Origin of the sequence: Georgenia sp. H159 (assembly GCF_035607575.1) — a bacterium.
Classification (GTDB): domain Bacteria; phylum Actinomycetota; class Actinomycetes; order Actinomycetales; family Actinomycetaceae; genus Oceanitalea.
This window is the reverse complement of the sequence record NZ_JAYDZY010000004.1, coordinates 57,672-171,157: the sequence shown is the minus strand read 5'-3', so window position 1 is coordinate 171,157 and position 113,486 is coordinate 57,672. Positions and strand designations below refer to the sequence as shown.

General features: G+C 72.7%; 102 protein-coding genes, 4 tRNA genes and 1 riboswitch (1 of these 107 only partly in view). Of the genes, 55 read left to right on the top strand and 51 right to left on the bottom strand.

Annotated features, from left to right (window positions below; genetic code table 11):
* From VR894_RS07210 to VR894_RS07200, 3 genes are all read left to right on the top strand, one after another.
* On the top strand, positions 1-667 hold the 3' portion of the coding sequence (locus VR894_RS07210; protein ID WP_324650693.1) for an ABC transporter permease subunit. 179 nt of this gene lie to the left of the window's left edge; 667 of the gene's 846 nt are visible here — the last part of the coding sequence; the start codon falls outside the window, past its left edge; it ends in the stop codon at positions 665-667.
* Between the two features lie 170 nt (positions 668-837).
* A complete protein-coding gene (locus VR894_RS07205) occupies positions 838-2,022 on the top strand; it encodes a sensor histidine kinase (RefSeq protein WP_324650691.1) in 1,185 nt (394 codons plus the stop codon).
* Positions 2,019-2,681: a response regulator transcription factor gene (locus tag VR894_RS07200; RefSeq protein ID WP_324650689.1), complete on the top strand. Its 663-nt coding sequence runs from the start codon at positions 2,019-2,021 to the stop codon at positions 2,679-2,681. The genes VR894_RS07205 and VR894_RS07200 overlap by 4 nt, the downstream gene beginning before the upstream one ends.
* An 11-nt stretch (positions 2,682-2,692) precedes the next feature.
* Here the strand turns inward: VR894_RS07200 and VR894_RS07195 are convergent, their stop codons facing one another.
* The 4 genes from VR894_RS07195 to VR894_RS07180 form a co-directional block, all read right to left on the bottom strand.
* Positions 2,693-4,090: an NAD(P)/FAD-dependent oxidoreductase gene (locus tag VR894_RS07195; protein WP_324650688.1), complete on the bottom strand. Its 1,398-nt coding sequence runs from the start codon at positions 4,088-4,090 to the stop codon at positions 2,693-2,695.
* A gap of 45 nt (positions 4,091-4,135) precedes the next feature.
* Complete coding sequence (locus VR894_RS07190) at positions 4,136-4,267, bottom strand: hypothetical protein (protein ID WP_324650687.1); 132 nt, start codon at positions 4,265-4,267, stop codon at positions 4,136-4,138.
* A gap of 130 nt (positions 4,268-4,397) precedes the next feature.
* Positions 4,398-4,471 (bottom strand) — tRNA-Leu (locus tag VR894_RS07185).
* A gap of 25 nt (positions 4,472-4,496) precedes the next feature.
* On the bottom strand, positions 4,497-5,306 hold the full coding sequence (locus tag VR894_RS07180; RefSeq protein WP_324650686.1) for a uracil-DNA glycosylase: 810 nt from the start codon (positions 5,304-5,306) through the stop codon (positions 4,497-4,499).
* A 186-nt stretch (positions 5,307-5,492) separates the two neighbouring features.
* Between VR894_RS07180 and VR894_RS07175 the strand changes: the two genes are divergently transcribed.
* Complete coding sequence (locus VR894_RS07175) at positions 5,493-6,215, top strand: GAF and ANTAR domain-containing protein (RefSeq protein WP_324650685.1); 723 nt, start codon at positions 5,493-5,495, stop codon at positions 6,213-6,215.
* A gap of 58 nt (positions 6,216-6,273) precedes the next feature.
* Complete coding sequence (locus VR894_RS07170; RefSeq protein WP_324650761.1) at positions 6,274-7,683, top strand: PP2C family protein-serine/threonine phosphatase; 1,410 nt, start codon at positions 6,274-6,276, stop codon at positions 7,681-7,683.
* A 46-nt stretch (positions 7,684-7,729) separates the two neighbouring features.
* Here VR894_RS07170 and VR894_RS07165 read toward each other — a convergent pair whose 3' ends face one another.
* The 8 genes from VR894_RS07165 to mfd form a co-directional block, all read right to left on the bottom strand.
* Entirely contained in the window at positions 7,730-8,662 is a 933-nt protein-coding gene (locus VR894_RS07165) for a Ppx/GppA phosphatase family protein (RefSeq protein ID WP_324650684.1), read from the bottom strand.
* Positions 8,659-9,192, bottom strand: a complete 534-nt coding sequence (locus tag VR894_RS07160) for a DUF501 domain-containing protein (protein ID WP_324650683.1) — start codon at positions 9,190-9,192, stop codon at positions 8,659-8,661. Before VR894_RS07160 ends, VR894_RS07165 begins: the two co-directional genes overlap by 4 nt.
* A 39-nt stretch (positions 9,193-9,231) precedes the next feature.
* Positions 9,232-9,879 (bottom strand): septum formation initiator family protein, encoded by a 648-nt coding sequence (locus tag VR894_RS07155; protein WP_324650682.1) that lies wholly within the window; start codon positions 9,877-9,879, stop codon positions 9,232-9,234.
* 158 nt (positions 9,880-10,037) lie between these two features.
* The gene (gene eno / locus VR894_RS07150; protein WP_324650681.1) at positions 10,038-11,312 is read right to left on the bottom strand and encodes a phosphopyruvate hydratase; all 1,275 of its coding nucleotides are present in this window, start codon (positions 11,310-11,312) and stop codon (positions 10,038-10,040) included.
* A gap of 78 nt (positions 11,313-11,390) precedes the next feature.
* On the bottom strand, positions 11,391-12,041 hold the full coding sequence (locus VR894_RS07145) for a MazG family protein (protein ID WP_324650680.1): 651 nt from the start codon (positions 12,039-12,041) through the stop codon (positions 11,391-11,393).
* Positions 12,038-12,574 carry a hypothetical protein gene (locus tag VR894_RS07140; protein ID WP_324650679.1) on the bottom strand — a complete coding sequence of 179 codons (537 nt, stop codon included), beginning with the start codon at positions 12,572-12,574 and terminating at the stop codon, positions 12,038-12,040. Before VR894_RS07140 ends, VR894_RS07145 begins: the two co-directional genes overlap by 4 nt.
* Positions 12,575-12,655: 81 nt before the next feature.
* On the bottom strand, positions 12,656-12,814 hold the full coding sequence (locus VR894_RS07135) for a hypothetical protein (protein WP_324650678.1): 159 nt from the start codon (positions 12,812-12,814) through the stop codon (positions 12,656-12,658).
* A 506-nt stretch (positions 12,815-13,320) separates the two neighbouring features.
* Positions 13,321-16,905 (bottom strand): transcription-repair coupling factor, encoded by a 3,585-nt coding sequence (gene mfd, locus VR894_RS07130; RefSeq protein WP_324650676.1) that lies wholly within the window; start codon positions 16,903-16,905, stop codon positions 13,321-13,323.
* A 167-nt stretch (positions 16,906-17,072) separates the two neighbouring features.
* On the opposite strand from mfd, the gene VR894_RS07125 reads away from it, so the two are divergent.
* Complete coding sequence (locus VR894_RS07125; protein ID WP_324650674.1) at positions 17,073-17,693, top strand: L-threonylcarbamoyladenylate synthase; 621 nt, start codon at positions 17,073-17,075, stop codon at positions 17,691-17,693.
* Between the two features lie 3 nt (positions 17,694-17,696).
* Here the strand turns inward: VR894_RS07125 and pth are convergent, their stop codons facing one another.
* From pth to VR894_RS07095, 6 genes are all read right to left on the bottom strand, one after another.
* Positions 17,697-18,290 carry an aminoacyl-tRNA hydrolase gene (gene pth, locus VR894_RS07120; protein ID WP_324650673.1) on the bottom strand — a complete coding sequence of 198 codons (594 nt, stop codon included), beginning with the start codon at positions 18,288-18,290 and terminating at the stop codon, positions 17,697-17,699.
* 68 nt (positions 18,291-18,358) lie between these two features.
* Positions 18,359-18,985 (bottom strand): 50S ribosomal protein L25/general stress protein Ctc, encoded by a 627-nt coding sequence (locus VR894_RS07115; protein WP_324650672.1) that lies wholly within the window; start codon positions 18,983-18,985, stop codon positions 18,359-18,361.
* 337 nt (positions 18,986-19,322) lie between these two features.
* Positions 19,323-20,231, bottom strand: coding sequence for a type IV toxin-antitoxin system AbiEi family antitoxin (locus VR894_RS07110; RefSeq protein WP_324650671.1), 909 nt, complete (start codon positions 20,229-20,231; stop codon positions 19,323-19,325).
* A gap of 254 nt (positions 20,232-20,485) precedes the next feature.
* Positions 20,486-21,466 (bottom strand): ribose-phosphate diphosphokinase, encoded by a 981-nt coding sequence (locus VR894_RS07105; protein ID WP_324650670.1) that lies wholly within the window; start codon positions 21,464-21,466, stop codon positions 20,486-20,488.
* A complete protein-coding gene (gene glmU / locus VR894_RS07100; RefSeq protein WP_416380823.1) occupies positions 21,463-23,013 on the bottom strand; it encodes a bifunctional UDP-N-acetylglucosamine diphosphorylase/glucosamine-1-phosphate N-acetyltransferase GlmU in 1,551 nt (516 codons plus the stop codon). Before glmU ends, VR894_RS07105 begins: the two co-directional genes overlap by 4 nt.
* A 169-nt stretch (positions 23,014-23,182) precedes the next feature.
* Positions 23,183-23,254, bottom strand: a tRNA-Gln gene (locus tag VR894_RS07095).
* Positions 23,255-23,373: 119 nt separating this feature from the next.
* Between VR894_RS07095 and VR894_RS07090 the strand changes: the two genes are divergently transcribed.
* The 4 genes from VR894_RS07090 (at position 23,374) to VR894_RS07075 (ending at position 26,775) form a co-directional block, all read left to right on the top strand.
* Positions 23,374-23,982, top strand: coding sequence for a TetR/AcrR family transcriptional regulator (locus tag VR894_RS07090; protein ID WP_324650760.1), 609 nt, complete (start codon positions 23,374-23,376; stop codon positions 23,980-23,982).
* A 71-nt stretch (positions 23,983-24,053) separates the two neighbouring features.
* Positions 24,054-24,980 (top strand): ABC transporter ATP-binding protein, encoded by a 927-nt coding sequence (locus tag VR894_RS07085; RefSeq protein WP_324650667.1) that lies wholly within the window; start codon positions 24,054-24,056, stop codon positions 24,978-24,980.
* A complete protein-coding gene (locus tag VR894_RS07080; protein WP_324650666.1) occupies positions 24,977-26,197 on the top strand; it encodes an ABC transporter permease in 1,221 nt (406 codons plus the stop codon). The genes VR894_RS07085 and VR894_RS07080 overlap by 4 nt, the downstream gene beginning before the upstream one ends.
* A gap of 62 nt (positions 26,198-26,259) precedes the next feature.
* On the top strand, positions 26,260-26,775 hold the full coding sequence (locus VR894_RS07075; protein WP_324650665.1) for a MarR family winged helix-turn-helix transcriptional regulator: 516 nt from the start codon (positions 26,260-26,262) through the stop codon (positions 26,773-26,775).
* A gap of 52 nt (positions 26,776-26,827) precedes the next feature.
* On the opposite strand, the gene VR894_RS07070 is transcribed toward VR894_RS07075, so the two are convergent.
* The 8 genes from VR894_RS07070 to VR894_RS07035 all read right to left on the bottom strand — a co-directional run bounded on the left by VR894_RS07070 (position 26,828) and on the right by VR894_RS07035 (position 36,779).
* A complete protein-coding gene (locus VR894_RS07070) occupies positions 26,828-28,615 on the bottom strand; it encodes an ABC-F family ATP-binding cassette domain-containing protein (protein WP_324650663.1) in 1,788 nt (595 codons plus the stop codon).
* A gap of 45 nt (positions 28,616-28,660) precedes the next feature.
* On the bottom strand, positions 28,661-29,581 hold the full coding sequence (locus tag VR894_RS07065) for a 4-(cytidine 5'-diphospho)-2-C-methyl-D-erythritol kinase (RefSeq protein WP_324650662.1): 921 nt from the start codon (positions 29,579-29,581) through the stop codon (positions 28,661-28,663).
* Positions 29,578-30,474, bottom strand: a complete 897-nt coding sequence (gene rsmA, locus VR894_RS07060; protein WP_324650661.1) for a 16S rRNA (adenine(1518)-N(6)/adenine(1519)-N(6))-dimethyltransferase RsmA — start codon at positions 30,472-30,474, stop codon at positions 29,578-29,580. Before rsmA ends, VR894_RS07065 begins: the two co-directional genes overlap by 4 nt.
* A 36-nt stretch (positions 30,475-30,510) precedes the next feature.
* Positions 30,511-31,797, bottom strand: coding sequence for a transglycosylase family protein (locus VR894_RS07055; protein ID WP_324650660.1), 1,287 nt, complete (start codon positions 31,795-31,797; stop codon positions 30,511-30,513).
* Between the two features lie 214 nt (positions 31,798-32,011).
* Positions 32,012-33,067: a G5 domain-containing protein gene (locus VR894_RS07050; RefSeq protein ID WP_324650659.1), complete on the bottom strand. Its 1,056-nt coding sequence runs from the start codon at positions 33,065-33,067 to the stop codon at positions 32,012-32,014.
* A gap of 174 nt (positions 33,068-33,241) precedes the next feature.
* Positions 33,242-34,156 (bottom strand): TatD family hydrolase, encoded by a 915-nt coding sequence (locus VR894_RS07045; RefSeq protein ID WP_324650658.1) that lies wholly within the window; start codon positions 34,154-34,156, stop codon positions 33,242-33,244.
* Positions 34,153-35,982 carry a methionine--tRNA ligase gene (metG, locus tag VR894_RS07040; protein ID WP_324650657.1) on the bottom strand — a complete coding sequence of 610 codons (1,830 nt, stop codon included), beginning with the start codon at positions 35,980-35,982 and terminating at the stop codon, positions 34,153-34,155. Before metG ends, VR894_RS07045 begins: the two co-directional genes overlap by 4 nt.
* A gap of 221 nt (positions 35,983-36,203) precedes the next feature.
* Positions 36,204-36,779 (bottom strand): isochorismatase family protein, encoded by a 576-nt coding sequence (locus VR894_RS07035; protein WP_324650656.1) that lies wholly within the window; start codon positions 36,777-36,779, stop codon positions 36,204-36,206.
* 95 nt (positions 36,780-36,874) lie between these two features.
* Between VR894_RS07035 and VR894_RS07030 the strand changes: the two genes are divergently transcribed.
* Entirely contained in the window at positions 36,875-37,363 is a 489-nt protein-coding gene (locus tag VR894_RS07030) for a universal stress protein (protein WP_324650655.1), read from the top strand.
* A gap of 143 nt (positions 37,364-37,506) precedes the next feature.
* Here VR894_RS07030 and rsmI read toward each other — a convergent pair whose 3' ends face one another.
* On the bottom strand, positions 37,507-38,457 hold the full coding sequence (rsmI, locus tag VR894_RS07025) for a 16S rRNA (cytidine(1402)-2'-O)-methyltransferase (RefSeq protein WP_324650654.1): 951 nt from the start codon (positions 38,455-38,457) through the stop codon (positions 37,507-37,509).
* Positions 38,458-38,818: 361 nt separating this feature from the next.
* Between rsmI and VR894_RS07020 the strand changes: the two genes are divergently transcribed.
* From VR894_RS07020 to VR894_RS07010, 3 genes are read left to right on the top strand one after another with little or no spacing between them, the layout of a single operon-like run.
* On the top strand, positions 38,819-40,630 hold the full coding sequence (locus tag VR894_RS07020) for a dolichyl-phosphate-mannose--protein mannosyltransferase (protein ID WP_324650653.1): 1,812 nt from the start codon (positions 38,819-38,821) through the stop codon (positions 40,628-40,630).
* 36 nt (positions 40,631-40,666) lie between these two features.
* Positions 40,667-41,158: a sigma-70 family RNA polymerase sigma factor gene (locus VR894_RS07015; protein WP_324650651.1), complete on the top strand. Its 492-nt coding sequence runs from the start codon at positions 40,667-40,669 to the stop codon at positions 41,156-41,158.
* Positions 41,155-41,748 carry a methylated-DNA--[protein]-cysteine S-methyltransferase gene (locus VR894_RS07010; RefSeq protein ID WP_324650650.1) on the top strand — a complete coding sequence of 198 codons (594 nt, stop codon included), beginning with the start codon at positions 41,155-41,157 and terminating at the stop codon, positions 41,746-41,748. The genes VR894_RS07015 and VR894_RS07010 overlap by 4 nt, the downstream gene beginning before the upstream one ends.
* A gap of 7 nt (positions 41,749-41,755) precedes the next feature.
* On the opposite strand, the gene VR894_RS07005 is transcribed toward VR894_RS07010, so the two are convergent.
* Complete coding sequence (locus VR894_RS07005) at positions 41,756-42,280, bottom strand: allene oxide cyclase barrel-like domain-containing protein (protein WP_324650649.1); 525 nt, start codon at positions 42,278-42,280, stop codon at positions 41,756-41,758.
* A 128-nt stretch (positions 42,281-42,408) separates the two neighbouring features.
* Positions 42,409-43,788, bottom strand: coding sequence for an alpha-amylase family protein (locus VR894_RS07000; RefSeq protein WP_324650648.1), 1,380 nt, complete (start codon positions 43,786-43,788; stop codon positions 42,409-42,411).
* 322 nt (positions 43,789-44,110) lie between these two features.
* Here VR894_RS07000 and VR894_RS06995 point away from each other — a divergent pair, with 322 nt between their 5' ends.
* Positions 44,111-45,418 (top strand): CAP domain-containing protein, encoded by a 1,308-nt coding sequence (locus VR894_RS06995; protein WP_324650647.1) that lies wholly within the window; start codon positions 44,111-44,113, stop codon positions 45,416-45,418.
* 39 nt (positions 45,419-45,457) lie between these two features.
* Here VR894_RS06995 and VR894_RS06990 read toward each other — a convergent pair whose 3' ends face one another.
* Positions 45,458-46,909, bottom strand: a complete 1,452-nt coding sequence (locus VR894_RS06990; protein WP_324650646.1) for an NAD(P)/FAD-dependent oxidoreductase — start codon at positions 46,907-46,909, stop codon at positions 45,458-45,460.
* A 114-nt stretch (positions 46,910-47,023) separates the two neighbouring features.
* Between VR894_RS06990 and VR894_RS06985 the strand changes: the two genes are divergently transcribed.
* Genes VR894_RS06985 through VR894_RS06965 form a run of 5 tightly spaced genes read left to right on the top strand, consistent with a single transcriptional unit; the run spans position 47,024 to position 50,658 of the window.
* Positions 47,024-47,836 carry an ABC transporter ATP-binding protein gene (locus tag VR894_RS06985; protein WP_324650645.1) on the top strand — a complete coding sequence of 271 codons (813 nt, stop codon included), beginning with the start codon at positions 47,024-47,026 and terminating at the stop codon, positions 47,834-47,836.
* The gene (locus VR894_RS06980; protein ID WP_324650644.1) at positions 47,836-48,519 is read left to right on the top strand and encodes an ABC transporter permease; all 684 of its coding nucleotides are present in this window, start codon (positions 47,836-47,838) and stop codon (positions 48,517-48,519) included. Before VR894_RS06985 ends, VR894_RS06980 begins: the two co-directional genes overlap by 1 nt.
* Positions 48,516-49,223, top strand: coding sequence for an ABC transporter permease (locus VR894_RS06975; RefSeq protein ID WP_324650643.1), 708 nt, complete (start codon positions 48,516-48,518; stop codon positions 49,221-49,223). The genes VR894_RS06980 and VR894_RS06975 overlap by 4 nt, the downstream gene beginning before the upstream one ends.
* The gene (locus VR894_RS06970; RefSeq protein ID WP_324650642.1) at positions 49,220-50,152 is read left to right on the top strand and encodes an ABC transporter substrate-binding protein; all 933 of its coding nucleotides are present in this window, start codon (positions 49,220-49,222) and stop codon (positions 50,150-50,152) included. Before VR894_RS06975 ends, VR894_RS06970 begins: the two co-directional genes overlap by 4 nt.
* Positions 50,149-50,658, top strand: coding sequence for a mycothiol transferase (locus tag VR894_RS06965; RefSeq protein ID WP_324650641.1), 510 nt, complete (start codon positions 50,149-50,151; stop codon positions 50,656-50,658). The genes VR894_RS06970 and VR894_RS06965 overlap by 4 nt, the downstream gene beginning before the upstream one ends.
* A 9-nt stretch (positions 50,659-50,667) precedes the next feature.
* Here VR894_RS06965 and VR894_RS06960 read toward each other — a convergent pair whose 3' ends face one another.
* Positions 50,668-55,554, bottom strand: a complete 4,887-nt coding sequence (locus VR894_RS06960) for an NAD-glutamate dehydrogenase (RefSeq protein ID WP_324650640.1) — start codon at positions 55,552-55,554, stop codon at positions 50,668-50,670.
* Positions 55,555-55,677: 123 nt separating this feature from the next.
* Here VR894_RS06960 and VR894_RS06955 point away from each other — a divergent pair, with 123 nt between their 5' ends.
* The 5 genes from VR894_RS06955 (at position 55,678) to VR894_RS06935 (ending at position 60,355) form a co-directional block, all read left to right on the top strand.
* On the top strand, positions 55,678-56,265 hold the full coding sequence (locus VR894_RS06955) for a hypothetical protein (protein ID WP_324650639.1): 588 nt from the start codon (positions 55,678-55,680) through the stop codon (positions 56,263-56,265).
* A 142-nt stretch (positions 56,266-56,407) separates the two neighbouring features.
* Positions 56,408-57,859 carry a purine-cytosine permease family protein gene (locus VR894_RS06950; protein ID WP_324650638.1) on the top strand — a complete coding sequence of 484 codons (1,452 nt, stop codon included), beginning with the start codon at positions 56,408-56,410 and terminating at the stop codon, positions 57,857-57,859.
* A gap of 26 nt (positions 57,860-57,885) precedes the next feature.
* Positions 57,886-58,767, top strand: a complete 882-nt coding sequence (locus VR894_RS06945; protein ID WP_324650637.1) for a polysaccharide deacetylase — start codon at positions 57,886-57,888, stop codon at positions 58,765-58,767.
* 98 nt (positions 58,768-58,865) lie between these two features.
* Positions 58,866-59,342 (top strand): transporter substrate-binding domain-containing protein, encoded by a 477-nt coding sequence (locus VR894_RS06940; protein WP_324650636.1) that lies wholly within the window; start codon positions 58,866-58,868, stop codon positions 59,340-59,342.
* On the top strand, positions 59,339-60,355 hold the full coding sequence (locus tag VR894_RS06935) for a cation transporter (RefSeq protein ID WP_324650635.1): 1,017 nt from the start codon (positions 59,339-59,341) through the stop codon (positions 60,353-60,355). Before VR894_RS06940 ends, VR894_RS06935 begins: the two co-directional genes overlap by 4 nt.
* A 42-nt stretch (positions 60,356-60,397) precedes the next feature.
* Here the strand turns inward: VR894_RS06935 and VR894_RS06930 are convergent, their stop codons facing one another.
* Positions 60,398-61,774: an aldehyde dehydrogenase family protein gene (locus VR894_RS06930; protein ID WP_324650634.1), complete on the bottom strand. Its 1,377-nt coding sequence runs from the start codon at positions 61,772-61,774 to the stop codon at positions 60,398-60,400.
* A 103-nt stretch (positions 61,775-61,877) separates the two neighbouring features.
* Between VR894_RS06930 and VR894_RS06925 the strand changes: the two genes are divergently transcribed.
* The 5 genes from VR894_RS06925 to VR894_RS06905 all read left to right on the top strand — a co-directional run bounded on the left by VR894_RS06925 (position 61,878) and on the right by VR894_RS06905 (position 66,347).
* Positions 61,878-62,600, top strand: coding sequence for a GntR family transcriptional regulator (locus VR894_RS06925; protein ID WP_324650633.1), 723 nt, complete (start codon positions 61,878-61,880; stop codon positions 62,598-62,600).
* Positions 62,597-63,610 (top strand): ornithine cyclodeaminase family protein, encoded by a 1,014-nt coding sequence (locus tag VR894_RS06920; protein WP_324650632.1) that lies wholly within the window; start codon positions 62,597-62,599, stop codon positions 63,608-63,610. Before VR894_RS06925 ends, VR894_RS06920 begins: the two co-directional genes overlap by 4 nt.
* On the top strand, positions 63,607-64,644 hold the full coding sequence (locus VR894_RS06915) for a dihydrodipicolinate synthase family protein (RefSeq protein ID WP_324650631.1): 1,038 nt from the start codon (positions 63,607-63,609) through the stop codon (positions 64,642-64,644). The genes VR894_RS06920 and VR894_RS06915 overlap by 4 nt, the downstream gene beginning before the upstream one ends.
* Positions 64,645-64,719: 75 nt before the next feature.
* Positions 64,720-65,943: an acetyl-CoA C-acyltransferase gene (locus VR894_RS06910; protein ID WP_324650630.1), complete on the top strand. Its 1,224-nt coding sequence runs from the start codon at positions 64,720-64,722 to the stop codon at positions 65,941-65,943.
* Positions 65,940-66,347 carry a hotdog fold thioesterase gene (locus VR894_RS06905; protein WP_324650629.1) on the top strand — a complete coding sequence of 136 codons (408 nt, stop codon included), beginning with the start codon at positions 65,940-65,942 and terminating at the stop codon, positions 66,345-66,347. Before VR894_RS06910 ends, VR894_RS06905 begins: the two co-directional genes overlap by 4 nt.
* Positions 66,348-66,350: 3 nt before the next feature.
* Here the strand turns inward: VR894_RS06905 and VR894_RS06900 are convergent, their stop codons facing one another.
* On the bottom strand, positions 66,351-66,956 hold the full coding sequence (locus tag VR894_RS06900; RefSeq protein ID WP_324650628.1) for a TetR/AcrR family transcriptional regulator: 606 nt from the start codon (positions 66,954-66,956) through the stop codon (positions 66,351-66,353).
* 131 nt (positions 66,957-67,087) lie between these two features.
* Between VR894_RS06900 and VR894_RS06895 the strand changes: the two genes are divergently transcribed.
* From VR894_RS06895 to VR894_RS06840, 12 genes are all read left to right on the top strand, one after another.
* Positions 67,088-68,011, top strand: coding sequence for a LysR family transcriptional regulator (locus VR894_RS06895; protein ID WP_324650626.1), 924 nt, complete (start codon positions 67,088-67,090; stop codon positions 68,009-68,011).
* Positions 68,012-68,116: 105 nt separating this feature from the next.
* Positions 68,117-69,628 carry a bifunctional 3-(3-hydroxy-phenyl)propionate/3-hydroxycinnamic acid hydroxylase gene (locus tag VR894_RS06890; protein WP_324650625.1) on the top strand — a complete coding sequence of 504 codons (1,512 nt, stop codon included), beginning with the start codon at positions 68,117-68,119 and terminating at the stop codon, positions 69,626-69,628.
* Between the two features lie 12 nt (positions 69,629-69,640).
* Positions 69,641-70,582: a VOC family protein gene (locus VR894_RS06885; RefSeq protein ID WP_324650624.1), complete on the top strand. Its 942-nt coding sequence runs from the start codon at positions 69,641-69,643 to the stop codon at positions 70,580-70,582.
* A 26-nt stretch (positions 70,583-70,608) separates the two neighbouring features.
* A complete protein-coding gene (locus VR894_RS06880; protein ID WP_324650623.1) occupies positions 70,609-71,631 on the top strand; it encodes a fumarylacetoacetate hydrolase family protein in 1,023 nt (340 codons plus the stop codon).
* On the top strand, positions 71,628-72,473 hold the full coding sequence (locus tag VR894_RS06875) for an ABC transporter substrate-binding protein (RefSeq protein ID WP_324650622.1): 846 nt from the start codon (positions 71,628-71,630) through the stop codon (positions 72,471-72,473). Before VR894_RS06880 ends, VR894_RS06875 begins: the two co-directional genes overlap by 4 nt.
* A 36-nt stretch (positions 72,474-72,509) precedes the next feature.
* The gene (locus VR894_RS06870) at positions 72,510-73,814 is read left to right on the top strand and encodes an NADH:flavin oxidoreductase (protein WP_324650621.1); all 1,305 of its coding nucleotides are present in this window, start codon (positions 72,510-72,512) and stop codon (positions 73,812-73,814) included.
* Between the two features lies 1 nt (position 73,815).
* Entirely contained in the window at positions 73,816-74,526 is a 711-nt protein-coding gene (locus VR894_RS06865; protein ID WP_324650620.1) for an EthD domain-containing protein, read from the top strand.
* A 240-nt stretch (positions 74,527-74,766) separates the two neighbouring features.
* Positions 74,767-76,056, top strand: coding sequence for a substrate-binding domain-containing protein (locus tag VR894_RS06860; RefSeq protein WP_324650619.1), 1,290 nt, complete (start codon positions 74,767-74,769; stop codon positions 76,054-76,056).
* On the top strand, positions 76,053-77,456 hold the full coding sequence (locus VR894_RS06855) for a sugar ABC transporter ATP-binding protein (RefSeq protein WP_324650618.1): 1,404 nt from the start codon (positions 76,053-76,055) through the stop codon (positions 77,454-77,456). Before VR894_RS06860 ends, VR894_RS06855 begins: the two co-directional genes overlap by 4 nt.
* The gene (locus VR894_RS06850) at positions 77,453-78,481 is read left to right on the top strand and encodes an ABC transporter permease (RefSeq protein ID WP_324650617.1); all 1,029 of its coding nucleotides are present in this window, start codon (positions 77,453-77,455) and stop codon (positions 78,479-78,481) included. Before VR894_RS06855 ends, VR894_RS06850 begins: the two co-directional genes overlap by 4 nt.
* Positions 78,482-78,528: 47 nt before the next feature.
* On the top strand, positions 78,529-79,476 hold the full coding sequence (locus VR894_RS06845) for an ABC transporter permease (protein ID WP_324650616.1): 948 nt from the start codon (positions 78,529-78,531) through the stop codon (positions 79,474-79,476).
* 48 nt (positions 79,477-79,524) lie between these two features.
* Entirely contained in the window at positions 79,525-80,469 is a 945-nt protein-coding gene (locus VR894_RS06840; protein WP_324650615.1) for a helix-turn-helix domain-containing protein, read from the top strand.
* Positions 80,470-80,546: 77 nt separating this feature from the next.
* On the opposite strand, the gene VR894_RS06835 is transcribed toward VR894_RS06840, so the two are convergent.
* On the bottom strand, positions 80,547-82,178 hold the full coding sequence (locus VR894_RS06835) for an FAD-binding oxidoreductase (protein WP_324650614.1): 1,632 nt from the start codon (positions 82,176-82,178) through the stop codon (positions 80,547-80,549).
* Between the two features lie 190 nt (positions 82,179-82,368).
* On the opposite strand from VR894_RS06835, the gene VR894_RS06830 reads away from it, so the two are divergent.
* Positions 82,369-83,145 carry an SDR family NAD(P)-dependent oxidoreductase gene (locus VR894_RS06830; RefSeq protein WP_324650613.1) on the top strand — a complete coding sequence of 259 codons (777 nt, stop codon included), beginning with the start codon at positions 82,369-82,371 and terminating at the stop codon, positions 83,143-83,145.
* A gap of 90 nt (positions 83,146-83,235) precedes the next feature.
* Here the strand turns inward: VR894_RS06830 and VR894_RS06825 are convergent, their stop codons facing one another.
* Complete coding sequence (locus VR894_RS06825) at positions 83,236-83,520, bottom strand: type II toxin-antitoxin system RelE/ParE family toxin (protein WP_324650612.1); 285 nt, start codon at positions 83,518-83,520, stop codon at positions 83,236-83,238.
* A complete protein-coding gene (locus VR894_RS06820; protein ID WP_324650611.1) occupies positions 83,462-83,608 on the bottom strand; it encodes a type II toxin-antitoxin system ParD family antitoxin in 147 nt (48 codons plus the stop codon). Before VR894_RS06820 ends, VR894_RS06825 begins: the two co-directional genes overlap by 59 nt.
* Before the next feature lie 171 nt (positions 83,609-83,779).
* On the opposite strand from VR894_RS06820, the gene VR894_RS06815 reads away from it, so the two are divergent.
* The 3 genes from VR894_RS06815 to VR894_RS06805 are packed head-to-tail and all read left to right on the top strand — an operon-like array spanning position 83,780 to position 87,379.
* Positions 83,780-84,787: a fumarylacetoacetate hydrolase family protein gene (locus VR894_RS06815; protein WP_324650610.1), complete on the top strand. Its 1,008-nt coding sequence runs from the start codon at positions 83,780-83,782 to the stop codon at positions 84,785-84,787.
* Between the two features lies 1 nt (position 84,788).
* Positions 84,789-85,397, top strand: coding sequence for a cupin domain-containing protein (locus VR894_RS06810; RefSeq protein ID WP_324650609.1), 609 nt, complete (start codon positions 84,789-84,791; stop codon positions 85,395-85,397).
* Positions 85,394-87,379, top strand: coding sequence for an acetoacetate--CoA ligase (locus VR894_RS06805; RefSeq protein ID WP_324650608.1), 1,986 nt, complete (start codon positions 85,394-85,396; stop codon positions 87,377-87,379). Before VR894_RS06810 ends, VR894_RS06805 begins: the two co-directional genes overlap by 4 nt.
* A gap of 482 nt (positions 87,380-87,861) precedes the next feature.
* Here VR894_RS06805 and VR894_RS06800 read toward each other — a convergent pair whose 3' ends face one another.
* Both VR894_RS06800 and VR894_RS06795 read right to left on the bottom strand, forming a co-directional pair.
* On the bottom strand, positions 87,862-88,500 hold the full coding sequence (locus VR894_RS06800; RefSeq protein ID WP_324650607.1) for an L-2-amino-thiazoline-4-carboxylic acid hydrolase: 639 nt from the start codon (positions 88,498-88,500) through the stop codon (positions 87,862-87,864).
* A 183-nt stretch (positions 88,501-88,683) separates the two neighbouring features.
* A tRNA-Ala gene (locus VR894_RS06795) sits at positions 88,684-88,756 on the bottom strand.
* 158 nt (positions 88,757-88,914) lie between these two features.
* Here VR894_RS06795 and VR894_RS06790 point away from each other — a divergent pair.
* Positions 88,915-90,138, top strand: a complete 1,224-nt coding sequence (locus tag VR894_RS06790) for an arginine deiminase (RefSeq protein ID WP_324650606.1) — start codon at positions 88,915-88,917, stop codon at positions 90,136-90,138.
* A 193-nt stretch (positions 90,139-90,331) separates the two neighbouring features.
* On the opposite strand, the gene VR894_RS06785 is transcribed toward VR894_RS06790, so the two are convergent.
* The 4 genes from VR894_RS06785 to VR894_RS06770 are packed head-to-tail and all read right to left on the bottom strand — an operon-like array spanning position 90,332 to position 94,310.
* Positions 90,332-91,510 carry a hypothetical protein gene (locus tag VR894_RS06785; protein ID WP_324650605.1) on the bottom strand — a complete coding sequence of 393 codons (1,179 nt, stop codon included), beginning with the start codon at positions 91,508-91,510 and terminating at the stop codon, positions 90,332-90,334.
* Positions 91,511-91,519: 9 nt separating this feature from the next.
* The gene (locus VR894_RS06780) at positions 91,520-92,137 is read right to left on the bottom strand and encodes a GNAT family protein (protein ID WP_324650604.1); all 618 of its coding nucleotides are present in this window, start codon (positions 92,135-92,137) and stop codon (positions 91,520-91,522) included.
* Entirely contained in the window at positions 92,137-93,351 is a 1,215-nt protein-coding gene (glp, locus tag VR894_RS06775) for a gephyrin-like molybdotransferase Glp (protein WP_324650602.1), read from the bottom strand. The genes VR894_RS06780 and glp overlap by 1 nt, the downstream gene beginning before the upstream one ends.
* Positions 93,348-94,310 (bottom strand): UTP--glucose-1-phosphate uridylyltransferase, encoded by a 963-nt coding sequence (locus tag VR894_RS06770; protein WP_324650601.1) that lies wholly within the window; start codon positions 94,308-94,310, stop codon positions 93,348-93,350. Before VR894_RS06770 ends, glp begins: the two co-directional genes overlap by 4 nt.
* 93 nt (positions 94,311-94,403) lie before the next feature.
* On the opposite strand from VR894_RS06770, the gene VR894_RS06765 reads away from it, so the two are divergent.
* Positions 94,404-95,051 (top strand): 5-formyltetrahydrofolate cyclo-ligase, encoded by a 648-nt coding sequence (locus VR894_RS06765; RefSeq protein ID WP_324650600.1) that lies wholly within the window; start codon positions 94,404-94,406, stop codon positions 95,049-95,051.
* Positions 95,052-95,060: 9 nt separating this feature from the next.
* Here VR894_RS06765 and VR894_RS06760 read toward each other — a convergent pair whose 3' ends face one another.
* Positions 95,061-97,655, bottom strand: coding sequence for a penicillin acylase family protein (locus VR894_RS06760; protein ID WP_324650599.1), 2,595 nt, complete (start codon positions 97,653-97,655; stop codon positions 95,061-95,063).
* 142 nt (positions 97,656-97,797) lie between these two features.
* Between VR894_RS06760 and cpaB the strand changes: the two genes are divergently transcribed.
* Positions 97,798-98,460: a Flp pilus assembly protein CpaB gene (gene cpaB / locus VR894_RS06755; protein ID WP_324650598.1), complete on the top strand. Its 663-nt coding sequence runs from the start codon at positions 97,798-97,800 to the stop codon at positions 98,458-98,460.
* 1 nt (position 98,461) lies between these two features.
* On the opposite strand, the gene mscL is transcribed toward cpaB, so the two are convergent.
* From mscL to VR894_RS06740, 3 genes are all read right to left on the bottom strand, one after another.
* Positions 98,462-98,860 (bottom strand): large conductance mechanosensitive channel protein MscL, encoded by a 399-nt coding sequence (gene mscL / locus VR894_RS06750; RefSeq protein WP_324650597.1) that lies wholly within the window; start codon positions 98,858-98,860, stop codon positions 98,462-98,464.
* A 66-nt stretch (positions 98,861-98,926) separates the two neighbouring features.
* Entirely contained in the window at positions 98,927-99,175 is a 249-nt protein-coding gene (locus VR894_RS06745) for a hypothetical protein (protein WP_324650596.1), read from the bottom strand.
* 23 nt (positions 99,176-99,198) lie between these two features.
* The gene (locus VR894_RS06740; RefSeq protein WP_324650595.1) at positions 99,199-103,488 is read right to left on the bottom strand and encodes a hypothetical protein; all 4,290 of its coding nucleotides are present in this window, start codon (positions 103,486-103,488) and stop codon (positions 99,199-99,201) included.
* A gap of 239 nt (positions 103,489-103,727) precedes the next feature.
* Here VR894_RS06740 and VR894_RS06735 point away from each other — a divergent pair, with 239 nt between their 5' ends.
* Positions 103,728-104,711 (top strand): YihY/virulence factor BrkB family protein, encoded by a 984-nt coding sequence (locus VR894_RS06735; protein ID WP_324650594.1) that lies wholly within the window; start codon positions 103,728-103,730, stop codon positions 104,709-104,711.
* Positions 104,712-104,769: 58 nt separating this feature from the next.
* Here VR894_RS06735 and VR894_RS06730 read toward each other — a convergent pair.
* Positions 104,770-104,845, bottom strand: a tRNA-Arg gene (locus tag VR894_RS06730).
* Between the two features lie 54 nt (positions 104,846-104,899).
* Between VR894_RS06730 and VR894_RS06725 the strand changes: the two genes are divergently transcribed.
* On the top strand, positions 104,900-105,337 hold the full coding sequence (locus VR894_RS06725) for an SRPBCC family protein (RefSeq protein ID WP_324650593.1): 438 nt from the start codon (positions 104,900-104,902) through the stop codon (positions 105,335-105,337).
* A 42-nt stretch (positions 105,338-105,379) separates the two neighbouring features.
* Here the strand turns inward: VR894_RS06725 and VR894_RS06720 are convergent, their stop codons facing one another.
* Entirely contained in the window at positions 105,380-106,690 is a 1,311-nt protein-coding gene (locus tag VR894_RS06720; RefSeq protein WP_324650592.1) for an O-succinylhomoserine sulfhydrylase, read from the bottom strand.
* Positions 106,691-106,980: 290 nt separating this feature from the next.
* On the opposite strand from VR894_RS06720, the gene VR894_RS06715 reads away from it, so the two are divergent.
* Genes VR894_RS06715 through VR894_RS06700 form a run of 4 tightly spaced genes read left to right on the top strand, consistent with a single transcriptional unit; the run spans position 106,981 to position 110,338 of the window.
* On the top strand, positions 106,981-107,883 hold the full coding sequence (locus VR894_RS06715) for a hypothetical protein (RefSeq protein ID WP_324650591.1): 903 nt from the start codon (positions 106,981-106,983) through the stop codon (positions 107,881-107,883).
* A complete protein-coding gene (locus VR894_RS06710; protein WP_324650590.1) occupies positions 107,880-109,415 on the top strand; it encodes a hypothetical protein in 1,536 nt (511 codons plus the stop codon). The genes VR894_RS06715 and VR894_RS06710 overlap by 4 nt, the downstream gene beginning before the upstream one ends.
* Positions 109,412-109,858 (top strand): hypothetical protein, encoded by a 447-nt coding sequence (locus VR894_RS06705; RefSeq protein ID WP_324650589.1) that lies wholly within the window; start codon positions 109,412-109,414, stop codon positions 109,856-109,858. Before VR894_RS06710 ends, VR894_RS06705 begins: the two co-directional genes overlap by 4 nt.
* An 18-nt stretch (positions 109,859-109,876) precedes the next feature.
* A complete protein-coding gene (locus VR894_RS06700; protein WP_324650588.1) occupies positions 109,877-110,338 on the top strand; it encodes a hypothetical protein in 462 nt (153 codons plus the stop codon).
* A 6-nt stretch (positions 110,339-110,344) separates the two neighbouring features.
* Here VR894_RS06700 and ddaH read toward each other — a convergent pair whose 3' ends face one another.
* From ddaH to VR894_RS06685, 3 genes are all read right to left on the bottom strand, one after another.
* Complete coding sequence (gene ddaH / locus VR894_RS06695; RefSeq protein ID WP_416380822.1) at positions 110,345-111,223, bottom strand: dimethylargininase; 879 nt, start codon at positions 111,221-111,223, stop codon at positions 110,345-110,347.
* A gap of 130 nt (positions 111,224-111,353) precedes the next feature.
* Positions 111,354-112,286, bottom strand: coding sequence for a universal stress protein (locus VR894_RS06690; protein ID WP_324650587.1), 933 nt, complete (start codon positions 112,284-112,286; stop codon positions 111,354-111,356).
* A gap of 127 nt (positions 112,287-112,413) precedes the next feature.
* Positions 112,414-113,181 carry a C40 family peptidase gene (locus VR894_RS06685; protein WP_324650586.1) on the bottom strand — a complete coding sequence of 256 codons (768 nt, stop codon included), beginning with the start codon at positions 113,179-113,181 and terminating at the stop codon, positions 112,414-112,416.
* A 107-nt stretch (positions 113,182-113,288) separates the two neighbouring features.
* Positions 113,289-113,441, bottom strand: a riboswitch (cyclic di-AMP (ydaO/yuaA leader).
* Between the last annotated feature and the right edge of the window lie 45 nt (positions 113,442-113,486).

Below are 113,486 nucleotides of genomic sequence, written 5' to 3'. Positions count from 1 at the left end.
GTCGGCCGAGTCCGGGTTCGACGCCGGGCTGGACAGCACGATGGTCATCGGCCTGTCGTACTCCATGGCGCAGCTCGTCATCGCCGTGCTCGGGGTGCTCATGATCAGCGGTGAGTACTCCACCGGCATGATCCGCTCGACGCTCACCGCGGTGCCCAGGCGGATCCCCGCGCTCGCCGCCAAGGCGATCGTCATCACCGTCGTCGCCTTCGTCGTCGGGGTCGTGGGCGTCGCCCTGTCCTACGTCCTGACGATGCCCATGCTCAGCGACGTGGGAGGGGCCGCCGACCTCGGGGACGCGGACACGCTCCGGATGTTCTGGGGCACCGGGCTGTACCTGGCCGCCGTCGGCCTCTTCGGGCTCGCCGTCGGGGCGCTGGTGCGGCACTCCGCCGGGGCGATCGCCACCGCGGTCGGCTTCCTGCTGCTGCTGCCGATCGTCTTCCAGCTCGCCATGGGCGCCCTGGAGTGGCTGCGCGAGGCCTACCCCTACCTGCCGACCGTGGCAGGGGAGCGGATCGTGGCGCTCGACAGCCCGGGCATGGAGATGGCCACCGCGGGCATGCCCCCGCTCCTCGACCACTGGGCCGGCCTTGGCGTCTTCGCGATCTACATCGCCGTCGCCCTCCTTGCCGCCGCGGTGCTCCTGCGTAGGAGGGACGCCTGAGCATCTCGCGGCCACTGGCGCCGGGGGGGACGTCGCGCGGCGACGACCCCCCGGCGCCTCGTCGCGCCGTCCCGGTCGCACCGCCCGCGGAGAACCGGCCCTCGCGGACGGAGCCGCTCGGTGAGCGCCGGCGGGGGCCCGTCCGCGGGTTCCTGAGCCGTCACCCGGCCGTGGTCGACTGGTTCGTCGCCCTCTGGTACGGCCTGCCCGCCGCGGCCACCATCATCTGGGTCACGCCCTTCCACACCTCCTCCCAGCGCGTCCTCGCGGCCGGCCTCGCGCTCGTCGCCTTCCTCGCGCTGCTCCAGCGACGCCGCCAGCCCGTCGTCGTGCTCACCGTCGTCGCGGCCGGCCTCGTGACGTCGCAGGCCGCCCTGGGCGACACCACCGGCCTCGAGATCGCCGCCGTCCTCGCGCTCTACGCCGTCGCCGCCTACCGGCCCGCACCGACCGCGTGGCTGGCCCTCGCCGGCGTCACCGCCGGCCACGCCGCGGCGGTCGCGCTGTGGCCCTACACCTTCGTCACGGTCGCCCCGGAGCACGGCGCCGAGGTCACGCTCAGCGAGCTGCAGTCCCTCACCATCAGCGTGAGCGTCCTCCTCGCGCTCTCGATGGTCGCCCTCCTGCTCGGCGCCACCGCACGTGGACGGCGCCTCCACATCGCGGCGCTCGAGGAGCGCGCGGCACAGCTCGCCCTCGAGCGCGACCAGCGGGAGCAGGTCGCCCGCAGCGCCGAGCGCAGCCGCATCGCCCGCGAGATGCACGACGTCGTCGCCCACAGCCTGTCCGTGATGATCGCCCTCGCGGACGGGGCCGGCGCCGCCCTCGAGCGGCGCCCGGAGCAGGCCCGCGTCGCGCTCGACGAGCTCGCCAGCACCGGCCGCTCCGCGCTCGCCGACACACGCCGGCTGCTCGGGGTGCTCCGCGAGGACGACGCCGAGGCCGGGGCGCCGCTGTCCCCGCAGCCGACGAACCCCGACCTGTCCGAGCTCGTGTCGCGGTACCAGGCCGCGGGTCTGCCCGTGACCTTCACCGAGACCGGTCCCGCCCTGCCGGACGACACCGGGCTGCAGCTCGCTGTCTTCCGCATCGTCCAGGAGGCGCTGACCAACGTGCTGCGCCACGCGCCCGGCTCGCCCCGGATCGAGGTCACGGTCGACCGGCGCCCGGAGTACGTCGTCATCGAGGTCGACAACGCCGACGGCGCGAGCCCGGCCACGCAGTCCGGCGGGCGGGGCCTGGTCGGCATGCGGGAACGTGCAGCGGTCTACGACGGACACGTCGACGCCGGGCCGACCACCACCGGCTGGCGGGTGCGTGCCGTGCTCAGGTGGGTCGAGGAGGAGGAGCTGTGAGCATCCGGGTGCTGCTGGCCGACGACCAGGCGCTGCTGCGCATGGGCTTTCGCATGGTGCTCGACGCCGAGGAGGACCTCCTCGTCGTCGGCGAGGCCGCCGACGGCCACGCCGCCGTGACGATGACGTCCACACTCCTGCCGGACGTCGTCCTCATGGACGTGCGCATGCCGCGGATGAACGGCATCGAGGCCACCGAGCAGATCGTCGCCGCCCATCCCGCGTGCCGGGTCCTCATCCTCACCACCTTCGACCTCGACGAGTACGCCTTCGCCGGTCTGCGGGCGGGCGCGAGCGGCTTCCTGCTCAAGGACACTCCCCCGGCCGCGCTCGTCGCCGCGATCCGGACGGTCGCGAGCGGGGACGCCGTCGTCTCCCCACGCGTCACCCGGCGGATGCTCGAGCTCTTCGGCACCCGGCTACCCGCGCCGTCGGCGACCACCGACGACGGCGCGCTCGCGACCCTGACGGCCCGCGAGCGCGAGGTGCTCGGGCTCGTGGCCGAGGGACTGTCGAACGGGGAGATCGCGGAACGGCTGGTCGTCTCCGAGGCGACGGTCAAGACCCACGTCGGCAAGGTGCTGGCCAAGCTCGGCCTGCGCGACCGGGTGCAGGCGGTGATCCTCGCCTACGACACCGGCCTGGTGCGGCCCCGGTAGACCGACCGGTGCTACTCCGTCTCGGCCGAGGGCGAGGGCTGCTTCTTCGGGGTGTTCGTGGCAGCGGCGACGAAGGACGCGCGCGGGCTCTGCAGGGAGCCGAGCGCGACCAGCTCGCGGCGGAAGAAGAGCGCCGTCGTCCAGTCGAGGACGATCCGCACCTTGCGATTGAGGGTCGGCATGGCCCACATGTGGTACGTGCGGTGCATGAACCAGGCGACCGGGCCACGCAGCTTGACGTTGCCGACGTTCGCCACGCCCTTGCCCAGGCCGAGCGAGGCCACCGTTCCGATGTTCTTGTGGGCGTACTCCTCCAGCGGCTCGTCACGCAGGGCTCGCGCAAGGTTCCGCGCCAGGTGCTTGGCCTGCCGCACGGCGTGCTGCGCGGTAGGACCGGTCGTGGCGCCGTGCTCGCCCGTGAGGTCCGGCACGGCGGCGCAGTCCCCCGCCACCCACGCGCCCTCGACGGCGCCGTCGTCGTCCGCGACCTGGAGCGTGGGCAGTGCCCGGACCCGTCCGCGCTCGTCCAGCGGCAGGTCGGAGTTGCCGAGCACCGGGTTGGCCTTGACGCCGGCCGTCCACACGACGGTGTCCGCCTCGAACTCCTCACCCGTGGACAGCTTGATGTACCCGTCGACGCAGGACTCGAGGAAGGTGTTGAGGTGGATCTCGATGCCGCGGGCACGCAGCTGCTCGATGGCGTAGCCGCCGAGCTCCTCCCCCACCTCGGGCAGGATGCGCCCGGCACCCTCGACGAGCACGAAGCGCATGTCCTCCCGGCGGATGCCGTCGAACGTCTTGGCCGCGGCGCGGGCCATGTCCTCGATCTCGCCGAGCGCCTCGATCCCGGCGAAGCCACCGCCGACGAAGACGAAGGTGAGCTTGCGCCGCCGCAGCTCGGGGTCCCAGGTGGAGGCGGCGACGTCCATCTTGCCGAGCACCTGGTTGCGCAGGGCGGTGGCCTCCTCGACCCACTTGAAGCCGATGGCGAACTCGGCGAGGCCGGGGATGGGCAGGGTGCGGGCGACCGAGCCGAGCCCGACGACGAGCTCGTCGTAGGCCAGCTCGTAGGGCTCACCCTCCTCGACCGGCTCGACGACGACGCGGCGGTCGGCGTGCCGGATCTCCGCGACGCTCCCGGTGATGAGGGTGCAGCCGCTGAGCTCGCGACGCAGCGGTGCCACGACGTGCCGCGGCTCGAGCGACCCGGCGGCCGCCTCGGGCAGGAACGGCTGGTAGGTCATGTACGAGCGGGGGTCGACGATGGCGATCTCCACCTCGTCGCGCCCCATCCGCTTGCGCAGCCCGAGGGCGGTGTACAGACCGATGTACCCGCCTCCGAGGATGAGGATGCGCCTGGTCCGTCGCGGGCGCGGCAGCTGGGTGGCCGTGTCGGTCGAGGCAGTCATGCGTCGATCGTAGGACGGGCCCGTCCGCTGCGCGCGATGCGGACGCTAGATGAACTCCTCGGAGGAGTCCCCGCTGTCGAGGATCCAGCTGAGTCGCGCCTGCGAGGTCTCATAGTCCGCGGCGAGCTCCTCGAGCCACGACCCCGAGATCTGCCGCGTCAGTGCTGACACATCCATGGTGCACTCCAACCTCCATCGGGCCGCCCGCCCGATGCGTGGTCCGAGTTTGCGCTTTCCCGGGAGATCTGCGCATCCCACTTGGGCGTGGGACGGGCTGGACCAAAGGATGATTCACGCCTCCCTGCGGTGCCCCCAGCGGGACTCGAACCCGCACTGAGCCGATTTTAAGTCGGCTGCCTCTGCCAGTTGGGCCATGGGGGCAGCGCCGGCCCGGCGCCCGATCATCCTAGGACGGCGGCCCCGTGGCCGTGGCCCGGCACCGTGCGAGCACGTCGTCGAGCATCTCCTGCGTGAGCCGGCCGGTGAAGGTGTTCTGCTGGGAGACGTGGTAGGAGCCGATGAGTCGCACCTCCCGGCCGCTCGGCGTGATGACCGGCGCCTCCGCACCGTGGCCGAACGCGGGCCGCGGACGCGGGACCTGCCAGCCCAGGGCCACGAGGGAGGACAGGGTGGCCCGCCACGCGATCCCACCGAGGGCGAGGACCGCCGTCGTCGTCGGCTCCAGGAGCTCGATCTCGCGCTCGAGCCACCCGCTGCACGCTGCCCGCTCGGCGGGCGTCGGTGCGTTGTCGGGCGGGGCGCACCGCACCGCGGGGACCATGCGGGCGCCGGTGAGCTCGAGGCCGTCGTCGGCCGACACGGACGTCGCCTGGTTGGCGTAGCCGGCCCGGTGCAGCGCCGCGAAGATCCAGTCACCGGACCGGTCCCCGGTGAAGAGCCTGCCGGTGCGGTTCGCCCCGTGCGCGGCCGGCGCCAGGCCGACGACGAGGAGGTGCCCACGGTCGTCACCGAAGCCGGCTGCCGGACGCCCCCAGTAGGTCTCGTCGGCGAAGGCGCGCCGCTTGACGTCGGCCACGTGCTCGCGCCACGCGACGAGCCGCGGGCAGGCACGACACACGGTCGACCGGGCGTCGAGGGTGGGCAGGTCACGGCTGCCGGCGGCGAGCCGGCGCGCGCCGGCAGCCGACCGCGCGACCGGGGTCTGCGGCGTGGCTCGGTCCCCGGGCCACCCGCTCCCGGGCAGGACGTGGCTCATCTCCCCATCATGGCCGACCCCGTCAACCGCCCGCCCGGTCGCGTGGTCGGGGGTACGCTCGAACCAGCCTTGGTGTTCTTCTGAGGAGTTCCACGTCAGTCAGCCACCGCGTGGTGGCGTCCAACCGGAAGGGCGACGGGGCATGGCGGACCACGGAGCACCGCTCACCGGCGTCGGTGACTCCCCGTGACGCAGCCGCTACCGCTCGCCGACGAGCTCGCCGCGGTGTTCGCTCGGATGACCGGGCTGCTGCCCACACCCCAGACGGTGCGCACCGCCCTGGAGCTGGTGACGTCCCTGGCCGCGGAGGTGCTCCCCGAGACCGCCGGAGCGGGGGTCAGCCTGCTGGACGCGGAGGGTCGGCGCACCACTGCCGCTGCGACGGACACCGTCGTCGAACGGGCGGACGCCCTGCAGTACGAGCTGGGTGAGGGGCCGTGCCTCACCGCCTGGGAGCAGCACAGCACCGTCCGGGTCGACGACATCACTGCCGACACCCGCTGGCCGACGTGGCAGGCGGCGGTCTCCGGGACCGGCCTGCGCTCGGCCCTCAGCGCCCCCCTGGTCGCCGGTGGCGCCGGACTGGGTGCGATCAAGGTCTACTCGACGAGCGTGGCCGTCTTCACACCGCGGGACGAGCACGTCATGCGGATGTTCGCCGCGCAGGCCGCGACCCTCGTCAGGGACGTGCGCGCCGCGGAGCGGGCGCGGCAGGTCTCCGGCGAGCTGCGGAGCACGGTGCGGCAGCGGGACGTCGTCCAGCTGGCCAAGGGGGTGCTCATGAACCGTGAGCGGGTGAGTGAGGACGACGCGCTCCTGCTGCTCATCGCGCTGGCCCGGGGCCAGCGCACCACCATGTACGCGGCCGCCGAGGGTGTCATCCGGTCCACGCCGCGCAGACGGCACTGAGGAGCGCGACATCGGTACTCAGCACAGCGACAGACAGCTGGATGTCCTGCACCGGGTGATGACCCGGTCGGGGCTCACCCACGAGTCCGTCTGGATGCGGTACTTCGCCCTGGGCGGCACCGCCGGGCCGCTGGAGACCGAGGCGCACATCGCCGGCCTCGTCCCCCTGCCGGCACCGGAGTCCGACGTCCTCGCGCACGCCGTCAACGAGCTGCTCGACGAGCAGACACCGCGCGAGCGGGTGCCGTACAGCCGGGTGGTGCGCGAGCCGACCCCGGAGGGCGGCCTGCTCGGCGCGCTCGTCACGGCGCTTGCGGGGATGCACCTCGCACCGCCGGAGCGGCTGCCGACCGTCGTCGCGCGCGCGGGCACGGCGCTCGGCGCGCAGATCGGCCTCTACCTCATCGACTACGAGCAGCAGTACCTGCGCCCGCTGCCCGGCCCACACGCCAGCACGGAGCCGCTCGGCGTCGACACCTCGCTCGCGGGACGCGCGTTCCGGACGCTGGAGACGCTGTCGACCCAGGCCGGCGGCAGGACCCGCCTGTGGGTGCCGCTCCTCGACGGTGTCGAGCGCCTCGGGGTGCTCGAGGTGGTCCTCGACCCGGCGGACGGCGACGACCCCGTGCTCCGGTCCCAGCTGCGCTGGCTCTCGACGCTCATCGGCCACCTCTACTCGATCACCACCAACTACGGCGACAAGCTCGACGGCGTCCGGCGCCGGCAACGGCGCAGCACCGCCGCCGAGCTCCTCTGGCAGCTGCTGCCGACGACGACGGCCGCCACGGACAGGGTCACCGTCGCCGGCATGGTCGAGCCCTGCTACACCGCTGCCGGCGACGCCTTCGACTACTCCCTGTCCGAGACGACGGCACACCTGGCGATCTTCGACGCGACCGGACACTCCCTGGACTCGAGCCTCGTCGGCGCGATGGCGGTGTCCAGCTACCGCAGCGCCCGCCGTGACGGTGCCACCCTGTTCGACCAGGCCAGAGCGGTCGACGAGATCATCGGCACGGAGTCGGAACGGACGGGGCGCTACGTCACCTCGGTGCTGGCCGAGCTCGACCTGCTCTCCGGGCGGCTGCGCTACATCAGCGCCGGGCACCCCTACCCGCTGGTCGTGCGCCGGGGGAAGGTGGTCAAGTCGCTCGACCGGGGCCAGCGCACGGTGTTCGGCATGCCCTTCCGCGACCTCACCGTCGGGGAGGAGATGCTCGAGCCCGGGGACTGGCTGGTGCTCTACACCGACGGCATCACCGAGGCCCGCGGCGTGGACGGCACCTTCTTCGGCCTCGACCGGATGCAGGACTTCATCGAGAAGGAGATCACCGCCGGCCACGCGCCGCCCGAGATGGTACGCCGCCTGATCCGGCGGGTGCTGGAGCACCAGCGCGAGGTGCTCCAGGACGACGCGACCGTCCTCGTCGCGCGGTGGGGTGACCTCAGCAGGGAGCTCACGCCATGAGGCCCGGCCGACTTTGCACGCCGGCGAGCGACGACGGGCCCGGACGTCAGCGCAGGCTGAGCGCGATGCCGTCGAGGATGTCGTGCTCGCTGGTCCGGACGGTCCGCGGACCGCCCGTGGCGCGGCACACCCGGTCAATGATCTCCGCCCAGATGAGCGCGCCGGCGCCGATGACGTCGACGCGGCCGGGGTGCATGAAGCCCATCGCCGCCCGCTCCTCACGGGTGGCCTGGAGGAGCGCCTCGCAGGAGGCGGTCACGGTCGCGCTGCCGAGCTCGGCGCCGTCGATCCGGGAACGGTCGTACTCGGGCAGGCCGAGCGCGTGCGCCGTCACGGTCGTCACCGACCCCGCCACCCCGACGATCGTGCGGACCTCGTGCAGGGCCACCTCGGTCTCGACCTCGTCGAGCGCCTCACGCACGTCCCTGCGCGCCGCCTTGACCTGCTTGGGGCTGGGCGGGTCGCCGCGCAGGTGGCGTTCCGTCAGCCGCACGCTGCCCAGGTCGATCGACACCCCGGCTCGCGGCACGTCGTCCCCGAGGACGAGCTCGGTCGAGCCGCCCCCGATGTCGACGACGAGCAGCGGCCGGTCCTGCTCGGGGCCGATGACGCTCGCGGCACCGGCGAAGGACAGTGCCGCCTCCTCCTGGCCGCTCACGACCTCCGGCTCGACGCCCAGGAGGGAGCGGACACCGCTGACGAAGACGTGGCGGTTGCCGGCGTCCCTGGTGGCGGACGTGGCGACGAAGCGGGTCGCCTCGACGCCGTGCTCGCGGCACACCTCGGCGTAGCGCCCGACGGCGTCGAGGGTGCGCTCGAGCGCGGCGGGGTCGAGCATCCCGGTGCGGTCGACCCCCTGGCCCAGGCGCACGACCTCCATCTGCCGGACGACGTCGACGAGCGGTCCGCGGCGGGAGACGTCGGCGATGAGCAGCCGGATGGAGTTCGTCCCGCAGTCGATGGCGGCGACCCGGGTCATCGGGCGGCCCCGTCGTCGGTCGTGCAGCTGCACCGGTCGGGTCGCCAGTGGGGGCGCAGGCGTTCCAGCGCCTCGTCACCGAGCGGGTTGACTCCCGGACCGACGGCGAGGGAGTGCGCGACGAGGACGTGCAGGCACTTGACGCGGGTCGGCATCCCCCCGGCGGAGATCCCGTCGATCTCGGGCACCTCGCCGAGCTCGGCCCGCCGCGCCAGGTAGTCCTCGTGCGCGCCGGCGTAGGCGGCCGCGAGCTCCTCGTCCCCGGCCAGCCGCTCGGTCATCTCCCGCATGACGCCGTCCGCCTCGAGCGTGCTCACGGCGCGGACCACCTCCGGTGCGGTGAGGTAGAAGGTCGTGGGGAACGGGGTGCCGTCCTCGAGCCGCGGAGCGGTCCGCACGACGAGCGGACGCCCACAGACGCACCGCGCGGCGATGTCGACGACTCCACGGGGCGGTCGGCCGAGCTGGCCCGCGAGGACGTCAAGGTCGGCGGGGGTCACGGCGGCAGAGGCGGAGTGCGCGTCGGTCACCGGGAGATTGTCCCCCACGACGGGCGGGCGACGAAACGCTCAACCGCCCTCGGGCGCACCGGGCGCCGCCTGCCCGGCCATGGTCACCGACTCCCACAGTGAGAGGTACCACGGGGCGTCCTCCAGGCCGGGCACCCCGGTGTCGGAGAGCTCCGCCTCGACGTCCTCACCGACCACCGTCTCCGGGTCGACGACCCGGAACGTCTGCTCCCCCGGCATGACGTACCCGAGGCGGTCCCGGGCCTGGGCACGCACGAAGGTCTCGTCCTGCCACTGCTCGAGCTCGAACTCGAGGGCGGAGGTGCGCTTCTCGGCAGCCTCGATGTCGGCACCGAGCTGGCGCAGCTGCTCCTGCTGCTCGACGGCGTGACGCAGCGTCGGGGCGAGCACGATGAAGGCGACGAGGACGACGACGAACAGGCCGAGGCCGCGCAGCGTGATGGTCGGGCTGGTCGCCTCCTCCTGCGGCTCGCCCCGCGCCGCCTTGGCGACCGGTGCTGCCGGGGAGGGCCGCGCGGAGCCGGCCTGCCGGCTCGGGCTCGGCGTCCGGCCGGTGCCCGGCCGGGCCGGGGCAGGCGGTCGACCGCGCCGGGCACCGGCCGGGCGTCCGGCGGAGGCCGGACGTCCAGCCTGGGGCCGCGCGGCACCACCGGTGCCGCGCCGACCGGTCGGGCGGCGCGCTGTCATGGCCCCATCGTCCCCCACCGAACCGGCAGCACCCGGTAACGCAACGCACGGGAATCGTCCGTGCGCCGGTGGAGCGACGGCCGCTCGCGCCGTCGCCGCGTCGCCGGACGCAGACCGGCCCGGCCCCCTGAGCGGGTGCCGGGCCGGTCGACGTGACATCAGGCGCGGGGGAAGGCCGAACGACCGGCGTAGACGCCGGCGTCGTCGAGCTCCTCCTCGATGCGCAGGAGCTGGTTGTACTTGTTGACACGCTCGCCGCGGGCGGGCGCGCCGGTCTTGATCTGGCCGGCGTTCACCGCGACCGACAGGTCGGCGATCGTGGTGTCCTCCGTCTCACCGGAGCGGTGGGAGACCATCGCGGTGAAGCCGTTGCGCTGGGCGAGCGACACGGCGTCGAGCGTCTCGGTGAGGGTGCCGATCTGGTTGAGCTTGACGAGCAGCGAGTTGGCGGACCTGAGCTCGATGCCCTTGGCCAGCCGCTCGGGGTTGGTGACGAAGAGGTCGTCCCCGACGATCTGCGTGCTCGCTCCGACGGCGGAGGTCAGCTGGGCCCAGCTGTCCCACTCGTCCTCGCTCAGCGGGTCCTCGATGGACACCAGCGGGTAGTCGTTCACGAGCTGGCCGTAGTAGGCGACCATCTCGTCGGGGGTCGTGGCCCGCCCCTCGAACTGGTAGGCGCCGTCGGAGAAGAACTCCGTGGCGGCGACGTCCAGGGCCAGGGCGATGTCCTCGCCGGGCTTGTAGCCCGCCTTCTCGATCGCCTCGAGGATGAGGTCCAGAGCGGCGCGGTTGCTCTCCAGGTTGGGCGCGAAGCCGCCCTCGTCGCCGAGCCCGGTGGCCAGGCCGCGGCTCTTGAGCACCGACTTCAGCGAGTGGTAGGTCTCCGCGCCCCAGCGCAGTGCCTCGCGGAAGGACGCCGCGCCGACCGGGGCGACCATGAACTCCTGGATGTCGACGTTGGAGTCCGCGTGCGACCCACCGTTGAGGATGTTCATCATCGGGACGGGCAGCACGTGCGCGTTCGGGCCACCGACGTAGCGGAACAGGGACAGGCCGGCGCTCTCGGCGGCGGCGCGGGCCACCGCGAGGGAGACGCCGAGGATGGCGTTGGCGCCCAGCTTGCCCTTGTTCGGGGTGCCGTCCAGGTCGAGGAGCGTCTGGTCGATGATCCGCTGCTCGCTGGCCTCCAGGCCCAGGACCTCGGGGGCGATGGTGTCGACGACGGCGTTCACCGCGTCCTGCACGCCCTTGCCGAGGTAGCGGCCCTTGTCGCCGTCACGACGCTCGACTGCCTCGAAGGCGCCCGTCGACGCGCCCGAGGGGACCTCTGCGCGGGCGACGGTGCCGTCGTCGAGCGCGACCTCGACCTCCACGGTGGGGTTCCCACGCGAGTCGAGAATCTCGCGTGCTCCTACGGCCTCGATGCTGGCCACGGATGTCTCCTTCATTCGACGACTGTGTTGTCGACGTCCACGATAGTCGCGCTGCGTGACACGGCATCGGGACCTCCGTCAGGTGGGACCCTCCCGGCGCCCGGCGAGGGTGCGCACGTGCCCGCGCAGCGCTGCTTCGGCGTCGACCCCGGCGGCCTCGGCACGCAGCACGAGCCGCATGAGCTCCCGGCCGACCAGCGCCTCGGAGTCCTCGTCGGCGACGGCGAGCAGCGCGTCACCGTCGAGGCCCTCGCGGCGCAGCCGACGGGCGACCTTCTGCGCCCGCGCCAGCGCCGGCAGCGCGAGGGGTATCCCGGCGAGCACGTCCTCACCGACCCGCTCACGCTTCTTGATCTCGTGCCAGGCGTCCTCGACGTCAGCGGCCGTGCGCACGTCGGCGGCGTCCGCGAAGACGTGCGGGTGACGCCGGACGAGCTTGTCGAGGAGCACCTGCGCGACGTCGTCGAGGGAGAAGGGGTCCTCGGTGTGCTCCTCCGCGACCCGTGCGTGGAAGACGACCTGGAGCAGCAGGTCACCGAGCTCGCCCCGCAGGGCGTCACGGTCGTCGGCCTCGGCCGCCTCCGCGAGCTCGTAGGCCTCCTCGATCGCGTAGGGAGCCAGCGAGCGGTGGGTCTGCTCGGCGTCCCAGGGGCAGCCTCCGGGCGAGCGCAGCCGGTCCATCGCCGCGACGACGGCGCTCAGCGCCTGGCCGTCACGGCGCTGCGTCACTGGACGGGAACCTGCTCGGACGCGATCCAGGGCAGCGGCTCCTGGACGATCTGCCCGCTGGGGTCGAACTCCCCGTAGCGCGGGCTCACCTCGACGTCGATCTGCGAGATCTGCTCGTTGATCTCCTCGGCGGCGCGGGCGCCGTCGGGGGACGCGGACAGCCCCTGGTTGACGATCGTCATCTTGGCCACCCGGAGGACGCCCTCGCCGTACCCGCCCTCGGGGACGGGCAGACCGGCCATCTCGGCCTGACGGTCGAGGAGCGCGGCAGCCTCGTCGTCGGAGGCCCCGACGCCGTACTCGGCGCCCACCTCGATGAGCGAGGGCGCCACGACGAGCGTGCCGAGCATCATCGCGGCCTCCACCTGCTGCCCGGTGACGGCGGCGAAGTCCTCGACCGCACGCGCCAGCTCGCTCTCGGTGATCCGCTCACCGTCGACGACGGCAGCGGCTCCTGGCTGCGCTCCGCACCCAGCCAGCGCGAACCCGGCCAGCACGGCTGCTGCGGCGATGCCGCGGCTCAGCCTCGTCATTGTCACCGTGTTACCTCCCTGGTCACCGCCGGCGGCGCACCGGCCCGGACCATCGTACGGGAGCCGGTGCACCGCTCGGCACTAGCGGAGGTCGTGGTCGGTGGCCCCACAGCTCTCGCAGAAGAGGTTGCGGGTACGGCTCCAGCTCTCGGCGTCGGGGCAGAAGACCTCGATGCCGTCACGGTCGACGTCGGCCACCTCGGGCGCGGTGCGGGGTCGTTCGGCGAGTGCGGTGCTCATGGTGTCTCCTTCCGTCCGTCCCACTATCGCGCCGACCACTGACATCCCCCCGGCTGCCACGCCGTCGGGGCCTCGGCGCGCCTGCGTGGCGCCCTCCCGGGGCCGCGCGAGGATGCCACGGCAAAGGCCCCTCGGACTATGGATCCGAGGGGCCTTGCGGTCCCGGTGCTCGGCGGCGCAGGACGTGGTCCGCCTGGCCCGGTGGGGCGGGCCGGCCCGGGAGCCGGCGGTCAAGTCCGTGCAGCCTCGCGACGTCCTGCGCGAGCCGGGAGTCCTCCCGGTGCCGCCGTTGTCCCGACCGCATCGTCCTCCCCGGCGTCCGACTGCAGGGCGGTCGGGGAGATCGATGGCCCATGTGTAGTCCGCGCCGTCCCCCCGGCGCAAGGGGCTGAGGGCACCGACCGTTCACCGCACGTTCGTCAACAGTTCGCTCCACAGACCCACGTGCACGTTCTCCACTTACCCACAGGGCTGTGCACAAAATCTGTGGACAAGCAGGAGGGTCCTCAGCTCGTCGCCACCTCGGCGGCGACGGCGACCGAGCCCGTGAGGACGGCGGCGATGAGGTCACCGGCCCACCCGAGGAGGGCGGCGTCGTTCAGCGGCCTCCCGCCGACCTTCGCCGTCGTCGGGAACGGCACGAGGACCGTGCGGATCGCCGGCTTGAGCACCGTGCCCGGGTAGAGCCGCTTGAGGCGCAGCTGGGCGGACTCGGGCAGGTCGACGGGCGCGAAGCGCACGTACCGGCCCTGCGCGGTGACGTCGGTGAGGCCCACGGCCCGGGCGCGCGTCCGGAGGGCGGCCACCGCGAAGAGCCGTTCCACCTGCTCGGGCACCGGACCGTACCGGTCGGTGAGCTCGGAGCGGACGGCGTCGATCGCGGCGTCGTCCTCGGCGGCGGAGATCTTCGCGTAGGCCTCCAGCCGCAGCCGCTCGTGCTCGATGTACTCGTGGGGGATGTGGGCGTCGACCGGCAGCTCGATCTTGACGTCCGCCTTCTCCTGCTCCTTCTCCCCGCGGAACTCCGCGACGGCGTCGGAGACCATCCGCACGTACAGGTCGAAGCCGACACCGGCGATGTGCCCGGACTGCTCGCCGCCCAGCAGGTTGCCGGCACCCCGGATCTCGAGGTCCTTCATCGCCACCCGGATGCCCGACCCGAGCTCGGTGTGGGACGCGATCGTGGCGAGGCGGTCGTGCGCGGTCTCGGTGAGCGGCTTCTCCGGCGGGTAGAGGAAGTAGGAGTACGCCCGCTCGCGGCCCCGGCCCACGCGCCCGCGCAGCTGGTGGAGCTGCGACAGGCCGAAGGCGTCGGCACGGTCGACGATGAGGGTGTTGGCGTTGGAGATGTCCAGGCCGGTCTCCACGATCGTCGTGCACACGAGCACGTCGAACTCCTTGTTCCAGAAGTCCTGGATGACCCGCTCGAGCTGGTGCTCCCCCATCTGTCCGTGCGCGACGGCCACCCGCGCCTCGGGGACCAGCTCGGAGATCCGGGAGGCGGCACGCTGGATGGAGGAGACCCGGTTGTGCACGAAGAAGACCTGTCCCTCGCGCAGCAGCTCCCGGCGGATGGCCGCGGCCACCTGCTTGTCCTCGTAGGGACCGACGTAGGTGAGGATCGGGTGCCGCTCCTCCGGCGGGGTCGCGAGGGTCGACATCTCCCGGATGCCGGTGATCGCCATCTCCAGGGTGCGCGGGATCGGCGTCGCGCTCATCGCCAGGACGTCGACGTTCGTGCGCAGCTGCTTGAGCGTCTCCTTGTGCTCGACGCCGAAGCGCTGCTCCTCGTCGACGATGACGAGCCCGAGGTCCTTGAACCGCACCTCGCCGGTGAGCAGGCGGTGGGTGCCGATGACGACGTCGACCGTGCCGTCCCGCAGGCCGTCACGGACCTCGGTGGCCTCGGCGTCCGTCTGGAACCGGGACAGGGCCCGCACCTGCACCGGGAACCCGGCGTACCGCTCGGAGAAGGTGTCGAAGTGCTGCTGGACGAGCAGCGTCGTCGGGACGAGCACGGCGACCTGCTTGCCGTCCTGGACGGCCTTGAAGGCGGCGCGGACGGCGATCTCCGTCTTGCCGTACCCGACGTCACCGGACAGGAGGCGGTCCATGGGCATCTCGCGCTCCATGTCCGCCTTGACCTCGTCGATGGTGACGAGCTGGTCCGGGGTCTCCACGTACGGGAAGGCGTCCTCGAGCTCACGCTGCCACGGGGTGTCGGACCCGAAGGCGTGGCCCTTGGTCGAGACCCGGGCGGCGTAGAGCCGGATGAGCTCGGCGGCGATCTCCCGGACGGCCTTGCGGGCGCGGCTCTTGGTCTTGGCCCAGTCGCTCCCGCCCATCTTGTTGACGGAGGGCGCCTCGCCGCCCGAGTACTTCGTCACCTGGTCCAGCGAGTCGGTCGGGACGAAGAGCCGGTCGCCGGGCTGGCCGCGCTTGGAGGAGGCGTACTCGATGACGAGGTACTCGCGGGTCGTCGCGTCCTTGCCGCGGCCGACCGTGCGCTGGACGAGCTCGATGAAGCGGCCCACCCCGTGCTGCTCGTGCACCACGTAGTCGCCCGGCCGCAGCGCGAGCGGGTCGACGACGCCGCGCCGCCGCGAGGGCATCTTGCGCATGTCGCGGGTCGAGGTGCCGGCCCGGCCGGTGAGGTCGGACTCGGTGACGACGGCGAGCCTGAGGTCGGGGGCGACGAACCCGCGCGGGACGGCCGCCGTCGTCACGAGCACGACGGCGCTGGGCGGCTCGTCGACGACGTCCTCGACCTGGCGGGCGGGGACGTCGGCGTCGGCGAGCTGCTCGACCATGCGCCGGGCCGGTCCCGGGCCCTGGGTGGTGACCAGCAGGCGCCAGCCGTCGTGGGTCAGTGCGCGCAGGTCCGCGAGGGCGCGCGGCAGGTCGCCGCGGTAGGGCTCGACGTCGCGGGCGCCGACGGCGGACGTCTCGGCTGCGTCGTCGTCGGCGGCCTCCTCGTCGGGGACCTCGGCGGACAGGCTCGTGAGGTCCCACCAGGCCAGGCCCCGTGCCCGCGCGAGCTCGCGCGTGTCCTCGAGGGTGGTGAAGGAGGCCTCCCGCAGCTGGAGCGGGGTCGTGCCGCCGGAGGCGGCGGACGCCCAGGCCGCGGCGAGGAACTCCTCGGTGGTGGCGACGAGGTCGTGCGCGCGACGCCGGATGCGCTCGGGCTCGGACATGAGCACGAGGGCGTCGTCAGGCACGAGCCCGAGGACCGGCTCCATGCCGTCGACGAGCAGCGGGGCGAGGGACTCCATGCCCTCGACGGCGATGCCCTCGCTCAGCCGCTCGAGCATGTCGGTGGCGCCCGGCATCTGCGCGATCAGGGCCTTGGCCCGGGCGCGGACGGCGTCGGTGAGGAGGAGCTCACGGGCCGGCGGCGCCCACAGGCCGCGGTCGGCGACGTCGAGGCTGCGCTGGTCCGCGACGGAGAACCAGCGGATCTCCTCGACCGTGTCCCCCCAGAACTCGATGCGCATCGGGTGGTCCTCGGCCGGCGGGAACACGTCGAGGATCCCGCCGCGGACGGCGTACTGCCCGCGGGACTCGACCATGTCGACGCGCGAGTAGGCCGCGGCGCTCAGCCCGGCCGCGACGTCCTCGAGGTCGCGCTCCTGACCCACCGCAAGCTCGACGGGCTCGAGCTCGCCCAGTCCCGTGATCACCGGCTGCAGCAGGGCACGCACCGGCATGACGAGGACACGGATCGGGCCGGAGCGCCCCACACCGGGGTGGGCGAGTCGCCGGAAGACGGCGATGCGCCGGGCGACGGTGTCGCTGCGCGGGGAGAGCCGCTCGTGCGGGAGGGTCTCCCACGCCGGGAGGACGGCGACGTCGTCGTCGTCGAGGAAGTTGCGCAGCGCCGCGGCGGCGTCGTCGGCCTCGCGGCCCGTCGCGGTGACCACGACGACGGGCCGGCTCGCGCCGTCGTCGTCGCCCGTGATCGCCGAGACGAGGGCGGCACGCACTCCCAGCGGGATGCTCACCGCCCGTTCGCCGCCGTGCTCGGCCGCGGCGACCGCCTGGGCGAAGGCGGGGTCCGCGAGGAGCGGGGGGATGAGTCCGGTGAGTCGCATGGGTCCTCGGCAGGTGGGCAGCACGACGGTCCCGCGTCCTGCGAAGGGGCGGGCAACCATCGATTCTACGACCGCGCGCCGTCACGGCAGCGCGAGGAGCGGGCGTTCCGCCGAGAGCGCAGGTGCCCAGCGGTGACGGGCGCCACGTCCTGCGGCACACTGGGTCCATGGCGCGATACGTCGAGCTTCACCCGCAGGACCCGCAGCCCCGGCGGCTGGCACAGGTCGCCGACGTGCTCCGCGACGGAGGCCTCATCGCCTACCCCACGGACTCCGGCTACGCGCTCGGTGCCCGCATGGGCAGCAAGCAGGCACTGGACCGGATCCGCACCATCCGCCGCCTGGACGACAAGCACCACTTCACCCTCATGTGCGCGACGCTCGCCCAGGCCGGGGCGTTCGTCATCCTCGACAACTCCACGTTCCGGCTGGTCAAGTCGCTGACGCCGGGGCCCTACACGTTCATCGTCAAGGCCACCAAGGAGGTCCCGCGGATGATGCTGCACCCGCGCAAGCTCACCGTGGGGGTGCGGGTGCCGGACCACCGTGTAGCGCTCGCGCTCCTCGCCGAGCTCGACGAGCCGATGCTCACGTCGACGCTCACGCTGCCCGGCACCGAGGAGCCGATGTCCGAGGGCTGGGTCGTCAACGAGGAGATCGGCCAGCTCGTCGACGTCGTCGTCGAGGCGCCGGTGAGCTCGGTCGACCCGACGACCGTCGTCGACCTCACGTCCGGGGCGCCGGAGGTCGTACGGGCCGGGGCCGGCGACACGTCGCGCTTCACGTAGCGCTCAGGCGGTGTGCAGCCTCAGCTGCGCCTTCTCCAGCCCGTTGGTGACGACGTCCTCGACGGCGTCGGCCGCCTCCTCCAGCGTGACGAGGACCTCGGGGCGCTCCGCCGTCGCGAAGTCACGCAGCACGTAGTCCGCCGCGTCCATGCGTCCGGGCGGGCGCCCGATCCCCACCCGCAGCCGGACGTAGTCCTTGGAGCCGACCGAGCCGGAGATCGACCGCAGGCCGTTGTGCCCGCCCTCGCCTCCACCGCGCTTGAGACGCAGCGTGCTGGGCGGGAGGTCGAGCTCGTCGTGGACGACCAGCAGCCGCTCCGGGGTGATCCCGTAGAAGCGGAGCAGCGCGCTCACCGGCTCACCGGACAGGTTCATGTAGGTGCCCGGGATCGCGAGGACCACGCGCGGTCCCGGTGCGCCGCCGGGCAGGACGCCGAGCCGCGCGTCGGCGACGTGGGCCCGCGCCTTGTGGCTCGTGAGGGTCGAGCCCGCCCGCCGGGCGAGGGTGTCGACGACCATGCGACCGACGTTGTGGCGGTTGCCGGCGTACTTCGGGCCGGGGTTGCCGAGCCCGACGACGAGCCAGGTGTCGCTCATGTCCTCTCCCTGCACGAGTGAGCCCACGCCGCGCCCGGGCTGACCGGGCGCGGCGTGGGCTGTCGACGTCAGTCCTCGGTGTCCTCGGAGTCGACACCGGCTGCCGCGCCGGCCTCGGCCGAGGCCTCGTCGGCCGCGAGGTCGTCCGCGGTCGCACGCGGGGTGGAGATGACGACGACGTCGTGCTCCGGGTCGTCGTCGATCGTCGCGTCGTCGGGACGCGGGATGTCCGAGACGCGGACGATGTCGCCGTCCTCCAGGCCCTCGACCGAGACCTCGACGACCTCGGGGATCCGGGTGGCCGGGACGGTGACCGTGAGGTACTGCAGCTCGAGCTGGTGGATCGTGCCGGGCGCGGACTCGCCGACGATGTGCACCGGGACCTCGACGGTGACCTTCTCACCGGCGCGGACGATGACGAGGTCGACGTGGTCGATGGTGCGGCGGACCGGGTCGCGCTGGATGTCCTTGGCCAGCGCGGTCTGCTGCGTGCCCTCGATGTCGAGCGTCAGGAGCGCGTTGGGGTTGTCCTTCAGCGCGAGGAAGGTCGCGTGCGAGGGCAGCGCGAGGTGCTGCGGGGCGGCGCCGTGACCGTAGAGGACGGCCGGGATGAGGTTGGCGCGACGGGTGCGCCGGGCGGCGCCCTTGCCGAACTCGGTACGGATCGTTGCGGTGAGGGTCTGGTTGTCGGCCACGGGGATCTCCTGTTGGGCGTCGGTATGGCGGCAGCGCCTGGGCGCGGGAGGACACGAGGCACCCGCGGGCGCCACCGCGTCGATCACGGAGCCGGTCGTCCGGTCTCCCTCGCCGAGGCAACCTGTCCATACTACCCGACGCAGCAGGCCCGGTGCGAGCCCGGGCGCCCGCCCGGGGACCGTGCGCCCGCCCGGGGACCGTGCGCCCGCTCTGGAACCGTGCGCCCGTCGTACCGTGCGCCCGCTCTGGAACCGTGCGCCCGCTTTACAGCCCGCACGGATGCAACACCGGGCGCACGGTTGCACTCGGTCCGTGCGCCCGGTGTGCCTCTGCACGTCATCGAACGCCCTCGCGGGCCAGCAGCCGCGCAAATTCGTCCGTCTTCAGTGCCTGGGACCAGGTCCAGCGCACCATCCCGTTGCCCAACCGACGCAACCGGTCCTCGCGCTGCTTCTCCTGCCAGAGCGCCTCGTGCGGGTCGCCGCCCGGGGAGAGCTCGCGGCTGAACTTGACCCGGCCGTCGAACTCGCCGATCAGCTTGAGCTCCGGCCACCAGAAGTCGGTGCGGCCGATGAACCCGTCCTCGTCGTAGAACTCCTGCTGGAGCACCGGGAGCGGCAGATCAAGCTCGATCATCCGCGCTCGACTGAGTGACTCCCCGACCGACTCTGCCCTGGCATCCGCGTGTGTCACGACGAGCCGTGCCCGCCCGTGCCCGCCGCTGCGTGAGGTCTTGTCGAGCTCCACCTCCAGCTCCTCCCGCGTAGCAAGGCTGGAGGCGAGGACGTGGTCAGCGGCCGCCAGGCCGGATGCGAAGGACCTCGTGCGCGCAAGGTCGACGGCGGTTCGAGCCGGTGAGGTCACGAGGATGCCGTCGACCTCGACGAAGAGCGGCATGGAGCGAGTGGCGCGCCGGACCACCAGTGCACTGCTGCGGCCGCCCGTCCTGGTCCTCTCAAGAACCTGCACACGGCTCGGCCACGACCCGATCAGAGGTATGCCGAGCAGTACCGCGGCGGACTCGTGCGCGAGCGGGGCCGGCCGCTTGAGCTGCGGAACCGTGCTGCGCACGAGCAGCTCGTACCGCTTCTGCGCGGTCGCAGCCTGCCACTCGGCGACATCGAGATAGGTACCACGTCGGACGCGGTGCAGGCCCGAGACCTTCGAGGGGTGACGCCCGTCAAGGAAGATCGCCGTGCTGGTCTGATCGGCGAACAGGAGGTGCTTCGGGAGTTGCCGGGTCATGGCCGCCACCCTGCCCTTCCGCCGTCCCCAGGGTCCCCGGTCACCCCGGGAACTGGGGACGGCAGGCCGCTTCCAGCCCTTGGGGAGCACCAGCGCCGCCCACACTGCTACTGACCCAGGCCGCAGCCGACCGTGCGCCCGCTTGTGCCACCGTGCGCCCGCTATACCGGGCGCACGGTTCAGCACCGGGCGCACGGTTCAGCAGCGGGCGCACGGTTCAGCAGTGCGCGCCGCTCGCCGGGCGCCCGCCGGGGTCAGGCGTTGCCGTCGAAGAGGCTGGTGACCGAGCCGTCGTCGAAGACCGCGCGGATGGCGCGCGCCAGGAGTGGTGCGATGGGGAGCACGGTGAGCGTGGGGAACCGCTTCTCGGCGCTGATCGGCAACGTGTCGGTGATGACGACCTCGCGCGCGCCGCACTCGCTCAGGCGCTGCGCGGCCGGGTCGGAGAGCACGCCGTGCGTGGCCGCGACGATGACGTCCCGCGCGCCGGCGGCCTTGACCACCTTGACGGCCTCGGCGATCGTGCCGCCGGTGTCGATGAGGTCGTCGACGAGCACGCAGGTGCGGCCCTCGACCTCGCCGACCACCCGGTTCGCCACCGACTGGTTCGGCCGGGAGACGTCCCTGGTCTTGTGGACGAAGGCCAGCGGTCCGCCGCCGAGCTTCTCCGCCCACTTCTCGGCCACGCGGATGCGGCCGGCGTCCGGGGAGACGACGGTGACGTTGCTCGTGTCGACGCGGCTGCGAACGTAGTCCGTGAGGATGGGCATGGCCCACAGGTGGTCGACGGGGCCGTCGAAGAAGCCCTGCACCTGCGCGGCGTGGAGGTCGATCGACATGAGCCGGTCGGCGCCCGCGGTCTTGTACATGTCGGCGATGAACCGGGCGGAGATCGGCTCACGTCCGCGGTGCTTCTTGTCCTGGCGGGCGTACGGGTAGAACGGCGCGATGACCGTGATGCGCTTGGCGGAGGCGCGCTTGAGGGCGTCCACCATGAGCAGCTGCTCCACGAGCCACTGGTTGATCGGGGCGGTGTGCGACTGCAGGACGAAGGCGTCCGAGCCGCGCACGCTCTCCTCGAAGCGGACGTAGATCTCACCGTTGGCGAAGTCGTAGGCCGTCGTGGGGACGAGCTCGGTGCCGAGCTCCTCGGACACCGAGCTGGCCAGGGCCGGGTGCGCCCGTCCGGACACAAGGACGAGTCGCTTCTCGCCGCGTGAGGTGATGCCTGTCATCGCTCGGTGCTGCTCCCGGTCGTGTCGGTGTGGGCTGCGCCGTCCCGCGGGACGGCCTCGCCGTGGTTACCACGGGCCAGCTCGGCCCGAGCCTGTGGGGAGAGCTCGCGCTCGGCGTCGCCCTCGAGGGCCTGCTGCGCGGCCTCGGCGGACGGGGTGCCGGGCCGACGACGCAGCACCCAGCCCTCGATGTTGCGCTGGGTCATGGAGTTGACGGCGAGCGCGCCGGGGGGCACGTCGCGCAGCAGGACGGTCCCGGCGCCGGTGTAGGCGCCGTCACCGACCGTCACCGGCGCGACGAACATGTTGTCCGAGCCGGTGCGCGCCCCGTTGCCGACCTTCGAGCGGTGCTTGCGCACGCCGTCGTAGTTGACGAAGACCGAGGCTGCGCCGATGTTGGTGCCCTCGCCGATCTCGGCGTCACCGACGTAGGACAGGTGCGGGATCTTGGAGCCGGCGCCGATCTGGGCGTCCTTCGTCTCGACGAAGGTCCCGATCTTGCCGCCCTCGCCGAGCACCGTGTCCGGGCGCAGGTAGGCGAAGGGGCCCACGGTCGCGCGGGCGCCGACGTGGGCGCCGACGCCGTGGGTGCGGACGACGGTGGCCTCGGGACCGACGACGACGTCACGCAGCGTCGTGTCCGGACCGATCTCCGCGCCGTCGTCGACGGCCGTGCCGCCGTGCAGCTGGGTGCCGGGGTGGATGGTGACGTCGCGGCCGAGGCGGACGTCGGCGTCGATCCACGTGGTCGCCGGGTCGACGACGGTGACGCCCTCGCGCATCCACTCGGTGACGATGCGCCGGTTGAGCTCGGCCCCGAGCTCGGCGAGCTGGGCACGGTCGTTGACCCCGGTGACGAGCCACTCGTCCTCGACCATGAGGGCCCGCACGCGCTTGCCGTCGCCGTGCGCGAGCGCGACGACGTCGGTGAGGTAGACCTCGCCCTGGGCGTTGGCGTCGTCGACGCGGGCGAGCGCGTCCCGCAGGACAGCGGCGTCGAAGACGTACACCGAGGCGTTGATCTCGTCGATCTCCCGCTGCTCGCCCGTGGCGTCACGCTCCTCGACGACCCCGACGACGTCGCCCCCCTCGTCGCGCACGACGCGCCCGTAGCCGTAGGGGTCGGGCAGGCGCGTGGTCAGCAGGGTGACGGCGTTGCCGTCACTCTCGTGCGCCTCGACGAGCTGACGCAGCGTCGCGGAGTCCAGCAGCGGGACGTCACCGGCCGTGACGACGACCGGCCCCTCGAGGTGGCCACCGGTGCTGGGCAGGGCGGTCCCGGACAGCAGCGCCGCCCCGGCCTGCTCCTTCGCGTCGAGAACGCCGAGCGCGCACTGGACGGCGCGGCCCGTCCCGGGGACGGCGTCCTGGTCGACGACGAGGACCCCGGGCAGCTCCTCCTCGGCGTGCGCGGCGACGGCGTCACGCTCGTGCCGGACGACGACGGCGAGACGTCGGGGGTCCAGCTCGGCACCGGCACGGAGCGCGAAGCCCAGCAGGCTGCGACCGGCGATGCGGTGGAGGACCTTGGGGGTCCGCGACTTCATTCGGGTGCCCTCACCGGCGGCGAGGACGATGACGGCGGCTGGTTGGGCACTCACGCGTGTCGGCTCCCTCGTCGGGTCCAGCTCCGGGCGACCCCCGGGCCTGTGCGGGCACCACTCTATCCCCGACCCGGTGGGGCGGTGCCCGCCGTGCGCGGGCCTCCAGCCGCGGCTCCGCCCCCAGGATTCGAACCCGGACCTCAAGGCACCAAAGGCCTGTGTGCTGCCGTTACACCAGGGCGGACCGCGCCGTCGCGGGCGCGGGCAGCGTCCAGTCTGCCAGGCCCGCCGCCCCGGTCGCGTCCCCTCGCACGGCATGATGGGGGCGTGGCCAGTGACCGATCTCGCACGACCCGCGCCCGGATGACCGCCAGCCAGCGGCGGGAGCAGCTCCTGGCCGTCAGCCGTGAGCTCTTCGCCGCGAAGGGCTTCGAGGGCACGAGCGTGGAGGAGATCGCCTCGCGCGCGAAGGTCTCCAAGCCGGTGGTCTACGAGCACTTCGGCGGCAAGGAGGGGATGTACGCGGTCATCGTGGACAGGGAGCTGCAGCAGCTCCTCGCCGCCCTCAGCGGGGCGCTCGAGACGGGCGGGCACCCCAAGCGCATCGTCGAGCGGACGGCGCTGGCCCTGCTCGAGTACATCGAGCTCAACACCGACGGTTTCCGCATCCTCGTGCGTGACTCCCCCGTGGCACAGGCCACGGGGACGTTCTCCTCGCTCATCGGCGACGTGGCCACCCAGGTGGAGCACCTGCTGGCCGACCAGTTCCGCCGTCGTGGGCTGCCGACGGACACCGCGCCGATCTACGCGCAGATGCTCGTCGGGATGATCGCGCTCACCGGCCAGTGGTGGCTCGAGGCGCGCACGCCCGACCGGGAGACGGTCGCCGCGCACCTGGTCAACCTCGCGTGGAACGGGCTGTCGGCGATGGAGAAGAGCCCTCACCTCACAGGCTCGCGCACCCCGGAGTAGGGCGGGCTCCCGGGTCCTCGGGTGTGCCCTAGACTCGCGGCGGACACTGCCGCAGAAGCACGGAAGAGGCCATGGCGCAACTCGAGTTCGACCATCTCTCCAAGGCGTACGGCTCGCTGCGCGCCCTCACCGACCTGACCTTCGCCGTCGAGGCCGGGGAGATCTTCGGGTTCGTCGGGTCCAACGGCGCCGGCAAGACGACGGCGATGCGCATCGCCCTCGGCGTGCTGTCCGCCGACTCCGGCGAGGTGCGGTGGAAGGGGCGCCCGCTGGACCTCGACATGCGCCGTCGCGTCGGGTACATGCCGGAGGAACGCGGCCTGTACCCGAAGATGAAGGTCGGCGAGCAGCTCGTCTACCTCGCCCGCCTGCACGGCATGGAGCCCGCCGCCGCGACGACAGCGATGGAGCAGTGGACCGAGCGGCTGGGTGTGGCCGCCCGCCGGGGCGACGACGTCGAGAAGCTGTCGCTGGGCAACCAGCAGCGCGTCCAGCTCGCGGCGGCGCTCGTCCACGAGCCGGAGATCCTCGTCCTGGACGAGCCGTTCTCCGGGCTCGACCCCGTCGCCGTCGACGTCATGAGCTCGGTGCTCCGTGAACGCGCCGACGCCGGTGTCCCCGTCATCTTCTCCTCCCACCAGCTCGACCTCGTCGAGCGGCTCTGCGACCGCGTCGGCATCGTCCGCGCCGGGCAGATGGTGGCGCTCGGCTCGAGGGAGGAGCTGCGGCGCACGCCGAACGCCCGCTGGCGCGCCGTCGTCGACGGCGCCTCGCCGGGGTGGGCCCGGGTGGTGCCGGGTGCCCGGGTGCTCCAGGACGACGGGCGCGCCGTCGTCGTCGAGCTCACCGGCCACGCCCCCGGCGTCGAGCAGCCGTTCCTCCAGGCCGCCACCGCCGCCGGGGCCCTGCGGGAGTTCGCGCCCGTGGTGCCCAGCCTCACGGAGCTGTTCCGGGGCGTCGTGAGCGAGGACGGGACCGCCGAGGAGAAGGCAGCATGAGCAAGCAGCACCGGCCCACCGGCGGCATGGGGACCCTCGCCGCGATCTCGCTCGTCGCCCGCCGCGAGGTCAAGGCCCGCTTCTTCACGAAGTCCAACCTCATCTCGCTCGCGGTGATGCTCGTCGTCATCGTCGCCGGCGTCATCGTCCTGGACTACTTCATGAACCGGGACGACGACACCGCGGACTTCACCGTCGGGGTCGAGAGCCCGGTGAGCGAGCTCGAGCCGCTCCTGGTGGCGTCCGGGACGGCACAGGGCATGAGCGTCGACGTCGAGGAGCTGTCCCGCGCCGACGCCGAGACGCGGCTGGCCGACGACCTGGACGCCTTCCTCGCCGGCGACCCGACACGACCGGAGATGCTCGTCGAGGAGCAGGCCGACCAGCAGCTGCTGGCCCTGGTGACCGGCGCGGTGCAGGCGCACGCGCTCGCGGTCGAGATCTCCGACCTCGGCGGCGACCCGCAGGCCGTCAACGAGGCCCTCGCGCAGGCGGTGCCGCAGGTCACGCACGTGTCCCCCGACGAGGCCGACCAGTTCGGCCCGCAGTACCTCGTCTCCATCCTGGCGATCTCCCTGCTGCTCTTCGCCCTCATCGGCAGCGGCTCGCTCATCGCGATGGGCGTCGTGGAAGAGAAGACCTCCCGCGTCGTGGAGATCCTGCTCGCGACCATCCGCCCCTCGCAGCTGCTCGCCGGCAAGATCCTCGGGATCGGGATCGTCGGCCTGGCCCAGGTGGTCATCCTGGGTGGCGGTGCGTTCGCCACGATGGCCGCCACCGGCCTGTTCGCGGGGCTGGAGATCGACCTCGGGTGGACCATGCTCCTGCTGCTGCTGTGGTTCCTCCTCGGCTTCGCGGTCTTCGCCCTGCTCTTCGGCGGCTTCGCGGCGCTCGTCTCGCGTCAGGAGGAGATCGGCGCGGTCACCACCCCGCTCATGTTCCTGCTGTTCATCCCGTACTACCTGGCGATGTTCATGGTCTCCGCCGACCCCGACAGCACGGTGGTCCGGGTGCTCTCGCAGATCCCGTTCTTCTCCCCGTTCATGATGCCCGTGCGCGACGTCTACGGCGGGGTGGAGACGTGGGAGATGCTGCTGGCGATCGCGATCGCCGCGGCCACCATCCCGCTGCTCGTGTGGGTCTCGGCCCGCGTGTACCGCCGCGGCGTCCTCCACACCGGTGGCCGGATGAAGCTCACCGAGGCCCTCCGCGGCTGAGCACGGCGTCCCTCCCCCGTCGCACGGACCCGATTTATCTCGATGTCGAGTAATCTCGGGGGATGGTGTCAGTGAGCGGCGCCCTCGAGGGTCAGGACGAGGTGGACCGGATCGTCGCGGCCTGGGGCCGGGAACGACCGGACCTCGACCCGCGGCCGCTGCACGTCTTCTCCCGGGTCTCCCGGCTCTCCCGCCGCCTCGACCTCGCCCGCCGACGGGCGTTCACCGACCACGAGCTCGAGGGCTGGGAGTTCGACGTGCTGTCCGCGCTGCGCCGGGCCGGGGAGCCCTACGAGCTCACCGCCGGCCGCCTGCTCAACGAGACCCTCGTGTCCTCGGGGACGATGACCAACCGCATCGACCGGATGGTGGCGCACGGCCTCGTCGTCCGGGCCGGGGGCCCGACCGACCGGCGCGTCGTCCTCGTCCGCCTCACCCCGCTGGGCAAGGCGAAGGTCGACGCCGCCATGGCCGACCTCCTGGAGACCGAGCAGCGGCTCCTCGCCGAGCTGGAGCCGGCCGAGGCCGAGCAGCTCACCGACCTGCTGCGCCGGCTGCTCCTGCCGCTCGACCGCTGAGGCCCGGACCGACGGGCGGGCCGGGCCTGGCCGACGTCACGGCCGGGCTGAGTCAGCCGGCGATCTCGGACAGCTCCAGCCACCGCTCCTCGAGCTCGGTGACCTGGTTCTCCAGGCCCCGCAGCTCCTCACCGAGGGCCGCGAGCCCGCCGTAGTCGTTCGGGTCGTGGGCAGCCATCCGGTCGTGGAGCGCGGCGATCTGGGCGGAGAGCTTCTCCATCCTGCGCTCGGTCGCGGACAGCTCCTTGCGGGTGGCACGCAGCTCGGCACCGCTGACCGCCTCCGGCGCCGACGTGGTGGGCGCCGCCTGCTGACCGCCGGACTCCTGGCGCTGCTGCTGGCGCCGCCGCAGCTCGAGGTACTCGTCCACCCCACCGGGCACGTGGCGCAGTCCCCCGTCGATGACGGCGTACTGCTGGTCGGTGACCCGCTCGAGCAGGTAGCGGTCGTGGGACACGACGACGAGTGTGCCCGGCCACGAGTCGAGCAGGTCCTCCATCGCGGCGAGCATGTCGGTGTCGACGTCGTTGGTCGGCTCGTCGAGGATGAGGACGTTGGGCTCCGAGAGCAGGATGAGCAGCAGCTGGAGCCGGCGCTTCTGGCCGCCCGACAGCTCCCCCACCCGGGCCGAGAGGTGCTCGCGGGCGAAGCCGAGCCGTTCGAGCAGCTGCGCGGGCGTCAGCTCCTTGCCGTCGACGACGTAGCTCGCCCTGGTCCGGGCCAGCACCTCCCGCACGCGGTCACCGGAGATCTCCCGCAGGTCGGTGAACTGCTGGTCGAGCATGGCCACGCGGACGGTCTTGCCGCGCTTGACCCGGCCGGAGTCCGGCTCCAGCGTGCCGGCGATGAGCGCGAGGAGGGTCGACTTTCCCGCACCGTTGGCACCGAGGATCCCGGTGCGCTCCCCGGGGGCGATCCGCCACTCGATGTCGCGCAGGACCTGGCGGTCGCCGAAGGCGACGGACACGTCGAGCAGGTCGATGACGTCCTTGCCGAGGCGCGCGGTGGCGAGGCGCGACAGCTCGAGCCGGTCGCGCAGCGGCGGCACGTCGGCGATGAGCTCGTTGGCCGCCTCGATCCGGAACTTCGGCTTGGACGTGCGGGCCGGCGCCCCGCGCCGCAGCCAGGCCAGCTCCTTGCGCATGAGGTTCTGCCGCTTGGCCTCGACGGCCGCCGCCTGCCGGTCGCGCTCCACCCGCTGGAGCACGTAGGCCGCGTAGCCGCCCTCGAAGGCGTCGACGACGCGGTCGTGGACCTCCCACGTCGTCGTCGCCACCTCGTCGAGGAACCAGCGGTCGTGGGTGATGACGAGCAGACCACCGGCACTGGGAGCCCAGCGCCGCCTGAGGTGGTCGGCGAGCCAGGTGATGCCCTCGACGTCGAGATGGTTGGTCGGCTCGTCGAGGGCGACGACGTCCCACTCACCGACGAGCAGCGCGGCGAGCGCGACACGTCGGCGCTGCCCACCGCTGAGCGTGCCGACGGTCGCGTCCCACGGGACGTCGGGCACCAGCCCCCCGATGACGTCGCGGACGCGCGCGTCGCCGGCCCACTCGTGGTCGGCGCGGTCACCGACGACCGTCCACCCCACCGTCCGGTCCGGGTCGAGGGTGTCGCTCTGGTCGAGCACACCCACCCGCACGCCGCCCCGCCAGGTGACCCGTCCGCCGTCGGGCTCGATGCGGCCGGCGAGCATGCCGAGGAGACTGGACTTGCCGTCCCCGTTCCGACCGACGATCCCGATGCGGTCACCCTCGTTGACGCCGAGGCTGACGGAGTCGAAGACGACGCGCGTCGGGTACTCCAGGTGCAGGGCCTCGGCCCCGAGAAGATGTGCCACGGCTCCAGGGTAGGCGGGCCGGGCCCGCGTCCCGGACCGGGAGGGTCAGGCGACGTCGTGCACGTGGCCGAGGACACGCGCGCCGGGCACGGGGCCGGTGGCGACGAGCACCTCGCGTGCGACCTCGGCCTCGCGGACGACGGCGGCGACGGACTCGGCGTGCTCCTCGTCGAGGGCGAGGGCCGCGACCGTCGGCCCGGACCCGGAGAGCACGGCCGCCAGCGCGCCGGCACGGTCGGCTGCCGCGAGGACGTCCCCGAGCTCCGGGCGCAGGTCGACGGCGACGTCCTCGAGGTCGTTGACGAGGTGCCGCGCGAGCTCGTGCGGGTCCCCGCTGCGCAGTGCGGCCATGAGCCCGTCGTCGACGTGGGGCTCCGCGGCGCGGGTGCCGCCGGCGTCGTCGAAGGCGGCGAAGACCCGGGGCGTGGACAGGCCCTCGTCCTGGACGGCGAGCACCCAGTGGTAGCCGCCCTGGGCCATGGCGGAGGTGAGGACGTCACCGCGCCCGGACCCGACGGCGGTGAGCCCGGTGAGTGCGAACGGCACGTCGGCCCCGAGCCGGCGGCCCAGCAGGATGAGCTCCTCGCGGGACAGCCCGGCGTCCCACAGCTGGTCGCAGGCGAGCAGCGCAGCGGCGGCGTCCGCAGAGCCGCCGCCCATGCCGCCGGCCACCGGGACCTGCTTGACGATGTGCAGGTGCGCGCCGTCGGTGATCCCGGTGTGCTCCTGCAGGAGCCGCGCGGCACGCAGCGCGAGGTTCGAGTCGTCGGTCGGGACGCGGTCGGCGTCGCGCCCCTCAACCGTGACGCTCAGCCCGCTCGCGTGGTCGGCGATGAGGTCCTCGTGGAGCGACACGGCCTGGAAGACCGTCGCGAGCGGGTGGTACCCGTCGTCGTCGGGCGCGCCCACCCGCAGCGCGAGGTTGATCTTGCCGGGGGCGCGGACGGCGACGGGTGCGGTGCTCATGCGTCCTCCGGGCGGTGCTCGGCGATGCGCGCGAAGTCGACGATCCCGAGCCGCTCCCCGCGCAGCGTGGGGTCGAGCCCGGCGGCGGTGACGGCGGCACCCGCGCGCTCGGCGGAACCCGCCCAGCCGGCGAGGGCCGAGCGCAGCGTCTTGCGCCGCTGGCTGAACGCGGCGTCGACGACGGCGAAGACCTCCTGCCTGCTCGCGACCGTGGAGGGCGGGTCGTGCCGCTCGAGGCGCACGAGCGCGGAGTCGACGTTGGGGACCGGCCAGAACACGGTGCGCCCGATGGTGGCGGACCGGTGCGCCGTCGCGTACCAGGCGGCCTTGGCGGACGGGACGCCGTAGGTGCGGGAGCCGGGCGGCGCCGCGAGCCGGTCGGCGACCTCGGCCTGCACCATGACGAGGCCGCGGCGCAGGGTGGGCAGCCGCTCGAGGAGCGTGAGGAGCACCGGCACGGCGACGTTGTAGGGCAGGTTCGCCACGAGGGCGTCCGGCTCGGCCGGGCCCTCGCCGGGGAAGGCCGGGAGCTCGGTGACGTCCATGGCGTCGGCGCCGACGACGAGCAGCCGCTCGGCGGCCTCGGGCAGGCGCGCGGCCACCGTGCGCGGCAGTGCGGCCGCGAGGACGGGGTCGATCTCGATGGCGACGACGCGCGCACCGGTCTCGAGGAGCGCCAGGGTGAGGGACCCCAGGCCCGGTCCGACCTCGACGACGACGTCGTGCGCCTCGACCCCGGCGGTCCGCACGATCTTGCGCACGGTGCCGGGGTCGATGACGAAGTTCTGGCCCAGGGTCTTGGTCGGCCTGATCCCGAGGGCCCCCGCGAGGGTGCGGATGTCCGCCGGGCCGAGGAGCGGGTCGGCAGGCGGCGCTGCGGGTTCGGGGCTCACGGCGACGAGCCTAGCCGCCGGACCGCGGTCAGCCGCTCAGCGCAGGCCGAGCTTGGCGGAGCAGGCGGGCCACTGGCCCCAGCCGGAGCGGGCCTGGAGGGCCTGCGCGCGCTGGGTCTGCTCGGCCGGGGAGGCCTGCGAGGGAAGCCCGCTGCCGCCCACCGACTGCCACGTCCCGACCGAGAACTGGTACAGCCCGTGGTAGAGGCCGTTGGCGCTGACGATCGTGGGGTTCCCACCGGACTCGCACTGGGCGAGCGCGGCCCACACCCCACCGGAGACGGCGCCGCCGGAGGAGCTGGAGCCACTGGAGCTCGCGGAACCGCCGGAGCTGCTCGAGCCGCTCGACGATCCGCCGGAGCTGCTGGAGGGGGTCGACGGGCTGCTCGGCGCGGGCGCTGCGGGCGCTGCCGGGGCTGCGGGACGCGGTGCGGGCCGCGGCTTGGTGCCGACTGCGACGATCTCGGGGACGGGCTCGGTGACGGTCACGTAGTCGAGCTCGTCCCGATCGGTCTCCTGCCCGCCGGCGAGGACGAGGAGCGTGGCGCGCACGCGCTCACCCTCGACGCCCTCCTGCACGACGCGACGCTCCCCGACGTACAGGGAGTCGTCCTCGCGCTCGGTGGTCTCGTAGGGCACGGTCTCGGCGCCGGTGCGCAGGTCATGGGCGCCGCGGGTGACGCTCACCTCGACGACGCCACCCGCCGCGCTGCCGACGACGACGTCGTCGAGCTTCCCGAGCGTGACCCCGGCGAGGTCGAGGACGTCCTGGAGGTGCGCCTCGCCGTCGGGCGTGACGCGCCGGGTCTCCCCGTCGACGACGACGTCGACGGGCGCGCCGTCGACGAGCGGCATGTCCAGCGCCTGCCGGCTGCCGTCACGGGACCGGGAGGCGGCCACGGTGATCTGCCGGCCGGCCTCGCCGAAGGACTGGATCGCCTCGCCCGTGGTGGGGGCGGTCGTCCACATCGCGCGCTGCTCACCGTCGACGTCGACCCGGATCTGACGGGCGCTGCGGACGACGACGAGCATGCCGTCGTCGAGCGCGGCGTCGACGTCGGGGCCGACGGCGTCGTGCTCACCGATGCGCACACCGTGCTCGTCGAGCACGCCCTCGACGGAGCCGGCGAAGGTCGAGACGGACTGCTCGACGCCGTCGATGTCGAGCTCGACGGTCTTGTGGGCGGACGCCACGGCGACGCCACCGCCGACCGCGAGGGCGGCGGTCGCCAGCGAGGCCACGAGGACGCGGCGGCGACGGCGGGGCGTCGCGTCGGAGATGGGGGTGTCGTTCTGGTCGAGCACGGTGTCGTGAGAGAGCACGGGCTTCCTTGGGTTGCGCGTCCCGGTACAGACGAGCCGGCTGCCCGCGAGGGCGGCCGGCCCGGACACGACCCGCTGGGGCCGAGGGAGGGGTCTGATCCGGCTGGATGCGTCACCTGCGGCGACACGGGACCTGGCAGGTCCGTATGCGACTGTAATTCAATCGTTACATGTCGGTCTACGTGAGGTCACTCACGGCGTGCTAGCTAGCGGCTCAGTACCAGTTGACGGCGTTGCTGTGGGCCAGCGCACCGCAGGGCGTGCCGTAGCGGCCGCTGATGTAGTTCAGCCCCCAGGTGATCTGGGTGGCGGGGTTGGTCCGCCAGTCGGAGGCCACCGAGGCCATCTTCGACCCGGGCAGCGACTGCGGGATGCCGTAGGCGCCCGAGCTGGGGTTCTGCGCCGTCGGGTTCCAGTTGGACTCGCGCTCCCACAGCACGTCGAGGCAGCTGAACTGGTCACTGCCCCATCCGCGGGCGGCCACCATGTCGGCGGCGATGGCCTTGGGGTTCCCCGTCGGCGCCGGTGCGGCGGGCGCGGCGGGAGCGGTGCTCGAGGGTCCGGACGGGCTCGGGCTGCTCGGTGCCGGCGGCGGGGCGACCGGCTCGGCGGTGCCCACGCGCACGACCTCGTCGACCCGCTCGCTGACGACGGCTCGGGCGACGACCTCGCGGGCCGTCTCCTCACCGCCGCTCGTGGTGATGCGGAAGGTGGTGGCCGTGACGCCGTCGACGCCCTCGGTGACGACACGACGTTCGCCACGGGGCAGGGAGTCGTCCTCCTCCTCCACGGTCGCGTGCTCGTCGGTCTCGGTGACGTGCTTGTCGATCGTGTCGACCGTGGCGACCTCCACCGTCATCCCCGCGACGACGGGGGCCGTCATCGGGGTGGAGACGACGTCGTCCTGGTCGACGAGGACACCGGCCTCCGTGAGCAGCTCGGCCACGGACGCGGCCCCGGTGGTGAGCTCGCGGGCCTCGCCGTCGACGACGAGCTCGACGGCGGCACCGGGGACGGGCGCACGGGACTCGAAGCGGGAGGCGATGAGGCCGGCCTCGGCGCGGTCGATCGCCACCACGTCGCTCGTCGCGGCGGTGTCCGCGGCGACCTGCGGCGTCGCATCCGGTCCGGCGACGCCGGCGAAGGCGACGGTGCCGCCCGCGATGACGGCGAGCACGAGGGTGTGGACACCACGCCTGGCGACCGTGCGGAGAGTGCGAGGGCGCTCGGCCACGTCGCGGTGGCGCGCGCGTCGGAGGGGTTCGGGCACAGCAGGGTCCTGTCTGGAGGGAGGGCACCCGGACCGGCGTCGCCGGGTCGGGCGGTGACTGACCTGCGGTAGACCGTAACCGATTCGTGACCTTGCGGGGAAGGTGGCGGCGCCCGGTGACGCGTTCCGGGGCGGTATTGGGGACGGGTGTGACTGGTGTGACTGGTGTGGCGACTACCAGGCGCCGTAGACGGTCTCGGTGTTGTCGGTGAGGCGGCGGCACAGCTCGGCCAGCCCGGTGCCGGTCTCCTCGGCCAGGCGGCGCACCGTGAGCGGCAGCACGTAGGGGCCGTTGGGACGGCCGCGGTGCGGCGCGGGCGTGAGGTACGGGGCGTCCGTCTCCACGAGGAGCAGCTCGGGCGGCACCTCCCGGACCGCGGCGCGCAGGGTGTCGTTCGCCTTGAAGGTCACCGGTCCGGCCACCGACAGGTACCACCCGCGCTCGGCGCACGTGCGGGCGAGGGCGACGTCCCCGGAGAAGCAGTGGAAGACGGTCCGCTCGGGGGCGCCGTCGGCGAGCAGCACCTCGACGACGGCCTCGTGGGCGTCACGGTCGTGGATCTGCAGCGGCAGGCCGAGCTCCTTGGCCAGGGCGATGTGCGCACGGAAGGCCGCGCGCTGGACCTCGCGGGCCCGCTCTCCGCCGCGGAAGAAGTCGAGTCCCGTCTCGCCGATCGCCCGGACCCGCTCGTGGCGCGCGAGCTCGGCGACCCGGGCGACGGCGTCGTCCAGGGACGTCTCGTGCCGCGGCGCGACGGCCGGGTCGAGCCCGTCCGGGGCGACCTCACGGATGCCGGCGTGGAGCGGCGCCTCGTTCGGGTGGATGGCGAGGGCCGCGACGATCTGGGGGTGCTCCTCGGCGAGCGCGACGCTCGGGGCGAGGGTGTCGAGGTCGCAGCCGACCTGGACCATGCGGTCGACCCCGACGGCGGCCGCCCGCTCGAGGTGCTCGGCGAGGGTCAGCGGCGCGCTTCCCTCGCGCACGCCCGGGTCGTCGTCCGCCCCGACCGGGAAGTGGGTGTGGTTGTCGACGACAGCGGCGGGCAGCGCCTCGGGGACCGGCGGCCAGCCGCGTTCCCGCGGGCTCACTGCGCGTCGCCCGCGGCGCCGCCGTCCTCGTCGTCGCCGGCGAGGCGCCGGAGCTCCTCCTCGACGACCGAGTCGTCGAGCTTGGTGAAGACGGGGACCGGCTTGGCGACCGGTGCACCCACCCGGACGGGGCGCCGTCCCCAGGCGGGGACGCCCCGGTAGTCGCCGGTGATGACGGGGTAGCCGGGTCCGCCGTCGAGGTCCTCGACCTCCTCCACCCGCGGGAGCGGGGCGACGTCGCCGGTGCCACCGATGACGGCGTCGACGGTGTTGGCGCTGTGCGGCAGGAAGGGGCTGAGCATGACGTTGAGGTCGCTGACCGCCTGGGCAGCGACGTGGAGGATGGTGGCCCGGCGCTCCTGCTGGGACTCGTCCTTGAGCTTGTAGGGCTCCATGTCGGTGATGTACTTGTTCGCCTCCCCGACCAGCCGCATGACCTCGGCGATCGCGGCGCGCTGGCGGTGGCGGGAGACGAGGTCCCCGACCGTCGCGAACCCGGCCTCGACCTGGTCCAGCAGGGCACGGTCGGGCTCGGTGAGCTCCCCGGCGGGAGGGATCTCGCCGAGGTTCTTGTGGATCATCGACGCGGTCCGGTTGACGAGGTTGCCCCAGCCGGCGACGAGCTCGCCGTTGGTGCGGCGGACGAACTCGGCCCAGGTGAAGTCGCTGTCCTGGTTCTCCGGGCCGGCGACGCTGATGAAGTAGCGCAGCGCGTCGGCCTGGTAGCGCTCGAGGACGTCGCGCACGTAGATGACGACGCCGCGCGAGGAGGAGAACTTCTTGCCCTCCATGGTGAGGAACTCGCTCGAGACGACCTCGGTGGGCAGGTTGAGGACGCCGTACTCGCCGGGCTGACCGCCGCGCTCACCCTCGCCGTTGTGCGCGAGCATCTCGGCGGGCCAGATCTGGGAGTGGAAGACGATGTTGTCCTTGCCCATGAAGTAGTAGGACAGCGCCTCCGGATCGTTCCACCACTTGCGCCACGCCTCCGGGTCGCCGGTACGGCGGGCCCACTCGATGGAGGCCGACAGGTAGCCGATGACGGCGTCGAACCACACGTACAGCCGCTTGGTCGGCTGGTCCCGCCAGCCCTCGAGCGGCACCGGGATGCCCCAGTCGATGTCCCGGGTCATCGCGCGCGGTCGGATCTCGGCGAGGATGTTCTTGGAGAACCGGATGACGTTGGGGCGCCACGTGCCCGAGGCCTCACGCCCGTCCAGCCACTCCCCCAGCGCCTCGGCCAGCGCGGGCAGGTCGAGGAAGAAGTGCTGGGTCTGGACGAACTCCGGGGTCTCCCCGTTGATCCGCGAGCGCGGGTCGATGAGGTCGGTCGGGTCCAGCTGGTTGCCGCAGCTGTCGCACTGGTCGCCGCGGGCACCGGTGTAGCCGCAGATCGGGCAGGTGCCCTCGATGTAGCGGTCGGGCAGCGTGCGGCCGGTGGACGGGGAGATGGCGCTCTGGGTGGTCTGCTCGACCATGTAGCCGTTCTCGTGGACGGCGCGGAACATCTCCTGGACGACGGCGTAGTGGTTGCGCGTCGTCGTGCGGGTGAACAGGTCGTAGGACAGGCCGAGCGCGACGAGGTCCTCGACGATGAGGCGGTTGTTGCGGTCGGCGAGCTCACGGGCGCTGACGCCGGCGGCGTCGGCGGCGACGAGGATCGGGGTGCCGTGCTCGTCGGTGCCGGACACCATGAGGACGTCGTGGCCCGCCATGCGCATGTAGCGGGAGAAGACGTCGGAGGGAACGCCGAAGCCGGCCACGTGCCCGATGTGGCGCGGGCCGGAGGCGTAGGGCCAGGCCACCGCCGAGAGGATGCTCGTCATGGGGGCCAGCCTAGTTGCGCGAGCGCACACCCCCTCCACCCGCCCCGCCCATCCCCCTCCCTTCGCGCCGCCCACCCCCCTTCGCGCCGACAGCGGAGTTGTTGCGCACCCCGGCCCACCCGCACCGTCCCAGCCCTCCGCCGACAGCGGGGTTGTGTCCGCTGCTGAGCTGCCCCGGCTGCGACGTCGCGCCCAGCGACGGGGTAGTCGGGCCCGGGACGTCAGCGCGAGGGGACGATCTCGACCCCGGCCTCACGCAGCTGGGCGCGGGCGAGCGCACCCTGCTCCGGCGTCACCGGCGCGGTGAGGTCGCTCAGGACCCGGACGGACAGGCCCGCCTCGACCGCGTCCAGCGCCGTCTCCTTCACGCAGTGGGACTCCGCCAACCCGACGACGTCCACCGCGGCCACGTCCCCGAGCAGCTGGTCGAGCGTGCGCCCCTGCCGGTCGGTGCCCTCGAACCCGGAGTAGGCCGCCGCGTACTGGCCCTTCTTCACCGAGGCGTCCGGCGCGAGGTCCGCGAGCGCCGGGTGCAGCTCGGCCTCCGCCGTGCCGGCGACGCCGTGCGGCGGCCAGGTGTCGACGTAGTCCGGTTCCTCCGGCGGGGTCGCGAAGTGGCGGCCCGGGTCGATGTGCCAGTCCTGGGTGGTGACGACGAGCTCGTACCGATCGCGGTGGGCGGCGACGTACTCGGCGATCGCCCGGGCGACGTCGTTGCCGCCCGCGACGGGTAGCGCTCCGCCCTCGCAGAAGGTCGGCTGGACATCGACGACGAGCAGGGCGCGACGCTCGGACATGGGTCCTCCTCACACTCACGGTCGTCCCCATCGTCGCACGCGGTCCCGTGCCGGTACCCGTGCCGGACCGTGCCCGTCGGGCCTACAGTTGGGCCATGGCCGACGACGCCCGGCGCGCGAGCTGGACCATGGCGGGGATCGACACCGCGGTGGAGCTCGACGGCGGTGTGCTCGTGGGGGACGACGGGTCGGCCTGCGCCGGTCAGGCCCTGCAGTACGCGGCCGCCGAGGCCGCCCGCCGCGGTGCCGAGCTGCACGTCGTGCGCGCGTGGAGCATCCCGACGGCGGTCCGCCCGGAGAACGCACCCTTCGGGACGACGCCGTCGATCGTCGAGATGCAGGAGGCGACACTCGCCGAGACCCGTCGCCGGGCCGAGAAGGCGGCGGCGGACCATCCCGAGGTCACGGTGCACGCCCACACGGTCTTCGGAAGGGCGGACCGCGCGCTCACCGCGGCCGCGGCGAAGGCCGACGTCCTCGTCGTCGGCTCGAAGGGCCGCTCGAAGCTGGGGAGCCTGCTGCTCGGCTCCACCGCGGCGACGGCGATCCGCGAGGCCCCGATCCCCGTCGTCGTCGTCCGCTGACCCGCCCCACCACCCCCTCACGCGCCGAACGCGGGATTATTGCACCCACCCCGCCACCCCCTCACGCGCCGAGAGCGGGTTTGTTGCACACGGCACGCCAGCCCCCCACGCGCCGCGAGCGGGATTGTTGCACCCGCCCCACGTCAGCGTGCGTCGAGGGCCGCCTGGTAGAGCTCGCGCTTGCTCAGCCCGGTAGCCGCGGCGACGGCCGCGGCAGCGTCCTTGAGCCGCTCCCCCGCGTCCGCCCGGGCGACGACCTCGGCGACATGGTCCTCCAGCCGCACCTCGCGCGGCGGCGCACCGGCGACGACGACGGTCACCTCGCCCCGCACACCGTCCGCAGCCCACTCGGTGAGCTCCGACAGGGTGCCCCGGCGCACTTCCTCGTAGGTCTTGGTCAGCTCGCGGCACACGGACGCTCGCCGGTCGGCTCCCAGGGTGGCCGCCATCGCTCGGAGGGTGTCGCCGACCCGGTGCGGTGAGTCGAAGAAGACCATCGTGCGCGGCTCGTCCGCGAGGGCGGACAGCGCCCGGTCCCGGTCGGCCGGCCGCCGCGGGACGAAACCCTCGAAGCAGAAGCGGTCGGTCGCCAGCCCGGAGACGGCGAGGGCAGTGAGCACCGCGCTCGGACCAGGGAGCACGCTCACCGCGACGCCGGCGTCGACGGCCACTCCGACGAGGCGGTAGCCGGGATCGGAGATCGACGGCATCCCGGCGTCGGACACGACGAGCACCCGCTGTCCCGCAGCGGCACGTTCGACCAGCCGGGGCGCACGCTCACGCTCGTTGTGCTCGTGAAAGCTGAGCAGCTCACCGGGCACCCACACCCCGAGGCGGCGGGCGAGCGCGACGAGACGCCGGGTGTCCTCGGCGGCGACGACGTCGGCCTCGCCCAGCGCACGGATCAGCCGAAGCGGCGCATCACCGGCAGCACCGATCGGGGTAGCCGCGAGCAGGATCTGCCCGCCCTCGCCGCGCCACGGGGAGCCGCCGGCAGGGGGTAAGGCGGAGTCAGGCTGCTCGGCCGACGCGGCGTCGGGCTTCTCCGCCGACGGCTCGTCGGCGGGCTCCGGCTGCCCGGCCAGGTCGCTCATGGTTCCAGTGTGACCCACCGCGCGGACTCTGCTGCCCGTCGGCGCGCTTCGGGCGGGCAGCCGATCACGGGCACGCAGGGCGAGGGCCGACGGCCTGCACACCATCTGGCTCTCGACGACAAGGACGTGGACAACAACCCCGCTCTTGACGACAAGGACGCGGACAACAAGTCCGCTCTCGGCGCCAAGGACGCGGACAACAACCCCGCTCTCGGCGACAAGGACGCGGACAACAAGTCCGCTCTCGGCGACACGGACGCGGGCAACAAGTCCGCTCTCGGCGGCGGGGAGGGGGCAACAACCCTGCTCTCGGCGGCGGGGAGAGGCGGGGTGGGGGTGGTGACGACCTACACTCACCTGCGTGAGCGCGCCGCCCGAGGACACCGAACGGCCCGGCCCGTCGGTCGACACCGAGGAGCCGACGGCACGCGGCACGGACGCCCCGGAGCGCACCGACCACCGCAGCGCGGCAGCGATCGAGGCCGACCTGCAGTCACGACTCCTGCGGCCCGGGCCCACCGACCGGCTGTGGGGCTGGCTCGGCCCCCTCGTCGTCACCGCGATAGCGGCGGTCCTGCGGCTGGTCGACCTCAACCACCCGACCCGGCTGATGTTCGACGAGACGTACTACGTCAAGCAGGCCTACTCGCTGCTCACCCTCGGCTACGAGGGTGAGTGGGAGGGCGAGGACGTCAACGACCGGTTCAGGGTCGGCGACTTCTCGGACCTGTCGACGGATGCGGACTACGTCGTCCACCCCCAGATCGGCAAGTGGCTCATCGCGATCGGGCTGCGGCTCTTCGGGGCGGACAACGGGGCGGGCTGGCGGTTCTCCGCGGCGATCGCCGGCGCGGCGACGGTCCTCGTGCTGGCCCGGGTCGCCCGGCGGCTCACCGGCTCCACGCTGCTCGGCAGCGCGGCGGGACTGCTCCTGGCGGTGGACGGGCTGCACTTCACCGGCTCGCGGATCGGTCTGCTCGACGTCTTCCTCGGCTTCTTCATCGTCGCCGCGCTCGCCGCCGTGCTGCTCGACCGGGAGCAGAGTCGCAGACGGCTGGCCCGCGCGGCAGCCGCCGACCTCGCCGACCGCGGTGACGGCCGGCTCTCCGACCCGTGGGGCCCACGGATCGGCGTGCGCTGGTGGCTCGTGCTCGCCGGCGTCCTGCTCGGCCTCGGCGGCGGCGTCAAGTGGTCGGCCATCTACGGGCTCGCGGTCCTGGGGATCCTCGTCGTGGTGTGGGACATCTGCGCACGGCGCGCCGTCGGGGCACGGCTGTGGTTCGGAGCCGGTGTCTTCCGAGGCGGTGTGCCGGCCTTCGTCGCCCTCGTCCCGGTCGCGGCAGTCACCTACGTCGCGGGCTGGTTCTCCTGGTTCGCCAGCCCGGGCGCCTACCTGCGCACCTGGGCGGCCGACGAGATCGCCGCCCAGGGCGCCGTCGACCGCTCGTGGCTGCCGAACCCGCTCAACTCGCTGTGGGAGTACCACCTGCGTGCCTGGGACTTCCACAACGGTCTCGACTCCGAGCACAGCTACGAGGCCCACCCGGCCGGCTGGATCCTCCAGCTGCGTCCGACGTCCTTCTACTGGGAGGGCGAGGTGGACGCGGACTGCGGCGCCGAGCGCTGCGTCCAGGTCATCAGCTCGGTGGGGAACCCGGTCGTCTGGTGGGTGGGGCTGCTGGGTCTCCTCGTCGTGCTGTGGATGGCCGTCGTGCGGCGCGACTGGCGGGGCTGGGCCGCCCTCGCCGGCTACGCGGCGACCTACCTGCCGTGGTTCGCCTACGCGCACCGCACGATCTTCACGTTCTACGCGATCGCGCTCGCCCCGTACGTCACGCTGGTCGTCGTTCTCGCCATCGCGTGGGTGGGCGGGCTGCTGCCGCCGCTCCACCGTCGCGCACGCAGGCCGGGTGAGGTCCCCGTCGACGACGCCGACGACGACGGCGCTCTGCCCACCCCTGACCCGGACGGGACCGCGCGCGCCCCGTCCGCCGTCGCCGTCCGCGAGGACGACGACGCTCACGGCCGAGACGTCCGCGCCGGACACGTCCTCCTCGGCGCGGTCTGCGTCGCGGCCGTCGCCGCGTTCGTCTACTTCTGGCCCGTGTGGACGGGCGCAACCCTGCCCTACGAGGACTGGCACTCCCACATGTGGCTCGGCTCCTGGATCTGATCTCACGTCCGTGCCTCCCGCAGCGTCTACGGGGTGATGATGACCAAACCGCCCTTCGAGCAGGTCGTGTCCACCCACGGCGCCACGGTGCTGCGGGTGTGCCGCGCCGTCGTCGGACCGGACGACGCCGACGACGCGTGGTCGGAGACCTTTCTCGCCGCCCTGCGCGCCTACCCGACGCTGGACGACGACGTGAACCTCGAGGCCTGGCTCGTCACGGTCGCGCACCGCAAGGCGGTCGACATCATCCGGTCCCGGCAGCGGCGGCCCGTCCCGACGGACCGCCTTCCCGAGCGCCAACCGTCGGCAGGGCCCGGTGAGGACGGGTCCGACGTCTGGCACGCCGTCGCCACACTGCCCGACAAGCAGCGCCAGTCCATCGCCTACCACTACCTCGCCGGCCTGCCCTTCGCCGACGTGGCCGCCGTCCTCGGCGGAAGCACCGACGCGGCCCGCCGTGCCGCGGCGGACGGCATGAAGACCCTGCGCCGCCACTACGGCGCCCCCATCCGCGGAGGCCGACGATGAGCGCCCTGTTCCCCACCGACCCGACCGACGCCGCGTCCCTGGACCGGCTGCGTGGCCGCCTCGCCGACGACGCCGCCCGCGAGGGGCTGCTCGACGTCGCCTACCGGCAGGTCGACTCCCCCGTCGGCCCCCTGCTCCTCGCCACCACCCCGCGTGGACTCGTCCGCGTCGCCTACTCCTTCGAGGACCTCGACGGCGTCGTGGAGGACCTTGCACAGCGGCTGAGCCCGCGGGTCCTCCACGCCCCGGCACGGCTGGACGACGCCGCCCGGCAGCTCGAGGAGTACTTCTCCCGGGCCCGGACCCGCTTCGACCTCGCCGTCGACCTCACCCTGTCCCGCGGCTTCCGCAGGACGGTCCTGGAGTACCTCCGGACGATCGGTTACGGGGAGACCGAGAGCTACGCGGAGGTCGCCGGGCACGTGGGCAACCCGGGGGCGGTGCGTGCCGTCGGGTCGGCCTGCGCGACGAACCCGCTGCCGATCGTCGTGCCCTGCCACCGGGTGCTACGCAGCGACGGCACGCTCGGCGGCTACCTCGGCGGGCTGCCCGCCAAGGAGCTGCTGCTCTCCCTCGAGCGCGCGGCCTGAGGTCGGCTCACCGCCGGGTGAGCGTGATCACCACGGAGCCGGTGCCGTCGCCGTTCTCGGTGAACACCACCTCACCGCCGGCGCCGACGTAGCGGCCGGTCCCGCCGACGACCGCGAGAGTCTTCTCGGGCGCGTTCGTCGTGCGTCCCTGCACGGCGATCTGGCCGCCGGGCAGCTCGTAGGTGAGGTCGCAGTGGAGGATGAACTCCCCGACCTCCAGGTCGACGTCGGTGACGACGCACGAGCCACTTCCTGCGCCGACCTCCTCGCCGTTCCTCAGCAGGACGTCCTCGAACACGTTCCGGTCCCCCTTGCTCGGGCTGAGCAGGGGGTCCTGGAACGACGTGACCTCCCGGACGCCGTCCGGCCCGAAGTCCTGGAAGAAGAAGTCCGAGACCTGCACGTCGAACTCCAGGACGCGCCACCGGTCGCCGCGTCTGTCGTGGTCGGGCTGCCCGACGGCGACCGCGGTTCCTGCGATCGCCAGGGCGCTGAGGCCAGCCAGCAGGGCGGATGAGAGTGATGCGCGCATGACAGCTCCAGACTCGGCGACCGGTCCACGGAGATGTGGGCAAGCACGGCTCATCGTTCTCCCGTGCTGGTCGAGCGTCAAGGGTTGCGGCGACGCCCCGACGTCACGACCGCGGCTGCCCCACCGGCCTACCCGGCGGCGACGACCGCCCACCCGTGCGGGGGCAGGACGACGGTGCGGCCACCGTCGGCGAGCGTGCCTGTGCCCGCCAGCACGGTCGCCGGACCGTCACCACCAACGGGCACGCCGGCGGGCAGACCCCAGCGGACGTCGTCGTCGTCCGTGCTGAGCAGCACGACGAGCGAGCCGTCGCCGTCGGCCTCGCGGGCGGCGTACACCAGGAACGGGTCGCTGACCTGCAGCACCTCCAGCTGTGCGGTGTGCAGCCACGGGTGGCGGCGGCGCAGCCCGATGAGCTCCTGGTGGCGGTGGTAGACGGGCCGGCCCAGCTCGCTCAGCTCCGCCGGGGAGGCGGGGAAGGGTGGGCGCACGGCGTCGTCACCGCCTGCCCTGTCCTCCTTGACACCGGTGAAGCCGTGCTCGTCCCCGGCGTAGACGCAGGGGGTGCCGGGCACCGTGAGGAGGACGGCGAGAGCGTGGTCGAGGTGACGCGGGTCGGTGAGGCGGCTCGCGATGCGGGTGACGTCGTGGTTGCCGACGAAGGTGAGCGGCGCGAAGGTCTGGGTGAAGTCCGCGTGGCGGCGCAGCGCGTGGTCCAGCTCCCAGGCGTTGCGGTCGTTCAGCGAGCTCCAGATCGCCTTCCACAGCTCGTACTGCGTCACCGAGTCCATCCCCGACTCCGCGACGATCGCCTGGTAGTCCCCGTGGATGACCTCGCCCACGACGTACGCCTCGGGGTGGCGGGCGCGCACCCGCTGGAGCACCGGCGCCCAGAACGACGGCGGCACCGCGTAGGCGGCGTCCATCCGCCAGCCGTCCACGCCGCGGTCCAGCCAGTACGTCATGACGTGCTCGACGTACTCCGCGACGGCCGGCTCCTCGTGGTTGAGGGCGACCAGGGCGGAGTGCCCCTCGAAGTCGTCGTGGCTCGGGGTGCCACCGCCGTCGGGGGCGTCGGGGTCGGGCCAGTGGAGCCGGAACCAGCGCGCCGCGGACGAGGAGGGCCCCTCCGCGAGTGCCTGCTGGAACATCGCGAAGTCCTGGCCGACGTGGTTGAAGACGCCGTCGAGCACCACCCGCAGGCCGCGGGCGTGGGCGGCGTCGACGAGCGCGACGAGGTCGGCCTCGTCCCCCAGTCGTGGGTCGACGCGCAGGTGGTCGGTCGTGTCGTAGCCGTGGGTCACCGAGGCGAAGACAGGCCCCAGGAGCAGGCCGGAGGCACCGAGCTCGACGGCGTGGTCGAGCCACGGCTCCAGGGCCCGCAGCCGGTGCCGCACGGGGGCGTCCGGCTCCGCCCGGGTCGCCTCGGCCCCGAGGAACCCGAGCGGGTAGAGGTGCCACAGCACCGCGTGCTGGACCCAGTCGGGCTCGGCGACCGGCTCGGTCATGCTCTTTTCCTTCCACCGGGGCGACGTGCAGCCCACTCTACGGCGACGGCCGGGAGGAGCCACTGCTGCCCTGCGCCGCGAACGTCACCGATCTCACTCCGTCCGGGCTCCTGTTCCTCCCGCCGTCCGAGGTAACGTCCTGTCCGGCCGCGGTCCAGCGGCCACGGACGCCGCACCCGCGGCAGTCCCACACGGGGGGTCGTGTGGTCACCGAGTACTCAACCTGAGCTCTGCCCTGCCGATACCTCGGGTGACCGCCGTCTCGGCGGTCGGGGGACAGCCCCGTCGGGGGTGCTCCGTGAGAGCCACACGAAAGGTCGGTATGACACGCACGACACGGACCGGCGCGGGGGTCCTGGGCGGCCTTCTCGCCACGGTCCTCGCACTCACCGGGCTGGCCGCGGGGCCGGCCGCTGCCGCGCCCAGCACGGCCGCGGGGCCCCAGCTCCAGGCCGCCCTGGTGACCGACGCAGCCCAGTTCGAGGACCGGATCCTCGAGCTGCTCAACCGCGACCGCGCCGCGAAGGGCATGACCCGTCTCCAGCGGGTGCGGGAGCTCGACACGGTCGCCCGCACCTGGTCGACGCAGATGGCCCGCGAGGGGTCGATGTACCACAACCCGAGCTACGCCTCGCAGTTCCCCGCGGGCTGGCGGATCGCCGCGGAGAACGTGGCGATGGGCTACCAGACCCCGGACGAGATGTACCGCGGCTGGTACAACTCCCCGGGCCACTACCGCAACATGTTCAACCCGGACCTCACGCACATCGGCATCGGCATCGCCTACGGCACCGAGTCGTGGGGCACGGCCCCCTACGGCACCCAAAACTTCGCGAAGTACCCCTCCGGCACCCGCCTCACGCCGACCTCGGGCTTCTCCCAGCCCACGGCGCCGGGCTCCGGCAGCACCGCCCCGGCGACCGGTCGCATCAACGACGGCGGCATCGGTGGGAGCGGCAACACCTACCACCTGAACAACGCCTTCGGCGGGGCGGCGGACGTCGTCTTCCAGTACGGGAAGACCGACAGCCGCACCTACGTCGGCGACTGGGACGGTGACGGGAAGGACACGCTGGCCTACCGCGTGGGCAACACCTTCTACGTGCGCAACGCCACCAGCGCGGGCCCTGCCCACGAGATCATCCCCTACGGGCGGGCCGACGACCGGGTCTACGTCGGTGACTGGGACGGTGACGGCAAGGACACCTTCGCGGTGCGCCGCGACAGCGTCTACCACGTCAAGAACTCCATGAGTGGCGGGGCCGCGGACGAGGTCATCGCCTACGGCCGAGCCGGTGACGACGTGATGGTCGGGGACTGGGACGGGGACCGCCGCGACACCTTCGCGGTCCGCCGGGCCAACGTGTACTACCTCAAGAACTCCATCAGTGGCGGCAACGCGGACCACGTCATCGGCTACGGCCGGTCGGGCGACGACGTCTACGTCGGCGACTGGGACGGCGACCGCCGCGACACCCTCGCCGTGCGGCGCGGCAAGACGTACTACCTCAAGAACGTCATCAGTGGCGGGAACGCCGACCTCGAGGTCGGCTACGGCCGCGAGGCCGACACCACCCTGGTCGGTGACTGGAACGGCACCGGCCGCGACACCCTCGGCATCCGCCGCTGACACGCGGCGCGGGGCCGGCCACGAGCCGGCCCCGCGCCCTCAGCCCGCCGCCGGCCGGCCGTAGGCCTCCAGCAGCCGCAGCCACACCTCGCTCATCGTCGGGTACGCCGGCACGGCGTGCCACAGCCGGTCCACCGGGACCTCGCCGACGACGGCGACGCTCGCCGCGTGGAGCAGCTCGGCGACCTCCTGGCCGACGAACGTCACCCCGACGACGACGCGGCGGTCCTCGTCGACCACCATGCGCGCGGTGCCGGTGTAGCCGTCCGCGTGCACGGAGGCCCCCGCGACGGCTCCGAGGTCCTGGTCGACCACCCGCACCCGCAGGCCGGCGTCCTCCGCGGCCGCCGCGGTGAGGCCCACCGTGGCGACCTGGGGGTCGGTGAAGACCACCTGCGTGGCCGCCGTGTGGTCCGCCGTCGCGGCGTGCACGCCCCACGCCGAGTCGTCCACGGCCGCTCCCTGCGCCCGCGCCGCGATGACGTCGCCGGCAGCGCGGGCCTGGTACTTGCCCTGGTGGGTGACGGGACTGCGCCCGTTGGCGTCCCCGACGGCGTAGAGCCACTCGACCGGTGCGCCGTCGCCGTCGACCACGCGCATGGTCTCGTCGACCGCGACCCTGTCGCCCCGCAGCCCGACCGACTCCAGGCCGACGTCCTCGGTCTGCGGCCGGCGACCGGTGGCGACGAGGATCCGCTCGGCCCGCACGGTGCGGCCGTCGTCGCACTCGATCTCGCTGCCGCCGTCGACGGCCCGCACCGCCGCCGCGGAGACGCCGCGGCGCACGTCGACACCGCGTTCCTCCAGCGCCGCGCCGACCAGCTCCCCGGCGGCGGGCTCGTAGCCGCCCAGCAGGTCGCTGCGCACGAGCATGGTGGCCGTGGCCCCGAGGTCCGCGTAGACCCCGGCCAGCTCGCACGCCACGACGCCACCGCCGATGACGAGCAGGCTCCCGGGCACCTCCTGCGCCTCTGTCGCCTCCCGGTTGGTCCACGGCCCGGACTCCCGCAGGCCCGGGACGTCGGGGACCACGGGGCTCGAGCCGGTGCACAGCGCGACGGCGTGCCGGGCGGTGAGCACCCGCTCCGCGCCGTCGGACGTCGTGACCGTCACCTCCCGCGGCCCGCTCAGCCGGCCCCTGCCCCGCACGAGGTCGATCCCCGCCGAGCCCAGCCACTCGACCTGGCCCGAGTCGTCCCAGTCGCTCGCGAAGGAGTTGCGCCGCCGGAGCACCGCCGCGACGTCGAGTGACCCCGTGACCGCCTGGCGGGCACCGTCGACCCGCAGGGCGGCACGCCGCACGTCACCGGGACGGATGAGCGCCTTGGACGGCATGCACGCCCAGTAGGAGCACTCCCCACCGACGAGCCGGTCCTCGACGACGACGGCGCTCAGCCCGCCCTGGACGGCGCGGTCGGCGACGTTCTCCCCCACCGGTCCAGCACCGATGACGACGACGTCGTAGCTCCCGTCGGTAGCCGCAGCAGTCATCGTGGCACGCACCTTTCACCGCACGGATGTCGTCCTGGGACCTTACGCTCGGGCGACGGGTCCCGCTCTCGTTCACGGGTCCCCGTCCGGCCCCGCACCTGTCCGAGGAGCACCATGATCGAGTTCCGATCGGTGACCAAGCGGTTCGACGCCGCCACCGAGGCCGTCTCCGCGCTCGACCTCGTCGTCCCGCCCCACCGCACCACCGTGCTCGTGGGGTCCTCGGGGTCCGGCAAGACGACGATCCTGCGGATGGTCAACCGGATGGTCGAACCGACCTCCGGGTCGATCGAGATCGACGGCGTCGACATCCGCCAGCGGGACCCGGTCGAGCTGCGGCGGGGCATCGGCTACGTCATGCAGAGCGCCGGCCTGCTGCCGCACCGGCGGGTGCTCGACAACATCACCACCGTGCTGCGGCTGACGAGGGCGCCCCGGGAGGCGTCCCGTGAGCGCGGCCTCGAGCTCATGGACACCGTGGGCCTGGACCGCGGCCTGGCCGAGCGCTACCCGCGTCAGCTCTCCGGTGGCCAGCAGCAGCGCGTCGGGGTGGCGCGGGCGCTCGCGGCGGACCCCAACATCCTGCTCATGGACGAGCCCTTCGGTGCCGTCGACCCGATCGTGCGCACCGAGCTGCAGGACGAGCTGCTCCGGCTGCAGCGCGACCTGGCCAAGACGGTCGTGTTCGTCACCCACGACGTCGACGAGGCCTTCCGCCTCGGGGACCGCGTCGTCATCCTCGAGAAGGGGGGACGGATCGCGCAGCAGGGCACGCCGGCCGAAATCCTGGCCGCGCCCGCCTCGGACTTCGTCGCCAGCTTCATCGGCGCCGACCGGGGCCGCCGGCGGTTGCGGGTGGTCGAGCAGGACGGGCGGCGGCTCGTGCTCGACGACGACGACCGGCCCGCCGGCGTGCTGGACGCCTGATGGACTGGTTCCTGGCCAACACCGGGCTCGTCGCCGACCTCATGGTCCAGCACGCCCGGCTCAGCGTGCTGCCGGTCGTCCTCGGGCTCGTGCTCGCGCTGCCGCCGGGGGTGCTGGCATGGCGCCACCGGGCCGCCCGCGGACCGGTCCTCGCCGCCGTCGGGCTGCTCTACACGATCCCCTCCCTCGCCCTGTTCGTGCTCCTGCCGCCGATCATCGGCATCAGCTTCCTCAGCGAGCTCAACGTCGTCATCGCGATGACGGTCTACGCCGTCGCCCTCATGACCCGCTTCGTCACCGACGCGCTCGACGCCGTCGACCCCGCCGTGCGCGCCGCGGCCACCGCGGTCGGCTACTCTGCGTGGGGCCGGTTCTGGGCCGTGGAGCTCCCGCTCGCCGGGCCGGTCCTGCTCGCCGGGTTGCGGGTCGTGGCGGTGAGCACGGTGAGCCTGGTGACCGTCGGGGTGCTCGTGGGCACCCGCAGCCTCGGCTTCCTGTTCATGGACGGGCTCCAGCGTGGGATCACGGCGCAGATCGTCACGGGGATCCTGGCGACCGTCGTCGTCGCCCTCGTCTTCGACGTCGCCCTCGTGCTCCTCGGACGCCTCCTCATGCCGTGGACCGGCGTCCGGGGCGGCCGAGCGGTCCGCCGCCTCCAGCTCACCGCGGGTGGTGCCGGATGAGGCTCTTCGCCGAGGCGTGGGCGTGGCTCGCGGCGCCGGAGCAGTGGAGCGGCACCGACACCCTGCCGGACCGCGTCGGCGAGCACCTGCTCTACACGCTCGTCGCGCTGGCCGTGGCGACGCTCGTCGCCGTCCCGCTCGGCTACCTCGTCGGGCACACCGGCCGGGGGCGGCAGCTCACGGTGGCGCTGACCGGCGCGGGTCGCGCCCTGCCCTCCCTCGGCCTGCTCACCGTGCTCACCCTGCTCGTCGGTGTGGGGGACGCCCGGGTCGCCGCAACCGTCGTCCTCGTCGTCCTGGCGGTCCCGTCCGTCCTCGCCGGCACCTACGCGGGGGTCGAGAACGTCGACCACGCCGTCACCGACTCCGCTCGCGCGGTCGGAATGACCCCGTGGCAGGTGCTCACCCGCGTGGAGGCGCCGCTCGGGCTGCCGCTCCTCGTCGGCGGGATGCGCAGCGCCGCGCTGCAGGTCATCGCCACCGCGGTGCTCGCTGCCTACGTCGGCCTCGGTGGGCTGGGGATCTACGTCCAACGCGGGATCGCGCTCCGCCGCTACGAGGAGATGCTCGGTGGGGCGATCGCCGTTGTCGTGCTCGCCGTCGTCGTCGACGTGCTCTTCGCGGTCCTCGCCCGAATTGCCATGCGCGTTGCCGGTCAGCAGGGCAGGCTCAGTGCGAGCACACCGACGGAAGGACGCTCATGACGCACTCCTCGACCCCGCGCCGGGCCGCGCTGCTGGCCGCCGCCGCGGCACTCACGCTCGCGGCCTGCGGTTCCGGCGACCCCCTCGCGGACCCGGAGACCGAGGCGACCGACGACGGCACCGGGACCGACGCCGTCGTCGTCGGTTCGCAGGCCTACTACTCCAACGAGATCATCGCCGAGATCTACGCCCAGGCCCTCGAGGGCGCGGGTCTCACCGTCGAGCGCCAGTTCCAGATCGGGCAGCGGGACGTGTACGTCCAGGCGATGGAGGACGGTGACGTGCAGGTGCTGCCGGAGTACACCGGCAACCTCCTCCAGTTCTACGAGCCGGAGACCGAGGCACGCAGCCCGGAGGACGTCGCGAGCGCCCTGCCGGACGCGCTGCCCGAGAACCTCACCGTCCTGGACCACGCCGAGGCCCAGGACGCCGACTCCTACAACGTCACGGCGGAGTTCTCCGAGGAGCACGGGATCACCAGCCTCGCCGACCTCGCCGACTACGACGGTGAGATCGTCATCGGCGGGAACGCCGAGCTGGAGAGCCGTCCCTACGGGCCCGACGGCCTGCGGGAGTTCTACGGCGTCGAGGTCGACTTCCTCGCGATCGGTGACAGCGGCGGGCCGCTGACCAAGGACGCCATCCGGGACGGCACGATCACCATGGGTGACATCTACACCGCCGACCCGGACCTCGCGTCGGGCGACTTCGTCACCCTGGAGGACCCGGAGAACATGATCCTCGCGCAGAACGTCGTCCCGCTCGTGGCGGCGGACCTCGCCGAGGACCTCGCGCCCGTGCTCGACCCGGTGAGCGAGGCTCTCACCACCGAGGAGCTCATCGCGCTCAACGTGCGCAGCGTCGAGGAGCAGCTGGACTCCGCGACCATCGCGAGCGACTGGCTCAGCGAGCAGGGCCTGGCCCGATGAGCGCAGCCACCGAGCTGCTGCTCGATGGCTACTCCCGGATCAGGCAGGCGGTCCACCGGGCCGGGGAGGGGCTCAGCGCGGAGGAGCTCGCCGTCCGGCTCGACCCGGACGCCAACTCCATCGGCTGGCTCCTGTGGCACCTCACCCGCGTCCAGGACGACCACGTGGCCGACGTCGCCGGCCGGGAGGAGCTGTGGACCACCGACGGCTGGGCCGAGCGCTTCGACCTGCCGGTCACGGGGATCGGCTACGGGCACAGCTCCGCGGAGGTGGGGCAGGTGAGCGGGTTCGGCGCCGGGATCGTCCTGGGCTACTACGACGCCGTGCACGAGCGGACCCTGGAGTTCATCCGCGGCCTTGAGGACGAGGAGCTGGGCAGGGTCGTCGACGAGAGCTTCGACCCGCCGGTCACGCTCGGCGTGCGGCTGGTGAGCGTCCTGGACGACTGCCTCGAGCACGCCGGTCAGGCCGCCTTCGCGCGTGGCGTGCTCGAGCGGACACGCTGAGCCGGCTCGTCAGACGGGAGTGTTCACGGCCGTGGTGCGCAGGTAGCCCAGCGCCACGGAGATCGCGGCCAGGCCGGGGCGGTCCAGCTCCTCGATCGAGGCGATGGCGCGCCGGGAACGCTCGACGGCGGTGGCGTTCTGGCTCAGCCACGCGGCCATCCGCTCGTCGGCGGAGGACTGCGGGTCGGTGGCGGCGAGCACGGTCGCGGTGAGCGTCCGCCGGACCGCGTGGAGGTCGTCGCGCAGCGCGCTGCGGGCCAGCGCGTCCCAGCGCTCCTCCTTGGGCAGCGGCCCGACAAGCGCGTGGAGCCGGTCGATCCCGAGGTGGTCGGCGACGGCGAAGCTCACGGCGAGGACCATGACCGCGGGCTCGCCGGTGTCCTCGGCGATCTCGACGGCGTCGAGCAGGCTCACGTGGTACCGCAGCATCGCCGCCCGGACGGCGAGCCCCTCGGGCACCCCGGCGGCACGCAGCTCGGCGACCTCCCGGGTGGCCCGGTCACGCTCGGCGCCGCCGACCAGGTCGGGGAGCTCGGCGGCGTGCTGCCGCACGGTCGGCGCGAAGCGGTCGACCTCGGCCTCGATGCCGGGACCGGAGGGGCGGTTCTTGAGGATCCACCGCGCCGAGCGGTCGAGCAGTCGCCGCAGCTCGAGCGACATCCGCCACTGGACGTCGGTGCCCACACGGTTGTCCAGCGACTCGACTGCGGCGAGGAACCCGGCCGCGTCGACGACCTCCCGGCAGATGACGAAGGCACGGGCCACCTGAGCCACGCCCGCCCCGGTCTCCTCGGTGGCACGGTGGACGAAGGTGACGCCGCCCCGGTTGACGATGGCGTTGGCCAGCTGGTTGACGACGATCTGGCGCCGCAGCGGGTGCTGGTCGACGGGGAACCGCTCGCGCAGGGCGGGCGGGAAGTACTCGCGCAGGGAGCGCAGCAGCCACGGGTCGTCGACCATCCGGGCGTCGGCCAGCTCGTCCTTGAGACTGAGCTTGGTGTAGGCGATGAGCACGGCGAACTCCGGTGACGTCAGGCCCCTGCTGTCCCGGGCGCGGGCGCTGAGCTGGGCGTCGGTCGGCAGGAACTCCAGCGCCCGGTCGAGCCCGGCGGTGCGTTCGAGGGCGGTCATGAGCCGCTGGTGCTCACCGACCATGCGGGTGTCGAGGCAGCGGGCGTTGCCGATGAGGACGTTCTGCTCGTAGTTGTGGCGCAGCACCTGGGCGGCGACGTCGTCGGTCATCTCCACGAGGAGCTCGTCCCGCTGCCGACGGGTGAGCTCCCCGTCGCGGACGAGGCCGGTGAGCATGATCTTGATGTTGACCTCGTGGTCGGAGCTGTCCACCCCGGCGGAGTTGTCGATCGCGTCGGTGTTGATCCGGACCCCGGCGAGCGCCGCCTCGACGCGCCCGAGCTGGCTGAGGCCGAGGTTGCCGCCCTCCCCGACCACCCGGCAGCGCAGCTGCGCACCGTCGACGCGGATGGCGTCGTTGGCCCGGTCCCCGATGTCGCCGTGGGACTCCGTGCTCGCCTTGACGTAGGTGCCGATCCCTCCGTTCCACAGGAGGTCGACGGGAGCGCGCAGGATCGCGCTGATGAGCTCGGCCGGGCTGAGGGCGGTGACGTCCTCGGACAGTCCCAGCGTGTCGCGGACCTGCGCAGTGAGCTCCACCGACTTCGCGGTGCGCGGGTGCACCCCACCGCCCTCGCTGAGGAGCGAGGTGTCGTAGTCGGCCCACGAGGACCGGGGCAGCTCGAACAGGCGGCGACGCTCGGCGTAGGAGGTGGCGGCGTCGGGCTCGGGGTCGAGGAACACGTGGCGGTGGTCGAAGGCGGCCACGAGCCGGATGTGCTCGGAGAGCAGCATCCCGTTGCCGAACACGTCACCGCTCATGTCCCCGATCCCGACGACGGTGAGGTCCTCGGTCTGGGTGTCGCGTCCCAGCTCGCGGAAGTGCCGACGGACCGACTCCCACGCACCCCGGGCGGTGATGCCCATCGCCTTGTGGTCGTAGCCCGCCGAGCCGCCCGAGGCGAAGGCGTCGTCGAGCCAGAACTCCCGCTCGCGGGCGATCTCGTTGGCGACGTCGGAGAACGCGGCGGTCCCCTTGTCTGCCGCGACGACGAGGTAGGGGTCGTCGTCGTCGTGGCGAACGACCCGCTCGGGCGGGACGACGCTCCCGGCGACCCGGTTGTCGGTGACGTCGAGCAAGGCCCCGATGAACTGGCGGTAGGCCGCCTCGCCGGCGGCCAGCCAGGCCCCTCGGTCGACGGCGGGGTCGGGCAGCTGCTTGGCGACGAACCCGCCCTTGGCGCCGGTGGGCACGATGATGGCGTTCTTCACCGTCTGCGCCTTGACGAGGCCGAGGACCTCGGTGCGGAAGTCCTCCCGCCGGTCCGACCAGCGCAGCCCGCCGCGGGCGACCTTCCCGAAGCGCAGGTGCGTCCCGGAGACGGTGGGCCCGGACACCCAGATCTCGAACTCCGGGCGGGGCTCCGGAAGCAGCGTGAGCCGCCGGGGTGCGATCTTCAGCGCCAGCGGGCGCGTGGGCTCGTGAGGGTGACGGAAGTAGCTCGTCCGCAGCGTGGCCCCGATGACGTCGGCGAAGGCCCGCAGGATCCGGTCGTGGTCGAGGCTCGTCACCGCGTCGAGCGCCTCGGTGAGGACGGCGGCGACCTGCCGCTCGGCGGCAGAACGGTCCTCGGTCGCGGCCCCGTCGAAACGTGCCGGGTCGTGCCGCGTCTCGAAGAGGACGACGAGGGAGGTCGCGATCTCGTCGTGCTGCAGGAGGGCCTCCTGGACGTAGCTGCGGGAGTAGGGCCAGCCGCTCTGCTGCAGGTAGCCGCCGACGGCGCGCAGCACCGTCACCTGACGCCAGTCGAGTCCCGCGCGGAGCACGAGCGCCCCGAGCTGGTCACTCTCCGCCTCCCCGCGCCACACCGCCTCCAGGGCCTCCTGGAACCGGTCGCGGACGTGCGGGTCCCGGGTCCACAGCTCCTCGGAGGTGACGCGCAGCCCGAAGTCGAGGATGCGGCGCACCGTGCCGTCGCCGCGCCACAGCTCGTAGGGGCGCTGGTCGGTGACCTCGACGCCGAGGTGGTGGAACAGCGGGAGGATGGCGGTGAGCGAGATGGGTTCGTGGAGGTAGACCTTGAGCCTGCGCTCACCCGCGCTGCTGCCCGCGGCCTGGTAGAGGTTGAGCCGCAGCTCGCCCGGCTCCAGGTCGACGAGCCGCACGAGGTCCGCCACCCCGACGCGGGCCGGGAACCGCTCCTTGTACGCGGCGGGGAAGGCGTCCCGGTAGAGCCCGACGAGGTCGTTGCCGCGCTCCTCCCCGAGCTCCTCCCGGGCGGCGTCGGCGAGGTCCTCGTCCCAGGTGCGGGTGGCCTCGACGAGCCGCCGCTCGAGGGCGTCGAGGTCGACGTCGGGCGGTGGCGCCCCCCTCGGCAGCCGGACGACGAAGTGGACCATGGCGAGCACCGCCTGCGACACCCGGGTGGTGTGCTCGACGCTCGACCCGTCGAAGGCCTCGCGGAGCAGGTCCTCCATCCGGTGCCGCACTGTCGTGTTGTAGCGGTCGCGGGGCAGGTAGACGAGGCACGAGACGTAGCGCCCGTAGTCGTCGTGCCGGAGGAACAGGCGGGTGCGGGGGCGTTCGTTGAGGTGGACGACGGCGAGGGCGATCTCGGTGAGCCGCTCGACGTCGGTGGCGAAGAGCTCGTCGCGGGGGTAGGTCTCCAGCACCTCCATGAGGTCGCGGCCGAGGTGGCTGGTGGGGGCGTACCCGCTGGCGGCCAGCACCCGCTCGACCTTCTGGGCGACGTACGGGACGTGGGCGACCGAGGCGGTGTAGGCGCTGGAGCTGAACAGGCCGAGGAACCGGCGCTCCCCGGTGACCGTGCCGGTGTCGTCGAAGACCTTGACGCCGACGTAGTCGAGGTACTGGGGCCGGTGGACGGTCGACCGGGAGTTGGCCTTGGTGATGATGAGCAGCCGCGGCTCGCTCGCCTTCTGCGCGACCCTCCCGGTGAGCACGGTGGCCTTCGCGGGCGGCACGCCGGGACGGTCCTCCCGCAGGATCCCCAGCCCCGTCCCGGGAACGGGGGCGAGGACGGCGGTGTCCTGCCCGGGTGAGCCGTCGGCGTCCCGCCCGGCGCCGTCGTCGGGCACGAGCCGGTACTCGCGGTAGCCGACGAAGACGAACTCGCCGTCGGCCAGCCACTCGAGCAGGGCGGTGCCGCGGGCGACGGCGTCGGCGGGGACGCCCACCGGGGGCGCGTCGGTGAGCTCGGCGGCGATCGCGGTGGCGCGCTCGGCCATCCGCTGCCAGTCGGCCACGGCCACGCGCACGTCCGCGAGGACCACGTGCAGCCGGGCCTCGAGGGCGGCCAGCACGGCCGGGTCGCTCTCGTGCCCGATCTGGACCTGGATCCAGGACTCGGTGAGGTACCCCTCGTCCTCGCTGCCGGCGTCGTCGACCGCCCGGACGTCGAGCAGCTCGCCGTCGTCGTCACGCCTCACCCGCAGCTGGGGGTGGACGGTGAGGTGGACGGGCCGGTCCTGCAGGTGGAGCTCGGCCGTGACCGAGTCGACGAGGAAGCGCATGTCGTCGGTGACGACCTCGACGACGGAGTGGCCGGTCGACCATCCCTCGCCTGCGACGGTCGGGGTGCTCGCCCGCACGACCGCGGTGCCGGGCCGCCGCCTGCGCGCCACCTCCCGGTGGGAGAGCGCGGCACCGAGCAGGTCCTCCGGCCGCTGGGCGAGCAGGTCCTCGGTGGCGAGGTCCGCGTAGTAGACCTCGAGGAACTCGCGCAGCTCGGCGGCGGCCGCGGGTCCGTGGCCGACGGTGGCGACAGCGACGGCGAGGCGTTCGCTGCGGGCGTCCGGGGTCATCGACGAGCTCCCTGCTTCGGTGCAGCCGTGCCGTCCACGTCTGCTGTAGCGGCCCTCGTCATCATGCCCGAGGACGGGGCCGGCCGCACCGACGCCGGCACGGCCGCTCCCTAGACTCGGTGGGTGCGCAGACCACTGAGTGCCGAGGACGCCGAGGAGCTGGAGCTCTCCACCCCCGACCACCGGGAGATCGCCGAGCAGCTCGTCGCGTGGGCCGAGCAGCCCGGCCCCGACGACGAGCTCAGCCCCCGGGAGCTGCTCACCCGGGCGGGCGAGCAGCTCGAGCTCGCCGGTGATCCCGCAGCCGCCGAGGCCGCCTACCGCCGGGCGGCCGGCGCCGACGGCGACGCCGCGCTCGACCCGCGGTCGCACCTCGTGGCGGTGCTGCTCGACCGGGAGGAGCCTGACGAGGCGCTCGCGCTGGACCGCGACCTGCGCAGGAGCCGTCCCACGGAGGCGGCGACCTACGAGTACATGGCCGACGTGTGGGCCGAGCACGGTGACGACCGCCGGGCGCTGGGGTGGCTGACGCGTGGGATCCTCGTCCACGAGCAGGGGCCCGGCTTCTCCGACGTCGACCTGTCGATGCTGTGCCTGGCCCGCTGGCGGCTGCGGGAACGCCTCGGCCACCAGCCCGACGACCACGACGTCATCGGGATCGGGATGCTTCAGCGGCTGGACCGGGCCGCGGAGAACCACCCACGGGTCTGAGCCTCGCCGTACAGCCGACGCGACGTCCGTGGCGCGGCCATGTCACACCGCTGTCATCTCACCGGGAGTAGCCTCCGCGATGACCACACACCGACGTGTCATTGACCGCCCCTTGTGGGCGACCGCGACCAAGGAGGACACCGTGACCACGCCACCCGCCGTACCCACCACCGAGGAGCTGGGGTACGACCACGAGGAGTACATGCTCGAGCCGGTGCCCCGCACCGCCCGTCGCCGCACCTTCGGGCTCGCGATGGTGTGGGTCGGGTTCGGCTTCGTCGTCACCGGCCTCGTCGTCGGGGGCCAGCTCGCGGGACAGGGTGACGCACCCGGCATGCCCTTCGGGCTCGCGATGTCGACGATCGCCACCGGTGAGCTCATCCTCTTCGCGCTCACCGTGCTGCTGGGCATCCCGGCCATGCGCACCGGGTTCAACCTGGCCCTGCTCTCCCGGTTCTCCTACGGCAGCAAGGGCTTCGCCGTCCCCATGGTCGTCATGGCGCTGCTGACGCTGGGCTGGTTCGCCTCCATCCTCGGCATGATCGCCGACATCTGGGGCGTCCTGCTCGGGAACCCGACGGGCATCACGGTCATCGACCCGGCGTCGTGGGGACGCCCGGACGTCGCGCCCGTGACGCTCGAGGTCGTGCTCAGCTGCATCGCGTTCGGCGCGCTGTTCACCTGGACCGCCTACCGCGGGATCTCCGCGATCGAGAAGGTCGCCATCCCGGTCGCGCCGTTCGTGCTCATCGTCTCCCTGTTCGTCGGTGCCGGGATCCTTGGCGAGAACGGCGGGTGGGGTGCCATGGTGGAGACCGCCTCGTCCCAGTCGGGGCTCGGCTTCGGGTCCGGCGTGACGATCGTCGTCGGGGCCTGGATCGCGGGCGCGATCATGGGTGCCGACATCATGCGGTTCGCCAAGAACGCCGGCGCGGTCCTCATCGGCGCGGCCGCCGCGTTCATCCTCACCAACCCGGTGCTCAACGTCATCGGGTACATCGGCGCCGTCTCGACCGGGGACTCCAACTTCGTCAACTGGATGTACGACCGCGGGATCCTGCTCGCCGTGATCGGCGTGCTCGTGTGGACGACCTCGCTGTGGACGACGAACAACTCCGAGCTCTACTCCAACTCGCTGTACACCGGGCCCGCGCTCAACGCCTTCGGCGTGCGCGTGCGCAGGACGAAGATCGTGCTCGTCGTCGGCGTGCTCGGCACGATCCTCGGCGCGCTGGCCTTCTACCAGCTCTTCTTCGTCGACTTCATCACCGTGCTGGGTGCGGCCTTCGTCCCGCTCGTCGGGCCGATCCTCGCGGACTACTACCTGCTCCGGCGCAACGAGTTCACCGCGGAGTCCTACCGTCGCCAGCCGGCCCTGCGCTGGCCCGGGGTCATCTCCTTCCTCGCCGGCGCGACCCTCGGGCTGCTCTTCCAGTACGTCTGGCCGCTGCCCTTCGGGTTCTCCTCGGGCATCGCGGCCCTCATCATCACCGTCGTCCTGCACGTCGTCCTGCACTACGCGCTGCGCGGCCGCAGCTCAGGCCCGGTCGAGGACGTCACCGGGGACACCGCACCCGCGCGCGCGAGCCGCTGACCGCAGAGAGGAAGGAAGAGCACGACATGGCCAAGGACATCAAGGTCTGCATCGGCGTCCACGTCGACGCCGTCGCGGGCTGGCTCGGCTCCTACGGGGGCCAGGACTCACCGAACGACATCCAGCGCGGCATGTTCGCCGGCGAGGTCGGGGTCCCGCGGCTCCGCGGGCTGCTGGAGCGGCGGGGGCTGCCGGCGACCTGGTTCGTGCCGGGGCACTCCGTGGAGACGTTCCCCCGCGAGATCGGGGACGTCGCGGCGGCCGGCTTCGAGATCGGCTGTCACGGCTACAGCCACGAGAACCCGGTGGCGATGACCCCTCAGCAGGAGGCCGACGTCCTGGGTCGCTCGGTCGAGCTGGTCAAGGACCTCACCGGCCGCGGGCCCAAGGGGTACGTGGCGCCGTGGTGGGAGATGAGCGAGCACACCGCGCAGCTGCTGCTCGACCACGGCTTCTCCTACGACAACTCCCAGAGCTACGACGACTTCACCCCGTTCTACGCGCGGGTGGGCGACACGTGGACGCACGTCGACTACGCCAAGGACGCCGCGGAGTGGATGAAGCCCCTGGTCAGGGGGCACCAGGTGGATCTCGTCGAGATCGCCGCGAACTGGTACGTGGACGACCTGCCCCCGATGATGTTCATCAAGGGCAACCCCAACTCCCACGGCTTCGTCGCACCGCAGGTCATCGAGCAGCTGTGGAAGGACCAGTTCGACTGGATCTACCGGGAGCTGGACTACGCCGTGTTCCCGTTCACCATCCACCCCGACGTCGCGGGGCGGCCCCAGGTGCTCCTCATGCTCGAGCGGGTCTTCGACTACATCGGCGGGCACGACGGCGTCGAGTGGCTGACGTTCGCCGACGTCGCAGACGACTTCCGCCGACGGGTGCCCTTCACCGGCTGACAGCCGAAGGCCCGGAGCTCGCCCCCGAGCTCCGGGCCTTCTCGCTGCCACCTGCCGGTCCGGGATGCGCACCCGGGCCGGTGGGCTTGAATTGCCCCATGACCAGGAGTTTCACGGGCGCGGTGGCCATCGCGCTGCTCACCCTCGTTGGGTGCTCGGCGACCATCCCCACCGACCCGGACGGTACGCTCGACCGGGTGACCGGTGGGACGCTGCGGGTCGGTGTGTCCCCGAGCCCGCCGTGGACGGACCTGCCGGACGGCCCCGACGGCGACCCGGAGGGCACGGAGATCCGGCTGGTCGAGGACTTCGCGGAGTCGATCCGGGCGGACGTGGAGTGGGTCCCGGGAGGCGAGGAGGACCTCATCGGGCGGCTCGAGCGCGGCGAGCTGGACCTCGTCGTCGGTGGCCTGACCGCCAGGTCACCGTGGTCGGAGAAGGCGGCACTGACGTACCGGTACACGGAGACGACCGGACCGGAGGGGGAGAAGGAGCTGCACGTCATGGCCGCTCCGATGGGCGAGAACGCCTTCCTCGTCGAGCTCGAGGGCTTCCTCCTGGAGGCGGACCTGTGAACTTCGGCCACACCGAGCTGCCGGAGGAGCAGCAGGCACAGCTGCGGCGAGCGGTCCGCCTGGCGTGGCTGACCATCGCCTTCCTCGTCACCGCCGTCACCGGTGTCTACCTCGCGATGGGCAGCTCCCAGGCGATGAAGGCCGCGTGGATGGAGGACATGCTCTCCTTCATCCCGCCGATCGCCTTCCTCCTGGCCGTGCACCGCACCCGGCGCCTCCCGACTCCGCAGCACCCGTACGGCTACCACCGGGCGGTCGGCATCGGGCACCTCGTCGCGGCGACGGCGCTCGTCGCCATGGGCGCCTTCATGGTGTTCGACTCCGGCTCCGGTCTCCTCAAGGCGGAGCACCCTCCGGTGGGGCTCATCGAGATCGGCGGGCAGGTCATGTGGTCCGGGTGGCTGATGATCGCCGTCCTCGCCTACACGGCCGTGCCGCCGGTGCTGCTCGGTCGGGCGAAGATGCCGCTCGCCCAGAGCCTCCACGACAGGGTGCTGTACGCCGACGCGGACATGAACAAGGCCGACTGGATGACCGCCGTCGGAGGCATCGTCGGTGTCGTCGGGATCGGTCTGGGGCTATGGTGGGCCGACGCCGTGGCGGCGCTGTTCATCTCGGGGAGCATCCTGTACGACGGCGTGCGGAACATGCGCGTCGCCGTCGGTGCGCTCATGGACGCCCGAGCGGAGACGTACGACGGCCACGACCCGCACCCGCTCGTCCTGCGGATCGACGAGCACCTGGCCGCGCTTCCCTGGGTCGCCACCTCCCGCTCCCGGGTGCGCGACCAGGGCCACGTCTTCCACGTCGAGTCCTTCGTGGTCCCGGCGCAGGGGCACTCCCCCACCCTGGCCGACCTCGCCACAGCTCGGCAGTCCGTCGTCGACCTCGACTGGAAGGTCGACGACATGGTGCTCATCCCGGTCGAGGAGCTGCCCGAGCAGCTGCTGCCCTCCGTCGCAGAGGAACGGGCCGGCCGAGGCGAGGCGGGCGGGCACGACGCCACGCAATGACCGCGGTCAACCAGTGGACGGCTACCGCCCGCCGTCGGCGAGTCAGGCCTTCCACACCGTCTTGAGGTTGCAGAACTCCCGGATCCCGTCCGCGGCGAGCTCACGGCCGTAGCCGGAGTCCTTGATGCCGCCGAAGGGCAGCTCGGGGTGGGAGACGGTCATGCCGTTGAGGAAGACGGCGCCGGCATCAAGATTGGCGGTGAACCACGCCTCCTCGTCCGGGTCGGTGGTCCAGACCGAGCTCGACAGACCGAACCGCGTCTGGTTGGCGATCCTCAGCGCGTCGGCGTTGTCGTTCGCGCGGTAGACCGACGCAACGGGCCCGAACGCCTCCTCGAGGACCAGCCGGGCGTCATCGGGGATGTCCGCCACGACCGTCGGTGCGTAGAAGAAGCCGTCCCCCTCCGGGACGAATCCTCCGGTGAGCACGGTCGCCCCCCTGTCCCGGGCGTCGTCGACGAGCTCGGCGAGCTCGTCACGGCCCGCCCGGGTGGCGAGCGGCCCCACCTCGGTCTCCGGCAGGAGGGGGTTGCCGACGACGAGCCGGGACATGCGCGCGGTGAAGTCCGCGACGAACGCGTCGTACACGTCGGTGTGCACGATGAAGCGCTTGCCGGCGATGCAGGACTGACCGTTGTTGCTGGTTCGTGCGCGCACCGCGGTCTCCGCCGCGGCCGCAAGGTCCGCGCTCGGCAGCACGATGAACGGGTCGGAGCCACCGAGCTCGAGAACCGCCTTCTTGACCGACCTGCCGGCGGTGCCGGCGACCGACCGGCCCGCCGGCTCGGACCCGGTGAGGGTCACCGCGGTGACCCTCGGGTCCTCGATGACGGCAGCGACGTCGGCCGAGCCGATGAGGAGCGTGCGGAACGCCCCGGCCGGAAAGCCCGCCCGCTCGAACAGCGTGTCGAGGAACATCGCCGCCTGCGGCACGTTCGAGGCGTGCTTGAGCAGGCCCGTGTTCCCGGCCATGAGGGCGGGTGCGGCGAACCGGATGACCTGCCACAGCGGGTAGTTCCACGGCATGACGGCGAGCACCGGCCCCAGCGGCTCGTAACGCGTCCAGGCGCGCGAGGCGCCGACCGTCGACGGGTCCTCCAGCGGCTCGCCGGCGAGGAACCCCTCGGCGTGCTCCGCGTAGAAGCGCATGGCCCTGGCGGACTTGCGCACCTCGGCGACGGACTGCGCGATCGGCTTGCCCATCTCGACGGTGATGAGCTCTCCCAGCCCCTCGGCCTGGTCATCCAGGATGTCGGCCGCGGCGTTCATCCAGCCCGCCCGCTGGGCGAACGTCGTCGAGCGCAGGGTCGACGCGGCAGCGGCGGCCGCCGCGATGCGCTGCTCGACCTCCTCCGGTGTGTGCGGCTCGATGATCGTCTCGGTCGCCGCGGTGGTCGGGTTGACGGTGGCCAGTGCCATGGGTGTCTCCTCCTCGAGAGTGCGTGGGGCCGATGCTATTCGAAACGTAGCGTTTTGCATATTGGATATTCTTCGCTAGTGTCGCGGTCGACGAGGAGGTCCGATGAACGAGCAGCAGAGCCTGCGCACGGCCGGCAGGATGACCGACGAGGTGCTGGGCGTCCTCCATGCCCGGATCGTCGACGGCACCCTGCCCCCGGGCCGGAAGGTCGGCATCGAGGCGATCGCGCGGGAGTTCGGCATCAGCCGCACCCCGGTGCGCGAGGCGGTCCTCAAGCTGGAGTCGCTCGGACTGGTGGACCGCCTCCCCTATCGCGGCTCGGTCGTCGCTGCGATCAGCGAGGAGGACCTCAGCGAGGTCGCGGCCCTGCGCGTGGTCCTCGAGGGCCTCGCCGCCGAGCTCGGTACGCCCCGGCTGACGAAGCCCGACCTCGTGCGGATGCGAGCCGTCCTCGCCGAGCTCGACTCTGCCGCAGATGAGCCCGACTACGCCCTCGGGCGCTTCAACGCCCTCAACCGCGAGTTCCACCGGACCATCTACGCGGCCGCCGGCAGCCCGGTGCTGCTGCGCCTCATCGACCAGCTCGCGGCCGAGGCCGACCGCCTCCGCCTGCGCGGGGACGTCCGCGGCAGCGGTGCCGACACCCACCACCGGGAGATCCTCGCCGCGTGCGAACGGCGCGACGCGGTCGCTGTCGCCGACCACACCCGTCGCCACATCGCCCAGCTCGTCCGGTCCCGCCACCACGGGACCGAGCCCGACCTGCTCTCCCGGGTCCTGGGCCCGGACCTCCACCTCTCGCCCGAAGGAGCACCCGAACGATGACCACCTCCGGCCGGCTCCCGGCCATCCCGCCCCTGTTCCTCACCGACGAGGACGTCGCCGCCCTGTCCAACTGGACGCACGCGATCGACGCCGTGCGCGGCGCGTACACCGCCGCGGAGAGCTCCACCCGCACCCCGGGGCGGATCTTCGCTCAGAGCCCCCGCGAGTGGATGCGGATCATGCCCTCGGTGCCCGAGAGCGGACGGCTCCTCGGCGCCAAGTCGATCGTCGGGTCGTTCGGAGAGGAGCTGCGGGTCAGCTACCTCATCTCCCTGTTCGACAAGGAGACCGCCGACCTCGTCGCGCTCATCGACGGCAACCGCGTCACCGGCCTGCGCACCGCGGCGACGACGGCGGTCGGTACCGAGGCCATCGCCCCGGCACGCCCCCTCACGGTCGGCGTCATCGGCTCGGGCTTCGAGGCCCGGTCCCACCTCACCGCCCTTGCGTACCTCCTCGAGTTCGCCGAGGTCCGCGTGTTCAGTCCGACGCAGTCCAACCGGGAGGCCTTCGCCCGCGACTTCGACGCCCAGCTCTCCGCTCCGGTCACCGCCGTCACCTCCGCGCGGGCGGCTGCCGAGGGGGCCGACCTCGTGCTGTGCGCGGCGCGCTCGCGGGACGAGTCCCCCACGGTGCAGGCCGAGTGGGTCGGCCCCGACGCCACGGTCGTGTCGATCGGCTCGACCACGCCCGGCCAGCGCGAGCTGCCGGCCGCCCTCCTCGCGCGGGCGACCGTCGTCGTCGCCGACGCCCCGGAGGAGGTAGTCCACGGCAGCGGCGACCTCATCGCCGCGCGCGCCGAGGGCGTGGACGTCGACTCCCTCGTCGTCCCGCTCTCCGGGGTGCTGCTCGGCGAGATCCCGGTGGACCGCGACGCCGGCATCCGCGTCTACAAGTCCACCGGCTCGGGCCTCCAGGACATCGTCGTCGCCGAGATGCTCTACGACCGCGCCCGCTCCGAGGGCTACGGCCACGAGCTCCCCGTCGGAATCGTCACCACGAAGAAGTGAGGAAGAACAGCACCATGGTGGACTACACGAAGAACCAGGCCCGCGAGTGGGCCAAGCAGAACTGGAACGGCGCCATCGCCGTGACCATGCCCTCCTACACGGCCGACTTCTCGGGCATCAACGACAAGGCCATCGCCCACGACATCACCCGGCTCAAGGAGCTCGGCTTCGCCGGCACCCTCCTGGTCACCGAGCTCAACGTCACCCCGGAGGAGAACGCGCGGATCACCGCGGTGGCCCGGGAGGTCGGCGGCCCGGACTTCCAGCTGTTCTTCCACTGCTCCTTCAACACGCTCGAGGAGAACATCAGGGCACTCACGCTCGCCGAGAAGGCGGGTGTCGACTCGGTCCTGCTCTCCTACCCCACCTCCTACTGGCCCACGAGCCTGGACCAGGTGTTCGACTACACCAAGGCGATCTGCGACTCCACCGACCTGGGTGTCATGCTCTTCGGCCTGCCTGCCTGGGGATTCGAGCGCATCCACCCGGCTGGCATGCCGGTCCCGTTCGTGCGCACGGTGCTCGACGAGATCCCGAACATCGTCGCCATCAAGGCCGAGCAGGGCTACCCGACCATCGGTGGCATCATGGAGATGTACCACCACTTCAACGGTGAGGTGGTCATCAGCTGCCCGATCGAGAGCGAGACGATCCCGCTCATGTCGGTGCTCGACTTCCAGTTCTCGGGGACGAGCAACACGAACTGGATGTCGGACTACTTCCCGCGCGCCTTCGACCTCGCCCGCACCGGCGGGTGGGAGGAGGCGATGGAGCTGTGGTGGCAGGTTGCGCCCGCCCGGGCCGCCAACGTCGCCATCCTCAGCGGCTCGGCCGTCGGCACGACGGTCATCAACCGCACCGGCTGGAAGTACCAGGAGTGGCTCGCCGGCTTCAACGGCGGCGCCCTGCGCGGCCCTGCCGGCCGCCTCCCCGACCGACTGATGAAGCAGGCGCGTGCGGCGCTCGTCGCCTCCGGCCTGCCCGTCACCGACTCCCCCGACGAGGAGTTCGTCCGCGGCCGGATCCCGGCCTGAGCCTTGAGCACGCGGAGGGGCCGCAGCACGCGTGCGGCCGCTCCGCGGACCGACCGCCCGAAAGGTACGTACCCCGTGGCCAACCAGAACGTGGCACCGAACGACGCCGTCGTCGTCGCCTACCAGCGCACGCCGATCGGACGTGCCCGCAAGGGGTCGCTCGCCGCCGAGCGGCCCGAGGACCTCGCGCTCGCGGCCGTCCGGGCGACGCTCGCCCACGTCCCGCAGCTCGACCCGCGGGAGCTCGGCGACTTCTACCTCGGGTGCGCCGTGCCCGAGGGGACGCAGGGGAGCAACCTCGGGCGGCGCGTCGCCGTGCTCGGCGGGATGGACTTCCTCCCGTCGGCGTCGGTCAACCGCTTCTGCGCCTCCTCCCTGCAGGCGACGGCGATGGCCGCCCAGGCCGTCAAGGCGGGCGACGGCGAGGCCTACCTCGTCGGCGGCGTCGAGTCGACGTCGCACCAGCCGCCGAACCCCGCGGACCCCTACCCCGGGTCGGAACGCGCTGCGGCGCGGGCGGACGAGCTCTTCGAGTCCGGCGCGACGTGGCGCGACCCTCGCGAGGAGGGCGAGACGCCCGACGTCGACATCGCCATGGGCAGGACCGCCGAGTTCGTCGCCGGCCTCACCGGCACCACCCGCACGGACCAGGACGAGTGGGCGCTGAAGTCCCAGCGCGCGGCCGTCGACGCCGTCGCCCGCGGGTACTTCGCCGGCGAGATCGCCCCGTACACCCGGGCCGACGGAGACGTCGTCACGGCCGACGACGGCCCCCGCCCCTCCACCACGCTTGAGGTCCTCGCCGGCCTGCCACCGGTCTTCCGGTCCGACGGCACGGTGACCGCCGGCAACGCGAGCCCGCTGAACGACGGCGCCTCAGCCCTGGTCGTGATGAGCGGACGACGGGCCGAGGAGCTGGGGATTCCCCCGCTCGCCCGCATCCTCGGGAGCGCGGCCAGTGCACTGTCGCCGGAGATCATGGGACTCGGCCCGGTGGAGGCGTCCACGCGGCTGCTCGCGCGGCTCGGGCTGTCGGTCGACGACGTCGACCTCATCGAGCTCAACGAGGCGTTCGCCGCCCAGGTCGTGCCCGTCGTGCGGCAGCTCGGGGCGGACCCGGACCGGGTCAACCCGCACGGCGGCGCCATCGCTCTCGGCCACCCGTTCGGGATGACCGGCGCCCGCCTGGTCGGCACGCTGGCCCGTGGACTCCAACGGACCGACACGACCCTCGGCCTCGCGACACTGTGCGTGGGCGGCGGACAGGGCATGGCGATGGTGCTGGAGCGACTGTCATGACGATCACCCCCTTCGTCCGGGGGCTCATGGCCGAGGACCCCAGCCTCGGGGCGCTCGGCATCACGGTTCTCGAGGCCATCGAGGGGCACGCCGTCGCGACGCTGACCGTACAGCCCCAGATGGTCAACGGCCACGGCATCACCCAGGGTGGCTACGTCTTCGCCCTGGCGGACGCCGCCTTCGCCTTCGCCGCCAACTCCGTGCTCGAGGGGGCCGCGACGACGGACGCCCAGATCACCTACCTCTCGCCCAGCAGGGTCGGGGAGGTGCTCGTCGCCGACGCCGGCGTGTACTTCCGGGACGGCAGGCGAGTCGTCGTCGACGTGCTCGTCCGCTCCGCACACCGCGAGGTCGCGCTCTTCCGGGGGACGGGCCGGGCACTGCGGACGCCGAGCACGGGCTGAGGCTCAGCGCGCAGACTTCTGCAGGGCCGCCGCACGCACCCCGATGCCGTGCAGCGCGAGCTCGACGAGCTCGGCGGCGAACGTGTCGTCGAGCGGCCCCTGCTGCAGGAGCAGCCGCAGGTAGATCGGCGAGTAGGCGAGGTTCGCGAGCATGCTCGGATCGATGTCGGAGCGGACCACACCCTCCTCGACCCCGCGCTGGATGAGGGCCTCCACGGCCGAGCGGCGGCCGAGCCAGAACCTGTTGTGGAACTCCTCGAGGGTGGCCGGGTCGTACTGGGCCTCGGCGATGAGCTGGGCAACCAGCTTGCCGTCGAGCCCCGCGTACTGGTGCACCACGGCGGCCACGTGCTCCCGCAGCGCCTCCTCGAACGGCACGTCGTCGCGCACGGGGGTGTGGGAGAGGTACGCGGTGACGAACGCGTCGATCACGACGGCCGCCTTGTTGTCCCACCACCGGTAGATCGTCGACTTGCTCACGCCCGCGTGCTTGGCGATCGCCTCGATGGAGAGCTTCTGGATCGTGGTCCCGCCGCGGGCCCCCACGCCGAGAAGCTTGAGCGTCGACCTGAGGATCGCTTGACGACTTTCTTCGCTACGGGCCACCATGTGGCGGATCTTATCCGATACGAGACGTCTCGCAAGAGCCTGCGGTGTCGTGTCCGCCCGCTTGTCTGAGAGGCTTACCGCCGGGGGCTGGAACCATCACGGCACTGTGCGGGGAGGCGGGTGACTGGGCCATGGCGGCCGTCGACTACAACCTGCTGCGCCCGCTACGCGTCCTCCTCGAGGAGCGCAACGTCACGAGGGCCGCCGAACGACTGCACGTCTCCCAGTCGGCGATGTCGATCGCGCTCAGCCGGCTGCGGCGGCACTACGACGACCCGCTGCTCCTCCGGCAGGGCAACCGGTACAGCCTCACCCCGCTCGCCGAACGCCTGCTCGCCGCGCTGCCCCACGCGATCGCGGAGGCCGAGCACGTCTTCAGCCTGCAGTCGGCGTTCGATCCCGTGACGAGCAGCCGTCAGTTCGTCATCGCCGGCGTGGACTACACGATCGCGCGCATCGCCCCGGCCCTCACGAGGATCGTCGAGCGCGAGGCACCGAACGTCCGGTTCGAGTTCCCCGCGGTCGATGCCGCCTTCGTCAACGGCCTGCCCGACTCGCTGCGGACGATCGACGGTGTGTTCTTCGCGCACGGCTACCTCACCGACCACCCGCACCTCGACCTCATCACCGAGGCCTGGGTGTGCCTCCTGGACGGCGCCTCCGGCCTGAGCGACAGCCCCACGGCCGACGAGCTGCTCACCCGCCCGTGGGTGCACAACCTCACCCCGCGCGAGGGCATGGGCCCGGCACGCCAGCAGCTCCAGTTCCGCGGGATCGACATCTCGGTCGCGGCGGTGACCCCACACTTCTTCGTCATGCCCTCCCTCATCGTCGGCACGGACCGGGTCGCTCTCGTGCCGGAGGGGTTCGGCCGTCTCGCCGTCCAGCTGGAGCCCCGCCTGCAGGTGGTCGACCCTCCGCTGGACCTCGACCCGGTACGTGACGCGTTCTGGTGGCACTCCGACCGTGGCGTCGACGCGGAGCACATGTGGCTGCGCGGCGTGGTCGACCGCGCCGGGGCCGCCATACGAGCTGCTCATAGCGGGCATACCTAAACCGCGCTTCCCTCATAGCCCACCGTCGCACATCGTGTGTTGGACACCACACGTCAGCACTCGTACCATTCGATACGAGACGTACTGGACACGAAGGAGTGTTGTGTGAACACCGAAGTCGATGTCGCCGTGATCGGAGGTGGCCCGGTCGGCACGACCGCCCTCGCGCTGCTTGGCCGCCTGGGCCTGACCGCCGTCGGCCTGGAGAAGGACGAGGAGATGTGGCCCACGGCGCGCGCGGTGCACCTCGACGGCGAGACCATGCGCACGCTGCAGAGCCTGGGCATCGCCGAGGAGCTCGCCGCGGTGACGATCCCGATGAAGGACGTCGAGATCGTCAACGAGGCCGACGAGGTTCTCGTCCATGCCCGTACCGACCGCTTCGGGGACCAGGCGTGGAACGACCACATCAGCTTCCACCAGCCAGATGTGGAGCGGCTCATCCGCGAGGTCGTCGCCACAACGCCGGGCGTCGAGCTGCGGTGCGGCACAGTGGCAACCGGGGTGCGGAACGTCGACGGCGGAGTCGAGGTGACCACCATGGCGAAGGACGGGACCGAGGAGGTTCTGCGTGCTCGGTGGGTGATCGCCGCCGACGGGGCCCGGTCCTCCGTCCGCCACGCCCTGGGCATCCAGGGCGACAAGTACGGGCAGGACGCCCAGTGGCTCGTCGTCGACGGGCAGCTCGTCGGGGCGCCGGGGTGCGCGGCCGACATGGTTCAGTTCGGCCGGTACAGCCGGCCGGCACTGTGGTTGCGGCTTCCCGGTACCCGGGTGCGCATGGAGTTCATGCTCATGCCCGACGACGACCCGAACGAGATCGTCACCCCGGCCGCCGTCGAGCGCATCAGCCGCGGCATCCTGCCGGCGGACAGGTTCACACCCGACCGGCAGGCGATCTACACGTTCCGCGGCCGGATCGCCCAGCAGTGGCGCAGCGGGAACATCTTCCTCGCGGGCGACGCGGCGCACCAGGCGCCGCCGTTGTTCGGGCAGGGCCTGTGCGCAGGCCTGCGCGACATCGCGAACCTCGCCTGGAAGCTCGACCTCGTCAAGCGCGGCATCGCCGGCGACGAGTTCCTCGACACCTACGAGAGCGAGCGCAAGCCACACGCCACGTTCTGGGTCGAGACCGCCGCGAACCAGGCGGTCGTCATCCAGACCACGGACCCGAAGGTCGCCGCCGGACGGGACGAGTACATCAGGGCGAACCCCGGCGCGAGCGCCGTCCCCACTTCCCCCGCGCTCGGCCCCGGCCTCCACGTGGGGGACACCGACGAGCGAGCCGGCAAGCTCGGGATCCAGCCGATCCTCGCCGACGGCACGCGCCTCGACGACATGGTCGGGGCCCACTTCCTCGTCGCGGTGGACCGCACCGTCTACCGCTCACTCCCTGCCGCGACGAAGACGCTCCTGGACGAGGACGGCGACGTCGTCACGCTCCTCGACCCGCTCAAGGTCGAGCAGATCCTCGCCTCCGTCGGGGCGAAGGCGGTCGTCCTGCGGCCCGACCACTACATCCTCGGCGCCGCCGACTCGCCAGCCGACCTCGAGCGCCTCGTGCACGCCATCCCGTCCGTCGCTCGCGCGAGCACTCTGACCGCCACTACTCGCTAAGGAGCTCCAGCCATGGCCTTCAGCCCGATCTCCCACATCCGACACTTCGACATCGCGGTACCCGACTTCGACAAGCAGGTGGAGTTCTACAAGAACCACTGGGGTCTGACCGTCCAGCACGACGACGGTGACGTCGTCTACTTCGCGGCGGAGGGATCGCCCGAGCAGTACGTGACCCGGGTGCGCCGATCGGCGGACAAGCGCCTCGACCTCGTCGCCTTCGGCGCCGCGGACCGGCAGGCCGTCGACACCCTCGCGCAGGACCTCGCCCGCTCCGGCGTGCAGATCGTCTTCGAGCCGACCGACCTCAAGACCCTAGGCGGTGGCTACGGTTTCCGCTTCTTCGACCTCGAGGGACGCACGATCGAGGTCTCCACCGACGTCGAGGTGCGCCAGCACCGCAAGATCGAGAAGCGCGAGTCGATCCCGGTCCGGCTGTCGCACGTCGTGCTCAACTCCAACGCACCGGAGAAGATGCGCGCGTGGTACGAGAAGCACCTCGGCTTCCGGCTCTCCGACACCCTCAACCACCCGCACGTCGGCGACCTGTTCTACTTCATGCGCTGCAACAACCAGCACCACTCGATGGCGATCGCCCGCGGCCCGCACGCCTCGCTGCAGCACGCCTCGTTCGAGCTGCGCGGCCTCGACGAGTACATGTTCGGAAGCGGCCGGATGATCCGTGCCGGATACCGCAAGATCTGGGGGCCGGGCCGCCACGCGGCCGGCGACAACACCTTCACCTACTTCGTGGACCCCAACGGCAACACGATGGAGATGACCACCGAGCTGGCCGAGATCGACGAGGACTCCTGGCACCCGAGCATCTTCGACGTCCAGGAGCCGGAGACCTCCGACCAGTGGGGCACGGGCGGCGACATGGACGAGTTCATCACCAAGGAGATGTTCAACGACCCGGACACCGACTCCCTCTTCGTCGCCCCGCCCGTCTGATCCGACCCACAGCAGAAGGAGGGAAGATGACGAGCTTCGCCATCTGCACCGTCGAGCTCGACGGCTCCATGGTGCCGGGCATGGTCGACGGGGACAGCTTCCACGACGTGCGGCTCGCGCTGCCCGCCGTCCGCACCACGTCGGACCTGTTCGCCGACTGGGAGTCGAACCTCGACCTGCTCACGGCCTACCTCGCCGCACCCGCTGCCGCCCCGCAGTCGCTCGAGGTGCTGCGCACCGCCGGGCGACTGCGCGTGCTGCCGCCCGTGCAGCCGGTCGGCCCGGTCCTGGCGGCCGGGGCGAACTACCGGGCCCACATCATCGAGATGAGCGTCGCGCACAAGCTCGGTGAGGACGGCGCCTCGGACGCGCAGCTGCGCGAGGACGCGGCCACGGAGATTGAGACCCGAGTCCGCACCGGCGACCCCTACGTCTGGACCGGGATCCCGTCCGCGGTGTGCGGCGCCTACGACGACGTACAGCTGCCCGACGTCGGCGGGGACGTCGACTGGGAGCTCGAGCTCGGCGTCGTCATCGGACGGCGCGCCCACCGCGTCTCCGTCGAGGACGCGCTGCAGTACGTGGCCGGGTACACGATCGTCAACGACCTCACGGCTCGTACCCTGGTCCCGCGAGCCGACATGGCCAAGATCGGCACCGACTGGTTCCGCGCGAAGAACCAGCCGGGCTTCTTCCCGACCGGGCCGGTCGTGGTCCCGGCGCGTTTCGTTCCCGATCCCTCCGACCTCCGCCTGGAGCTCAGGCTCAACGGTCGCCTCATGCAGGACGCCACCACGGCCGACTTGGCGTTCGACGTGCCGAGCCTCATCTCCTACGCGTCGTCAGTGGCGATCCTGCAGCCGGGAGACCTGCTCATCACCGGCTCACCCGCAGGCAACGGTTCCCATTGGAAGCGCTTCCTGCGCGACGGTGACGTCATGGAGGCGACGATCACGGGGCTCGGGATGCAGCGCACCGTCATCCGAGCCGCGAGCGGGGTGCTGCCTCCGTGGCAGGCGTCGCGCGCGAGCACGGTGGCGGCGCCGTGAGCCTCCGCCAGCTCGTCTTCGTCCCGCCCGTACCGCTGCTTGTCGCCGAGGAGCTCGGCCTGCTTGCCGCCGCCGGTCTGGACGTCGAGACCCGGCGGACCCGCTCGAGCGCCGAGCAGCTGGACGCGCTCCGGTCCGGCGACGCCGACGCCGTCGTGACGGCGATGGACAACGTCTTCGTCTGGAACCAGCTGGGCGCTGACGTGCGGATCGTCGCCCAGGTCGAGCGGACGACCTCACTCGCCGTCTACGCCGCGCCGGAGCGTCGAGCCCTCGCCGACCTCCATGGGGCCCGATTCGCCGTCGACGCGTACGCCAACGGCTTCGCCATCATCGCTCGCACCCTGCTGGCCCGCGCCGGTGTGGAGGCGACGTTCGTCGAGGTCGGCGGCGTCACGGAGCGCCTCGACGCGCTCGTCACCGGCGCCGCCGACGCGACGCTGCTCGGTCCGCCACTCGACAAGCTGGCCGAGCGTGCCGGCCTCGTGCGGCTCACGTCGGCCAACGAGGTGTTCCCGGCACTTCCCGGGCAGGGCGTGGTCGTTCGCGCCACCCGCTCGGCGCAGGAAACTGCGACGCTCACGGCCTACCTCGCCGTCCTCGCCGCCGCGGTGACGGCGACTGAGGCCATGGGCGACGACGACGGCGCCGTGCTGCTCGAGCAGCACGGCTTCCCCAGCGACGCCGCCGCCACCGCCTGGCGCACCCGACCGCGCTCGCTCGCCGTCGATCCCGGCGGGCTCGGCCTCCTCGAGGAGCTGCGCGAGCACCTCGACCTCATCCCTCCCGGCTACGCCGGGCGCGCCGCCCTCCACGACGGCGCGCTCCTGGCCCGCCTCTGACCGTCCCCACGACCGCCCGCTCGACGAGGAGAACCCATGGATGTCACCACAGTCCGCAGCGCCCGTGAGGTGCTCGGCTCCGAGTTCACGATCAACAAGCTCCCCATCAAGAACCGGATCGTCCTCGGACCGATGTCCGTCCTGCGCCCGACCGAGGACGGCCGGCCCAGCGCGCAGACGATCGCGTTCCTCGCGCGCCGCGCCGAGGGCGGCGTCGGGCTCATCATCGTCGGCGGCTCGGTCGCGACCGAGCGCGCCTGGCGCGAGTCGCCGTTCTCGCCGAACCTCCGGTTCGACAAGGACGAGTTCGTCCCGGACCTCAAGCGCCTGACGGACGCGGTGCACGAGCACGGCACGCCCGTGTTCTCCCAGATCTTTCCGAGCTTCGGCCGCATGGGCGTGCCACGGGACGGACACTGGATCTCGGCGGCGAGCCCCAAGCCGGTGGACATGGGGGTCGGTGGCCTCCCCGACCACGTCTACATCCCCGGCGGCCGGGTCACCCCGCCGCCGCACGAGGCAACGGTCGAGGAGATCAAGGGGATCGAGGCGGACGTCGTCGCCGCGGCGCGACGGTCCGTCGCAGCGGGGTTCGACGGCGTCGAGATCGGCGCCCACATGTGCTACTTCTACTCCTCGTTCCTCTCGCCGCTGTCGAACGAGCGGACCGACGAGTACGGCGGCTCGGCGGAGAACCGGGCGCGCACCCTGCGCGACACCGTCGCGGCCGTGCGGGCCGAGGTCGGCCCGGACTTCCCGATCGGCATCCGGATGAGCGTGAACGACCACATGCCCGGCGGCCAGGGGCCGGACGGCTGGGCCGAGGTCGCCGCCCACATCGTGCCCGCGGGCGTGGACTACATCGCGCTCAGCGAGGGCAACTACGAGTCCCTCGGCACGAACCTGCCGACCCCCTCGGGCACCATGCTCGCCCACGGCGAGCCGCAGGCGTTCCGTCGGGCCGTGGGTGAGGGCGTGCGGCTCTTCCTCTCGAGCACTCCCGACCCGGAGCAGGCGGCGGCCGCCATCAGCGCGGGCCACGCGGACGCGACCATGCTCGCCCGGCAGCTGCTCGCCGACCCCGACTTCCCGGCGAAGGTGGTCGAGGGGCGCGAGGCGGAGATCGTCTGGTGCGACCAGGCGAACTCCTGCATGCGCCGCCTCATGCTCGGCGCCCCCGTCCACTGCCACAAGAACCCCGAGATGGGCCGCGAGGACCCGAACGCGCAGCAGTCCACCCGCGTCCAGGACCTCGCCGTCTGGGCAGCCGGCAACCCCGTCCTCATGGGGCTGGCCGACAAGGTGGCTCGCCTCGCCCAGAAGCGGAAGGCGAAGCACTGACATGACCGCGATCGCCTACAAGCTCACGCTGCTCCTCACCGCCAGGGAGGGGCTGTCGCCCGACGACCTCGCCGACGCCTGGCTCGAGCTCGAGGAGCGACAGCCCCTCCGGGCCGCCGGGCTCGTCGCCCACACGTTCAACCGCCTGCTCCCCGTGCCCTCCCCGGTCACCGGGGCACCGCCCGCACCCTTCCACGCCGCCGTCGAGACCTGGTGGCAGCGCAAGAACGACGCCGCCTCATGGGTCGTGTCCCGCGAGTTCGAGGAGGAGTGGCTGCCCGACCGCCTCGCCCTCCTCGCCGGACCACCGGCGGCGGTCGGCGGCGCGCCCGGGCTCGCCTGGGAACGGGACCTGCCCGAGCCAGCGGCACCGGTCCGGGTCCTGGTCCTGCCGGTCGCGCTGCGGCGGCTCCGGTTCGCCGAGTTCGTCGACCACTGGACCACGCAGCACACCCGTCTCGCCCTCGAGGGCCCCCTGGCGAAGGACCGCCTCGTGAGCCTCGAGCACACCCCCGCACCGATCCCGCCGCCGGGGCAGTTCGCGCGCACTCGGTACGACGGCGTCGCCGCGATCACCTTCGAGTCCGCCGAGGCGCTTGCCGCGGAGTTCGGGAGCGACTACTACGAGCAGGTGCTCGCTCCCGACGAGCGGCGGTTCACCGACACCGCGTTCTCGGCGGCGCTGGTCACCGAGCCGGTCGCCCTCTCCTGAGTCCTGACGCACGGGCCCGGGCCGTCTCGCGCGGCCCGGGCCCGATCGCGTGCGCCAGGTCCGCGGAGGGTCACCGACAACGAGCCAACCGAACCGACCGTGACTCCCGGCACCGGCCGGGACGCGTCGGCAATCTCCGCCGACCCCTAGACAGCAGCCCGACCCTATCGGTACGGTTCGTATCGTACGACGCGGTACGTCCCGTACTGCTTCCCTCCACCCGTAAAGGGGCGCATGTCAATGAAGTCATGTCGAAGCAGGTCACTCCGCCCACTCGGACTCGGTGCCGGACTGCTGGCCGTCTCGCTCACCCTCGCCGCCTGCGGCGGCGGCGCCGAGCCGAGCGGCCCGGCCACTGCCACCACGCCCGCGGAGGCCGACGCGGCCACTGCCGAGCCTGCGGCGGCTACCGCCACCGAGGGCCAGTGCGGCAGCGTGCCGGAGATCGCGCCCGAGGACCCGGACGGCGTCCTCGCGGCACTGCCGGCCGAGCTCCAGGCCTCCTACAACGGCTTCCCGCAGCCGATCCTCGCCAGCCCGTGGGCGGACTGGGCACCCGAAGGTGACGGCCCGTGGGACGTCGCCATCCTCTGGCAGCCGACGATGAACACGTTCACCACGAACGTCCACGACGGCCTCACGGAGGCGCTGGAGGCGTCCGGCAACGTCAACGTCGTCGCGGACCTCGCACCGAAGGACCCGACCGACGTCCCCGGCCAGCTCCAGCAGTTCAACCAGGCCGTGGCCCAGGACCCGGACCTCATCATTCTCATGCCGCTGGCGGCCGAGCCGTTCATCGAGCCGGTCGAGGCCGCCGCCGCGGCCGGCATCCCGACGGTCACACCGTGGCTGCCCGTGCCGACGAGTGGCGCGATCGGCATCAGCCAGAACGACTGGCTCGCCGCCGCCAAGATCAGCGCCAGCGTCGCCACCAGCATCGACGGCGAGGGCACGGCTCTCATGGTGCACGGCATCCCGGGCATCTCGAGCGACAACAACGCGTTCGCCGCTTTCGACGCGGTGCTCGGGCTGTGCCCGGGGATCGAGCAGGCGGGCGAGGTGACCGGCAACTTCTCCACCGCCGCCGCCCAGGGTGCGGTGATCCAGTTCCTCTCGACGCACCCGGGGGAGGTCGACGCCGTGTTCCAGGCCGGCGTCATGACGCCCGGCATCATCCAGGCGTTCGAGCAGCTCGGCCGCCCGGTCCCGGCCATTGCCGACCTCGGCTCGACACAGGGCAGCATCGCCTATGCCCACGAGAACCAGGACACCTACCAGGAGTTCGGCGGCTCCGTCCCGGACTTCGAGATCGGCCGCGTGGCCGCCGAGGTGGCGCTGCGCACGCTGGCGGGCGACGGTCCGAAGCTCACGCCGATCCTCACCGAGCTCAAGCCCATCGACAACACGAACATCGACGACGTGTACCAGGAGGGGTGGACGGTCAACAGCAGCGGCGACGCCTGGTTCCCGGACGACACGTTCATGGAGCCCGAGGTCCTCGACCAGTTCTTCACCGGGACCGCGCGGTGAGCAAGGACCTCACGGTGCCGCGCGTCGCCGTCCGGGGGGTCAGCAAGACCTTTGGCGCGACGCGCGCCCTCGTCGGCGCGGACCTCGAGGTCCGCGCCGGCGAGGTCCACACCGTCATGGGCGAGAACGGGTCGGGGAAGTCCACCCTGGTCAAGATCCTCTCGGGCGTGCACCGGCCGGATGCCGGTGAGCTCGCGATCGACGGTGACCCCGCTGGCGACATGCGTTCACCGGCCCACGCCCGCTCCCGCGGCGTGGCCACGGTGTTCCAGGAGGTCCTCACCGTGCCGGGCCAGACGATCGCCGAGAACGTCTGGCTGGGCTCACGGGGCTCGCACCTGAGCGCGGACGAACGGCGGGAGCGGGCCGCGAGCGTGCTCGAGCAGCTCCTCGGGGAGCCGGTCGACCCCTCAGCTCCCGTCGAGAGCCTGTCCCTCTCCGGACGGCAGGCCGTGTGCATCGCCCGGTCGCTCGTCAGCGAGCCGCGGTTGCTCATCCTCGACGAGTCCACCTCGGCGCTCGACATCGCCACCCGGGACCGGCTCTTCGCGCTCGTGCGCGCACTCACCACCGAGGGGACGAGCGTGCTGTTCATCTCCCACCGGATGGACGAGGTCTTCTCCGTCTCCGACGTGTTCACCGTCCTCCGGTCAGGTAGGACGGTCGCCTCCCGGCTGGACGCGGAGGCGACCACTCCTGATGAGCTCGTCCATCTCATGTCGGGGACGGAGACGCTCGACGGGCGCCGCGCGGGCTCCCGGGGCGCCGACGTCGTGCTCGAGACGCCGCTGTTCCCGCTCCACGAGGGCGAGGTCGTGGGGCTGGCCGGGCTCGAGGGGCAGGGCCAGGAGGAGCTCCTCAAGTCCCTCCGCGGGGCCCAGGCGGCCGGTCCCGTCGCGTACGTCCCCCGCGAGCGGCGCGCCGAGGGAATCTTCGAGCAGCTGAGCATCGCGGAGAACTTCGCCCTCCCCACGCTGACCCTGGACACCACCGCAGGCGTCATCCGCCGTCGGCGCACCGCTGCCCGCCTCGCCTCACACGGCGAACAGCTCCGGCTGAAGATGGGCCACAGCAGCGACGCGATCACCACGCTGTCCGGAGGGAACCAGCAGAAGGTGATCATCTCCCGCGCGCTCGCCGACGACCCCACCGTGCTGCTGCTCAACGACCCGACCCGCGGGATCGACCAGAACGCGAAGAACGACATCTACACGCTCATCGGCGAGCTCCTCCGCCGCGGCCTAGGCGTCGTGCTCCTGTCGACCGAGGTCGACGAGCTCGTCCACCTCGCCGACCGGGTCCTGGTGTTCGAGGACGGTGAGGTCAGCGCCGACCTCACCGGTGAGGAGATCACCCGCGAGGCCATCGTGAGCGCCTACTTCGGGGCGGTCGTCCCGTGACCACGACGAAGGACATCGACATGACCCAGGCGAACAACACGCTCGCGCTCCCCGCTGCGGCGGGCCCGACGAGCGCCGCGAAGCAGCGCAGGGCCGTGCCGACCAGGCGGACCTGGGTCTTCGCGGCCGCCCTCGTCGTCGTGCTGCTCGTCGCGAACGCCTCCGTCCAGCGCTCCATTCTCGACCCGGCCTACTGGCCCACCCTCCTGGGCACCCTGGCACCGTTCGTCCTCGTCGCACTCGCCTCGACGGTGCCGATCCTCGCCGGCGGCGGCGGGATCGACATCTCGGTGGGACCGACGGCGACCCTGACGAACTGCCTGCTCGCTGCGGTGCTCTTCGCCAACGGGTGGACCTCGGTGTGGGTCACGCTGCCGATCGTGCTGCTCGTGGGAGTCGCGATCGGCGTCGTCAACGGCCTGCTCGTGGTCTACGGGCGTCTGCAGCCGGTCATCGCGACACTGGCCACCTTCTTCGTCCTCAGCGGGGTCGCCCTGAAGATCTCCCCGAGCCCGGTGCCCGCCACCGGCAACTGGACGAGCAACCTCGCCGGCATGGTAGGCCCGGTTCCCGGCGCCGTCCTCACCATCGGTGGAGCACTGCTGGTCTGGCTCGTGCTGTGGCGGCTGCGGTTCGTCGCCACCCTCAAGGCCGTCGGCGGTGACGACGTCGCCGCCTTCTCGGCCGGGGTCCCCGTCGGGATCGTGCGCATCGGCGCGTACGCGCTCGCCGGTCTGTTCGCCGCGATCGCCGGGATCGCGCTCACTGCGGTGATTCAGACCTCGGCGCCCTCCCTCGCCACGACCTACTCCTTGGTCGCGCTCGCCGCCGTGTCACTCGGCGGTACCTCGCTCCTCGGCGGCATCGGCGGGATGCTCGGCTCCGTCCTCGGCGCATCCGCCATCTACCTCCTGCAGGAGCTGCTGGGCGGCGCCGGTGTGCCGACCAGCTACGTGCAGTTCGCCTACGGCGTGCTCCTCGTCGCCGGCGTCGTCCTCTCCGGCCTCGCCACGCGGAAGCGGTGACCACCATGGCTCTTGCAGTAGCAGCTCGTCCCCGGACGACCTCGACAATGCTCCGGCGCCTGCCGGTCGTCCAGCTGGCGGTGCTCGCGGCCGTCGTCGCCTGGGGAGCGACCCAGATGGACGGCTTCACCTCCCCGTCGTCGCTCAAGGCGATGTCGGTCATCGCCTGCCTGCTCGCCCTTGCCTCACTCGGGCAGACCCTCGTCATCATCATCGGCGGCCTCGACCTCGCCGTCCCCGGCTACATCACCCTCGGCGCCGTGTCGACCGTCGTCCTCGGCGGGAACCAGGGGTGGCCGCTGTGGCTCGTCGCACTCGTCGTCGCGGCAGCGTGCGCGGTGGCAGGCGGGCTGAGCGGTGCGATCTGCCACTACCTCAAGGTGCAGTCGCTCGTGGTCACGCTGGGCATGTCGGCGGTCCTCATCGGCGGGGTCGTCATCGCCACGGAGGCCAACATCCTCGGCATGCCGCCGGCCAGCCTGGGCAGCTGGACGGCAGTCATGGGGACCACGTTCGGTCTGCCGTTCCCGCCCGTCGTCGCCCTCACCGCGCTCGCCGCCGCGAGCACGTGGCTCTTCCTCGGACACACCCCGGCGGGCCGACGCCTCTACGCCACGGGGGCGAACTCACGAGCCGCCGAGGGGATCGGGATCCGGACCGGACGGGTGTGGATCGGCACGTTCGCCTTCGGCGCCGCCTCCACCGGGCTCACCGGCATGCTCATCGCCGGCTTCACCTTCGGGGCGTCCGTCTCCGTCGGTGACCCGTACTTCTACTCCGGTCTCGCGGCCGTCCTCGTCGGCGGGACCGCGCTGGGCAGCGCGCAGGGCGACTTCGTCCGCACCGTGCTCGGGGCACTCACCCTCACCGGCCTCACCACCATCCTCGCCGGGCAAGGCCTGGGCGAGGGTGACACGCGTATCCTCTACGGCATCGCGATCATTCTGGTGGTCCTGGCCTACGGACGCGGCCGACGCCTGCGCGACCGGCTCTGACCCGCGCGCCGGACCACCCAGCAAGACCTGACACAGGGACGTGTTGCCATGACCACCCTGCTCGACACCCGGACGGTCACCCCGTCCGACCGTCCGGACTACTGGGCGGCGGGAATCGCCGAGCACTTCTTCTCGATGTCCCTCCAGCCGCCGACCGACCACCCGTTCGCCGCCCGCCTCACCGGCGGGCACGTCGGCCCCGTGGGAGTGGGCTCCATCCGTGGGGTCCCGCACCGAGTCGCCCGGACCGCCCACCTCATCGCCGCGACCGACCCGGACTGCATCGTGCTCTACCTCCTGCGCCAGGGTCTGTGCCGCCTCGAGCAGGACGGCCGCTCGTGCGTCCTCGGGCCCGGTGACCTCGCCTTCCACGACACCTCGCGGCCATCGGCGTTCGAGGCGCTGGACGGCCTCGACGTCGTGGTGTTCTCCATCCCGAAGTGGTTCATCCCCGGGGTGGAGAGGGTGGCCGGCCTGACGTCGGTCCCCCTGTCCCAGCACCGCCGGCCCATCGTGAGCATGGCGGTACCGTTCCTGGCGTCCTTCGCCCAGGCGGCCGAGACGGACAGGCTCTCCGAGCCGGTGAGCGAGGGTCTGGCCGACATGCTCGCCACGATGGTGCGCCTGCTCCGCGGTGACTGCGACGAACAGTCACTCGAGCACGAGTCACCCGCCGACGTGCTGCTCGGCCGGATGCGGCGCTACGCGCTCGACCGTCTGCACGACCCCACCCTCGGACCCGAGCAGATCGCCCAGGCGCACTTCGTCTCCACTCGCTACGTCCACAAGCTGTTCGCCGCCTCCGGGTCGGGGGTGGCAGCATGGATCCGAGAGCAGCGCATGGAGAGGGCAGCCCAGGACCTGCGGCTGGCCACCGGCTCCTCGATCGCGCACATCGCCACCCGCTGGGGCTACCGGGACGCGGCGAGCTTCAGCCGTGCCTTCCGTCAGGCCCACGGCCGGTCACCGCGAGACGTGCGTGCCGGCTGGTAGCAGGCAGCGGCGTCACCGGAGAACGACGAAGGCCCCCGCCGGTGTCGCAGCGGGGACCTCTCGTCGACCGGGTGCCGTCAGTCGAGCGGGAAGCGCTCGTCGATGACCGGGAAGCCCTCCTGCCGCATCCGGGTGCCCCAGATGCCCGACTTGCCGGGGGCGATGATCCCGTTCGGGTCGAGGGTGTCCTTGATCGTCTCGTTGAACCGGCCCTGGGCGTGGTCGTTGAAGCCGAACTGGTGCGCGGCGAGGTCCATGAAGGACAGGTGCGCCCGGTACTCGCCGTAGCCCATCTTGCCTGCCCTGGCGACCATCCGCTTCGCCGCCGAGTAGGCCTTGTCCACCTGCTCCGGGTCCTTGGTGTCGAAGGGGATGACGTTGATGAACGTCGTCGCGCGCGCGTTGATCGGGAGCATCCCACCGAGGTAGTCGAGGCCGGCCTCGGCGCACATCTCGACCATGAGCTGCTGCGCCTCGGCCGCGTGCTTGGCGGTCAGTGGGACCACCGGGGAGAAGTCGACGTGGCCACCCTCCTCGCCCCCGGACCAGCTGGCCATCTTGTACAGGTCGTTGTTCGGGACCCCGATCATCACCTGCTCGTGCGGGTTGGGCAGCGTCTCCCACTGGTCCGCACCGTACTTCTCGCCCTTGATGTCGACGCCGGGAATCCGCATGAACCGGGCCTTGAGCTTGGCGAAGTTGTGGTCGACGACGGCCTCGTCCCCGTAGAGCGCGAAGCGCATCATCCACCGGCCGAGGTCCATCTCCTTGGCGATCGTGTCGATGACGTCCTCGGGGATCGGACCCGGCCCGTCGTACCACTGAGCCCGGCTCGAGAGCATCGACGCCATGATGAGGGTGTTCGACAGCTGGGGGCGCATGTCGATGGTGCCCGCGAGCATGAGCTCGCGCAGCGCGTCGATGACCTGGGGCAGGTTGGCGGCGTCCCACAGGCGCAGCCACAGCGGCATGTAGACCTCTGGCTTGGGCATGAGCCAGTAGCCCATCTTGGTCACGATGCCGAAGTTGGACTGCATGAACATCTCGGTGGACGTCGGCCCGAGGCCACGCTTGTAGAGCGGCCAGGTGGGGTTGTTGTCCATCGCTCCTGAACCGGTCCGCAGCAGGTCGCCGTCGGGGAGCACCACCTCGAAACCGCAGTGCGCTGCCTGGTCGATCGAGTACGGCATGTAGGTCAGCCCGTGCTCGAGGGTGTTGGAGACGACGCCGCCCCAGCCCACGTCGACGATGGAGGCGACCAGGTCGTGCCCGCCGGCCTCGATCGCGTCGTGCAGGTCGTACCAGCTCACACCGGGCTCGACCATCGCGTAGCCGAGCTCCTCGTTGATCTCGAGCACCTTGTTCATGTTCCTGAACGAGACCATCACCGAGCCCCGGACCTGCGGCGCGGCACCGCCGTAGCCGTTGTTCTTGCCGCGGCCGATCGGCCACAGCGGGATGCGGTGCTCGTTGGCCAGCCGCACGATCGCCTGGACGTCCTCGACGGACGTGGGGCTGACGACGCCGGAGGGCACGTTCGTCGCCGTCCCGGGGACCTGGTAGGGATCCTGGAAGTCCTGCAGCGCCTCAGGATCGGTGGCCACCTTCTCGGTCCCGATCGCGGCGGCGAATGCCTCGAGTGCGCGGTCGAGCTCCGCCTCGCTGACCCCGGGTGGGGTCGGCCGGGTGCTCTGGATGATCTCAGTCATCGTTCTCCTCATCTCTCCGTTGAACCAGGAGTCGTGTTGCCTGTTGTACGCGGGCCGACCGCCTACGTGGGGGGTTGTGCAGAACCTGCACAGCGTCGTGCAGGCCCTGCACGACGGGCGATGGCGCCTGGCCCCGCCGTGGTTCGATGCCTGCGTCATCTCCACGAGAGATCGAAGGGACGAGGAAGCCATGGCACAGGGACGACTGTCCGGGAAGGTCGTGCTGCTCACCGGCATCGCGAGCGGGATGGGACGCGTGACCGCCCAGCTGTTCGCGAGCGAGGGCGCCGTCGTGGTGGGGTGCGACCTCGACGCCGCGGGCGCGGCCGAGACCGTCCGGCTGGTCGAGGCCGCCGGCGGAACCATCGAGGCCGACACGCCCGTGGACCTCGGCAGACGTGAGGACGTCGAGCAGTGGGTCACGGAAGCCGTCGAGAAGCACGGCCGCGTCGACGTGCTGTACAACAACGCGAGCATGCCGCGGTTCGCGCCGTTCGCCGAGCAGAGCGACGAGGACTACCTCTTCACGGTCGACAACGAGCTGCACCTGGTGTGGCGGGCGTGCCACCTCGCCTGGCCCCACCTGGCAAAGGTGAGGGGCGCGATCGTGAACATCGCCTCCGTCGCCGGCATCCAGGGCGCCCGGGCGCTCCCCCAAGCTGCCCACGCCGCAGCGAAGGGCGGGGTCCTGGGCCTCACCCGACAGCTCGCCGCGGAGGGGGTCGCGGTCGGCATCAGGGTGAACTCGGTGAGCCCGGGCGTGATGGGCACGCCGCCCATCCTCGCGATGTACGAGGCGCTCGGGCAGGACGCGCCCGTGGCCCCGATCGTCGAACGGACGATCACCGGCAAGCCGGGTGACCCCATGGCCGTCGCGTACGCCGGGCTCTACCTCGCGTCCGACGAGGCGGCCTGGGTCACCGGGACGAACATCGTCGTCGACGGCGGTGCGCACGCCTTCATGTGACGGACGGATCGGGCAGGCGAGGGCCGGGGAGCACAGCGCTCCACGGCCCTCGATGCGTCTGCCCTGGAGCGAACGCCGGTGTGGGTGCGCTCAGAGGCGCAGCGTCGGGTCCATCCACCGGTGCAGGATCCGCACCACGTCGACGCCCTCGGGGCTCTCGACGTAGAAGAGCAGGTGGCTGCCGATGCCGTACCGGTGGCACCCCTCACGGATCTCGTCGCACGCGCGGCCGCGGCGGGGATCGTCGGCCACGCGCTCGATGGCGGCTCTGATCTCGGCGATGTACCTCTCCGCATGGTCGACGTCCCAGCGCTCCTCAAGTGAAGTCCCAGATCGACGAGAGATCGCGCTGGAGGCCAGCGCGGACGACCTCACTGGCGGACCGGTAACGGCCCGAGGAGACCTCCCGGGATAGGAAGTCCGCGAAGTGGTCGGCCAGGCTGATCGAGGTGTTACGAGCCATGGCGCACGGCTACCAAGCATTGGTAGTGCCGCCTGGTCGGCCCAGGGTCCTACATTCACCCGATCTCCGCAGACTCTTCCATTCGATACAGTCCGTATCGTATGCTCCTTTGAACGCGGGACCGCCACACGGTCCCGGGGCACGACACGAAGCCGAAGGAAAGGTCCACCAATGAAGCTGGGACGCATCGCCGTCGACGGTCCGGACGGTGAGGAGATCCGCGTGGTCGCGGCCGAGCCGCACCTCGACCGGGTCATCGACCTGAGGAAGGCTTACGCGCTCGCCCTGCAGCAGCGCGGCGCCACGGTCGAGGGCTCGCGACAGGTTGCGCGGGCGATCTTCCGCGACCTCACGGAGGGCGTCTCCACCGGGGACTTCTTCCTCGACGCCGCACACAAGGCGCTCGACGCCGCCGACGACGCCTCGATCCCGCTCGCGGAAGCGAGCTTCCGTGCGGCGATCAAGCCGCCGGTGCTCCGGGACAGCCTGACGTTCAACGGCCACATCAAGAACTTCTTCGGCAACGTCATGCAGACGACGCCCAGTCGCGCCGTGTACGAGCGCCCCGGCTTCTTCAAGGGCTCGACGGCAACCCTCTACGGCACGAACGAGACGATCCCCTACCCGAGCATCACCGAGAAGCTCGACTACGAGCTGGAGATCGGCTACGTCATCGGCAAGCCGGGACGCAACCTCACGCCGGACGAGGCGTTCGACCACGTCTTCGGGATCACCATCTTCAACGACTGGTCGCTGCGGGACGTCCAGGTCCTGGAGAGCCCGATCGGCATGGGCGCCCAGCACTCCAAGGACTTCGCCTACGGGATCGGCCCGTGGATCGTCACGCTCGACGAGATCGAGTCGGTCATCGGCCTGCGCGGCCAGGTCCGGGTCAACGGTGAGATCTGGTCCGACACCAAGGTCGAGGACTTCATCTGGACGCCGGAGGAGACCGTCGCGTACGTCTCCCAGCTGAACGGCCTTCAGCCTGGCGACCTCATCGGCTCCGGAACCATGGCGTTCGGCGCCGGGGCCGAGCTCCAGCGGTTCCTGCAGCCCGGTGACGTCCTTGAGCTCGAGCTCGAGAAGGTCGGCGTTCTCCGCAGCCCGGTCGCCACCGAGAAGGAACAGCCGACCTGGTGGCCCACCCCCCAGCCCTTCCCCTTCGAGGAGAACTGAGATGACCGCACGCAAGCCTGTCCGCCGGGTGGTCACCGGGCACGACGACGACGGACGCGCCGTCATCCTCTTCGACGACGCGGACGCCCCGAACTCGTTCAGCTCGGAGACGATCCCCGGCTTCGGCGCCACCGTCGCCTGGTTCACCCCTGCGGGCACCGTGGACCACGTCACCGACGAGGACACCGCCCCGGCCGGCCGCCAGTTCGACTTCCCCGCCGTGGGCGAGACCGTCGTCCGCATCGCCGACTTCCCGCCGGACTCTGCGTACCCGGACAACGCCGGGGACGCCGTGTTCGAGGAGATCGGCGGACAGGAGGAGCGCGAGGCCGGCAGCGAGTACAGCGCCGGGAAGCACTTCTGGTTCCACCGCACCGAGTCGATCGACTACGCCGTCGTCCTCGACGGGGAGATCACCCTGCTCGTCGACGAGGGCGAGGTGACGATGCGGGCAGGCGACGTCGCCATCCAGCGCGCGACCGCCCACGCCTGGTCCAACCGCACCGACAAGGTCGCCCGCATGATGTTCGTGCTCTACGGCACGGACCCGATCAGCCCGGCCGAGATCGCGGCACGGCGGACCGGCACGAGGGTGGAAGAGCTGGCGTGATCATCGACCCGACGGCGGCCGACGGAGAGGTCATCTGGGAACCGGACCCCGCACAGCTCGCCGACACCCAGACCGAGCGGTTCGCCGCGTTCGTCCGCGCCCGCGGCGTACCGCTCGGCGAGGGGTACCGGGAGCTGTGGGCGTGGAGCGTCGCCGACCCGGACGCGTTCTGGTCCTTGTTCGTCGAGTACGCCGGCATCCGGCTCGGCGGCGAGCCGGGCCCGGTCCGCAACGGGGAGCCCATGCCGGCCACCCGCTGGTTCCCCGGGCGCACCGTCAACTTCGCCCGCCACCTCCTCGACGCACGTGAGGGGACGGCGGTCATCGCCGTCGCGGAGGACGGGGCCGTCGAGGAAATCTCCTTCGACGCCCTGCGGGCGGAGGTGGCGGCCCTCGCGGCCCACCTCCGCACCCTCGGCGTCGGCGCCGGCGACCGGGTGGTGGCGGTGCTCGCGAACGTCCCCGAGGCCGTCGTCGGGCTCCTCGCCTCGGCGTCGATCGGTGCGGTGTGGTCCGTGTGCTCACCGGAGTTCGGCCCCGGCGCGATCGTCTCGCGGTTCGCGCAGCTCGAGCCGAAAGCCGTGCTCGCCGCGCCGGGCTACCGCCTGGCCGGCAAGGACCGGGACCGCCGGCCCGAGCTCGAGGAGGTCCTGGGCCAGCTGCCGACCGTCGAGGGTGTCGTCTGGGTGACGAGGCACTCACCGTCGGTCCCTGCTCCCGCCACCGAGGTAGCGGCCGTCGAGTGGCGCGACCTCCGCGCGGCGACGGGCCCGTTGGAGTTCGCGGACGTGGAGTTCAGCCACCCGCTGTGGGTGCTGTTCTCCTCCGGGACCACGGGCGTGCCCAAGGGCATCGTCCACGGCCACGGCGGGGCGCTGCTCGAGGAGCTCCAGATGCTCCTGTTCGGCGGCGACCTCCGTCCCGGTGACCGATTCTTCTCGGTCGCCTCCACGAGCTGGGTCGTGTGGAACACGCTCATCAGCGCGATGGGAGTCGGGGCCACTCCGGTTCTCGTCGACGGGAACCCGACCTTCCCCTCGCTCGACCGTGTCTGGGAGATCACGGCCCAGACCCGCTCCGCGCTGCTGGGCCTCGGGGCGGGGTTCGTGCACGCCTGCGCGAAGTCGGACCTGGTGCCTGGACGGGACCACGACCTGAGCGGGCTGCGCGAGATCCAGGTGACCGGTTCCCCTCTTTCGGCTGACGGCTTCCGCTGGGTCTACCAGAACGTCGGCGACGTCTGGCTGGCCTCGATGAGCGGCGGCACGGACATCGCCGGGTGCTTCGTCGGGGGCGCACCGACCGAGCCGGTGCGGGTCGGGTACATCCAGGCGCCGGCGCTCGGCGCCAAGGTGGAATCGTGGGACGAAGCCGGACGCCCGGCGTCGGGCAAGGGGGAACTCGTCATCACCGTGCCGATGCCGTCGATGCCGCTGTACCTGTGGGGCGACTCGGACGGGTCCCGGTACCGCAGCAGCTACTTCGAGACCTACCCCGGCGTATGGCGGCACGGTGACTTCGTCGAGATCTCCGACAAGGGCATCCTCATCCTCGGCCGGTCCGACTCGACCCTGAACCGCAACGGGATCCGGCTCGGCTCCGCCGACATCTACGCGGTCGTCGAAGCGCTGCCCGAGGTCGCCGAGGCGATGGTCGTCGGCGCCGAGATCGGGACCGAGGGGTACTACCTCCCCCTCTTCGTGGCCGTCCGCGACGGCGTGAGCGAGGAGGCCGCCAGCTCGGCCATCGAACGAGCGATCCGGGCGAACCTCTCGGCCCGGTACCTGCCCGACGAGATCGTCCACATGCGGGCGATCCCCCACACCAGGACCGGCAAGAAGCTCGAGGTGCCCGTCAAGCGGCTGCTCCAGGGCGCCGCCCTCCGTGACGTCGTCGACCTCGGCGCCGTCGACGACGCAGCGCTGCTCGAGGAGTACGCGGCGTTCGCGGCGTCGAGGGCAAAGACATTGGCAGCGCTATAGCCCACCCGGCGTCGGGTCACCCGGCGTTTCAACCCACTCACCCACGACATCGAGGAAGCGGTCTACCTCGGGGACAAGGTCATCGTCCTCTCCGGCCGGCCTGCGACGGTCACTCGAGAGGTCGCACTCCCGCTCGGACGCGAACGGGACCAGATCGAGACGAAGTCGAGGCCCGACTACCTCGAGCTGCGCGCAGAAATTCACCGGGAGATCGCCCGACCCGCAGGCACGGTGGCGCGCACGGCGCTGAGCAGCGCCGCGACCGGAGCATCCGCAGCAGGGGCTGTCTAGTGGCACCCGATACTCCCGGGCACGTCCTCGCGTAGGCAGGTTGACGGGAGCGGTACGCCTGGACCGGCGGATGTCGGCCGGGAGGATCTGAGGCGATCCGGCACGTCCTCAGTGTTCTCGCGCCGCCTGCCGCCCGAGCGTCTGCCACCTCCGCGTCCGTGAGGAACCGGCGCCGACCGTGCGCGAGACGTTCAGCGTCCGGATCGGTCGACGGGCTGGAGGAGGAAGTCGCACCGGGGAGCGCCGACGGCCAGGGTGCCGGTACGGGCGAGGGTCAGGGTCCGCGGCATCCGGTCACAGACGAGCTGGTCCCCGTAGCAGAAGACCGACGTCAGCTCAGGGGCACCGTAGTGACGCAGGAGGCGCAGGTAGAAGCACACCGAGACGTCGAACCTCAACCCCTCGTCGTCGTCCTGTCCCCATCCGACAGTGAACCCGGGCGCCGGAAAGGCGCGCGGGACCAGCCACCTGGTCGCCCTGCGCAGCCCCGCGAAGGTCACGCCCAGCCGGTCGATGACGCCGGCGACCCGCAGGATCGGCGTCATCTGCGCCTCCATGAGGTCGCGCACCGTCCGCCTGGCCACCAGGGCGTCGCCGTGCTCGCGGCTCAGGACCCGGTAGGCGGCGAGGTTCGGGCCGATCGACTGGCGGAGGTGGAAGCGTAGTGCCCGGTTCTCCTCCGCCCAGGACGGCCGGCCAGCGATGATTCGCGAGTACTCGGCGGCGATCGCTCGGACTCGGGCACGACCACCGTCTCGCCCGTACCGGGCGGCCATGGCTCGGCGCCACCAGCCGCGCCGCGGCAGGCGGGACCGCGTATGTGGGCTCACAGCACCTCTGCCTCACGTGAGGGACTCGACCGCGCGCTTCGCCGAGCCGGGAGCCCGAGGTTACACCCGTCCCGGAGGGCCGATGTGCGGGAGCTGCGGCCGCGTCGTGCGACCACCCCGACCCCAGCGGGGAAGCAGAAGGGCGCCGCCCGCACGGTCGTGCGGACGGCGGCCTTCATCCGGTGGAGCTAGGGGGATTCGAACCCCCGACCTTCTCATTGCGAACGAGACGCGCTACCAACTGCGCCATAGCCCCATGCTCCCGTAGAGCAGTGACAACTTTAGCACCGCCGCCGCCGGGGAGTGAACTCGGCCCGACGTTGGCGTGGGTCACACGGTGGCCGCGCACCACCGCGCCCGGCGCCGCCGCGCACAGTACGTTGAGATCCCCGAGCCCCGACGACGAGGACGCCCATGACCTTCCACGTGGACTCCGAGGTCGGTCGCCTGCACCAGGTCATCCTGCACCGGCCCGACGTCGAGATGCAGCGCCTGACCCCGCAGAACCGCGAGGAGCTGCTCTTCGACGAGATCCTGTGGGTGGAGCGGGCCCAGGAGGAGCACGACGCCTTCGCCCGGGCGCTGCGTGAGCACGGCGTGGAGGTGCGCTACCTCGCCGACCTGCTGCGCGAGACGCTGGCCGTGCCGGCCGCCCGGTCCCTCATCGTCGACAGCACCTTCGGCACCTCCCTGCTGGGCGCGGCGGGCGTCTCCCCGGTCCGCGAGCTCGTCGACACCCTCGACGCCCAGGAGCTCACCACCGTGCTCATCGGCGGCCTCACCAAGCGGGAGCTGCTCGAGCGCATCCCCGAGCCCCGCTCCGTCGCCCTCCACGTCCTGGGGCCGGACGACTTCGTGCTTCCTCCCCTGCCCAACCACCTGTACGCGCGAGACGCGTCCGCCTGGGTATACGACGGCGTGGGGGTGAGCAACATGCGCAAGCGCTCGCGGCTGCGCGAGTCGCTCCACTACCAGGCGATCTACCGCTTCCACCCCGACTTCACCGGGGTCGGTTTCCACCTGTGGAGCGGCGCAGGTGGACGCTCCGGCATCAACGTCGAGGGCGGTGACGTCCTCGTCCTCGGCCGTGGCACCGTCCTCGTCGGGATGAGCGAGCGCACCACCCCGCAGGGCGTGGAACGGGTCGCACAGCGGCTCTTCGAGACCGGCTCCGCGTCCCAGGTCGTCGCGCTGGCGATGCCCCAGGAGCGCGCGTTCATGCACCTCGACACCGTCATGACGATGGTCGACGACCACACGATCATCGAGTACGCCGGGCTCGGTGCACTGCCCACCTACCGGCTCACGCCCGGTGACGCGCACGGAGAGCTCGTCATCACCGACCACCCGCCGGAGGACATGCACGCCTCCATCGCCCAGGCGCTGGGCATCGAGGAGCTGCGGGTGCTCACGCCCGCCCAGGACTCCCTCAGCGCCGAGCGGGAGCAGTGGGACGACGCGTGCAACGTCCTGGCACTCGAGCCCGGCGTCGTCATGGCCTACGAGCGCAACACGACGACCAACGCCTACCTCCGCTCGCACGGGGTGGAGGTCATCACCGTGCCCGGGTCGGAGCTCGGCAGGGGCCGCGGCGGCCCGAGGTGCATGAGCTGCCCGACCATCCGCGACGGCATCTGAGCAGCCGAGCCCGTCACGCGGTGCGCCATCCGCACCCGAAGCGTGCGCCCGCAAAGGAGCACCCGAAGCGTGCGCCCGCAGGTGAACTGTGCACCCGCTCTACCGGGCGCACGGTGGCCAGACCGGGCGCACGGTCGGTCGGACGCACGGTCGGTGTGGCCGGTGCTGGGCGAGCGGGACGGGGCTGGTGTGGTCAGGCACCGACGGCGCGGCGGCGGGCCAGCACCGAGTCGAGGTCCAGGCCGCGTGCCGGCGGCATGTCGGGCGTCTGGGGCGCGACGAGCTCGGGCTCGAGGACCGGAGCGTAGGGGGACCCTGCCAGCCCGGAGGTGACGGCGTGCTCCACTGCCGCCTCAGCCGCAACAGGCTCCTGTGCCGGCGCCTCGTAGGGGGCGATGTCCCGGCGCGGTGCCGGTGCCTTCAGCGTGTAGGACGGTGCCGGGACCGGGACCGGTGTCCACCCACGCTCGGTGTCCGCCAACTGAGGGACGGACGACTCCTCAGCGACGGCGTCCGCGTCGACAGCCGCGGCTGCGTCCGTGGTCGCCGTCGCGTCCCTGCCCGTGCCGGCGGTGGCCGCGGCTGCGTCCGTGGTCGCCGTCGCGTCCCCGCCCGTGCCCGCGGTGACTGCCACGTCATCGCCGACGGCCGGGGCGTGGGCGACGGTGGGCTCGGCGCCGGCGGCGGTCGCGCCGCTGCCCGTCGTCGCCGCACCGGTCGTCGTCTCACCGGTCGTCGCACCGTGGGCCCTCGACGCGCCGGCCCCTGCCGGGCGGGCTCCGTTCCCCTGCTCGGGCCGTGTCCGCGCCGCGGGCCGCACCTGGAGCCGGGCCATGGCAGCGCGGTCGGCAGCGTTGCGCCGGGCAGCGATCTTCGCCGCGCGGCGGCCGAGCACGAGCACGGTCGTGAGCAGGACGGTCGGCACGATCCCGAGCACGACGGACGCGCTCGCGACACCGAAGGCCAGCCAGCCACCGACGCTCGCGAGGAGAAGGAGCACGGTGAGCACCAGCCGGCGCCGGGCGGCCGCCTTCCGCCGGCTGATCTCCGCGGCTCGCGCTGCACGCGTGGCCGCCAGTCGCCGCGCCTCTGCAGCGGCCCGTTCGCTCGGGGTGGTGGGCCTGTTCACCGCGGGTGCCTCCGTTCGTCGTCGTGGGTCGTGCAGGTACGGCCGGCTCTCGCGGACCCCGTGGTGCTCGCCGGGCGAGGGCCTCCTGGCGGCCGCCCCGGTCGTCACCACCCGCAGCGTGCCCGAGAAGCGGTCCTCGACCCGTGCCTGCGCGAGCTGGTGACGGCTCTGCACGAGGTGCGGGACCAGGTACCCGAACAGGACGAAGGCCAGTCCCACGACCACCCAGCCCTGAACGTCCACGGCACGAAACTATCCGGGCGCCGGACCACTCCCGGGATCGCGCCCGGCGTGTCTCCCCCGGCTCCGCTTCCACCGCTCGCGCAGACCGCCGGGGACCTCCTCCGCGAGCAGTGCGAAGGTGCGGTGGTCGCGCCAGTCGCCGTCGATGTGCAGGTACCGGCGGCGCAGCCCCTCGTCACGGAAGCCGAGCTTGCTCACCACCCGCAGGCTCGCGGTGTTCTCCGGGCGGATGTTGATCTCCAGGCGGTGGAGCCCCAGCTCGGTGAAGCAGTGGTCCCCCGCGATGGCGACCGCCGTCGGCGCGATCCCCCGGCCCGCGACGTGTCGGCTCACCCAGTACCCGATCGACGCACCCCGCAGGGCGCCCAGCACGATCGGGGAGACGGAGAGCTGACCGACGATCTCGTCGTCGACCTCGATGACGAAGGTCAGTGCCTCCCCCCGGCGGGCCAGCCGCCGGCTCTCGGCGACGTACTCGGTGAAGCTCACCGCGCGGGAGGGCACGGGGCTGCTGGCCTCCCACGGACGCAGCCAGTCGGCGTTGCGCGCACGGACCGCCTGCCAGGCGGTGCGGTCGCGGTACCGCAGCAGCCGCAGCCGCACACCGTCGTCCTCCAGGACGACCATCAGCCGTCGAGGAGGAGGCAGGACAGCGTCGCGCCCTCGCTGACGTCGGTGACGTCCTCCGGGACGACCGCCAGCGCGTTCGACCGGGCGAGCGCCGACAGCAGCAGCGACCCCGGCGCCCCGACGGGTGCGGCGCGGTAGCCCTCGTGGGGGGAGCCGGTGAGGCGCACACGGACGAACTCGCGGCGCCCGGACGGCGAGTACCAGCCGGTGGTCACCGTCGCTGTCACTGTGGGCCGGTAGCGCTCGGCGTAGCCCGCCATCGAGAGCACCGCCGGACGGACGAAGACCTCGAAGGCGACCTGCGCCGCCACGGGGTCGCCGGGAAGCGCAAAGATGGGGGTGCCGTCGCCGATGGTGCCGAGCCCCAGCTGGCGACCGGGCCACATCGCGACGTTGTCGAAGCGCACCGTGCCGAGCGGGGCGAGGACCTCCTTGACCGTGTCGCTGGACCCGTGGCTCAGGCCGCCGGTCGTGATGATGAGGTCGGCTCGGACGAGCTGGTCCTCGAGGGTCTCGCGCAGCGGACCGCGGTGGTCCGGGACGGCGGCCACCCGGTAGGTCGCGGCCCCGGCGTCGTGCACGGCGGCGGCCAGGGCGTGGCCGTTCGCGTCGTACACCTGGCCCGGTGCGGCCGACTGGCCCGGCTCGACGAGCTCGTCACCGACGGAGACGACGACGACGCGGGGCCGCGGGTGCACCATCACCCGGCCACGCCCGACGGCGGCGAGGAGGGCGACCTGTCTGGCCCCGACCCGCTCCCCGGCGGGCAGCACGACCTCACCCGCCCGGACGTCCTGCGCCCGGCGGTTGACGTTCTCCCCCACGCTCGCGGCCGTCCGCACCTCGACCTTCGCCGTGCCGCGGTCGGTCTGCTCCACGGGCACGACGGCGTCGGCCTCCACCGGCAGCGGCGCACCGGACGCGATGCGGACGCTGGCACCGGCGGGCAGCCGGGTGCGCTCGACGCTGCCGGCCCGGATCTCGTCGAGCACCCGCAGGGTCACGGCTGACGACGGCGCGGCACCGGTGACGTCGGTGGAGCGCAGCGCGTAGCCGTCCAGGGCGGCGACGTCCGCCAGCGGAAGGTCGCGCGACGCGAGGACGTCCTCGGTGAGGACGCAGCCGACGGCGTCGGCCAGGACCACCTCGAGCGGAGGCTGGGGGCCCACGGCCGCGAGGCACGCGGCGAGGTGCTCCTGGACCGTCCTCACCGGGGGTGGCTCGCGGCGGGGTCTGAGGAGAGCTCGACGTGCCGCCCGGCGACGAATTGCTCCAGCCAGGCGGTGAAGTCCGGACCGAGGTCCTCCCGGTCGACGGCGAGCTGGACCACGGCCTTGAGGTAGTCGAGCTTGTCACCGGTGTCGTAGCGGCGGCCGCGGAAGACGACGCCGTGGACGCCGCCGCCCTCCTCGGCGGGCATCCGGGCCAGCGTCTGCAGCGCGTCGGTCAGCTGGATCTCGTTGCCGCGCCCCGGCGGGGTGTTCTCCAGGACGTCGAAGGCGGCCGGGGACAGCACGTAGCGGCCGATGAGGGCGAGGTTGGACGGCGCCTCGTCCACCGGCGGCTTCTCGACCAGCTCGGTGATCGTCACGACGTCGCCGTCGGGGATGCCGGCCAGGCTCACCGGTTCGACGGCGGCGGCGCCGTAGAGGCTGATCTGCGCCGGGTCCACCTCGAGCAGCGCGATCACCGAGCCGCCCAGCCGCTGCTGGACGTCGATCATCGTCGGCAGGATGGGGTCACGGGCGTCGATGAGGTCGTCGCCGAGGAGGACGGCGAACGGCTCGTCGCCGACGTGTTCCCTGCCGCACAGCACGGCGTGGCCCAGCCCCTTGGGTGTCCCCTGCCGCACGGAGTGGATGTCGGCGAGCCCGTTGGGGTGCCGCACCTCGGCGAGCCGGTCCTCGTCACCCTTGGCCTCGAGCGCGGCCTCGAGCTCGACGTTGCGGTCGAAGTGGTCCTCGATCGAGGACTTGCCGCGGGCGGTGACGAGCAGGACGTCCTGGATGCCGGCGGCGGCCACCTCCTCCACGACGTACTGGATCGCCGGCCGGTCGACGACCGGAAGCATCTCCTTCGCGACCGCCTTGGTGGCGGGGACGAAGCGGGTACCGAGACCGGCCACCGGCACGACTGCCTTGCGGACCGGGATGACGTGTGACTGCTCCATGACTGAAGGCTACCCAGCCGGACGGCACGGTGCCGGGGCACAGCGGGCGGCCGATCCGGCCACCCGGCGGACCGACCGTGGGACACTGGGGACATGTCGACGGCGATCCACCTGCCCAGCACGTCCGGCCTCGAGCTGGAGGACGCCAAGCAGGCCGTCCGTACCGTCGTCCGCGGATACCGCGCCTCCCGCACCGCCCGTCAGCGCGAGGAGGCGGCCTCCTCCTTCGCCGCTCACGGCGTGCAGGCGGTGGGCGACGCCCGGTGCGTCGCGGCCTACGTGTCGGCCCCGACGGAGCCGGACACCAGCGTGCTGCTCGACGCCCTGCGCGCGCACGGCGTGCGGGTGCTGCTCCCGGTCCTGGGCCCCGGGCTCGCCCGGTGCTGGGGCCTGTACTCCACCCGCGAGGAGCTCGCCCAGCGCGCGCCCGGCAGGCCGCTCGAGCCGGCCGGTGAGGTGCTGGCACCCGAGGCGCTCGCCGAGGCCGAGGTCGTCATCGCACCGGCGCTCGCCGTCGACCGGTCGGGTATCCGGCTCGGACAGGGCGGCGGCTGGTACGACCGGGCGCTGCAGCACCGTCAGGCGCAGGCGCCGGTCTTCGCGATGGTCCACGACGCGGAGCTCGTGACCGACAGCCACCTGCCCCGCGCCGAGCACGACGTGCCCGTCGACGCCGTCATCACCGAGTCCGGGTGGTTCTTCGTCGACGGCTCGCCGTTCACCCGGCACACCGCCGGCTGACCGTCCCGCTCAGGGGGCGCGCAGGGTCTGCGTGCTCGCGGCGGCCTCGTCGACGGCCGCCCGGCCGAAGGGCCACGGGAAGGCCTCTCCCGCCGCCCACGCCGCGAGCTGGTCGTCGTAGTGCGCGGCCGCCGGGTGACCGGAGACCCCGGTGAAGTTGACCCACAGCGAGTCGTCGACGGCGCCGAGGTCCACGGCCATGCGCATCGAGGGCACGCTCGTGACGCGGTAGTCACGCCTGCCCTCGAGCTCGGCGCTCGCGTCCCAGCCGGTGGCGTTGACGATGCTCGAGCCACCACCGACGCCCACCGGGCTCGGGTTCGCGAACCAGCTCAGCGGCGCGGGGACGTTCGCGCCGAGGACGGGGTGCTGCGGCGCGGCGACGTGCAGCCGGGACCACTGCCAGTCCTCGGGGTTCTTCCCCAGGGTCTGGGTCAGCTCGTTGCGTGCGGCGACGAGGGCCTGGAGCAGGATCTCGTCGCGGCTCTCGACGAGGTTGATGGTGCGGCGGTCGTCCCACCACGTGCTCGTCGGGTCGTCGAGGAGCCGGTTGACGACGACGAGCCACCGGCTGCCGCCGTCGGGTGCGAGGGACGTCGGGAGGTCGTCGCGGAAGGTGAGGTCGAGCAGGTTGGCCCACACCGCAGCGAAGTACGCGGCGGCGGCCGAGTCCCCGCTCTGCTGGTAGCCGTCCGCGGACCAGTCCGCGAGGAGGTCGACCGCCTCGCGGACGAAGCCGTCGGTCACCGTGACGTCGAGCAGTGCCGGGACGAGCAGCTCGGCGTAGGCGCTCGCCTCGTCGTTCATCGCGGCGTTCGCCCACTGCGGGTCGATCGCGGTGCCGGAGGCGACCGCGTCGGCGACGAGCTCCCGCAACCGCTGGGACCGGAAGCCGTAGTCCCAGTCGCTGGTGAGGAAGGGCCCCTGGCCGGGGGGACGCACCGCCTGGTTCGCCGCGACGATGAAGCCCTCCTCCGGGTTGAGCGCGCGCGGCATGTCGCTGGCCGGCACGTACCCGGCCCAGTCGTAGCGCCCGTCCCATCCCGGACGGGGCCAGCTGCCGTCGGACGGGACGGGACCGTCCTCGACGGCCTGGCGCACCGGGATGCGGCCGGGCGCCTGATAGCCGATGTCGCCGTCGGCCGTGGCGAAGACGATGTTCTGAGCGGGCACCTCGAACAGCACGGCGGCTGCCGCGACGTCGTCGGCGTTCTTCGCGCGGTTGAGGGCGAAGATCGCGTCGGCGGTGCGGCCCGGGGTCAGCGCCGTCCACGACATGGCGACGGCGTAGCCCCCGAAGCCCGGGGACGGGGAGCCGTCCGGCACCGGGGCGTTGTTCGCGGCTGCCGTGTCCGGCAGGATCCCGGAGACGATCGGGCCGTGTGCGGTCTCGGCGACGCTGAGGGCGACGTCGCTGCTCCCGTTGACGCTGATCGTCTCGGTCCGCCGGTTGAGGGGGACGCGTTCACCGCCACGCAGGTAGGTGCCGTCGTCGTACACGCGCTCGAGGAAGAAGTCCGTGACGTCGGCACCGAGGTTGGTCAGCCCCCAGGCGAGGTCACCGTTGTGGCCGATGATGACGCCCGGCATCCCGGCGAAGTCGAAGCCCGCGACGTCGAAGGTGCACAGCGTGCTCACCTCGCGGCAGTGCAGCCCGACCTGGTGCCAGATGCCCGGGGCGCTGATGCCCAGGTGGGGGTCGTTGGCGAGGAGGGGGGCTCCGGAGGCGGTGTGCTCGCCGGACACGACGAAGGAGTTCGAGCCGATGCCGTCCCCGTCGCCGAGAAGCCGGGGACTGGCGTGCAGCGCGGCGTAGGCGCTCTCGACGGCGTCGACCGCCCCGGCCGGCGCACGGTTCCAGGACGCGTCCTCGACCGTCGCCGCGGCGGTCGCATCCGGGAGGATCGGCAGGTTCTGGTCCGCCGGGTAGGGCGGGTAGAGCTCGGCGACGCGGGCGACGTCGCCACCGAGCGCGCGCACGGCGGCGGCGCGGCCCAGCTCCTCGTCGTAGTTGCCCGACAGGTCCCAGGCCATGGCCTTGAGCCAGGCGAGGGAGTCGATGGGGGTCCACGGGGCGATGTCGGTGAGCTCGGTGATGAGGCCGAGGACCGTGTACTCGACCCCGAGCTGGCTCGCCTCCCGGCTGCCGAGGTAGGCGTTGACCCCCTCGGCGTAGGCCTCGAAGTGGGCCTGGGTCTCCGGGCTGAGGAGGTCCCACTCCTGCTCCGCCACCCGGCGCCACCCGAGGGTGCGGATGACGGAGTCGGCGGTGAGCGCGGACTCGTTCTCCCCGACGAGCTCGGAGAGCCGCCCGGCGGTGACGTGGCGCCGGTAGTCCATCTCGAAGAACCGGTCCTGGGCGTGCACGTATCCCTGGGCGCGGAAGAGGTCGGTGTCGGTGTCCGCGTAGATCTGCGGCACACCGCGCTCGTCGCGCAGCACCTCGACCTCCGAGGCCAGGATCCGCAGGGTCGTCTCACCCCCGTAGTCGGGCAGCGGTCGGCGCACGAGGGCAGCAGCGAGTGCGACGCCGGCGATGAGCACGACGACGAGGACGGCCGCGACGATGATCACCAGTCGCTGCAGGAGGTTGGAGCCACGCACGAGCCGAGGGTATCCGCATCGGGCCGCGGGAGCCGTGAGCGCGCGCCGTCGGGCTCCTCCCCCGGCGACGACGGCGCACCCCCGGTCCACACCGACCGCCGGCCGGCGCCCCGCGCAGGGGGCACCTCGCTACCGTCACGTCATGTCCGCCCCGTCCGTGCCGCCGTCGCGGCGGTGGCCGGCCCGTTCCCGCCGCCTGCTGTGGCGGTGGCGGCACGCACTGCTACTCGCGGCGGTGCTCGCCGGCTGCTGGACGGTCGTGCACGAGCTGCGTCCGCCCGCCCCGGCGACCGTCGACGTCCTCGTGCTCGCCCGGGACGTGCCCGCGGGGAGCACGCTCGGCGCGGCGGACGTGCGCACCGCCCCGGTCCCCACGCACCTCGTGGCGGCGCGGATGCTCCACGACCCCGACGACGCCGTGGGCGAGCGGGTGGCGGTCGGGCTGCCGGCGGGCTTCCCGCTCGCCGCGGAGGTCCTCGTCGGGCCGGGTCTCGCCACCGGCGTGCCTGCCGGGGAGGTCGTCGTCCCGGTGCGCCTCGCCGACGCCGCAGCGGCGCGGACGCTCCGGCCCGGCGACCGCGTGGACCTGCTGGCGGCGACGGCCGACGCTGCCGCCACCGCGGGCGGCGCGGAGGTGGTGGCCGCCGGCGCACTCGTCATGGCCCTGGACGAGGGCGACGACGCCGGGCTCCTCGGTGGGCAGGAGCCCAGCTCGCTCGTGTTCGTGGCCGTCCCGCGGTCCGCGGCGCCGTCCGTCGTCGGCGCGAGCGCCTGGGCGCCCCTGCGGGTGGTGCTGCCCGGCTAGCTCAGCGGGTGCTCTGTGCCCTGAGGAGGTCGCGGATCTCCTGGAGCAGGATGACGTCCTCGGCGGGTGCCTCCGGCTCCGGCTCCTCGCCACGCTTGCGGCGCTGCTGGAAGGTGTTCATCGGCAGGACAAAGATGAGGTACACGACGGCCGCGGTGATGAGGAAGACGACGACCGCGTTGATGATCGCCGACAGGTCGACGAAGGTGTTCTCCTGACCGGCCCGGATCATGAAGCCGAGCCCCTCGGAGCTGGCGCCGCCCGCGGCGTTGAGCACCGGGGTGATGACGCTGGAGACCACGGTGTCGACGATCGCCGCGAAGGCCGACCCGATGACGACGGCGACGGCGAGGTCGATGACGTTGCCGCGGGTGATGAACTCCTTGAAGCCCTTGAGCATGACCCCTCAGTTCCTGTTGTTCACGGCCCGGCGGGTCCGGGCACCGGGCCAGGCTAGCGCGCCGGCTCACTGCCAGTGGGGCGGCTTGTCCCGCAGGTAGCGCGCGTCGTCGGACCGCTCGGGCAGCTCACCCCATCCCTCGTCGGTGTCCTCGCCGGCCCGGACCGGCAGCGGGGCGACCGCCGGGGGCTGCTGCTTGTGGTCGGTCGGCCGAGCCGACGAGGCGTCCGCAGCCCCGTCGGCACGCGCGGCCGGAGCCGTCGTCGGGGTGAGGTTTCCCTCCTCGCTCGCACCGAGACGGGTGGGCGGTGCCACGACCCGGCGGTGCCGGCCGCGGGTCATCCGCGGCGGGAGGCGACCGCGCGCAGGACCCCGTCGACCTCCAGGCCGCGGCGGGTGAGCCCGAGCTCCTCGCGCAGCGCGGCCACGAGGGCGTCGCGGTCGCGCTCGATGCCGTCGGAGTCGATCCAGGCGGCCAGGTCGTCGAGCTCGTCGTCGGAGTAGGCGCCGATCGGCAGTCCGGGCGTCACCGGCGGCCGCGGTCCCCGCTCGCGAGCGGCCGACGCAGGTCCGCGGCCGCCCTCGCTCCCGACTGACGCATCGGGACTCACGCCGGGCGGGTCCTCGTCGTCGGCCTCGGCCGGCTGCGTCGCGTCCGAGAACTGGGGAGCCGCGGAGCCGGGAACCGCGCCGTCGTGTGCGCGGTCCGACGCGTCGGCGTCGCCGTCGGCCACGTCGTCGGTGTCCTCGAGCTCCACGGGCGGAGCGGCGACCGGGACACGCACCGGGTGCTGCGTGCGCCGCCGCTCGCCGACGACGTCGAGCACGCGCCCGAGGATGGCCTGCGCCTCCCCCTGGGGATCGGTGAAGACGGCTGTCGAGAACGCCATGTGGACCTTCCAGCCCCGCGCGGCGAGCCGCTGCACCCAGTGACGCTCGCGCCGCCGGAGGTTCGGCTCGGCCACGTACGAGGCGTCGTCGGTGAGGACCGCGACCAGCAGCTCTCCGGGCAGGTCGGGGTGGCCGATCGCGAGCGGGATGCGCACCCCGCCCTCGACGCCGTACTGCGGCACGACGGTCAGGCCCAGGCGCCACAGGCGCTCCGCGAGGTCGACGAGCAGCGGGTCGGGCGCCGCGCCGGTGGCCGCGGTGTCGCCCTGCTCGGGCGCCTCGGCGGCCCAGTCGATGAGGTCGGCTAGGAGGAGCGGGCCGGGCTGGTGGAGGCGCCCGCGGTCGATGTCCCCGGGGCCGATGCAGGAGACGAGGACGAGCCGCTCACGGACGGCGTCGAGCGCGTCGATGAGGCAGGCCGTGCCGTCGGGCCCGCTGATCGCCCCGAAGCTGTGCAGCACCCGGCCGTGGGGCGTCTTCGCGTAGCCGAGACTGAGCACCACGGTGTCGCGACGCAAACCGGCCGCACCATCCGCGTCGACGACGACGAAGGGCTCGGCCTTGTCCGCGGCGAAGAAGTCGGCGACGGCCGAGCTGCCGGACACCGCGGAGATGACCGCCTCGCGGACCCGGTCGGCGTGGCGCGCGTTGAGGGCGATGACGGCGAGCGACTGCTCGGGGGTGGTCAGGGCGTGCTCGATGACGAGGTCCACGACGCGGTCGACCTCCGCCTGCACACTCTCCACCGCGTCCGCGCCCGGGGCCGGCATCCCGAAGCCCTCGACGACCTCGAAGGTCGTCCGACCGGGGGCCGGCGGAGCGGGCACGGGCTGGATGACGTCGGCGTACCCGTGCCGGGCGAGGAACACGGCGATCGACTCCTCGCGCTCGGCGCGGTCGGTCGGCAACGTGAGGGCGGGCAGCAGCGGCGCCAGCTCCGCGGCCAGCCCGTCACCGCCGCGGCGGGAGTCGCCGACGAGGACGACCTGCTGACCGCGGGCGATGGCGCCGACGGCCTGCTCGGTGGGCAGGTGGTGGACGCCGTCGAGGACGACGAGGTCGACGCTGCGGGTGGGCGGCAGGAGCTGCGGCACGAGGACGGGAGGCACCACCCAGCTCGGCCGGATCGCTCCGACGAGCTCGGGGTGCCGGGCGTGGATCCTGCGGAGGTCGACGCCCCGGCCGGCCCCGAGCTCGTGCTCGAGCTCGGCGGCGGCCTCACGGTGGCTGTGGACGAGGGCCTGCAGCCGGCGGACGACGGCGCGCCGGACGGGCGTCGTCAGCGTCTCCACGTGCTCGGCGTCGAGGCGGCGGAAGCGCTCGGCGAGCGCGATGAGGCCGGGCCCGTCGAACCCGGCGAGCGCGGGATCGGTGCGCAGGATGTCCTCGAGCACCGAGGTCCACCAGGCGAGGTCGAGCTCGGCACCGGCGAGCGCCGCGGGCACGCGGCGGGCGGTGAGATCCGCGACGAGCTCACCGAGGCCCAGCTCCCCGAGCTCGGCGAGGACGGCGGTGCGCTCGGGCATGAGCCGCACGGCCTCGCTGTCGTTGCCGAGCGCCTCCATGGCGCTGGCGAGGTCGGCGAGCGGGAGGTCGAGGAGGTCGGCCTTGCCCGCCCCGGCGCCGACGACGTCCTGGAGCGCCGCGACGTCACCCTCGACCGCGCGGGCGTGGCGAGCCATCTCCGAGAGTCCCTCGGGCAGGCGCGGCCAGCCCCCGCCGGGGCAGTGCCGCCGCCAGACCTCGCGCTGCTCCTGCACGTGGACGAGCTCGGCGTGGAGGTCCGGCACGGGGCGACCGGGGCGCAGGAGGTCCTTGGCCTGCTTGCGCAGCCGGCGTCGCGTGCCGCCGGCCATGGTGACGCCGTGCTCCTTGCGCCAGGCGCGGGTGGAGGTCGCGACGACCATGTCCGCTGCCGACCGTTCGAAGACCTGGGGGACGAAGACGTCCAGCGCGGTGCGGACACCGTCGAGCATGTCCAGCTGCTCGAGCCACCCGCGCAACGTGCGTGCCGTGGTCAGGCCCGTCTCGCGGGCCGTGCGCTCGACGTCGGCGAGCACGCGCGGTAGCTCGACGCCGGCCAGCCGCTGGGTGCGCTCGAGGGCCCGGTGGGCTCCGTCGGCGCTCTCCAGCCGAGCCCCGTACCAGGGCGTGTCGTGCGGACGGAGCTCGAAGGACCCCAGGCTGGCGGCGCGCACGAGGCGCTCCCGCGCGTGCTCACGGCGCTCACCGACGAGCTCCCGGACGACGTCCGGGGAGAGGCGGACCTCGGTGCGCGGTCCCGGCCGCTGGGCGGTCAGGCCGGCAAGCGCCTGCAGGGCGGCGTGCGCGGAGCAGTCCCACGGCCGGCGCACCGTGTGCAGCGCCTCGACGTACCCGGCGAGCTGCTCACGGGCGGTGACCAGCTCCGCCCGCAGGGCCCGCACGGACTCGGTGCGGGCCTCCGGCTCGACGGCGTGCAGCCCGGCGCGCAGCTGCTCGGGTGCGCTGGCCCGCCAGCCGGTGTCGGTGGACAGGTCGAGGACGAGGTCGCGCAGACCGAGCGCGGTGAGCTCCTCGACGAGCGCGCGCCCCACCCGCCGCGTGCCGGGCACGTACAGGACCCGACGTCCGGTGGCGACGGCGTCGGCGAGGACGGCGGCCAGCGTGGCCGGGACGTCGGCACCGGGGGGTGCGTCGATGAACAGGTCCGTCCCGGAGCTGACGGCGTCGACGATCCGCTGCTGCTCGGGGTCGAGGTCGCCCACGCCACGCTCGGCCTGCGGCTGCCGGTCGGCACCGACGCGTTCGGGCAGCGGCCGGTCCAGCGCGGCGCGCGCGTCCTCGACGCCGGCGAGGGCGGCGACGACGTCGTGCTCGACGAGGTGGTCGTGCATGGACTCGAGGTCGTCGACGAGCACCTGGCCGGGGTGGACGAACGGGCCGATGAGGACGCGCTCCTCGAGCGTGAAGTCGGGCAGGTGCTCCTCACCGAGGAGGGCGAGCCGGGCAAGCGCGGCACGGGGGGAGAAACCGTCGGTCGTCAGCGCCCCGGACGCGATGGCGGCGGAGTCGACGCTCACCCCACGCGAGCGGAGGGCGCGCACGAGCACGGAGTTGACGTCGACGGCCGGCTCGAGCTGGAGGTCGAGGTCGGCGACCTGGCCCCCGCGCGCCGTCAGCCGCACCGGCCGCAGGAGCACCGGCGCCTGGACGGTGCGGGGTGCTGCGGGCTCGCTCGCGTCGTCGGCGTCCGGGCGGTCGTCGACCACCTCGTCGTCCTCCTGGTCGGCCACCGGGACGGGTCGCGGGATCTCCGTCCAGGTGGCGATGCCCGCGGCGAGATAGGTGGGTGCGACGCCGTACCGCTGGGCGAGCTCGTCGGTGCGGGCGACGACGGTGCGGGCCGACCTGCGGGCGGTGACGAGCGCGCCGCCCTCGCGGACGAGGTTCGACAGGCGGGTGGCGCGCCCAGAGTAGAGCTGGGCGATGCCCGACGGGTGCGCGGCGGTGAGGTCGATGACGGCCTCACCGAGCAGGCTGACGTCCGAGAGGGCGCTGGCGCCACTGAGCGCGATGAGACGCTCGCGCCACTGCTGCGCGGAGCCCTCGACGGCTCGCGCCCGGGCGGTCCGGCTCGTCGCGGGGCCGTCCGCGGCGTCGGAGTCGTCCTCCGGAGCGGTGAGCCCGACGGGGCCCTGTCCCCCGGCGCGGCGGTGCGCCGCTGGGGGGCGGGCGAAGAGCGCTGAAGGGGTCATCCGTCCACGCTAACCAGCGTGGAGCCGTTGTCCGGCGCGACCCGCCGCGAGCGGGACCAGTTTCCCGGCCTCGGGCATGAGATAGGGCGTGACGCACACGGGGGGCAGGCGTCACGCCCTATGGAGGATAGCCTGGCCCAACTTTCGTCGGAGCGCAAGCCCTCCTCCCGTCGAACGTCGCGGTGATGTCCGACACACCCGGGCGTGCAGTCCCCCCACGGCCCCGCCAGACTGTGCCCATGGCGGCCCTCCCTGCCCGCGAGCCGGCGCCGACGACGCCCGGCGCCCGCGCTGCGCGGCCGCGCCAGATCCCGCTCAAGGGGTGGCTGCACATCCTGCGCCGCGTGGCCCGGAGGATCGTCCCGGACCAGTTCCTGCTCTACAGCGCGGGCGTCGCCTTCTTCGCGGTGCTGTCCATCGCGCCGGTCCTGCTCACCGCCCTGTCGGTGTACGGCGCGGTCAACACCCCCGAGCAGGCCGTGGAGCACCTCGCGGGGGTGGTGGCCGTACTGCCCCCGACCCTCGGTCAGGTCCTCGGCGACCAGTTCGTGTCCATCACCGAGGCGTCCACCCAGCTCCTCACCTTCCGCGGTCTGCTCGCCCTGGCCGTCGCGCTCGGCACCGCGACCACCGCGGCGTCCTTCCTCATCGAGGCGATCACGGTCGCCTACCGCGAGGACGAGACCCGCGGAGGGCTCCGCCGCTTCGCCCTCGCGCTGTTCTTCGTGCTCGGCGGCGCCGTCCTTCTCGGGGCGGTGATCGCCGGGAGCGCCCTCATCTCCCGGACGCTCTCCACCGCGCCACGCTGGGTCAAGGTGCTCGCCCTCACCGCCGCGTGCATCGGCGTCGCCGTGTTCATGGCCGTCGGCCTGGCCCTGCTCTACCGGTTCGCGCCCGACCGCCGCGGCCGGGCGCGGTGGCGGTGGATCAGCGGCGGTTCGGTCGTCACCACAGCCCTGTGGCTGGCGTGCTCGGCGGGGCTCTTCGTCTACGTGCAGAACCTCGGCACCTACGAGCGCATGTACGGGTCCCTCGCCGGGGTGGCGATCAGCATGCTCTGGCTCTGGCTCACCGTCCTCCTCGTCATCCTCGGCGCGGCGGTCAACGCCGAGGCGGAGCGGCAGACGGAGCGCGACTCGACGACGGGGCCCGAGCAGCCGCCCGGCCGGCGAGGCGCCGTCGTCGCCGACGACGTCCCCCCGCACCCGGAGGACCCGGCCTGAGCCGACGGCCGCTCCGCTGCCGGACGCCTGCGCGCGGGCGGGACGTCCAGGACCTCGCTGGTGCCCTCGGGCAGATTCGAACTGCCGACACCCGCTTTAGGAGAGCGGTGCTCTATCCCCTGAGCTACGAGGGCGGGGCGGGTCCAGCGTAACCGGCGAGGACGCCGCCGCGCACATACGCTCCTCCCATGGCCTCCCGGACGCTTGACCTGCCGCAGGAGTGGGCCTATGCCCTGGTCACCGCGGTGCGGCACCACGGCCGCTGGATCCCGCTCACCACGGTGAGCGCACCGCGCCCCCCGCTGCGGGAGGGGGACGTCGTCGTCGGCCGGACCGCACGGGTGCTGGTCGACCGGATGCGGGTCACCCGGGCCGACCCGCCCCGCGAGCTGCGCCTCGTCAAGACGGGGCCGCTCCTGCTCGGCGAGGTCGTCATCACCGTCACGGCACGCGGGCCCCATCGCGCCGTCGTCGACTGGGCCGAGGACGGCGTGCACCTCCGTGGCCCGCTGCCCCGGGCGCTGACCGCCGCCCTCCTGCGGCCGGCACTGGAGGGGATGACGGCGTTCGCCCTGTGGCGGATCGCCCGCTCGGTCAGGCGCTACCGGCGGCGCGCGGACCGGTAGGACGGCCGCCCGCTGGGCCGTCCACCGGCGAGGTCGCGGTCCTCACCCGGGCACGCAGTGCGGGACCGCGATCTCGGCCCCGGACTGCGCGCTCGCCGAGGCCACCGCGGCGAGCGCCTGCTCGAGGTCGGCACGCAGGTCCACGACCTCCTCGAGCCCGACGGACAGCCGCACGGTCGCGTCGCTGATCCCCAGGTGGGCCCGGCCCACCTCCCCCAGCCGCCGGTGCGTCGTCGTCGCCGGATGGGTGACGAGCGACTTCGCGTCGCCGAGGTTGTTGGAGATGAGGACGAGCCGCAGCGCGTCGAGGAACGCGAAGGTCTGCGCCTGGTCGGCGGGCCGGCCGTCGACGGCGAGGTCGAACGTGACCACGGTGCCCCCACCGCTCATCTGGGTCCGGGCGAGCTCCACCTGGGGGTGCGAGGCGAGGAACGGGTAGTGCACCGCCCCGACCCCCGGCAGCGTCTCGAGCCACTGCGCCAGCTCCAGCGCCGTGGCGCTCTGGGCGCGTACGCGCAGCGGCATGGTCTCCAGTCCCTTGAGCAGCACCCAGGCGTTGAACGGGCTGAGCGTCGGGCCGGTGTTGCGCAGGATGAGCTGGAGCGGGCCCTCGACGAAGTCGCGACTGCCGAGCACCGCGCCGCCCATGGTGCGCCCCTGGCCGTCGATGTGCTTGGTTGCCGAGTAGACGACGACGTCCGCCCCCTGGGGCAGCACCCGCTGGAGCACCGGGGTGGCGAAGACGTTGTCGACGACGACGACGGCGCCCGCCGCGTGGGCCAGCTCGCTCACCGCCGCGACGTCGACGATGTCCTGCATCGGGTTGGACGGCGTCTCGAAGAACACGACGTCGGCGGGGGTGGCCAGCGCCCGGCGCCAGTCCTCGACGTCATGGGCGTCGACGTAGTCGGTGACCACTCCCCACTTGGCGAGGACGTCCTCGAAGAGCGTCACCGTCGAGCCGAACAGTGCCCGGCCGGACACGATCCGCGAGCCGCTGCGGACGAGCGCGGCGAGGGTGGAGAAGACGGCCGACATCCCGGTGGCGGTCGCGTAACAGGCCTCCGCCCCCTCCAGCGCACGCAGCCGCTCCTCGAACGTGGAGACCGTGGGGTTCTCGTAGCGGGCGTAGGTGAAGCGGTCGACGTCGCCGCGGAAGGCGGCCTCGGCCTCCGCGGCCTCGTCGTAGACGAAGCCCTGGGTGAGGAACAGGGCCTCGGAGGTCTCCTGGAAGCCGGTCCGCGCGTGGCCGGCGTGCACGGCACGTGTCGCGGGGCCCCACGCCTCCTCCGGCTCGGGGAACCCTCCGGGGCCGGGACACGCTGCGTGGTCAGGACGGGTGGGCGTCGCCATGGTCTCCTCCATCGGTCCTGGCGGGAGCACCCGCGATCCGGGTTGCTGCAGCGTCGACGAGCCAGGTCTCTCGGCTGCTCTGGATGGTTTCCCCGATGCTAGCCACGACGTGCGGCCCGGGTCAGCCACGCCCCAGCGCCGTCCCACGCCTCGGACGGGCCCCGACTTTCGCAGGAGGACGCGGCGCCCAGATCATCCCGATGGACACCGAGATGGGCAGTTCTCCCCATGGTCAACGCCACTGCGCAGGCACCACCATGAGGGCAGCGGCAGGGGGAGAGGTGGTCACGATGTCGACGGAGACGATCGAGCAGACCGAGCGCCGGCGGCGAGGCCGCGTGGCCCACTTCCGGCTCGACGTGGCCGAGTGGACCGTCCTGCGTGCAGCCCTGCTCTCCCGCGCCCACGGCTCGACCGGCCCGGCGGGCTTCTCGCCCGAGTCCTTCGGGCTCGACCCGGAGCAGCCACTCACCCCGGTGGAGCGCGAGCGCGCGTGGTCTAGCCTGCAGCTGCGCGGACTGGCCACCCACGTGCCGGCCGAGGACGACATCACGGCGCTGAGCCCGTCCTGCATCCTGGGCATGCTCATGCTGCTGGAGGCCGACGTCCGCGTCGACGTCTCGGCGTGGTCCGGTGACGTCGTCGTCAACCAGAGCGTGGCGTGGTCCGGCGGGCGGACCGCCGCGCTCGCCCGGCGGCGCCGCCAGGTCCGCACGGCGGGTGGCGACCCGGTGCTGGAGCAGGAACCCGTCGTCGACCTGTCCCTGTCGGCGGCCGGGGGCCTCCTCGCCGAGGCCATGCGAGCCCTGCCCGGCCGGGTCACGGCGGGCGCACCGGAGGACCGCTCGCCCGTGCGGATCGGCTGGCCGCAGTCCGCCGCCATCGCCCAGGCGCTGCGGTCGGGGCGTGAGGAGGTCGCCACCCACCTCTCGGGGCTGCCCGCCTCGGCGCTCGCGGTCCTCGGCACGGTCGCGACCTCGCTGGTCGGCGGAGCCAGCGTGAGCGCGGCGCGCCGCACCGCCGACGGCACCCTCGGCTTCCACGGGGTGTGGTTGTGGACGGAGGCCGACGTCGTCGAGCTCGTCGACGCGACGTGCCACGCCGTCACCCTGCGCCGCACCGACCTCGAGCACGTGCGTCATGGCCTGCTCACCGCACTCACCGGGCTCCTCCACGCCGAGGAGGTGCTGTGACCGACTCCCTCACCGTGACCGGTGGGGCTGCGGGTGTCCTCGCGCGCGCCGCCGACATGCGCGCCACGGCCGACGTCCTGGACGCCAAGGGTGACGTCGCTCGCGAGCTCGCGGCGCGGGTGGCCGCCGTCGCCACCCACGAGGCGGTGCTCGGCTCCCAGGTGCTGTCCCCGGTCACCGGTGCGCGGGTGCTCGGTGAGGTCGCCCGGGCGCAGCTCCCGCCCGAGGGGCTGGCCTGGATCGCCCTCGAGTACGAGTCCTCGGCGACGTTCCTCCGCGGCGCCGCCACGGCCTACGAGGAGACCGACGCCGCGCTCGCCCGGCTCGCCGAGGTCCGCGACACGACCACCGGTGTCCTCCTGCTGAACGCAGGACTCCTCACGGCCGGGGGGATCGCCCTGACCTCGTGGGCCTACGGGGCCCTGGACGACGACGTCGCCGACGCCCTCACCCCCGACGCCTTCGCCCGGTGGGTCGAGACCGTCGGGCAGGACCCCCTGGGGACCGCGCTCGGCGGGCTCTACGACCACCCGTGGGTCACCGACTCCATCATCTCCGGCCTCCCGTTCGTGCTCGGCACGCAGGTCCCGCTCGTGCTCAGCGCGCTGACGCCGTGGACCTTCCCGACCACGCCACTGAGCTACGAACAGGTCGTCTCGGGCGTCATCGCCGGAGGCGGGCTGCTCGGCCTCTTCGCCACCGGCCGCCCGGTGGTGACCCCCGAGCCGCGCGACCCCCGCTACCCGGACGACGCGAGCTGGCAGGCGGCGCTGGACGCGACCGCCGCCGGCAGCGTCTCCGACCTCTTCGACAACATCTCCGGCCTCGGCAACGGCGACCGTTCGGAGGTGCGCGTCACCGCGGTCCCCGACGGTGCGGGCGGGTACAGCTGGATCGTGGAGATCCCCGGGACGCAGGAGTGGTCCCCCGCGCCCGGCTCCAACCCCTCAGACCTCAGCACCAACCTCCACCTCATGGCGGGGGCGCACGACACCGCGATGGAGGAGGGGGTGCTCGAGGCGGTGCACCAGGCGATGTCCTCCCTCTCGGAGCAGACCGGTGTCCCGCTCAGCGTGCTGCAGGGCCAGGCCGTCACCGTCGCCGGGCACAGCCAGGGCGGGATCGTGGCCGCCTCGATCGCCGCCGACCCGACGAACGGTCTCAACGTCACCGACGTCGTCACCGGCGGCTCGCCCGTCGCCGCCATGGACATCCCGGACGACGTCTCCGTGCTGAGCATCGAGCACGTCCAGGACCCGGTCCACCACCTCGACGGCAACCCGAACGCCGCGGGTCCGAACTGGACGACCATCACCCGCGACGTCGACGGCCACAGCGAGGTGACACCCGGCGACCCGTTCTCCGCCCACCACGGCAGCCTCTACGCGGAGACCGGCGCGCTCGTCGACGAGCGGGCGGGCACCGACCCGGTGCTGGCGATCGCGCTCGAGCGGCTCGACGAGCAGTTCGCCCGGGTCCGTGCGGGCGAGCCGCACGTCTTCCAGTACGACGTCGGGCAGGAGCACCCGTGAGGCGGCTGCTGGCCGGCGCGCTCGGCCTGGTCCTCCTCCTGCCGGCCTGCGGTGCCGGCGGGGCGCCCACGCCGGACTCCACCACCACCCCGGACCTCTCGACCGAGAGCGACCGCATCGTCGCCGAGCTCAGCGCAGTCCCGGCGCTGACCGGCACGGAGGTGCGGCTCAGCTCCGGAGCGACCACCGGCAACCAGGTGGTCATCGACGCAGCGACGACGAGCACGGACCCCGCGGAGCAGCGGGTCACGCTCGAGGAGATCACCCGGGCCGGGTGGCACACCGCCGCGTTCGTCCCGACCGAGGTGCGCACGAGCCTCGTCGGCCCCGACGGCACGACCCTCGACCCTCGCGACCTCGGCTTCCCACGCCGAGGGGCGGACTCCGCCGGCCTGTTCGCCATGTTCGGCCCTCCGGCGGCCGACGAGGAGTGGCGGCCATGAGCCCGCGGGAGGTGCACCATGGGTCTCGCTGAGGCGCCGGAGGAGCTGCGCGCGCTCGCCGGCCAGGTCGACGACGTCGCCGGGCAGGTCCGCGCGCTGGGCGCCGAGCTCGTCGCGCTGCGCGAGGAGATCGGCTGGCGGTCGGTTGCGGGCGAGGCGTACGTGGCGTCGCTCGGCGACCGGGCCGAGGAGACGGCGCGCAGCGCCGAGCTCGTCGACGACGTCGCCCAGGCGCTGCGGGAGCACGCCGACGGGGCCGCCGACACGCTCGCCGCCATCGAGTCCGCACGGACCTTCCTGCTCTCGGCCTTCGAGGACGCTCGCTCCGTGCTCGCCGACCTCTGGAGCGGCGTCCTCGACGCGGTCACCCCCGGGGTCGAGCACGCCCAGCACGTCATCGACATCGTCGCCGGCGCCCCGGAGGCCGACGTCGACCTCGGCTGGCTGGACCGCGCGCGCCAGGCCGGGTGGGGCCGCTGAGCCTCCTCAGCCCCCCGCGCCCACCGACGCCGTCAGCACGGCCCCGGGCGGCTGGTGGCCCTGGTCCCGCACGGTTGCCCGGATCTCCAGCGTGCAGCACTTCGCCCCGCCGCCGCCCTTGAGCAGCTCGGAGGTGTCGATGCCGATCGGCTCGAAGCCCCGCTCCGCGAGTGCGGCGGCGAGGTCCGTGGCCCGCGGGTTGTGGATGACGTGCCGGCCGTCACTCACGCCGTTGAGCCCGAGCACGACGGCGTCCGCCTCGGTGGCGATGACGGCGTCGGGGAAGAGCCGCTCGAGCACCCGTCGGCTGCCCTCGCTGAACGCCGGCGGGTAGTAGGCGACCTCGCTGTCGGAGAGCACCATGAGCGCGGTGTCGAGGTGGTAGAAGCGCGGGTCGACGAGACGCAGCCCGATGACCGGCTTGCCGATGGCCTCCTGCAGCTCGGCGTGCGCGGCGGTGGACGTGCGGAACCCGGTCCCGGCGAGCACGAGGTCGCCGACGGTGAGGATGTCACCCTCGCCCTCGTTGGTGGCGCTCGCGGTGTGGACCCGGAAGCCGCGCTCGGCGAACCAGTCCGCGTAGGCAGGGCCCTCGGGCATGCGCTGCGGGTAGGTGAACTTCGCCGTGTAGACCTCGCCGTCGCTCACCAGCGCGCCGTTCGCGGCGTAGACCATGTCGGGAAGGCCCACGACGGGCTCGATGAGCTCGACCCGGTGGCCGAGCCGGACGTAGGTGTCGTGGAGCTCCTGCCACTGGGCGACGGCCAGGTCGGTATCGGTGGGCACCGCCGTGTGCATCCAGGGGTTGATCTCGTAGCTCACGGTGAAGTACGTCGGCCGGCACATGAGGTAGTGCCGGGGCGTGGCATGGCGGGGTGGCCGCACGTGTGCCCCTTTCGTCGGTGTGTGGGCACAGCCTAGGCAGCCGCGACGCCTGACGACGCGCAGCGGCGCGGGGCGCGCCGAGCGTGCACACGATCCGGGGCTCGGCGGGGGGTGCGGAGGCGCGGAGCCCTCAGCGGCGGCGCCAGGGGACGTCGGCAGGACCGCGGGTCTCCTCCTCGGCGGAGCGAGCGGGGACGACCATGACGGGGCAGACGGCGTGGTGGAGGACCGCCTGGCTGGTCGAGCCCATGAGCAGCCCGGCGAAGCCGCCGCGCCCGCGGGACCCGACGACGACGAGGTCGACGGCGGTGGAGAACTCCGCGAGCAGTGCCGCCGCGTTGCCGTCGAGGGCGTGCTGGCTGACGCGGACCTCCCGACCGGCGACGGCGCGCTCGACCGCCACCGAGAGCCCGACCTTGACGTCGGCGAGCACGTCGTCCCGGTCGACGGCGGCCGGCAGCCAGGCGAGCGACCCGGCTCCCCCGCCGATCGGCACCGCGGCGACGGCGGTGAGGTGGGCGTCCCACGCGGCTGCCTCGTCCACCGCTCGGCGCAGCGCGATGGTGGCGGACTCCGAGCCGTCGACACCGACGACGACGCGGCGAACCGGCGTGAAGGGCGGCTGACCGTCCTCGGTGCGGGGAACCACGACGGTCGGGCAGTGCGCGTGCGCGGGCAGGGAGGAGGACACCGTGCCGAGGAGACGGTCGGCGAACCCACCGCCGCCGCGAGTGCCGACGACGGCGAGCCCCGCCTGGCGGGAGAGCTCGACGAGCACCCCGGCGGGGTCACCGAGCTCGAGTGCGGAGGTGACCTCGAGGTCGCCGCCCACGCGCTCGACGGCCTCCTCGAGCACGGCCTGCGCCCCGGCCTGGATGGCCGAGTCGTCGACGGCGGCGAAGCCGCCGTCGAGCGAGGCGACGGTGAACGCGGGGACGGCGTACGCACAGACGACGTGCAGGCGCCAGCCGAGGCGTCGTGCCTCCGCCGCCGCCCAGTCGAGGGCCGCGTTGCTGGTCTCGGAGCCGTCCACACCGACGATGACGACGTTCTCGCGGGGCATGTCACCCTCCAAGCTCGGGAGCCGTTGCTCCCCATTGTGCTCCGTGCCGACACCCGTGTCGGCGGTTCGAACGTCCGACGGGCCCGCACCGTGGCGGTGCGGGCCCGTCGGGCGGAGCGTGCGGCTGTCAGCCCACCCGGATGAAGGTCGGGTTGGACTTGTAGATCGCGCGCGCCGACAGCGGGTTGCCGGGGCTGTGCGCCGCGATGTACTGGCCGTTACCGAGGTAGATGCCGACGTGTCCGGGCCACCACACGAGGTCACCGGCGCTCGCCTGGGCGGCGGAGACGACGGTGCCCGCGTTGCGCTGGGCGCTGGAGCTGCGCGGGATGCTGATCCCGGCCTGGGCGTACACGTAGGACGTGAAACCGGAGCAGTCGAACCCGCCCGGGGTGGCGCCACCCCACACGTACGGGGTGCCGACGTAGCGGAAGGCGATGTCGACGATCGCGTTGCCGGAGGCGGCCGGGGCGGGGGCGGCCGCGGGAGCGGGCGCCGTCTCTGCGGCAGCGGTAGCGGTCGCGGTCGTGCCGGCCTGGGCGGAGGACGTCCGCGTGCGGGAGGCGGACTCGGCGGTGCGGGCGGCGGCCAGCGCCTGCGCCTCGGCCTCCGCCTCTGCCTGCCGGGCGGCCTCGTCGGCCGCGATGCGCTCGGCGACCGGGTCGGCGTCCTCGGCGTGGATGGTCTTGGGCGGGATCGCCTCGACGGCGAAGTCAGCGACGGAGTACTCGACGTCGGCGGGGACCGACACGGTGGGGTTGACCGTCAGCGCGGTGCGCGCCTGGTTCGAGAGCGCCGAGACGTCCACCTGCGGGAGGGAGGAGCCCTCCGGCGCGGCGACTGCCGTGCTGGCCGCCATGGTGAGGGCGAGGCCCGAGGACGCGGCGACGAGCATGCCGCGACGGGCTGCCGGGCCAGTGACGGCCTGTCCGAACGCTGTCAGTGGCGTGGTGGGGCGGCATGCCGCGCGGTGGCGAGCCCCGGTTGTGGTCACGGTCACGTGTTACCTCTCCTGCTGCCGACGAGGTGAGCTGTCGGGTTCGGATGGGAGATCACCCGGCCCGTCCTCTCGGACGGGCTTCACCCCTAGGGGCCGACCTGGGCCGACCGCCACTACTTGGTTCCCCCGCCCCTGCCGACGGACATTCTCAAAGGGAACCTCGGGACGGCGGCAGGGTTGGGCTCCGTCCGAGGGCTCAT

Coding starts and splice junctions, on each gene's coding strand:
- VR894_RS07195 (WP_324650688.1), bottom strand. CDS start 4,090: ATGACTGCCTCGACCGACACGGCCACCCAGCTGCCGCGCCCGCGACGG.
- VR894_RS07190 (WP_324650687.1), bottom strand. CDS start 4,267: ATGGATGTGTCAGCACTGACGCGGCAGATCTCGGGGTCGTGGCTCGAG.
- VR894_RS07180 (WP_324650686.1), bottom strand. CDS start 5,306: ATGAGCCACGTCCTGCCCGGGAGCGGGTGGCCCGGGGACCGAGCCACG.
- VR894_RS07170 (WP_324650761.1), top strand. CDS start 6,274: ATGACCCGGTCGGGGCTCACCCACGAGTCCGTCTGGATGCGGTACTTC.
- VR894_RS07165 (WP_324650684.1), bottom strand. CDS start 8,662: ATGACCCGGGTCGCCGCCATCGACTGCGGGACGAACTCCATCCGGCTG.
- VR894_RS07155 (WP_324650682.1), bottom strand. CDS start 9,879: ATGACAGCGCGCCGCCCGACCGGTCGGCGCGGCACCGGTGGTGCCGCG.
- VR894_RS07140 (WP_324650679.1), bottom strand. CDS start 12,574: ATGACGAGGCTGAGCCGCGGCATCGCCGCAGCAGCCGTGCTGGCCGGG.
- VR894_RS07135 (WP_324650678.1), bottom strand. CDS start 12,814: ATGAGCACCGCACTCGCCGAACGACCCCGCACCGCGCCCGAGGTGGCC.
- mfd (WP_324650676.1), bottom strand. CDS start 16,905: ATGCGACTCACCGGACTCATCCCCCCGCTCCTCGCGGACCCCGCCTTC.
- VR894_RS07125 (WP_324650674.1), top strand. CDS start 17,073: ATGGCGCGATACGTCGAGCTTCACCCGCAGGACCCGCAGCCCCGGCGG.
- pth (WP_324650673.1), bottom strand. CDS start 18,290: ATGAGCGACACCTGGCTCGTCGTCGGGCTCGGCAACCCCGGCCCGAAG.
- VR894_RS07110 (WP_324650671.1), bottom strand. CDS start 20,231: ATGACCCGGCAACTCCCGAAGCACCTCCTGTTCGCCGATCAGACCAGC.
- VR894_RS07105 (WP_324650670.1), bottom strand. CDS start 21,466: ATGACAGGCATCACCTCACGCGGCGAGAAGCGACTCGTCCTTGTGTCC.
- glmU (WP_416380823.1), bottom strand. CDS start 23,013: ATGAAGTCGCGGACCCCCAAGGTCCTCCACCGCATCGCCGGTCGCAGC.
- VR894_RS07090 (WP_324650760.1), top strand. CDS start 23,374: ATGACCGCCAGCCAGCGGCGGGAGCAGCTCCTGGCCGTCAGCCGTGAG.
- VR894_RS07085 (WP_324650667.1), top strand. CDS start 24,054: ATGGCGCAACTCGAGTTCGACCATCTCTCCAAGGCGTACGGCTCGCTG.
- VR894_RS07080 (WP_324650666.1), top strand. CDS start 24,977: ATGAGCAAGCAGCACCGGCCCACCGGCGGCATGGGGACCCTCGCCGCG.
- VR894_RS07075 (WP_324650665.1), top strand. CDS start 26,260: ATGGTGTCAGTGAGCGGCGCCCTCGAGGGTCAGGACGAGGTGGACCGG.
- VR894_RS07065 (WP_324650662.1), bottom strand. CDS start 29,581: ATGAGCACCGCACCCGTCGCCGTCCGCGCCCCCGGCAAGATCAACCTC.
- metG (WP_324650657.1), bottom strand. CDS start 35,982: ATGACGAGCATCCTCTCGGCGGTGGCCTGGCCCTACGCCTCCGGCCCG.
- VR894_RS07035 (WP_324650656.1), bottom strand. CDS start 36,779: ATGTCCGAGCGTCGCGCCCTGCTCGTCGTCGATGTCCAGCCGACCTTC.
- VR894_RS07030 (WP_324650655.1), top strand. CDS start 36,875: ATGGCCGACGACGCCCGGCGCGCGAGCTGGACCATGGCGGGGATCGAC.
- rsmI (WP_324650654.1), bottom strand. CDS start 38,457: ATGAGCGACCTGGCCGGGCAGCCGGAGCCCGCCGACGAGCCGTCGGCG.
- VR894_RS07015 (WP_324650651.1), top strand. CDS start 40,667: ATGATGACCAAACCGCCCTTCGAGCAGGTCGTGTCCACCCACGGCGCC.
- VR894_RS07010 (WP_324650650.1), top strand. CDS start 41,155: ATGAGCGCCCTGTTCCCCACCGACCCGACCGACGCCGCGTCCCTGGAC.
- VR894_RS07005 (WP_324650649.1), bottom strand. CDS start 42,280: ATGCGCGCATCACTCTCATCCGCCCTGCTGGCTGGCCTCAGCGCCCTG.
- VR894_RS07000 (WP_324650648.1), bottom strand. CDS start 43,788: ATGACCGAGCCGGTCGCCGAGCCCGACTGGGTCCAGCACGCGGTGCTG.
- VR894_RS06995 (WP_324650647.1), top strand. CDS start 44,111: ATGACACGCACGACACGGACCGGCGCGGGGGTCCTGGGCGGCCTTCTC.
- VR894_RS06990 (WP_324650646.1), bottom strand. CDS start 46,909: ATGACTGCTGCGGCTACCGACGGGAGCTACGACGTCGTCGTCATCGGT.
- VR894_RS06985 (WP_324650645.1), top strand. CDS start 47,024: ATGATCGAGTTCCGATCGGTGACCAAGCGGTTCGACGCCGCCACCGAG.
- VR894_RS06980 (WP_324650644.1), top strand. CDS start 47,836: ATGGACTGGTTCCTGGCCAACACCGGGCTCGTCGCCGACCTCATGGTC.
- VR894_RS06975 (WP_324650643.1), top strand. CDS start 48,516: ATGAGGCTCTTCGCCGAGGCGTGGGCGTGGCTCGCGGCGCCGGAGCAG.
- VR894_RS06970 (WP_324650642.1), top strand. CDS start 49,220: ATGACGCACTCCTCGACCCCGCGCCGGGCCGCGCTGCTGGCCGCCGCC.
- VR894_RS06965 (WP_324650641.1), top strand. CDS start 50,149: ATGAGCGCAGCCACCGAGCTGCTGCTCGATGGCTACTCCCGGATCAGG.
- VR894_RS06960 (WP_324650640.1), bottom strand. CDS start 55,554: ATGACCCCGGACGCCCGCAGCGAACGCCTCGCCGTCGCTGTCGCCACC.
- VR894_RS06945 (WP_324650637.1), top strand. CDS start 57,886: ATGGCCAAGGACATCAAGGTCTGCATCGGCGTCCACGTCGACGCCGTC.
- VR894_RS06940 (WP_324650636.1), top strand. CDS start 58,866: ATGACCAGGAGTTTCACGGGCGCGGTGGCCATCGCGCTGCTCACCCTC.
- VR894_RS06930 (WP_324650634.1), bottom strand. CDS start 61,774: ATGGCACTGGCCACCGTCAACCCGACCACCGCGGCGACCGAGACGATC.
- VR894_RS06925 (WP_324650633.1), top strand. CDS start 61,878: ATGAACGAGCAGCAGAGCCTGCGCACGGCCGGCAGGATGACCGACGAG.
- VR894_RS06920 (WP_324650632.1), top strand. CDS start 62,597: ATGACCACCTCCGGCCGGCTCCCGGCCATCCCGCCCCTGTTCCTCACC.
- VR894_RS06905 (WP_324650629.1), top strand. CDS start 65,940: ATGACGATCACCCCCTTCGTCCGGGGGCTCATGGCCGAGGACCCCAGC.
- VR894_RS06900 (WP_324650628.1), bottom strand. CDS start 66,956: ATGGTGGCCCGTAGCGAAGAAAGTCGTCAAGCGATCCTCAGGTCGACG.
- VR894_RS06895 (WP_324650626.1), top strand. CDS start 67,088: ATGGCGGCCGTCGACTACAACCTGCTGCGCCCGCTACGCGTCCTCCTC.
- VR894_RS06885 (WP_324650624.1), top strand. CDS start 69,641: ATGGCCTTCAGCCCGATCTCCCACATCCGACACTTCGACATCGCGGTA.
- VR894_RS06880 (WP_324650623.1), top strand. CDS start 70,609: ATGACGAGCTTCGCCATCTGCACCGTCGAGCTCGACGGCTCCATGGTG.
- VR894_RS06870 (WP_324650621.1), top strand. CDS start 72,510: ATGGATGTCACCACAGTCCGCAGCGCCCGTGAGGTGCTCGGCTCCGAG.
- VR894_RS06865 (WP_324650620.1), top strand. CDS start 73,816: ATGACCGCGATCGCCTACAAGCTCACGCTGCTCCTCACCGCCAGGGAG.
- VR894_RS06860 (WP_324650619.1), top strand. CDS start 74,767: ATGAAGTCATGTCGAAGCAGGTCACTCCGCCCACTCGGACTCGGTGCC.
- VR894_RS06845 (WP_324650616.1), top strand. CDS start 78,529: ATGCTCCGGCGCCTGCCGGTCGTCCAGCTGGCGGTGCTCGCGGCCGTC.
- VR894_RS06840 (WP_324650615.1), top strand. CDS start 79,525: ATGACCACCCTGCTCGACACCCGGACGGTCACCCCGTCCGACCGTCCG.
- VR894_RS06835 (WP_324650614.1), bottom strand. CDS start 82,178: ATGACTGAGATCATCCAGAGCACCCGGCCGACCCCACCCGGGGTCAGC.
- VR894_RS06830 (WP_324650613.1), top strand. CDS start 82,369: ATGGCACAGGGACGACTGTCCGGGAAGGTCGTGCTGCTCACCGGCATC.
- VR894_RS06820 (WP_324650611.1), bottom strand. CDS start 83,608: ATGGCTCGTAACACCTCGATCAGCCTGGCCGACCACTTCGCGGACTTC.
- VR894_RS06815 (WP_324650610.1), top strand. CDS start 83,780: ATGAAGCTGGGACGCATCGCCGTCGACGGTCCGGACGGTGAGGAGATC.
- VR894_RS06810 (WP_324650609.1), top strand. CDS start 84,789: ATGACCGCACGCAAGCCTGTCCGCCGGGTGGTCACCGGGCACGACGAC.
- VR894_RS06790 (WP_324650606.1), top strand. CDS start 88,915: ATGACCTTCCACGTGGACTCCGAGGTCGGTCGCCTGCACCAGGTCATC.
- VR894_RS06780 (WP_324650604.1), bottom strand. CDS start 92,137: ATGGTCGTCCTGGAGGACGACGGTGTGCGGCTGCGGCTGCTGCGGTAC.
- VR894_RS06770 (WP_324650601.1), bottom strand. CDS start 94,310: ATGGAGCAGTCACACGTCATCCCGGTCCGCAAGGCAGTCGTGCCGGTG.
- VR894_RS06765 (WP_324650600.1), top strand. CDS start 94,404: ATGTCGACGGCGATCCACCTGCCCAGCACGTCCGGCCTCGAGCTGGAG.
- cpaB (WP_324650598.1), top strand. CDS start 97,798: ATGTCCGCCCCGTCCGTGCCGCCGTCGCGGCGGTGGCCGGCCCGTTCC.
- mscL (WP_324650597.1), bottom strand. CDS start 98,860: ATGCTCAAGGGCTTCAAGGAGTTCATCACCCGCGGCAACGTCATCGAC.
- VR894_RS06740 (WP_324650595.1), bottom strand. CDS start 103,488: ATGACCCCTTCAGCGCTCTTCGCCCGCCCCCCAGCGGCGCACCGCCGC.
- VR894_RS06735 (WP_324650594.1), top strand. CDS start 103,728: ATGGCGGCCCTCCCTGCCCGCGAGCCGGCGCCGACGACGCCCGGCGCC.
- VR894_RS06725 (WP_324650593.1), top strand. CDS start 104,900: ATGGCCTCCCGGACGCTTGACCTGCCGCAGGAGTGGGCCTATGCCCTG.
- VR894_RS06720 (WP_324650592.1), bottom strand. CDS start 106,690: ATGGCGACGCCCACCCGTCCTGACCACGCAGCGTGTCCCGGCCCCGGA.
- VR894_RS06715 (WP_324650591.1), top strand. CDS start 106,981: ATGTCGACGGAGACGATCGAGCAGACCGAGCGCCGGCGGCGAGGCCGC.
- VR894_RS06700 (WP_324650588.1), top strand. CDS start 109,877: ATGGGTCTCGCTGAGGCGCCGGAGGAGCTGCGCGCGCTCGCCGGCCAG.
- VR894_RS06690 (WP_324650587.1), bottom strand. CDS start 112,286: ATGCCCCGCGAGAACGTCGTCATCGTCGGTGTGGACGGCTCCGAGACC.
- VR894_RS06685 (WP_324650586.1), bottom strand. CDS start 113,181: ATGCTCGTCGCCGCGTCCTCGGGCCTCGCCCTCACCATGGCGGCCAGC.